Source organism: Microbacterium horticulturae (assembly GCF_029094505.1).
Taxonomy (GTDB): domain Bacteria; phylum Actinomycetota; class Actinomycetes; order Actinomycetales; family Microbacteriaceae; genus Microbacterium; species Microbacterium horticulturae.
Genome location: NZ_CP119108.1, coordinates 285733 through 398745, shown reverse-complemented (window position 1 = coordinate 398745; position 113013 = coordinate 285733). Strand labels below are relative to the sequence as shown.

The following is a 113013-nucleotide window of genomic DNA, read 5'->3' as shown; positions in this document are numbered from 1 at the left end:
CGAGCTGCGTGCCCGTGACGCGCGGCGAGATCGCCTTCAGCGCAGGATGGTGGGTGGATGCCGCGGCCCACTGCGCGAAGCCGTAGTAGCTGTCGCCCCACATCGCGACGCGGCCGTTCGACCAGCGCTGCCGGGTGATCCACTCGATGGTGTCGTAGCCGTCGTCGGCCTCGTTCACGAGGAGGAGCGCCTCGCCCTCGGAGCGGAACTTGCCGCGCACGTCCTGCGCCACGACGCGGTAGCCGCGGCCCATGAAGTACTCCGCGATGAGCGGGATGAACGTGTAGGCGCCGCCCTTGTCGTAGGGCAGGCGGATCAGGATCGTGTCGCCGGGAGCGTCATCGCCGCCGGGGAGGTATACGTCGGTCGCGAGGCGCACCCCGTCGCGCATCCGCACGAATTCCTCGACGGCGAGGGCGCTCGGTTCGGCCGGGCCGATCCGGATGAACTCGGTCACTGTCATCCCTTCGTTGGGGTGGTTGTTCCCGATACGCTAGAGCGCCTGGTAGTTTCTAGTCAAGCCCGACTAATAACAATTTCGACAGACCTGAGGAGGATCCGTGGCCCGCCCCTCCGTCGCCGCCGAGCGACGCGTCCAGATCGCCGAGGCGACGATCCGCTGCATCGGCGCCCACGGATACGCCGGCACAACGCTCGACCTGGTCGCAGAAGAGGCGGGAATGGCCCGCGGCCACGTGCGCCACTTCGCGGGAAACCGCGACGAGATGCTCGTCGCGGCAGCTTGGTACCTGTACTTCAGCGACTTTCCCAGCGGCGACGACGATGCCGCTCCGACTGGCGGATCATTCCTGCCCACCGAGGTGCACGACGTCGAGACAGCGCTCGACTACCTGTTCGGTGACTTCGGGACGCCCGGTCTGGAGAACACAGCCGCCCTGGCGTTCGTCGAGGCGGGTCGCATGAACCCCGACATCCACCGCATCGTCGCGAAGGCATACGAGAGCATGCACGATGAGGTCGCGGCAGTGCTGGCCGCGGCATCCCCCTCCGTCGATGCCGCCGAATGCGCACGCGTCGCCGCCGGCGTCGTCTCGATCGCACTCGGCAACGTCTTCATGAACGACATCGAGGTGACGCCGGCACGCAACGCCGCGGCCCGCGCGACCGCCGAGCTGCTCATCAGCACGCTCGGGGGCTGAGCGACGGCGGGCGGGACGGGATGCCGCGACCGACGGCATCCCCATTACTGACCGACCGGTCAATCAGGGGCGTATAGTGGACGCTGACCCCCGATTCGGGAGCCATCTGACCACTGAGGAGGATGAGTTCAATGAAGAGGTGGACACGCTGGCAAGACTGGGTGGCCGTGGCCGCAGGCCTGTACGCCGCTCTCGCGAGCATCTGGACGACGCCCCGCACGGGCACGTCGATGTCGCTGATGATCGTCTTCGGCGTCCTGATGATCGCCGCCGGGCTCTGGAGCCTGACAGCCCCCGGCATGGTGTCGATGGAATGGATCGTCGCCCTGTTCGGCGCGCTGCTGTTCGTCTCGCCGTGGATGGGCGTCTACATGCACAGCATGGGCCCGGCCTGGACCTCGTGGATCTGCGGCGGCGTCGGCGTCGTCGCAGGCCTGTGGGCGCTGGCTCCGGCCGAGAAGATGCACCACCAGGCACATCCGGCACACGCCTGACGAAGGAACCCAGGGGCGGCGGGAAACTGTCGCCCCTGCCCATCGGTCGAAGGAGTCCGAGATGCAAGAGACGGCAGACCCGGCCAGGACGAGGATTCTGAATGCCGCGGCAACCCTGTTCGCCGAGCACGGTTTCGACGGCACGTCCACCGCGCGCATCGCGCGCGCGGCGGAGGTGCCCAAGGGTCTGCTGTTCTACTACTTCGCCACCAAGCCCGAGATCCTCACGGCCCTCATCGACGAGCGCCTCGGCGCGCACACGCTCGACCCCGCGCCGCTGACGGTCGCCGGCGACCCGTTGCAGACGCTCGTCAACGTCGCCGACGGCGTGCGCCGCGACCGCGAAGGGTCCCACGTGCTGCGCGAGATCATCTGGCACGAAAGCCACACCCGACCCGAGGTGCTCGGCGCGCTGACCCGCTATCGGCATGCGCTGCACGACACGATCGCGCGGGCACTGACCGCGAGCCTGCCTGCACCCGTCAACGATGACGCGGTGCGGGCGGCCGCGTTCGCGTGGGCCGCGACCATCACGGCCCGTCCGCTCGAGGCGTCCGACACGATCGCGCGACTGCATGCATCCGACACCCTGCGCGCCATAGCGCGGCTGCTCGTGGCGGGCATCCAGGCGCCGGTGCGCGCATGAGCGTGCGTGACACCCGCCCGACGCTCCCCCGCCGTGCGACGCTCAGCACGCGCGCGGCCGCCCGCGCCCGACGCGCCGCCGTGCGCACGGCGAGCCCGCACTACCGCTGGATCGCCCTGTCGAACACGACGCTGGGCGTGCTGATGGCATCGATCAACGCATCCATTCTGCTGATCGCCCTGCCCGACATCTTCCGCGGCATCGGCGTGAACCCGCTCGAGCCCGGCAACACGAGTCTCATGCTCTGGCTGATCATGGGCTACATGGTCGTCACGGCCGTGCTCGTGGTCAGCTTCGGCCGGCTCGGCGACATGTACGGCCGCGTGCGCATGTACAACGCCGGGTTCGCGATCTTCACCATCTTCTCGATCCTGCTGGCGGTGACCTGGATGCACGGCACCGCGGGCGCGCTCTGGATGATCGTCATGCGCATCCTGCAGGGCGTGGGGGGCGCGATGCTGTTCGCGAACTCGAACGCCATCATCACTGACGCGTTCCCCGTGCACCAGCGCGGCCTCGCGCTGGGCCTCAACCAGGTGGCCGGTATCGCCGGCTCGTTCATCGGCCTCATCATCGGCGGCATCCTCGGGCCGATCGACTGGCGGCTCGTGTTCCTCGTCTCGGTGCCCGTCGGCCTCATCGGCACGGTCTGGGCGTACGTCAGCCTGCATGACACCGGCGTGCGCCGTCGCGCCCGCATGGACTGGTGGGGCAACATCACGTTCGCGGTCGGACTCGTCGCCCTCCTGGTCGGCATCACCTACGGCATCCAGCCCTACGGCACGCACACGATGGGGTGGGAGAACCCCTCAGTACTCGCGGCGATGGGCGGCGGCATCCTTGTCCTCCTCATCTTCTGCGTCATCGAGACCCGCGTGGCAGAGCCGATGTTCCACCTCGCGCTGTTCCGCATCCGCGCGTTCACGGCCGGCAACCTCGCGTCGCTGCTGAGCTCGCTCGGCCGCGGCGGACTCATGTTCGTGCTCATCATCTGGCTGCAGGGCATCTGGCTGCCGCAGCACGGCTACGATTTCGCGTCCACGCCGCTGTGGGCGGGCATCTACATGCTGCCGCTCACGGTCGGATTCCTCATCGCGGGCCCGGTCTCGGGCTGGCTGTCAGACCGCTTCGGCGCGCGGGCGTTCGCGACGGGCGGGATGCTGGTGGCCGCGGCATCCTTCGTCTGGCTCCTTCTGCTGCCCGTGGATTTCACCTACCTTCCGTTCGCGTCGGCGCTGCTGCTCAACGGCATCGGCATGGGCGTGTTCGCCTCGCCCAACCGCGCCGGAATCATGAACAGCCTGCCGCCCGGCGAGCGCGGCGTGGGCGCGGGCATGAGCACGGTGTTCCAGAACGCGGCGATGGTGCTGTCGATCGGCATCTTCTTCTCGCTCATGATCACCGGGCTCGCCCACTCGCTGCCCGGGGCGCTGCAATCGGGACTCGTCGCGCACGGGGTGCCCGCCGCGGCCGCCGCGAAGGTCGCCGCACTGCCGCCGGTGAGCGTGCTGTTCGCCTCGCTGCTGGGCTACAACCCCGTGCAGACGCTGCTCGGGCCCGCCGTGATCTCGCAGCTGCCGGCATCCAGCGCCGCGTATCTGACCGGGCGCGGCTTCTTTCCCTCGTTGATCTCGGGGCCGTTTGCCGACGGGCTCACCGTCGCGTTCGCGTTCGCCATCGTCGCGTGCCTGGTGGCGGCCGTCGCGTCGGCCCTGCGTGGCGGAAAGTACGCATACTCCGAGCCGATTTCGTCTTCTGCGCCGGGAATGGAATGATTTGTTACAGGGTTATTCCAAGAAAGTGGCATCATGGATGCCGCAGGAGGACACCGTGGGTAAGAACTACGTCGACATCGAGAACGACCAGGGCGAGACGCTGCGCTACCGCAAGCACGCCAACGGCCGTGGCCTGATCGCGCACGGCGCGAAGGTACACCCCAGCGCCGTCGTCGAAGCGGGGGCGTATGTCGAACCCAGGGCGCACATCGCGGCCGGTGCCCACATCGGTCGCGGCGCCTGGATCGAAGAGGACGCGGTCATCGGCCCCGACGTCTTCATCGCCCCGCACGCACACATCGGCCCGCACGCCTCGGTCGGCGCCAAGGCCAAGATCGGTGTGCGCACGCACATCGGTGACCACGCCGCCGTCGCGACCGGATCGCTGATCGGCGATGACGAGGTCATCGACGACGGCGCGCACATCGCCACCGACCGGCGCGGCTTTCACCTAGCCGCGTAGGGCCCGCGGCGGCTCGCGCCGGCGCGGCCGGATGCCGAGCGAGCCGAGTGCATCCGCGCGCTGAGCGAGCCGAGTGCCACCCGGGCGCCGAGCGAGCCGAGTGCCGTTCATTGAGCCGGGGCCGCCACCCCACACGCCCGCCCTCGCCCGAGGCGAGGAGATCTGCCGAAGCGAGGGCCTTTTCGCGCGATTCGACCCTCGCCTCGTCCATTCCCCTCGCCCGAGGCGAGGAGGCTCGGATGCCGCGCCCCGCGACCCCACACCGCGGCCCGCGAGCCCGCACGGGGGCGGGTCTCGCACGCGCACGGCTGCTGGGTCGCGCACTGCGGCTGGGTCTCGCACGGCGGCGGGGTCGCGCACCACACCCTCTCAAAACCGCAGTGAACTTCCGGTTCACACAGACCCCACGAGCTGTGTGAGCCGGAAGTTCAATACGTCTGGAGGATGGCTCGCTCCTGGGCGCGGCGAGCCCGGCGCCACGGAAGGAATCCCGGCGCGCGCCGGCATGGCGAGCCCCCTACACCGCGCGGCGCGGCGAGCCCGGCGCCACAGCATGAGTCCCCGCGCGCCGGCACGGCGAGCCCCTACGCCCCGCGGCGCACCGCGGTCAACAACGGACGCACCGCCGCCAGCGCAACCAGCACGAGCGCGAAGCCGAGCGCGAACGCCCCGGCCACGATCACCAGCGAGATCGGGGCGACGAACAGCGCGATCCCCACCAGCGGCAGGCTCAGCACGAACCCGACCGCGACGCCGCCCAGCGCTGCCCAGCGCAGCGGCACGAGCACCGTCATCCGGCGCGCGCGGCGCAGCTGCACCTCGGGCATGCCGAGCCGGTCGAGCCCGACGATGAGCTCGCGGTCTTCGAGCACCGACGCGGCCTGGGTGACACCGACCGAGCACGCCAGCAACAGGAATCCCGCCACCAGCGTCACCATGACCCCCGTGCGGATATCGGCGAACATCGGCCCCGCCTGATCGCCGGCCAGATCGGCGATCGACACGCCCGCCCCGCCGACAACGGCGATGAACGAGATCATCGCGATCGCCGAGACACGCCGCCAGGCGGTCGCGGCGTGCGCAGCCAGCTCGCGCCCGGCGATCAGATGCGCGGCCGTCTTCGACTTCTTCGCCATCGCCCGCCCGCGCGCTGCCACCAGCGGCGCGCCGATCAGGTTGATGACGAGCATCGCCCCGCCGAACAGCGCCAGCAGCACGCCGATCGCGGCGACCGGGCCAAGCAGCTGCCCGAGCGCGTTGACGTTCGCGACGACCAGCACCATGAGCGCCACGGCGACGATCCCGATCACGATGAGCGCGGTGCGCCGAGGTGCCGCGTCGGTGCGCTGCCGCACGCCGAGGGGTGTCAGCCGCACTTTGCGCAGACCAACCGCGGCGCTCACCGTCGCCAGCAGCGTGAGCGCGGCGACGACGAGCACGACGATGCCCCAACCGGTCCACACCGCGCCGGCGCCAATCGGTCCGCCGAAGAACGGCAGCAGACCCACCAACGGAAGCACCGCACCGTACAGTCCGACGCCGATGACCGCACCCGCCAGCGCGGTCGCGGCGGCCTCGAGCACCGTCGTCGCCGACACCTCGGCACTCGAGGCACCCAGCAGCCGCAGCGTCGCGAGCCGGTCGTTGCGGCGCCTGCTCGACAGTCGCGCGGCCGCGGCACCGAGGGTCGCAACCGGCACCGCCAGGAGGATCAGCGCGAGCAGGCTCAGCTGCCCGTAGAGAAAGCCGAACTCCGAGTCACTCGTCACACGCGGATCGGTCAGGAACATCTTCGTGCCGCCCACCACCGCCAGCAGCAACGCGGTCGTGACCGCGAACGCCACGACCGGCAGCACGAGCGCCGCGCGTCCCTGCCGCGTGGGGCGCGCGAGCAGCGCCGTCAGCGTGAGCACACGTCGCACCGGCCCGTTCCGGCGGGACGTGGATGCCGCGGCCACGGCGCTCATCGCGACGCCTCACTGTTCTGCGGCGCGACGAAGGCGGGGGTGGATGCCGCGGGCACCGCCGCCGCAACCGGTGCCGGCGCGGCGGTCGCGGCATCCACCCCCTCTTCCGTCAGATGTCCGTCACGCATGCGCAGCGCGCGGTCGCAGCGGGCGGCGACCCCGGCATCGTGGGTGACGACGACGAGACTGCGGCCCTGCCCGGTCGTGGCGTGTAGCAACGCGGTCATGACCTCGTCGGACGTGTGCGAGTCGAGGGCGCCGGTCGGCTCATCGGCGAACACCACGGGGGCGCCGGCGACCTGGGCGCGGGCGATGGCGACGCGCTGCGCCTGCCCGCCGGAGAGCTGGCCGATGCGGCGGTCTTCCATGCCGGCAAGACCGAGAGCTGCCAGCCACGCGGCGGCGCGCTGATCGGCGTCGCGGCGCGGCATTCCGAGCACGAGCAGCGGCAGCGCGGCGTTCTCGAGGGCGGTCAGCTCGGGCAGCAGCAGATGCTCCTGGAACACGAAGCCGACATGCTCGCGGCGCACGGCCGACCGCTGCGACTCGGTCATGCCGACCAGTTCGAGCGGCGGGCCGGTCGGGTCGACGAAGAGGCTGATGGATCCGGCATCCACCGCCGACACGGCCGCGAGCGCGTGCAGCAGCGTGGTCTTGCCGGAGCCGGAGGCCCCCATGATGGCGACGGACTCGCCCCGGCCGATCGTGACCGAGACGCCGTCGAGCGCTATGAGGTCGCCGTAACGCTGGGTGAGACGGGTGGCAGTGAGGACGGGAGTCATGCTTCCAGCCTCATCCCCGGATCGCGCGGTGTCGTCCGTCCGCGGGTGTATCCGGGTCGTCCGGCAGGATGATGTGCGCCCCGCGGCGCGCTAGGTTGAACGGTATGGCGAGAGGGCGATCAGGCAGCGGGCGCGCGCCGCGGCGAGCGCCGCGGCCGGCGGGGCAGAAGCCCGGGGGCAAGGCCGCGCCCAAGCCCGCACCCAAGAAGAAGCCCGCACCTTCCCCCTCACCGGCACCGCCACCCGCAGGCCCCTTCCGCCTGGCCGCCGTCGAGGGCGCGACCCCCGGCAAGTGGATCCGCATCTGGGAAGAGCGGATGCCGCGCTACCCGCTCGAACTCGTTCCGGTGCCGTTCACGGATCAGCGTGAGGCCCTGGCCGGCGCCGACGCTGCGCTCGTGCGGCTGCCGATCGACAGCGACGGGCTGCACGTGATCGCGCTGTACGACGAGGTGCCCGTCGTGGTCGTCTCCGTCGACTCCGAGCTGACGGCGGCCGACGAGCTCGAGGTCTCGGACCTCGACGGCGAGGTGCTCATCACTCCGGCCGACGACGTGCTGCGCTTCGCGTCTCCCGGCACGACAGCGCCCGTCTTCGACGCGCCCGAGACGACAGAGGATGCCGTGGCCACCGTCGCCGCGGGCGTCGGGGTGCTCGTCGTGCCGATGTCGCTGGCGCGGCTGCACCACCGCAAGGACGTCACCTACCGCCCGCTGCGCGGCGGCCCCGTCTCGACGGTCGCTCTGGCGTGGGACGCGGACCGCACCACCGAGCTCGTCGACGCGTTCGTGGGCATCGTGCGCGGCCGCACCGCGAACTCGTCGCGGTGAGGGCCACCGCTCCCCTTACTCCTTCTGCAGCTTCGCCACGGCCTCGGCCGCACGAGAGGCGCGCGTCGCGGCATCCACGTCGTCGTCCCACTCGTCGAGCAGAGCGGCGAGACGGCCCGAGATGTACGGGGCCGCGAATGACGTGCCGCTCCAGACGGCGAAGCCGCCGGTGAAGTCGTCGGGGTCGAGGGATTCCCGCCGCTGACCATGCGCATCGCGGCGTGTGACCGCCTGCGCTCCCCCGTCGAAGCTCGGGAACGTCGAGAGCACCGACACCCCGCACGCGTACATGTCGACCCAGGGCGCCGTGTTGCTGAACAGCGCCACGCTGTTGCCGTTCGGATTCTTCGCACCGACCGCGAGCAACGGCGCCGCGCCGTCGTCACTGGGGAACGCCGCCGGGAACATCGGACGGTCGGTCGCGTCATTGCCGGCGCTGCAGACGATCGTCGTGCCGTGCATGGCGATCTTCATGAGCACGGCGCGAAGGCCGTCACTGTACAGCACGTCGTCGGGGTTCTCGTGGTAGTAGCCGAGCGAAAGGTTCAGAACGTCGATCCGGCGCCCGCCGTCCTCGCCGTTCGCCTGGCGGCGCACGAGTTCGGCGACCTGCTCCATGGCCTTCATGAGGTCGGACTCGATGACCCGCCCGAGGCTGTCCGCGATGCGCACGGAGAGGATGTCGGCATCCGGGCACACCTGATGCACGATGCCAGCGAGGAAGGTGCCGTGCCCTGACACGGGATCGATCTCTCCGTCCAGCGGCCCGACCAGGTCGGGATGAAGGTCGGGGGTCGAGCTCGGGTCGCTGATGCCGATCGGGTCACCGTCCAGCGTCACATGGGAGTCCACAACGCCCCCGCCGAACCACGGATGGGGGGCGCACCCGGTGTCCACGATCATCACCACGGGGCGGCGCTTCTTCCGGCGCCGGTCGCGCGCCGGTGCCGCTCCGATCCACGAGATCACCTGTCGCCCGCCGAATCCGGGGAGCGCGTACGCTCCCAGACCCGCTGAGGCGGGGTTCGTCGAGGTGAAGGGATTGGTCGAGGTGAACGGGTTCGTCGACGTGAACGGGTTCGTCGACGTGAACGGGTTCGTCGAGGTGAACGGGTTCGTCGAGGTGAAGGGATTCATGCCGACGGGTGCCACCGTCAGAAGATGGTCGAGCCCCACTCCCGTCAGGTCGACGTTCTCGCGTCGCGCGGCCGTCAGCAGCGCCCACGCGTCCGGCATCGATCCGGCAGCGGCTTCTTCGCCGACGATCTGCAGGCGGGTGGCTGACGCGAGGTCCGCATCGCTGTGCGAAGCGCGGCGGTCGATTCGCACAACGGGCACCGGCGCGAAACGCCAGCCGGCGCGCGCGAAGACCTGGTTCAGCGACGCGGCGACCTCGCCGGCGTCGCGCCCCGCATCGACGAGAAGCCGATCCGGAATGTAGACGGTCGGAAAGAACGTGTCGTCTCCCTGACCCGCCGGAGGTTGCAGCACCGCGCCGAGCGGCCGGATGTTGTTCTCGCGCTGCTGCCAGCTCGCGCCGCGCGGCGTGCGCTCGATCTTGCCGTCACTGCCGTCCTGCACCGCCATGGTGACCTCCTCGCCCGTGCGCTTCTGCGCTGTGATCTCGAACTTTATCCTTCGCCGAGCACACGGGAAGGACGTCGGCTCCCCCGACGCCCTTCCCGCTGGGCTCGGCGATGGCGTCCCCAGTCCGCCCATCTCCGCCGCAGCGCACCGCCGTCGAGGTCGACTCCCCAGTCTGATGACCCCCGGCGCTGCGAACGTCCCACAGTGTTAGAGCCCCCTCATCTGGCCCTGATACGTCGAGTTCAGAAACCGGTGCCGTGCGTTTGGAAGGGCGTGACGAGACCGGTTCGGATGGATGCCGCGGCCAGGGCGTCTGCCGGCACTGCTCCCGCCGCGAGTTCGGCGTGCAGCGCGCCGAGCAGCTCACAGGCGTCATCGTCCGCGACGACGACCGGCGCCGCTATCACGCAACGGGCACCCGCCGCCAGCCAGATGCGTGCCATGCCCACGGCCTCTTCACCCCAACGCACCGATGACCGTCCGCCTTCGCAGGCCGACAGCACGACGACGTCAGGGACGTGGCCGACGCGGTCGATGTCGTACCCGAAAAGTGTGCCGTCGGCCAGCTCGAGGCCCGAGAACAGCGCGTTGTCGACGGCGTGCCGACCGTGTGCCGCGACATGCAGCACATCGACGCGCTCCGCCAGCGCGGCGACCGCGTCGACGGACGCGGCTTTCCCCTCCAGCACCGTCGGCGACGCCCACGCGTCTGCCGCTGCGCGTACCTCTTCACCACCGCGGGCGACGCGCGGGCCGACGCTGAAGCCCGCCGCGTGCATCGAAAAGGGTGCGCCGTGCCTCTCGGCCCATTGCGCCGCCGACCGCGCCAGGGTGAACGCCCGTTCCCTCGCGCCGGGGAGCATCGCCCAGGGGATCCCCGCCAGGATGCCGGGGGCGGTGACGACCATGCGTCGGTCGCCGACCACGCGCAACAGAGGATCCAGCAGAACATCCGAGAGCGTTGCGAGCCTTGCGTCGAGCGAACGTCGGACGACCTCTGCGAGCGGACCCGTGCGCACCGTGGCGACCATGTCGAGGTCTGCGCGCAGACCCGGGAGCTGGGCCCGCGCCGCGGCCGCCCCGGGAAGCGGAATGACCCGCTGCTCCTGGTCCGTCACCACGAGGGCCGTGAGCGCGTCGCCCGTGTATACGTAACTGACCAGCGCTGTATCGCGGCCGAGTGAGGGAACGAACCCTTCCAGGCTCTGACGCTCCCAGGCGGCGCCGGCGGCTGTCTGCGTCCACTGACGCGAGCGCGTCCGTTCGCGCAGCCGCAGAATCCGTGCGGTGTCGACGCCGTCCGGATCGTCGGTGCGCAGCATCCGGAGTTCGGCGAGATCCGCCGCCAGCTCCGGATCATGAGGCGGACGCAGCGGGACGACTTGCTGGCTGAGCTGACGGGCGCGCTCCGACCACTCGAAGATGATGTCGGGGCGTCGGGTGTGAACAGCGCTGCCGAGACCCGCGAACACCAGGTCGTTCCCGTGCATGGCGATCGAAGTCTGCAGGTCGAGGCTGCCGAACGAGCGGCGCCACCCGGTCAACACGTCGAGCCCTTCGGCAGCGGCGCGGCGGACGTCGGCGTATCGACGACGTGCAGCGGCGCGAGCCGCGCGCGCCTCGTACGCCAGCAGCTGCACACGGATGGGCGCGCCCCGTGGCACGCGGATCACCCCGATGCCGTCGGCTCGGCCGTGGCGTGCCCGCCAGACGGCCAGCGTGAGTCGTAGCGCCGCCGCCTCAGCCGGGAAGGCGACCCGATCGAGGAGGGCTGCCGTCGCCTCGACGTCTTCGGCCGAGGGCACGCGTCGCGGATCCGAGAGCCGTCCACCGCCACGCTGCACGCTGCCTCCGCTGAGTCCGGCGCGCATTCGCATCGCGGCCGCCCGCGCCGCCCAGGTCGTATTGCCGAGGGCGATGAAGCGGCGCTCGGCCGCCGTGGCCGTGCGCGCGGCCCCTCGGGGATCGTGCAGAAGCTGCGACGAGGCGAGCTGGAACTCCGCCTCGCCCCGCGATTGCGGCATCCGCTGGGCTCCGAAGACCGCCGCGGCGGCCACCAGCGCGCGTTCCGCATCCCGCGTCAGGCCTGCGTCGCGCAGAACCTCCGCCTCGTCCATGTCGCACACGGCGCCGGCGACCGCCGACGTCGCGGCTCGCGGACGGGCCTCCTGCATTCCGCGCAGGGCCGCCACGAGATCGCCCTGAAGCAGCGCGACGTACGCGCGGTTATGCTGCGCCTGTCCTTCATCGACGGTGAGTCCCGCGTCGGCGAAGATCTCGGCGGCGCGCTCCAGATCGTCCGCGGCACCGGAGGCGTCTCGTCGCTGCAGACGGGTGACGCTGCGGTTCATCCGTGCTCGCGCCTCGGCCACCGGATCGTCCGTCAGCCGGGCGATGGCCGCCGACAGATCGCGCTCCGCGTCATGCAGACGTCCGGCGCCGAGCGCCAGAAGTCCCAGCTGTCCGAGCACCACCGCACGTGTCGACTCGCGGATGCTGTCGCCGGCCAGAGCCGCCCGGCACAACGCTTCGGCTTCGGCCGGGTGCCCTGTGCGCTGGAGTACCACGGCCTGTGTGCCCTTGATCCGCGCTTGCAGGTCGGGATCGTCCGTGCGCTCGGCCGCGCGCTGCAGCGTGCGGCCGGCGAGCGCGAAACGACCGTCGTTGCACTGCTCCACAGCGCGACGATGCAGCTCGACTGCGGTCGGGGTCACGCTCCCATCTTGGCGCAGCCGCCGGTCATAGGAGAATCAGATCTCGAACTGCGGGGTCTGGAACCAGCTCGCCTCGCCCTCGCGCGTGATCGCGAGCCGTACGCGGGTGAGCCCGGCGCGCACCCCGTCGAACGCGAACCGACCGTGTTCGCCGACCTGGCTCTTCTGCTCACGGTCACCCTGGACCAGGCGCACCTCGCGGGCTGCGGCATCCACCCATCCGTCGACGCGATGATCGCCGGCCTCTGTCGCGGTCACGTGCAGCAGCACGCTCGTCTTGCCGTCGCTGAACTGCAGCGTCGACGTGTCGGTCTCGCCGCGCACCTCGGCGTATTCGCCCTCGACGAGGGTGAGCAGCGCGTACTCGCGGCTGAGGTCTTCGACGGCGACAGCGGCGACCATGCGGTCGATGAGTCCGGCCGGCACCGGGTCGCGTTCCTCCCACGCGGAGCGCAGCCGCGCGAACAGCGCCGCGTCGACGGAGAAGTCGTCAGTCTCCATATGCCGCCACCCCCTCATCGCCGAGCAGCGCACGCAGCTTGCTCAGGCAGCGCTGCCGCGTCGGCCCGATCGAGCCGATGGGCATCGCCATGTCCTTCGCGATGCGCGCGTAGTCGGGGCGGTCGTCGAACGCTATGACCCGCAGCAGGCGCCGGCACCGTTCGGCCAGCTGCGCAACAGCCGCCCACAGTCGCTGCGCCTCGTCACTGCGCGACGCGGACGTCTCCGCCGACTCCGCCGCCGGCAGCTGCGGCTCGAGCTCTTCGGTGTCGGTGACGTCGGCGCGTCGCTGCGCCTTGCCGGCGCGCCACGCCTCGCGGCGCGCGCAGGTCGTGAGCCACCCCGACACCGCGCGCGGGTCGGCGATCGTCTCGTGCCTGCGCACGAGCGTCAGCCACGTCGTCTGCACGACGTCTTCGGCGAGCGCGGCATCCACCCCGTACGCTCGCACGACGTGCCAGAGCGTCGGCGTCATCAGGCGGACGAGCTCGTCCATCGCGCGGGTGTCACCCTCACGCCACTGCGCGAACAAGGTGCCGGCGCGCTCCCAGCGCGTCGGCTCGCCGTCGGCCGGCTCTTCGCCGGTCGGCGGTTCGTCAAGGGATGTCACAGTGACAATTGTCTCCACATCTGCGAGAGGAGGGAAGTCGGGCCGCTGATACATGACGACACGAGATTTTTCGACCGGGTGCAGGATGCCGCGGGCCGGCGTGTCGGCCAGAATCCCCTCCGGTGTGCACGCCGCGGTACGCCGCGATCTGGCCCGTTTCGACTCGCTGCGCTCGCTCAACGAGCGGGCGAAGCCCCGTCCGTCGCCTGGGCCACCGACGCCGCTGCGGAGTGGCCGACGTCCGTCTCCTCGTCGCTGTGCGCGCCGAGCACGGCGAGCGCCCGCGCCTGCAGCGTCACAGTGCCGCCCGGCTCGACCGGATGCTCGCCGTTGCCGTGCGCACCGGTCTCGACGAGCAGGTCCCAGCTCGGACTGGCGTGGACCTTCGGGATCGTGAAGTCGATAGCCTCGTCACCCGCGTTGAACAGCACGATGAAGTGCCGATCACGGATCGCGCGGCCCCGGGCATCCCGTTCTCTGATCCCGTCTCCGTTGAGGAACACCCCGATCGCGCGCCCGAAGCCCGAGTCCCAGTCCTCCGGCTGCATCTGCGTGCCGTCGGGGCGCAGCCACGCGATGTCGGGCACCGGACCGCCCTCGTCGCGGCGGATCGGTCTGCCGTCGAAGAACCGGCTGCGCCGGAAGCTGGGATGCTCCCGCCGAAGCTGCGCGAGCCTGGCGGTGAACTCGATGAGGGGCCGGTCCGCGGCATCCCAGTCCACCCATGCCAACTCGTTGTCCTGGTTGTAGGCGTTGTTGTTGCCGTGCTGCGTGCGGCCGAGCTCGTCGCCGTGCGAGAGCATCGGAACACCCTGGCTCAGCAGCAGCGTGGCGATGAAGTTGCGCTGCTGGCGGGCGCGCACCGCGAGCACATCGGCGTTGTCGGTGGGGCCTTCGATGCCGCAGTTCCACGACCTGTTGTCGTCGGTGCCGTCGCGGTTCTCCTCGCCGTTGGCCTCGTTGTGCTTCTCGTTGTATGAGACGAGGTCGCTCAGCGTGAACCCGTCGTGGGCCGTGACGAAGTTGATGGATGCCACGGGCCGACGCCCCGAATGCACGTACAGGTCGCTCGACCCGGTCAGCCGCGATGCGAACTCGCCGAGAGCCTGCGGCTCGCCGCGCCAGAAGTCTCGGACGGTGTCGCGGTACTGGCCGTTCCACTCGGTCCACAGCGGTGGGAAGTTGCCGACCTGGTAGCCGCCGGGGCCGACGTCCCACGGCTCGGCGATGAGCTTGACCTGCGAGATCACCGGGTCCTGCTGCACGATGTCGAAGAAGGCGGAGAGCCGGTCGACCTCGTAGAACTCGCGCGCGAGCGTCGAGGCCAGGTCGAAGCGGAACCCGTCGACGTGCATCTCGAGCACCCAGTAGCGCAGCGAGTCCATGATCAGCTGCAGCGTGTGCGGGTGGCTGACGTTCAGGCTGTTGCCGGTGCCGGTGTAGTCGGTGTACTTCGACGGGTCCTTCTCGTCGAGCTTGTAGTAGGCGCGGTTGTCGATGCCGCGCATGCTCAGCGTCGGGCCGAGCTCATTGCCCTCGGCGGTGTGGTTGTAGACCACGTCGAGGATCACCTCGATGCCCGCCGCATGCAGCGCGCGCACCATCGCCTTGAACTCCTGCACCTGCTGCCCGCGCTGGCCGGTCGACGAGTAGCCGTTGTGCGGCGCGAGGAAGGCGATGGTGTTGTAGCCCCAGTAGTTCGAGTGCCCGTCGGCGGCGCTGGGGGCCGTGAACTGGTGCACGGGCATCAGCTCGATGGCGGTGACGCCGATCCTCTGCAGGTGCGCGATGATCGCCGGATGCGCGATGCCGCTGTACGTGCCCCGGATCTCGTCGGGGACGTCGGGATGCCGCTGCGTCAGACCCTTCACGTGGGCCTCGTAGATGAGGGTCTCGGCGTACGGCGTGCGGGGCATCCGGTCGCCGCGCCAGTCGAAGTACGGGTTGATGACCACGCACGTCATGGTGAGGTCGGCCGAGTCGCGGTCGTCGGGTGTCGTCGGGTCGTCCGGGTCGCCGCCGTTGAGTGCCGGGTCATTGACGATCTGCCCCTCGACGGCCTTCGCGTAGGGATCGATCAGCAGCTTCGCCGGGTTGAACCGGTTGCCGTTCGCTGGGTCGTACTCGCCGTGCACCCGGTAGCCGTAGCGCTGGCCGGGACCGATCTGCGGAAGGTACGTGTGCCACACGTAGCCGTCGACGTCGACGAGCTCGATGCGGACCTCGGCGCCGGCGTCGTCGAACAGACACAGCTCGACGCGATGCGCCCCCTCGCTGAACAGCGCGAAGTTCGTGCCGTTGCCGTCGTACGTCGCCCCCAACGGATAAGCGGTTCCAGGCCAGGTCTCCACGGGTTCCCCTTCCTGACCCGGTCAACGTTACCCCGGCGGCGCCCCGCCCCTCGCTACGTGCGAGGTCGCACCGCCCGGCCAGAGACCCTACGCGAGCAGCGCCAGCGTGCGAGCAGCGCCAGCGCGCGAGCAGCGCCAGCGCGCGAGCAGCAAATTCATATGGAACTGTCTCGTGCACATCAAACTGTCGCCGGTTTGGTGTGCGTGGGACAAATTCATATGAATCCGCCGAGAAGGAAGCGCGGGCAGGAGAAGGAGCGGGCGGGAGAGAGGGCGGCGACGGGGGCGCGCGTCAGGTGGCGCCGGGAGCGGGATGCCGCAGCAGCTCGACCCGCTCGTCGAGATAGGCGGCCAGGTCGCTCTCGCCGCCGGCGCGACTCCACCGGACCCGCGGCATCCCCTCGACGACCCGCACCGGTCCCGATGCCTCGCCCTGCGCGAGCACGTCGAAGTCGATGGGCGTCCAGCCGATGTGCACGACCTCACCCTCGGCGAATCCGCCGCGGAAAGCGGCTCCCGCCAGCGCGTCGCGCTCGCGCTGCGACTCCGCGGTGAAGCCACGCCGCACTTCTTCGCGCGCCCGCACGATCTCGCCCGTTGCGTACAGCGCGTCATCGCCCAGCAGCAGCACGCCCAGGTGCCAGGCTGCCAGTCGCGGCACGATGCGCGGCGCCCGCGCGATCCCGAGCAGCCGGCGTGGCTGCACGAGCTCGCCGAGCCGCTCCTGCCGCATCCCGGCGAGGCGCTGGCGCGCGGCATCCAGGATCGCGGCGAGCTCCATCAGGCCAGGGTATCGGCGGGCAGGATGTTCAGAACCCCGTCGATCCACCGCCTTGCGGCGGCGAAAGCCGTCGCCGGGGCCGCCCACGGCACAGATCGGCTGAGTTCTGAGCAGCACGGGCGCGGCGCGCAGAGCCACGCGCAGCCGCGCACGAACAACCCGCGCGGGCCGGCACCCCCCCTCAGACCGTGATGACCCGCCCGTCGCCGCGCGGAGCCTCGAGCTGCTTCTGACCGCCGTGCAGCTCCTGGTGCAGACGCTCCATGCGCGCGTCGAGCAGCGCCGCGGACTCGGCGGCGTCCTTGAGCTCATCGGTCAGCTCGGAGGGCACCTGGCAGTCGTACTTGTAGTAGATCTTGTGCTCGAGACTGGCCCAGAAATCCATCGCTATCGTGCGGAACTGCACCTCGACCGGCACGCTCAGCGTTCCGGTGGACAGGAACACCGGCACCTCGAGGATCGCGTGCAGGCTCTTGTACCCATTGGGCTTCGGGTGCGCGATGTAGTCCTTGACCCGCCGCACCGAGATGTCGGCCTGCGCGGTCAGCAGGTCGAAGAGCCGGTACGCGTCGGCGGTGAAACTCGTCGTGATGCGGATGCCGGCGATGTCGGTGATGCGCGACCGGATGCTCTCGAAGTCGGGCTCGATGCCCTTACGGCTGACCTTCTCGACGAGGCTGTCGGGCGTTTTCACACGGCTCGACACGTGCTCGATCGGGTTGTAATCGTGCATGTACTGGAACTCGTCGCGCAGGATGTCGATCTTCGTCGAGACCTCCTGCAGTCCGAACCGGTACGGCAGCAAGAACCTCTGCAGTTCATCGCGCACCGACCGCAATTGCGAAGGTGAGACTTCCACGGGCTCATCGAGATCAGACGGGGTCTGCATAGCACTCACCGTACGGCGGACGTCTGACAGTCAGGTCAGCATCGGATGAGGGGATGCCGCGCGCCGGCGCCCTAGCGCGGGCTCCAGCCGCCCCCAGCACCATGATGCCGACGCACAACCTGAGAATCGTGCATGAATGCAATCTTGCATTTGTGCACCGAGCCGCAGCGGCGTGACAATCGTCCGGTGACACAAACCCTCGGACTGCGCGAGCGCAAGCGCGCCGACACCCGTCGCCGCATCGAACGGGCGGCGATCGAGATCGTCGACGACCACGGCCTCGACGCGCTCACGATCGATGCGATCAGCGAGCGCGCCGACGTGTCGCCGCGTACCTTCTTCAACTACTTCGACAGCAAAGAGGACGCGGTGCTGGGCCTGCGCCCCGAAGACGACACCCGCCGCACCGTGGCCGAGGTCGTGGGCGAGGTGCCCGCGGGTCCGCTGCCCGAGCAGGTCATCGATCTGCTGGTGCGCGTGAGCGACGGGCCGGGCCTCGACCGCGACATCCGGGATCGCCGGCACCGCGTCATCCATGCCCATCCCGCGCTGCTGCAGCGGCACTTCCTGCACATGGGACGCATGCTCGCCCCGCTCACCGACGGCGTGGCCCAGCTGGTCGCGCACGCCGACGGTGTGGAAGTCGAGATCGCGGGGATGGATGCCGCAGCCGCCGGCACCGCGAACGGGCCGATTCCGGGCTGCGGCGATGACCGCGCCGTCTCGAACGGCCCCGCCGAGATCCTCCTCATGATGTGCGGGGCCGCCCTGCGCTCCGCGATGCTCGACCTCACCCGAGAGCGGGCAGACCTGACCACCGACGAATCAGCCGCCGAACTGCGCGTCCGCGCCACGGCGCTGCTGCACGACACGATCGAAAGACTGCGATGAGCACGACCGAACCCGAACCCGTCCGTGAGCCGCATCACACCCGCAACATCCTGCTGGTGTTCGCGGGCCTGATGGTCACGATGCTGCTGGCATCGCTCGACCAGACGATCTTCTCCACCGCGCTGCCCACCATCGTCGGCGACCTCGACGGGGTCGACGAGATGAGCTGGGTCATCACTATCTACATCCTCGCCTCGACGATCATGCTGCCCGTCTATGGAAAGCTCGGCGACCTCATCGGCCGCAAGGGCATCTTCATCGGTGCGATCGCGGTGTTCATCATCGGCTCGATCATCGGCGGCTGGGCGCAGGACATGACCTGGCTCATCATCGGCCGCGGTGTACAGGGCATCGGCGGCGGCGGGCTCATGATCCTGTCGCAGGCGATCATCGCCGACGTCGTCCCGGCCCGCGAGCGCGGCAAGTACATGGGCATCATGGGCGGCGTCTTCGCTATCTCGTCCGTGGCGGGCCCGCTGCTCGGCGGCTGGTTCACGGACGACCTCACCTGGCGCTGGGGCCTGTGGATGAACATCCCGCTCGGCATCCTCGCCATCCTCGCCGCGATCTTCTTCTTGCACCTACCCGCGCACTCCAAGCGCAAGATGCGGCTCGATGTCTTCGGCATCGCGCTGCTGGCCCTGGCATCCACCGGCATCGTCCTCATCAGCACGTGGGGCGGCCACGATGCCCCCCACGGCTACGCCTGGGACTCGCCGCAGATCATCGGGCTCATCATCGGGACCGTCGTCGCCGCCGTCGCGTTCGTCTTCGTCGAGTTGCGCGTGGCCGAGCCGGTCATGCCGATGCACCTGTTCCGCAAGCTGAACTTCAACCTGATGACCGCCGCGGGACTCGCGATCGGCGTGGCGATGTTCGGTGCCCTCGGCTACATCCCGACGTACCTGCAGATGGTGACGGGCGCGAACGCGACGCAGTCGGGCCTGCTGATGATCCCGATGATGGGCACCGTGCTGATCGCCTCGATCATCTCGGGGGCCCTCGTCACCCGCACCGGGCGCTATAAGTGGGCGCCGATCGCCGGCACCCTCGTCACTGCCGGCGGGATGCTGCTGCTCTCGACGATGACCAGCGACCTGCCGGTCTGGGTGATGTGCAGCTACCTCGCCGTCATGGGCCTCGGGCTCGGCCTGTGCATGCAGATCTTCGTGTTGGTCGTGCAGAACACGTTCCCGAGCTCGGAGGTCGGCGTGGCCACCTCGACGAACAACTACTTCCGTCAGATCGGAGCCTCGCTCGGCTCGGCGATCGTCGGCAGCCTGTTCACCGCGCGCCTGATCGACCTGCTCGCCGAGCGGATGCCGGCCGGCGCCGCGGGGCAGACCGGCTCGACGAACAGCCTGACCCCCGAACTGGTCAAGGGGCTGCCCGACGCCATCCGCGACATCGTCGTGGGCGCGTACAACGACGCGCTGACGCCGATCTTCCTGTACATCCTGCCGCTCGTGCTCGTGGCCACCGTGCTGGTGTGCTTCGTCAAGGAAGTGCCGTTGAAGAAGACCATCGACCGCGGCGACGTCACCGCTGAGAGTCTCGAGATCGACGGTTCGAACGCCGTCGCAGCCACGACCGGAGCGATCGGCGTCCTCGAGAAGGAGTGATGGGGGGCGGGATGCCGCGGGCCGGTGCGCCGCGGCATCCCGACAGCCGTACGACCTCGCGGAAACGGGTACGACCTCGCGGGAACGGGTACGACCTCGCGGAAACAGGTGCGACCTCGCGGAAGGGCGCGGGCGGGTCAGGGCGCGGGGGGCGCGGAGACCACGCCGAGCAGACGCAGGTACTGCCACACGTCGTCGACGATGAGGTTCGTGTCGGCGTTGTAGATCGACTGGATCTGCAGGCCGTCGGCGATCGCTATCAGGTGCTCGGCCGCCACCCGCGCGTCGACCCGCACGGCATCGGCGGGCAGGTACGAGAACTCCTCCTCGAAGCCGTGAGCCAGCAGTTCGACCAGCGTGCGGTAGCGGGCCACGAAGTGCTCGTGCGCGGGGTGCGCCGGGTCCGACGCCTCGGTCGAGATCTTCAGGAACAGCGGCACCGCGCCCTGCTCGCGCGCGTTGACCTGCAGGCGATGGACCATCCAGCGCAGCGCGGGCGCGTGCAGTCCGCCGTATTCGGCGTCGGCCTCGTGATCCGTCGCGAGGAACGCCGCGGCGGCCTCGCGCTCGATCTCATCGCGGTGGACCATCAGCTCGGCGAGCAGCTCGTCCTTCGACGAGAAGTAGTGCAGCACGGTCACGTGCGTGATGCCCACCTCGGCCGCGATGTCGCGCAGCGAGACGGCCTGGTATCCACGCTCGCCGAACAACCGGAACGCCGCATCGAAGATGCGCTGCCGCGTGCGCTGCCCCTTGGTCAGCTTGTCGGATGCCGCGGTCGTCACGCGTCGATCGTATCCCGCGGCCGCCGTTGCACCCGCGTCCGTCGATACGCCCGGCATCATGGCAGCTCGCGCGACCGCGCCACGGCGCCCAGCCACTCCAGCGACGGCTTGGCGGTGCGCGCGAAGGTGTCGCGATCGACGGCGACGAGGCCGAACGTGGGTTCCCACCGCCCCCACTCATAGTTGTCGAGCAGACTCCAGTGCAGGTAGCCGCGCACATCGATGCCGTCGGCCAGGCAGTCTGCCAGCCCCCGCAGCGCGCCGGTCGTGTAGGCGATGCGCTCCTCGTCATCGCGCGTGGAGATGCCGTTCTCGGTCACCATGATCGGCACTCCCGGCACCATCGCGGCGGTGTGCCGCAGCGCCTCGCCGAGGGCTTCGGGGCGGTATTCCCAGCCGTTCGAGGTGCGCGGCACCTCGGGCCCGGGCTCGACGAGCCCGTCGGGCCCGAACACTACACGGCTGTAGGCCTGCACGCCGACGAGGTCGTCGCCGACGGCGGCGCGCAGGAAGACGTCCTCGATCGCCTCGGAGCAGGCCGCGGCCGCGTCTTCTCCCCCGGGCAGCCACTGCACGTTCTGGTTGGCCACCGACCAGCCGACGGCCAGCCCGGAGTGCTGCGCGCGCAGCTGCTCGCGCACGGTGTGGTGCACCGCGATCAACGCATCGGTCACCGCGGGGTCGGGCAGCGGCATCCCGCCCCCCAGTCCCTTTGTCAGGTCCACTTCGCCCGAGATGACGCGGTGCATGATCGCGATCATGTTCGGCTCGTTGATCGTGATCGCCGTGCGCACTCCCTCGTCGAGGACGGGGGCGACGCTCTCCAGGTAGCGGCCGAAGCGCTCGGCGGCGTCGGCGCGCAGCCAGCCGCCCCCGGCGAAGAACCAGAGCGGATTGGTGAAGTGGTGCAGCGTCACGACCGGCTCGAGGCCGCGCTCGCGGGCGCCGGCGACCATGCGCCGGTAGTGGTCGACAGCACTCTGCGAGAAGACGCCGTCCTCGGGCTCGATGCGCGCCCACTCGACGCTGAAGCGGTAGGCGTTCAGGCCGGCGGCCGCGGCCAGATCCATGTCCTCCTCCCAGCGGTGCAGACTGTCACAGGCGCGCCCGCTGGGCTGCAGCCGCTCGGGGCGGGTCTGCTCGAGCATCCACCAGTCACTCGTGGTGTTGTCACCCTCGATCTGGTGGGCGGCGGTGGAGGCGCCCACGAGGAAGGAATCGGGAAGTCGCATGGTCTCGCTTTCGGTCATGGTCGGAAGATGTCACGGGAGCGGTGGAAGGCGCCGAACCCCAGACGTTCCCAGACGGGAGCGCTGGATGCCGCGGCCGCCGTCACCCGGTCACGGTCGGCGTCGCCCCACGCCTTCTGCGCGACGAGCGCGAGGCGGGGCAGCAGCAGGGTGGCGGCATCGTCGAGGTCGCGCACGGTCTCACACCACAGCGCCGCCTCGATGCCGGCGACGGTCAGGCCGTTCGCCGCGATGTCGGGCTGGGACTCCGGGTGCCAGTCGAGGATCGACAGGCTCGACGTCGGCTCGTACCCGGGGTTGCCCAGACGCTGCCACGCCTCGTGCTGCGTCGCGTCGAGACTCGCCTCGCTGGGGCGCCGGTCGAGGTAGAGCGGGTCGCTCGACGACACGATGACGCCGACGCCGGCGGCGCCCAGACGCGCGGCGTCGTGCGCCGACTCGGCGAAAAGGGGCGCTGCCTGCGCGATGAGCGCACGGAACTCCACCGGCACGGCGGCCGTGGCCTTCTCGGGGTCGAGCCGGTCGCGGTCGGCGATCCACAGCTGCCCGAGATCGCCGGGCGCGAGCGCGCCGGCACGACTCGCCTCCTGCCAGCCGATGGGCGTCCGTCCCCGCGCACGGATGATGCGGGATGCCGCGGCCACCGTCCGCGCGAAACCCTCGACGCTCGCGCCGAACGCCTCGTCGCCGCCGAGGTGCAGATGCGGTGACGCGAACCGTGCGGCGAGCTCGCCGAAGGCCGCCTGCAGCAGCGCCTCGACGCCCGGATCGTCGGCGTCGATCGCGGTGAGGAAGGGGTGCACGCCGGCGCGCACGGGCACGACGCGGGCCATGCGCGCGGGCACGTGACCGGGCACGTCGACCTCGGGCACGATCGTCACGAACCGGCCGTGCGCGTACGCCTCGAGCGCGTCGAGATCGGCCGCTGTGTACGCATCGTCATCGGCGAGCGCTGCGTACCCGGGTACCGCGAACGCCCATCCCTGGGTGTCGGTGAGGTGCAGGTGCAGCACGTTCAGGCCGTGCACGGCGAGCAGGTCGATGACACGGCACACCTCATCGACCGGGAACCGCCGCCGCACGACGTCGAGCGACAGCCCGCGCCACGCGCGCAGCGGGTGGTCGTCGACCTCGAGCCCGGGCAGCACGTCGCTGCACGCCCCCAACAGGGTGACGAGTCCGCGGAAGTGCCCCTCGGCGCTGCCCGCGGCGATCGTGAGCCGATCGCCCGCCGGGCGGATGCGGTACGCCTCGCTGCACCCGCGGCGCGAGCCGGGGCGCGGGTCGGCGCCCAGCGGCGCCGGTGCCTCCACCCGCTCGTCGACGAGCACGACGTCGGGCGCGGCGCCGCCGGCGGTGACGGTCACGTCGAACGCCGCCGCGGCCAGCGCGGTGACCGCATCGATGATCTCGGGGCGGGCCGCGGCATCCACCCGCAGCACCCGGCCGGGCAGGCGGCGCAACGTCCCGTGCGGGACCACGCGCGCGGGAAGGGGAAGTCCGGTCATGCGACGGCCTGTTCGCGGAACTCCCGGTCGAACGCTTCGCGCCGCGCGCGCTGCCGAGCCGGATCGACGACGGGGGCCGCCAGCAGGAGCTTGCGCGTGTAGGGGTCACGCGGGTGCTCGGTGACCTCGGCGGTGTCGCCGTGCTCGACGATCTCGCCGTGGTGGATGACCGCGACGCGGTGGCTCAGGTGCCGCACGACGGTGAGGTCGTGCGAGATGAACAGGTAGGCGACGCCGGTGGACTCCTGGATCTCAGTGAGCAGTTCGAGCACCGCGCCCTGCGTGGTCAAATCGAGCGCCGAGACCGGCTCGTCGCACACGATGAGCTTGGGCTGCAGGGCCAGCGCCCGCGCGATCGCGATGCGCTGGCGCTGACCGCCCGAGAATTCGCGGGGCAGCCGACCCGCCGCCGTGCGCGGCATGCGGACCCGGTCGAGCAGCTCGGCGATGCGGCGGCGCGCGGCATCCTTCCCCACTCCCTGCGCGATCAGCGGCTCGGCCAGCGTCTCGCCGACCGGCAGGGCGGGGTTCAGCGAGGTGTACGGGTCTTGGAAGACCACCTGCAGCTCGCGCGAGAGCCGTCGACGGTGGCGCCTGGTCGCGTGATCGATGCGCCGGCCGTCGAACGAGATAGTGCCGGATGCCACGGGCACCAGTCCCAGCACAGCGCGGCCGATCGTCGTCTTGCCGGAGCCCGACTCGCCGACCAGCCCCAGCGTCTCGCCGGGACGGATGTCGAGCGACACGCCCCTCAGGACCTCGACCCGGGGAGCGCGCAGTCCGCGCCCGGGGAACGACACGTGCAGGTCGCGCACGTCCAGCAGCGGGGTCATGAGGCCTCCTCGATGAGCGCCGGATCGCGCCACGGACCGCGCGTGACCGACTCGTCGGGCACCGATGCGACAAGGCGCTGGGTGTAGGGATGCCGCGGCGCGGTGAGCACCTGGGCCGCCTCGCCCTCTTCGACGATGCGTCCGTCGCTCATCACGCAGACGCGGTCGCAGAGGTCGGCGATCACGCCGAGGTTGTGGGTGACGATGAGCACGCCCACCCCGCGCTCGTCGCGCAGGCGGCGCAGGATGCCGAGCACTTCGGCCTGCACGGTGACGTCGAGCGCGGTGGTCGGCTCGTCGGCGATGATCAGCGCCGGATCGGTCGACAGGGCGCCGGCGATGAGCACGCGCTGGGCCATGCCGCCCGATATCTCATGGGGGTACGAGCGGTACACGCGCTCGGGGTCGGCGATCTCCACCGCACGCAGCAGGTCGAGCACGGTGCGCTTCGCGTCGACACGGCGCATTCCGCCGCCGACGCGCAGCGGCTCGGTCAGCTGCGACCCGATCGTGAACGAGGGGTCGAGGTTGCTCATGGGCTCCTGCGGCACGTAGCCGAGCGCACGCCGGGCGCGTCGGGCGTCGTCGGGGGCGGCATCCACGACCTCCCGCCCTGTCACCAGGATCGACCCCGACCGCACGTACCCGTCGGTCGGGATGATGCCCAGCGCCGAGAACGCCGTCTGGCTCTTGCCCGACCCGGATTCGCCGACCAGGCCCACTATCTGCCCCCGGGCCACATCGAGGTCGACGCCGTGCACGACCTCGATGTCGTCGCCCTCACCCTGCCGGTACGCGACGCGCAGCCCGCGGATCGAGAGCAGGTCGCCACGACCGTCGGCGGGCAGCTCCGCGCGCTCGGCGGCCCGCTGCGCCGCCATCGCCTGGCGGCGTGCGCGAGCGGGCGCCCGGGGCTCGCGGCCCCGATCGTCGAGCGCGTCGCGGATGCCGGCGGCCAGCAGCACGAGCGCGGCGCTGGTCAGGCCCAGTGCGAGTCCCGGCCAGAGCAGCAGCAGCGGCGCGCGGTAGAAGTTCGTGAACGCCTCGTTGAGCATGGCACCCCAGGTGGGGATGTTGCCGCTGCCGATGCCGATGAACTCCAGGCCCGCCTGCAGGCCGATCGCGATACCGCCCACGAGCGCCACCTGGATGATCACGGGTGCCCGCACCACGGTCAGCACGTGCCGAGCGATGATGCGCGCGTCGGATAGGCCAGAGACCCGCGCCGCGTCGACATACAGCTCGCCGCGCACGCCGGCCACCGCCCCGCGCACGAGGCGGAAGAACGACGGCGAGACGAGGAAGCCGAGCACGACCATCAGCACCCACACGGTGGGGCCGAGCACGGCCCGCGACGCCAGCAGGATGATCATGGCCGGCAGCGACATGACGAGGTTGGTCATCCAGTTCGACACCGAGTCGAACCAGCGCCCGCAGTAGCCGGCGATCAGGCCCGCGGGCACGCCGATCACGAGCGCGACGACCAGCGCTATCCCGGCCCCGCCGATGGTGTTCTGCGCGCCGTAGATCAGGCGCGAGAGCACGTCGCGGCCGGCGGAGTCGAAGCCGAGCGGATGGCCGGCTTGGGGGCCCTCGAACGCGTGGATGAGATCGGCCTGGTTCGCGCCGAACGGGGCTATCCAGGGCGCGAGGATCGCCACGAGGACGACGACGAGCAGGAGGGCGGCAGAAATCACCGCAAGCGGACGCGAGAGCAGCGCCCGCCAGATGCCGACGGGGCGGGATGCCTCGGCCTGTGCGAGACCGGCGGTCAGGGGTGCGGCATCCTGTGTCATGACACCCTCGCCTTCGGCAGCAGCGCGCCGATCGCGAGATCGACGAGCAGGTTGATGATGACGACGCCGATCGCGGTGAGCATCACCAGGCCCATGATGATCGGGATGTCGCCCTGCGACGTGTATTTGATGGTCATCGATCCGATGCCGGGCAGTCCGAAGATCTGCTCCACGATGACCGCGCCGCCCAGCAGGCCGACGAACTGCAGACCGAGCACGGTGAGCGCCGGGGCCGAGGCGTTACGCAACACGTGACGGAAGAGGATGCGGCGCCGCGGCAGTCCGCGCGTGGTCAGTGTGCGGATGTAATCGGAGCGCGATACCTCGATGACCGACGAGCGCACCTGCTGGGCGACGCCGGCGACGGCTGCGAGTGACAGCGAGATCACCGGCAGCGTGATCGTCGACAGCCACCCGGTGAACGAAATGGTGATCGGCGTGTAGCCGACGGCGGGGAACCAGCCGAGCTTCACCGCGAAGACGATGACGATCACGATCGTGACGAGAAAGCCGGGCAGCGCGTAGCCGGCGACCGAGAACACCTGCACGAACGTGTCGACACGGCCGCGACGGGTACCGGCCCACACGCCCAGCAGGTAGCCGCACACGGCGGTGACCAGCGTCACGCCGATCATGAGGCTGAGCGTGACCGGCAGACGGTTGCCGATCGCCGTCGTGACGTTCTCGCTCGAGAACCAGGAGCGGCCGAGGTCGCCCTGGACCGCCCGCACCAGCCAGTCGAAGAACTGCACGAGGATGGGCCGGTCCAGGCCCAGCTCGGCGTTCTTGGCATCGATCGCCTGCTGGGTGGCCTGCATGCCGAGCAGCTGGCGGCCGACGTCTTGATTCGGGATCGACAGCAGCACGAACGTCAGCAGCGCGGTCACCAGCAGCAGCGCGATGCTGCCGGTCAGCCGGCGGATGAGGAAGCCGAGCATGGGTGTTCTTTCCGGGTCGGGATCGCGGCGGGGCCCGGGTAGGCCCCGCCGCGACGACTCACTTGCTGAGCGAGTAGTTGTAGATGGACGGGACGGCCATGCCGGCCTGCGGCGCGGCGGTGACGCCGGGCACCGTGACGAGCTCGTACGTCATGCGGTAGAAGGGCACGAACCACGCCTGCTCGACGATGCGCTCGTTCATCTTCTTGTAGAGCTCGGCCGTCTGGTCGGCCGGCAGCGCGCGCGCCTGGGCGGCGAGCTTGTTGACCTGGTCGTCCATGGTGCCGAAGAAGTTGAACGTCCCGGGTGCGATCAGCGTCGAGTAGACGATCCAGTCGTTCGACGACTGGCCCATGTTCATGACCATGCCCGAGAACTTCTTCTCGACGAAGATCTGCTTGAGGGCGGATGCCGCATCCACGTCGGCCCACGTCAGCTTCACGCCGATCTTCGCAAAGTCGGTCTGCAGGGCGCTGGCGATGTTGTCGGTGACGATCGACGTCAGGCGGGGCAGCGTGAGCTCGAAGCCGTTCGGGTAGCCGGCGTCGGCGAGCAGCTGCTTCGCCTTGGCGGGGTCGTACGGGTAGTAGTCGTCGAGCGACGTCTCGTAGCCCTGGCTGTCGACGCCCCAGACCTGGCTGGTGACCTGTCCGCGACCGTCGCGCACGACCTTCAGCAGGGTCTCGCGGTCGATCGCCTCGTTGAGCGCCTGGCGCACCTCGGGCTTGGCGAGCGCGGGCGTGACGGCACCGCCGCGGTCGAACAGCAGAATGCCCTGGAAGTCGAACAGCACGTCCTGGAACGTGAGGTCCTTGTCCTGTTCGGCAGCCAGCTGCTGGTCGGCGGACTGCAGCACCGCGGCGTCGATCTGCCCCGTCTTCAGGCCGTTGACGATCGCATTCTCGTTGTCGAAGACCTGCATCGTCACCGTCGAGAAGTCGGGCGCGGTACCCCAGTAGTCCTTGCGCTGGTCGTACACCCAGGTGGTGCCGATCGCCGTCTTGTCCTTGTCGAGCACATAGGGTCCGGTGCCGTCGGGAGTGGTGACCAGCGCATCCTTCTCGTCGAAGTCGGCGGGGTTGGCCATGAGCCCGGCCGAATCCGAGAGGAAGAACAGCAGGCCGGGGTTGGGCTGCTCGAGCGTGAGGGTGATGTGGCTGTCGTCGACGGCATCCACCGTGACGCCGGCCAGGTTCGCGGCATCCGGTCCCCCGCTGTCACGGAACCGCTCGAGGTTCGCCTTCGCGGCCTTCGCGTCGAACGGGGTGCCATCGTCGAAGGTCACGCCGGTGCGCAGCGTCATGCTGAGCACGGTCTGGTCGTCGTTGTACGACCACTCGGTCGCCAGCATCGGCTTGTAGTCACCGGCGGGTGTGCGCAGGACGAGGGTGTCGTACACCGCCTGGAAGAACGGCAGTGCGCTGCCCGTGGCATCCTTCGGGTCCAGGCTCTGCGGCACGGTCATCGTGGCCAGCCGCAGCGTCTTGTCGTGCGTCGCCGGGGACGCGTCGGCGCCACCGCCCGCGCAGCCCGAGAGCAGCAGCACCGCTGCCACTGCGGCGCCCACGGCGCCGAGAACTCTCTTGTTCATGTACAGACTCCGTTGTGTGTGATTGCAGGCGCCCCGGGTCGAAGCGCGCGATCAGTATGCCACATTTTCTACCAGCTGGTAACTTTTCCCCCGCGAGGTCGTACCTGATCTCGCGAGGTCGTACCTGATCCCGCGAGGTCGTACCTCGCGCCGCTCTCGGTCTCCGAGAGTTTCGACCTTTAGGATCGAAACATGGCGAAGCACTCCCGCGTGACCCTGGCCGACATCGCGGCGGAGACGGGCGTGTCTCTGGCGACGATCTCGAAGGTCCTCAACGGTCGGACCGATGTCGCCGACGCCACGCGCACCCGGGTTGAACAAGAACTCAACCGCCACGGCTATCAGCGGCGGGCGTCGGCACAGGGCGCCCCGTACGTCGAACTCGTCTTCCACGAGCTCGAGAGCAGCTGGTCGATAGAGGTCATCTCCGGCGTCGAACGCGTCGCGCACGAGGCGGGCCTGTCGGTGGTGCTCACCGTGAGCGGCGATCGGCACTCCCCCGCTCCGGACTGGATCGACGGCGTGTTGCGCCGCCGGCCCATGGGCGTGGTGCTCGTGTTCTCGGACATCTCCGAGCCGTACCGCGAGAAGCTGCGGTCGCGCCGCATCCCGTTCGTGATCGTCGACCCGGCCGGAGACCCGTCACCGGATGTTCCGTCGGTCGGGTCTGCGAACTGGTCGGGCGGCCTCATGGCGACACGCCATCTCATCGAGCTGGGACATCGCCGCATCGCGGCAATCACCGGTCCGGAGGACATGATGTGCTCGCTGGCACGTGTCGACGGCTATCGCAGCGCCATGAACAGCGCGGGCCTGGACATCGACCCCCGCTGGATCCGCTTCGGCGACTTCCACACCTCCGGCGGTGAGGCACGAGCGACCGAGCTGCTCGCCCTCGACAACGCGCCCACCGCGATCTTCGCCGGCAGCGATCTGCAGGCACTCGGCGCCATCGCAGCGGCTCGCAAAGCGGGTCTCTCGGTGCCCGACGACGTGTCGGTCGTCGGCTACGACGACATCGAGCTCGCCCGCTGGATCAGCCCGAAACTGACCACCGTGCATCAGCCTCTGCGCAAGATGGGAGAGTCTGCCACCCGGCTCGTTCTGCGCATGGCTGAGGGGCACGAGCCCGACACCCTGCGAATGGACCTGGCCACCCGCCTCGTCGTGCGCGAAAGCACCGCGGCGCCCGTCACCGCGTAGCGGGTCGGCAGGTATGCGGGTTCGCCGTCGGTCATGGCGTGGCGGGTCCCGGCCCCGCGAGCGCCGATGACAGCGCGCCGGGTCCCGCCGGTGAAATCTCGGCGCGGCGGACCTTCCGCGCATCCCTCACCAGTTGATAACCACGACTGATGAACGGGTGAGGGACCCGGTCTCGACGCGTGGCGCGCGCGATGCACCCGCGCACGCCGCCGCGCCGACCCGCTCAGACGACGGGAGCGGGGGCGGATGCCGCGACCTGCACCTCCGGAGCGAGCGCGCGGTCGTGGCCGACCTCGCGCACCGGGCCGGTCAGTCGCACGGTCCACGACGAAACGAGGTCGCCGCTCGAGCGGCCCGCGCTGAGCACGAGCTCGCCGGGTTCGACGATCCGGCGCAGGTCACGCCCCGTGAACGAGGCCAGGTCAGCCGGCACGCCGAACCGCACGCGCGCCGATTGTCCGGGCTCGAGCGTCACACGGGCGTATCCGATGAGCCGCTGCACGGGGCGCACCACCGACGCCGCCGGGTCGTGCAGATACAGCTGCACGATGTCGGCGCCCGCGCGCCCGCCTGTGTTCGTCACCTCGAGCGTCAGCTCGACCGAACCGTCGGTGCCCGTGCTCTCGACGTCACCGGTCAGCGCCGTCCAGTCGAAGCTCGTGTACGAGAGGCCGTGTCCGAACGGATACGACGCGGTCGGGTCGATGTTCGACACGTCGTTGGCTCGAGCCAGCGGCGGTGCCAGATACGTCGACGGCTGCGCCCCGGTGGTCGCCGGCACGCTGACCGGCAGACGACCGCTCGGGTTCACCCGGCCGCTGAGCACCCCCGCGATCGCGGCGGCGCCCTCCTCACCGAGGAAGAACGCCTCGACGATCGCCGCGGCCTCGTCCGTCGCACGCCCGAGGGCGTAGGGGCGGCCGGCCAACAGCACGAGGGCGGCCGGGGTTCCGGCATCCAGTACCGCGTCGACCAGCTGCTGCTGGGCGCCGGGCAATGCCAGCGACTCGGCGTCGCAGCCCTCGCCGCTCGTGCCGCGTCCGAACAGACCGGCACGGTCGCCGAGCGCGAGGATCACGACATCGGATTCCGCGGCGAGCGCGACAGCCTCGGGTATGCCGTCGCGCTCACCGCCGTCGACGCTCGTGCCGCGCACGTGCGTGACGTGCGCGCGGGGGAATTCCGCGCGCACGGCATCGAGAAGGGTCGGGATGCTGATGCCGATCTCGACGCCGGGATGCTGCGAGACCACATGGGTGGGGAACGAATAGCACCCGAGCATGGCGTACGGCTCATCGGCATTGGGGCCGATCACGGCGATCCGTGCGGGCCGGCCCGACGGCCCGGCATCCAATGACGCGGCACTCAACGGCAGGGTGCCGTCGTTGCGCACGAGCACCACGGCCTCCTCCGCCAGCTTCGCCGCCAGCACGCGGTTCTCCGTCGGGTCGAGGTCGACCGTGCCGCGGAGCGCCTCGGGGTCGGTGAGGTCGCGTCCCGCCAGCACCGGAGGGATCGGCGACCAGCTCTCGTCGAGCAGGCCGAGGTCGTCCTTCTGCCGCAGCACCCGTCGCAGCGCGGTGTCGATCAGGTCGATCGGCACGGCGCCTTCCTCGACCGCACGCCGCAGCGGCTCGCCGAACGTCTTCACGGTGGGCAGCTCGACATCGATGCCTGCCTCCAGCGCCGCGGCCGCGGCATCCCCCCACGTCTCGGCAGCGCCATGCAGCAGCTTGAGGAACGCGATGGAGAAGTAGTCGGCGACGACGGTGCCTTCGAAACCCCACTCCTCGCGCAGCAGATCGGTCAGGAGCGCGCGGTCGGCCGCCGACGGCACGCCGTCGATGTCGGTGTAGGCGTTCATCACGCTGCGCACGCCCGACTCGCGCACGGCCATCTCGAACGGGGGCAGCAGCACATCGGCGACCTCGCGCGGGCCGATCGACACCGGTGCGAGGTTGCGTCCGGCCTTCGACGCGGAGTACCCGACGAAGTGCTTGAGGGTCGCGACGACCCCGGCCGCCTCCACCCCGCGCACGTACGCGGTGGCGGTCGTGGCGACCAGGTGCGGGTCTTCGCCGATGGTCTCTTCGACCCGACCCCAGCGCGCGTCGCGCACGACGTCGAGCACGGGCGCCAGGCCCTGATGCACACCGACCGAGCGCAGGTCGTCGCCGATGCGGCGGCCCATCTGCTCGATCAGCTCGGGGTCGAACGTCGCACCCCACGACAGCGGCACGGGGTACGCGGTGGCTCCCCATGCGGCGAAGCCTGCGAGGCATTCCTCGTGCGCGAGTGCCGGGATGCCGAAGCGCGAGGCCTCGCGGATGCGCTGCTGGGTACGGGCCAAAGACAGCGCGCCCAGCGCGGCATCGATCGGCTTTGTGCCGAACGGGCGGGTCAGCTGACCGAGCCCCGACGGGAGCAGCGCGTCGAAGTCGATCTCGTTGTCCATGTCGTGCTGGTGGGGCGCGACGTCGCCGCCGTTCTCGGAGGCCCCGACCCACACGCCGTACAGCTGGGCGATCTTCTCCTCGAGGCTCATCGCCTCGATCAGGTCATCCACCCGGCTCGAATGTTGCACCCCGGTCATCCCTTCACCGCCCCTATCAGACCGCCCACGATGCGCTTCTCCGCACTGAGGAAGAAGGCGAGCGCGGGGATCATGGCCAGTGACGTGTAGGCGAGCACGGCACCGGTGTCTTGCGAATACTGCGAGGAGAACTGCGTGACGCCCAGCGGCAGCGGCCACAGTTCCTGCGGGAGGGTGCCCGTGCTGATCACGAGCAACGGCAGCAGATAGCCGTTCCAGCTGGCCACGAACGCCAGGATCCCGACGGTGATCAGGCCCGGCTTGGCCAACGGCAGCATGATGCGCCAGAAGAACTGCATGCGGCTGGCCCCGTCGATGACGGCGGCCTCCTCCATCTCATCGGGGATCGCGCGCAGGAACGGCACGAGGATGATGATCGTCGTCGGCAGCGCGAATGCGATACCGGGGATGATCACACCCAGGTAGCTGCCGTGCAGGCCGAGCGTGCGCAGCAGAAGGGTCAGCGGCAGGGCGGCCACCGTGAGCGGGAACATGAGGCCCGCCGTGAACAGCGTGTACAGACCGTGGCGCCCGCGGAAGTTGTAGCGCGCGATGACGTAGGCGGCCATGATCCCCGCGACGACGACACCCGCGGTGGTCGAGACGGCGAGGATCACACTCGCCATCACGTTGCCCCAGAACCGCGGGCTGGTGAGGACGCGGATCCAGTTGTCCAACACCCATGGGGCGGGCAAGCCGCCGGGGTTCGCGTTGATGTCGGCCGTGGTGCGGAACCCGCCGATGAAGACGTAGAGCACGGGGCCGATCGCGACAGCACACACGATGAGCACGATGAAGTAGACGAACGGCTGGCCCCAGTCGAACCTGCGGCCGGCGGGCTTGAGGGGCTTAGGCGCCCGCTCGTTCCCGGTGACGATGGCGGTGGTTGCAGACATGTCAGCGGACTCCACTCGTGACGGCGCCCTCGAGGTCGCGGCGCAGCGCGAATCGCTGATAGACGAGCGCGACGACGAGAGAGATGAGGAAGAGGATGACGGCGATGGCGCTGCCGTAGCCGGGCTGGCCGGCGAACTGACCCTGCTGGACCATGTACGTGGCCATGGTGTCGGTGGCCATCTGACGCACCGTGGGCGACACCGTCACCCAGACGATGTCGAAGACCTGCAAAGAGCCGATGATCGAAAGGAACGCCCAGATACGGATCGTCGGACCGAGCAGCGGCAGCGTGATGTATCGCTGGGTCTGCCACCACGATGCGCCGTCGATGGCGGCTGCCTCGCCGAGCTCTTCGGGCACACCCTGCAGGCCCGCGAGCATGAGAAGGATCGCGAAGCCGATGTACTTCCACGTCATGATGAGGAAGATCGTGAACAGCGCGATGCTCGGATCGGCGAGCCAGTTCTGCTTCAACGCTCCGAGGCCGACGGCCTCAAGGAGCGCGTTCACGCCGCCGTTGGGCTGCAGAAGCAGTCGCCACGCCAGGCCGGCGATGACCTCGGCCAGCACGTAGGGCACGAAGATCAGGAGACGGAAGACGCTACGCCCCTTCATCCGGCGGTTCAGCAGCAGCGCGATGAGGATGGCGAGCGGGCCCTGCACGAGGAGCGAGGCCACCACGATCACGAACGTGTTGCCGATCGACTGGATGAACTCGGGCGTGGTGAAGGCCCGGATGTAGTTGTCGAGACCGATGAAGCGGTCGCCGTTCAACATGTCCCACTGGAAGGCGGCAGGGAGGTTGAAGAAGCTGTAGACGGCGGCGAGGATGACGGGCGCCACGACGAAGCCGAGGAAGAGGATGAGCGCGGGGGCGACGAAGATCGTGATCTCGATCCGCTTGCGGACGTTGCCACGGTTCTTTCGCCGGCGGACGGTGGGGACCCCCGGGTCCGCGGCGACCGCGGACCCGGGGGTGCTGGTGAGAGTGGACATGCGCGTTTTCTAGTGCTGGACGGTCTTGGCTGCGGCGGTCATCTTGTCGACGATGTCCTGCGCGCTGCCCTTTCCTGCGAAGAGGTTGACGATGCCCTCGTTCATGGCGTTGCCCACCTCGGTACCGAACGCGGTGTCGAAGTACAGCTGCACGAACGACGCATCGGTGGTCGCCTTGGCGATCAGCTTGAGGTTGTCGTCGGTCAGCGATGCCTGAGCGGAGGCGACGGTCGGGATGCCCGAGCCGCTCTCGGCGTACTTCTTCTGGATCTCCGGGCTCATGATGTACGCAAGCAGGTCGGCGCACTCCGGGGGAGCATTCTTCGAGCAGGCGAAGGCATCGCCGTTGCCCAGCTGCGCCTTCGCGTCGCCCGCCGCCCCCTCGATGCCCGGGAACGGGAACCAGCTGAGGAACGAGGGCACCTTCTGGTCGGGGGTGAGCCCGCCGATGACGCCGGAGTTCCAGTCACCCATGAGCTCCATGGCGGCGTTTCCGTTTGCGACCAGGCCCGCGGACGAACCGGCGCCGGTCTGGGCTGCGGTTCCGAGGAAGCCGTCCTGGAACGGGTTCGTGCCGATGAAGTCCTTCAGCTGTTCACCGGCCTGGACCCAGCACGGGTCGCTGAAATCGAAACTGCCGGTGCCCGCCTTCAGGGTGTCGGGCGAGCAGGAGTGCAGAGCGAACTGGTACCACCAGTGGGCGGCCGGCCACTTGTCGCCGGCGCCGACGGCGATCGGCGTGATGCCGGCATCCTTGAGCTTCTTCACATCGGTCTTCAGCTCAGCGAACGTGGTCGGCGTCTCGGTGATGCCAGCCTTGGCGAAGAGGTCCTTGTTGTACCAGAAGCCCTCGATGCCGAAGCGGTAGGGGATGCCGTAGGTCTTGCCGTCGACCTGCCAGCCGTTGACCGTCGCGCCGACGCTCTTGATCGTGTCGGGGATCTTGTCGTCCAGCGGCATCAGATAGCCGTTGGCGACCTGATCACGGGTCTCGCCGCCACCCCAGGTCTGGAAAAGGTCGGGCGGGTCGCCGGCGGCCAGCGCGTTCGGGATCAGGGTGCGCTGCAGGTCTTCGTTCTGGTACCCGGTCTGCTTGACGATCACGTTCGGGTGAGCCTTGCTGAAGTCCTTGGCCACCCGCTCCCACACTGCGGGAAGCTCGCCGGACGTCGCGTTGTGCCACCAGGTGATGGTGACCTTGCCGTTCGCGTCGTCATCGCCGGAGCCGCCTGCACATCCGGCGAGCATGCCGGCCGCAACGCCCGCGGTCACCAGCGCCGCAGCGACGCGCGTGATGCTGCGTCTGTTCATCTTCGAACCTCTCGAAAGTTTCGACTCTGTCGTCGAAAGTGATCTGGACAGCACCACAGTACGGCAGTGGACATTCGTGGTCAAGGCGAACAAATATCGTTCTCATAACGCGGGACCGCTCTCACGGCTCCGCGAGAGGCGCGCGATGCCAGGCTGGGTCGCGCGCGGGATGCCACGCGCGAGAGCGGGTGCCGCGGGCAAGCGCGGGATGCCGCGGGCAAGCGCGGCGTCGGTTCGCGCTGCCGTTCCCCGCACCCGCACCCGCGCACTGAGCCGAAGCCGCGGCCCGCGGCATCCCGCCTTACTTCACGACGGTGACCGTGCTCCGGCTGCGGTCGACGACGAGCACGATCTTCGCGGGGACGCTCCCGCCGAACACCGACCCCGGAATGACATAGCTGGTCGGCGCAAGGTCGGCCGTGCAGGCTGTCGCGCCCTTGCTGTCAGCGGCGAAGGTGATCGTCGCCACGGGACCCGAGGTGTCGAAGTCCGTCGGCGCGGGCCGGCACGACGAACTGCCCCACACGACGACGACCAGCTCGCCGTCGCTCGCGAAGGCCATCGGCTGCCCGACGTCTTCGGGGGCGATGCTCGCCGCCGCCAACCCGGTGGGCAGACCCTTGACCTGTTCGAAGTCCGGCGTTCCCCCGGCGCAGGCGACGAGAGTGACAGCGAGCGCCACCCCGCCCACCGTGAGTCCGACGATCCTGCGCATCGCTGCCTCCGTCCGCTGGTGGCCACGATAGCCGCGTACGCTCCTTCTATGTACGTCCCGCACTTCAATCGGATCGACGACCTCGGCGCCGCGCGCGAGTTCGTGGCCGCGGCATCCGTCGCCACTCTCGTCACGACCGGGCCCGATGGAGTTCCCGACGCGACGCTGCTGCCGATCATGTGGCACGGCGACCGCGTCATCGCCCACTTCGCCCGCGCGAACGAGCACTGGAAGCGCATCGCCGACGGCGCCCCCGGCTTGTTCATCGTCTACGGCCCGGACGCGTACGTGACCCCGTCGTGGTACGCGGCGAAAGCCGAGCACGGCAAGGTCGTACCGACGTGGAACTACTCCGCCGTGCAGCTGCGCGGCCCGGTGTCTGTGCACGACGACGTCGAATGGTTGCGGGATGCCGTGACCGCCCTCACCGACACGCACGAGACCCCGCGCGACGACCCGTGGGCCGTCACCGATGCGCCCGAGAAGTACGTCGACGGCCAGCTGCGCGCGATCGTCGGCGTCGAGATGACGGTGCAAAAGGTCGATGCGAAGGCCAAGTGGAGCCAGAACCGCTCCGACGCCGATCGCGAGGGCGTGGTGACCGGCTTCGAGGCGGAGGGGCGGGTGGATGCCGCGGCCCGCGTCCGTGACGGGAGCCTCTGAGTTCTACCCGTCGACTCTGACGCCGAGATGCTCGGCGAACAGCGGCGCCATGAGCACCGTCTGCTCGTGGCTGAGCGTCGCGCCGCGCATGCCCTCGACGCCCGCAATGACGTGCATGTCGAGGCCGCGCAGGTCGACGTTGCTCAGGCGCGCGCCGTCGAGGCGCAGCGTCTCGACCGTGCAGTCTTCGAACGCGACGCGTGACAACTGCGCACCCGACAGGTCGAGCTCGTCGATCGTGCATCCGACGATGCGCACATCGCGCATCCGCGCCGCACGCAGATTGACGAAGCCGAGCTTGCTGCCTGAGACGACCACGTTCTGCCAGTCGGTGTCGTAGAGCTCCATCGATCCCATGCGCGAGCGCAGGATCTCGGCATCCCGCACCGTCGCCCGCGCCGCCGTGAACACCGGAGCGTTCATCCGCTCGATGCGCGTGGACACGAACCGCGCCGCGCGCAGCTGCGTCTCGTGCGCGGTCACCCCGACCAGTTCGCAGTCGTTGAAGGCGAGCCCCGAGAGGTCATCGCCCGAGACGTCACCGCCCTCGAACCGGGTAGCGTCCACCATGCCGTGCGCTTCGAGGCGCGCGACGTCGCCCTCTTCGAGATCGTGCAACTCGAGTGGATCGATGGACGGGGCGGCGAGTGCGGGCTTCTTCGGCATTGCGTCGATCGTAGTCTCGGCCATCGACATCGGAGACGGGATGCCGCGGCTCCGTCGGCCCGCTGCAAACGGGACGAACGACCTCGCGAGATCACCCCTCTGCACGCTTCTGGTGCGCCCAGGCGTGCAGAGAGGTGTTCTCGCGTATCAGAGGTGGGCGCGACGCGGGTCATTTCGGCGAGAAGTGGGTCATCTCGGCGATGGGGCGCACCGGGCCTCAGCGTACTCGGGAGCGAGGGCCTCCATCTGCTCCATCACGAGCTTGATCGCCCCGGGCTGGCGGTCGGGCGGGTACTTGTACTTGACGAGCAGCCGCTTGATTGCCGAGCGCAGCTTGGCGCGCACGTCGTCGCGCACCGTCCAGTCGGTGCGCACGTCGCGGCGCATGATCGAGATCAGCTCGCGCGCGATTTTCGCGAGCGTGTCTTCGCCCTGCACGTTCAGTGCCGATTCGTTGTGCGCGACCGCGTCGTACATGGCGAGCTCGTCGTGCGACAGCGCCGGCGAGAACTGCGCACCGCGGGCGGCTTCGGCCGTGACATCCTGCGCCATCTCGACGAGCGCGGCGATGACCTCGGCCGACGTGAGCTGCTGGTTGGTGTAGCGCAGCATGATGGCGCTGATCCGATCGCTGAAGGCCTGTTGGCGCACCAGGTTCCCGCGGGTGGCGGCGCGCGCCTCGCCCATGAGCGCCGCGCGCAGTGTCTCGATCGCAAGCTGTGGGGTGGGGCTTTTCTGTGCCTGTGCGAGGAAGTCGGGTCCGACATCCCGCAACGACACCTGCGGCAGCCCGGCCGCCTTATAGATGTCGAGCACGTCGCCGGTGGCCATCGACTCGACCATCACCTGGCCGAGCAGCCGCTCGATGTCATCGGAGATGGGCGCGTCGCGCGCTTGCCGTTCGGCGGCGTCGTACTTGGCCATCCACACCCGCACCTCTTCGTAGAAGGCGATCTCGGGGTGCAGTGCGACGAGGTCTTTGTGACGGGATGCCAGGGCCCAGGCACGCGCGAGGGCACCGGTGAGCGTGCGGTAGCGCACCGACCGCCGGTCGCCCTCGAGATCGGGGGCGTTGGCGGGGCTGGATTGATCGCGCACGAAGTTCACGGTCACGGTCACCGCGGTCGACATCGCGCGCGCCCCGCCGCGGGCGAGGATCGCCTTCCAATCGCAGTCGCGCAGCAGCTCGCGGATCTGATCGACCAGCGCGATCGCGATCTCGACGGCCTCTTCGACGCCGCGGCCCATGGGCCGCAGCGCCCGGTCGTCGCTGGTGTACTCGGCGAGCGCGGCGGTGAGGTTCTCGGCCAGCGGCGCGTAGGCGACGAGCAGGCCGTCCTGCTTGCCGCGGAAAGTGCGGTTCACCCGCGCGAGCGTCTGCATGAGCAGCGCGCCCTTGAGCGGGCGGTCGAGGTAGAGGGTGTGCAGCGGTGGCGCGTCGAAGCCCGTGAGCATCATGTCTTTGACGATGACGAGCTCGAGTTCGTCATCGACGTCTTTGAGTCGCTGCTTGATCGCCCGGTTCTCCGAGTCGCGACGCACGTGGTCGCGCACCGGCGGCGGGTCGGAGGGGGTGCCCGAGTAGACGACCTTGATCTTTCCGGCATCCAACGCATCCGAATGCCAGTGGGGTCGCAGCGCGATGATCGCGTCGTAGAGGCGCGCGCAGATCTCGCGCGTGCCGCCGACGATCAGCGCCTTGCCGGGGCCGCCGATGAACTCACCCATGCGGGCGCGGCGCTCTTCCCAGTGCGTGACCAGGTCGTTCGCGAGCTTCTCGAGCCGTTCGGGTGCTCCGTACACGGCGTTGACGACGGCGACGGATGCCTCGACCCGGGCGCGTTCGGCATCATCGAGGCCGAGGGTGGCCTCGTCAGCGGCGCGGTCGATGTCTTCTTCGGTGGCGCCGTCGGCGAAGTGCACCTTGATGAGCCTGGGCTCGAACGAGACGGGCACCGTGGCGCCGTCTTCGACCGCGCGGGTGAGGTCGTAGATGTCGATGTAGTCGCCGAACACGGCCTGGGTGTCGCGCTCGGCCGACGAGATGGGCGTTCCGGTGAACGCGATGATCGTGGCGTGCGGCAGCGCGTCGCGCAGGTGACGGGCGTAACCGTCGAGGTCGTCGTAGTGGCTGCGGTGGGCCTCGTCGACGACGATGATCACGTTGTGGCGATCGGTGAGGAGTGGATGCCGCGACCCGGCCTCGCGCTCGGCTCGCGTGAGTCCGAACTTCTGCAGTGTCGTGAAGTAGATGCCGCCGGTGTTGCGTCCGGTGAGTTCGTCGCGCAGCTCGGCGCGTTCGTGGATCTGCTTCGGCTTCTCGGGCAGCAGCAGGCTCTGCGCGAAGGTCTGGTAGAGCTGTCCGTCGAGCTCGTTGCGGTCGGTGACGACGACGATCGTCGGGTTGCGCAGCTCGGTCTGCCGTGCGACGAGGGCCGCGTACAGCTCCATCTCCATCGACTTGCCCGAGCCCTGGGTGTGCCAGACGACGCCGGCGCGCCCGTCGGTGGCGACGGCCTGCACCGTCTTGCCGACCGCCTTGGTGACCGCGAAGTACTGGTGCGGTTTGGCGATCCGCTTGACATAGCCGTCGCCGCCCTCGTCGAACGCGGTGAAGTTTCGCAGCAGCTGCAGAAAGCGCTCCTGGTTGTAGAGGCCGGCCAGGGCGTCGTCGAGCGCCTGCACGTCTTCGCCGTTCTCGATGCGGGGCTGCAGCAGCGGCATCCCGTCGTCGTCGACGTTCCACGGTGAGAAGTGGTTCAGCGGTGTGAACGGGGTGCCGTACTTGGCGTCGAGTCCGTCGCTGGCGAGAGTGAACACGCAGAAGCGGAAGGCCATCGGCAGCTCGTCGAGGTAGGTGCGCAGCTGCCAGTAGGCGTCTTCGACGCCGGTGGCGGCCGCGCCCGCGCGCTTGAGCTCGATGATCGACAGCGGCATGCCGTTGACATACAGAACGACGTCGAAGCGGCGGTGCACCTCGCGGTCGCGCACGGTGACCTGGTTGACGGCGAGCCAGTCGTTGAGGTGCGGCTCGGTGCTGAGCAGGCGGATGCGCGGGTTCTGCTCGATACCATCGGAGTCGATGTAGCTGAGCGGATGTCCCCCGGTCAGATAGGCGTGGATGCGCTGGTTCTCGGTGATGGCATCCATCGAGCGGGGTGCAGCGATCTCGCCGAGCGCCTGCTGCAGGTAGTGCACCGGCACGTCGGGATTGAGCCGGCGCATCGCGTCGAGCAGGCGGGGGCGGATGAGCAGCTCATCCCAGCTCTCGCGCTCGCCCGTGCCGGGGGCGATCTTGTCGCCCGCGAGCGGCTGCCACATGAGCGGTTCGCCGAAGGCGTCCATGACCCGCTGCTCCCACTGGGATTCGGGGATGCCGCTCATGCCGGGGCTCCTTGCTGTCGATCGTGCTCATGGTGCGAGTGATTGAGGGCGTAGATTTCGGGGATGGTCAGTGCCGAGGTTGAAGTTGCACGGCGGACGATGCGTGAGAGAGCGGATGCAATCGGCGCGCGGCTTGACGCCGCACGTGACCAGCCGATTCGCAACGCAGTCATGCCGCCGGGGCGGGCCGACGAGCTCGTGGCGTACGTCAGAGCTGGGCGTGGCGAGCGATAGGTCGCCTGAACGGCAACCGACCGCCGACTCCATCTGCACTGATTATGAGTAACTCCGTTACTCATAGTCCCCGGCTGCCCGGTTATGAGTTCGTATGGCATCTCAGTCAGCCTTCCGCTGGTCAGAGCGCTTCAGGTTCCAGAGATGACTCGCTTCCCAGTCATCAGGCATACCGACGGCGCCGATTGTCAGCCCGCTGCTCGTCGGGAAGGAACGCAGCGTCGCAGGGAGGAGCGTCACACTCACGCCGCGTGTGCGCGCCCCGAGGTATTGGAGCAGGCCGAGCATCCCATACGTCGTACTCTTCACCGACGCGAGTGACGCGAGCGTCCGGTTCCGTCGGAACGGTGGCAGCTTGGGCGTCAAAGAGTAATAGCGGTTGAAGAACCTGCTGTGATGAGCGCAGACGTTGCGGACGACATTAAGCGCCCGCAGCCATGACTTGAGTTCCGGCCCGCTCAGGTCAAACAGCGCGGCAATTTCTTCCCGCACCTGGAGCGGCGCCATGCCGAAGAGATGGCTGAGTCCACCCCAGTCGAGAACTCCCACCGCGACCCAAATGGGCACCACACCATCGCGGCGCTCTCTGTGATGGACGATGTATTCCTCTCGAGAATCAGCGAGCTTCTGATCAAGGCTCCGCTTCCATCGCTCATAACTCGACCCGGCGTCGATGGAGAGTAACTCTGGTCTGGTGTGCACGAGCGGATCAACTGAACCCATGCCGTAGGCGAGGAGTGCACGCAGATACGTCTCGACATGTTGGATCGACGCGAAGGCCGCAACGCGCAGTCGGTTGTCGAAGGTCCAGAGTTCTTCTATCTGATGGATCGAGGTGCCCGCACGGAAGGTGCTCATCCGAGCCCCGTTCGCGTCCTTCAACCGGAACGGATACGAGTACCCACTCAGTGCGTAATATCCGACGCGTCGCAACAGGTCGATCGCGTCGGCTTCATCCGGCACCACCATGCCTCGCGATTTGAGGATCGCGAGTTGCTCGACATACGTCTTGTACGGCTTCGCTTCGGTCATCAGTGACTCACCGTTCGGCGCCGATGCAAAATAAAGACCGGCCCTGGACCCTTGCGGGCGGAACCGGTCGTGTTGGTTCCAGCGTAGCAGGCGGCGACGACAGCCGACTCGACGGAGAGCCGTTCGCGGCGGGCGAGATTGCACTAGGCATGCTCAGACGTCATCCCCTCGTGGGACTCACCCAGGTCGACCGAGTGTCCAGCTTCGGGCGCTGCCCGCATACCGGTCTCCACATCACGAGGAGCTTCCGGTCTTTCATTCGCGATTCCGTACGGGATCAGTACGCTCGCCGCATAGCGAGATGTCGAATCGAGGTGGCTCTGTTGATCATCAAAGTAGATGTCCGGGCGCATTACCTCAAGGACCAGGCCCTTATCGATGCCGCCGAGGAAGAACGCGTCATTCACCGTCACACCCCACTTCTCGAGGGTATTGACAGCACGTTCATGAGCCGGAGCGTTACGAGCCGTGACAATCGACACTCTCAGCCGCGGACGATAGGTGCGATCCTCGAGTGCGCGCGATCGTTCGATCTCCTGAATCATGTTCAGATCGCGTAGGAATTCGGCGAGCGGCCCCCGCTCCAGAGGGACGGCTCGGTTCTCGGCTTCGTGCTCCTGAAATGCGGCGAGTCCGCCGCCTCCTTGATAGACGCGCTCGGCCTCATCGCTGGCGATGACGCCGTCAAAGTCGAGCGCAACACGCACGGTGTCATCGTCCGTATCCGCAGACATCGAGGCCAATACGAGACCCGCCGGGTATCCTCGCGACATCGCGGCTTCGACGCTGGTCTTGTCCGCCGACAGAAACAGCGACATTGAAAATGCCGGAATGTAGCCGTACGGCGCCTCGCCCTGTGTGAAGACAGAGCGAGAGATCGAGAGCCCGTGCTCCTTGACCGACCGCATGACGCGTAGCCCGGTAGACGGATCATTCTTGGACAGGATGATCACCTCGACGAGCGAGTCTCCCGGTCGAAGGTCATTCAGGGTCAGCAGTTTTCTTATGAACCTGAACGCAACGCCAGGTCGTAAGACATCATCGATACGCTCAGCCTGGTACTCGCGGTAGGAGTCCTCACCATTCGCTTCGAAGAACGCGTTCGACTCGTCAAGGTTAAACAGTGCGCTCGATGCGACGCCTATGACAAGACGTGAACTCAGGTCGTATGCCGACATGCCTATCTTCCTTCGCTGGCCAGGTCACGGACGCGGAGCTTGCCCGACATGAGCTGGGGCAGCAGCGCATCGCGGGTTGCGGCGAGGGTGCGGTTCTCCCGGCGCAGTGCTGAGGCTGCCGCCCGAAGGGAATCGATGTGATCACGCATCTCGGGAGCGACCTGTCGAGGGTCGGGAATGGTTGCCGCCAGAATGTCTGCCGGGCGCACGCGCTGGTGGCTGCTCGAAGTCCCTGCGGCTTGAGAGGCGAGCTGCCGATTGAAGTCTGCTTGGGAGAGCAACGCCCAGAGGAACCCCGGCGAGCAAGCAAGTGCATTGAGGACCAGGAATTCTGTCGATGCAAGGCGTGGCACGTCTTCTGTTGGGTTCCGATCGACCACCCAGATACGCGGGAACCGCGGATTGAGCTTCGACAGAAGAACACGCTCACCCGAGATAACGAACTTGTTGCTCTTGATCTCGGAAGGCGCCACACGCGAAGGCCACCTGCCCGCGTCGTAAGCCGGCAAGCTGTACTCGTCGACGAGGGCCACATCGAGCACCTGTGGATTCACCTGGTTTTTGTCGAGAGTCACGACATCGCCAAGTTGCACTGGGGCGACGAACAGCTGTTCTACCAACGCACGTGAGTAGTCCTCGAGACTTGCAGCAAGCTGGGTGTTGGCGGCGATCTTGTCGTCGAGGGCGCCCAGGACCTCGGCAATCGCCTGCTGCTCGGGGAGGGGTGGGAGATTGATCCGCAACGCCTTGGCAGCTCCCACATTGAAGTGCTGCTGAACCGCCCCGACAATGGAAGCATTCACGCTGTGAACAGCTTGGCTGTTCATGTAATAGCTGAACCATCGTGCGTCTAGCCGTCCACTTGGACGCGTGATGACGAGGTCTGAGCAATTTGCGTGCTCCAACCATGCTGGGACAACGCATGTCAGACCTGGTTTTCCGGTTCGCACTGTGACCACGTCCCCCGGCGCCAGTGCTGATTTTCCGATCTGCGCATCGAAGTCGTGAGAGATAAACCTCATGTCCCCCATGTCGAGCCGGTGTGCCAGCACATTCTGTGAACGCAGAAATGGAACCCCGTCCGACCTATAGTGCTTCGCCATCGTTCCCACGAACCCGACAGTGATCTCGGCGACATCTGAGAGCCGCACCTCAGGCCACTCAGACATCGACCCTCCCGAGCTGCTCGCGCACGACGTCGGCCAGGCGGGCCGACTCGGCGAACTGCGCCTCGAGCTCCGCCCGCAGGCGCGCGAGCTTCTCTTCGAGGGGTTCACCGTCGTCTTCGGCCTCGGGGGCTCCGACGTAGCGTCCTGGTGTCAGCGCGTAGTCGGCCGCCTTGATCTCGGCCAGCGGAGCGGAGTAGCAGAAGCCGGGGATGTTCTCGTAGGGGTCGGGGCGTTTCGACTCGCTGCGCTCGCTCAACGAACGGGCGGGGTCATCGAGATCCTCGGGGCGTTTCGACTCGGCGGCTTCGCCGCCTCGCTCAACGAGCGGATCATCTCCGAGCCAGGCGTGGTACGTACCCGCAATCCGAGCGATATCTTCATCCGACAGCGCGCGCTCGGCACGATCCACCATGTGCCCCAGCCCGCGCGCGTCGATGAAGAGCACCTCGCCCGCGCGCGCGCCCTTCGACCGGGCGAAGAACCACACGCACACCGGAATCCCGGTCGACCGGAACAGCTGCGTCGGCAGAGCCACCATGCACGAGACCAGATCGGCCTCGACGATCTCGGCGCGGATCTGCCCCTCACCGCCCGAGTTCGACGACATCGACCCGTTCGCCATCACGACGCCGGCCTGCCCGCCCGGCGCGAGCTTCGACAAAATGTGCTGAATCCACGCGTAGTTCGCGTTGCCCGCCGGCGGCACGCCGTAACACCACCGCGGGTCGGACTCCGACCGCGCCCAGTCCTTGATGTTGAACGGCGGGTTCGCCATGACGAAATCGGCCTGCAGCTCGGGGTGCAGATCACGCGCGAACGTGTCGCCCCACCGCGGCCCGAGATTGCCCGACAGTCCGTGGATGGCGAGGTTCATCTTCGCCATGCGCCAGGTGCGCTCGTTGAGCTCCTGCCCATAGACCGAGATGTCGGTCCCCTCGCCGTGATGCGCATCGATGAACTTCTCGGCCTGCACGAACATGCCGCCCGACCCGCAGCACGGGTCGTACACGCGCCCGTGCGTGGGCCGCAGCATCCCGACCAGCACACGCACGACCCCCGCCGGCGTATAGAACTCGCCGCCCCGCTTGCCCTCGGCGGCGGCGAACTTCTCGAGGAAGTACTCGTACACCTCGCCCAGCAGATCCCGCGCGCGACGACCGTCGGCCCCCGCCTGCCCTTGACCGGCGAACCGCGCCGTGTTGAACAGGTCGACCAGCTCACCGAGCCTGCGCTGGTCGACGTTGTCGCGGTTGAAGATGCGCGGCAGGGTGCCCGACAGTCCCGGATTTGCCTGCATGAGAGCATCCATCGCCTCATCGATCAGCTGCCCGATCGTCTTCTCGTCCGAATCGAGCGAGGCGTGCAAGCCCTTCGCGTGCTCGGCGAGGTACGTCCACCGCGCGTGCTCGTCGATCCAGAACACCCCGCGACCCGTGTATTCGTCGACGTCGTCGATCAGCTCGGCGATCTGGTCGTCGTCGTATCCGTCGGCGGCCAGCTCGGCGCGGATCTGCCCGCGGCGCTCGTCGAAGGCATCCGACGCGTACTTCAGGAACACCAGCCCCAGAATCACGTCCTTGTACTGCGAGGCGTCCATCGACCCGCGTAGCTTGTCGGCCGCCTTCCAGAGCGTGTCCTTGAGCTGCTTCATGGTCGACGGCGCCTGCGGCGCAGCGGTCTTCGCGGTTCTGGGCATGAGTCCTTCTTACTGGGTGGTGAGGTCGGTCGAGATCGTGACGGCGCGGGCGGCGACGGCATCGGAGAGCACCGCGACCAGCCGGTCGAGCCGATCGATGCGTTCGCGCAGATTGTCACGGGTGAGGGATGCCGCGGCCAGCGTCGCGCGCAGGGGCTGCAACTGCGCCGGAGCGACCGTGCGCACGCGCCACCGGCGCCACGCGCCGGGCCCGGCGCCACCTGCTGTGATGTCGGCGGCGACCAGCTCGGGCACAAGCCCACCGGGGTCGGCCGCGGTCACTCGCAGCACCCGAGCCGGGTACGCGACGACATGCGACCCGTCGCGGTCGACCCACGCGCGCGGCGTCGGACTGGTGCGAAAGACGACGTCGCCCGGCCGCGTCAGCTGCGCCTTCGGGTGCTTCTCGGCGAACGCCAGATGATCCACGCGGCGCGCGCCGATCCCGGCCGGGTCATCGAGGTCGGCCGCGTCAACGACGACCAGACCGGTGTCGCCGATCTCATCGGCCCCGAGCCGGATGCCAGCCAGCACCCGCGCGTGGCCGGCCGAGATCGCGGCATCCACCGTCGTCGTCTCGGGCGCCGGCAACGCGGCCGTCTGCACCGTCACCTCGAGCGCCGGCGCATCGACGCCGGCGGCGGCGAGCGCGGCGTCGAGCAGGGTCGGAAGATCGCGGGATGCCGCCAGCACCGCGGCCGATCGGGGCGGGGTGTCGGCCATCAGCGCTCCCGACCGCGCGAGCACCGACGAGGTGCGCTGCAGCCGGGCAAAGCGGAATGCGTGCGCGCGGGCGGCGATCGGGCCGCCGAGGTTGGCCAGGATGTCGCTGACCAGGTCACCGGCGACTGCGGCGCTCAGCGCCGCGCCGGTCAGGTCGGCGAGGGCGATGACCCGGTCGCCGAGCGGAATGTCGGCCGCGGGCCCGAAGACCCACAGTGCGAGCGCCTCGCGTGAGGCGGAGGTGACGTGCCCGGCATCCAACCGCACCACAGCACGCACGCGCCCGGTGCGCAGGGTGTCGGCGCGGGCAGCGGCCCGCGGGGCCGACAGGCCGTCGACCAGGGCACGCGCCGGCCCGACCATGACCGCGACCTCGTCGGGGTCAAGGCTCAGACCGAGTTCGTCGACGGCGCTCACGATGTCATCGACCGACGCCCCGGCGACCGCGGGCACACGCCCGAGCACGACGGCGCCCGGCTGTGCGATGACCGTGTCGATCGGGATGCCGCTGCACGCGTTCGCACGTCGCAGCGGCCGGCTCTCGTCGTCGGTCGGCCAGACGACGTCGACCTCGCCGTCGAAACGGCGCACGACGGCGTCGAACAGAGTCGTGTCGACCCCCGGCGCGATGCGCATGGTCGGCCGCTCGCCCGGCTCGCCGACCTCAGCGGCGAGCGCCTGCACCAGAGCCGTGACCAGGTCGCGCGCGGGTGCGGCGAGCGCACCTGACGACCCGAGCGCCCGCTGACGACGGGCTGCGCGGCGCTGTACGAGTGCCAGCGCCGCGGCCGGGGAGTACGCCGCGTCGATGAGCCGGTCGGCGTACGCGGCCCAGGGCGCCCCGCGCTCGCGGTGCCGCTCGACCTCGCGGCGCAGGTGCGTGTCGTCGGGGTCGGCCGCGAACGCGAGTGCCTGCAGGTCGCGCGCCTCGCCGAGCTGCTCGCCGGTCTGTGCGCGCAAGGCGATGAGGGCTGCGAGCTCGGCGACCTGCCCTGGCTCGGAGAAGTCGATGCCCATGCCGTCGACGTAGGCCGCGGCATCCCCCACCGCATCGGGATTGTGCCCGTGCCCCGTCTCGACCAGCCACTCCGCAACCGCATGCGCATCGAACAGGTCGCGACCGCCGCGGTGCGCGGCCGCCGGCGGGAAAGGCGCGTCGCCGCGTTGCGACCGCGTGCGCCACAGCGAGGCCACGGGGCGGCGCACACCCGCCAGCTCGGCCACGCCGGCGAGCGAGATGAGCAATTGCTCTTCTGCGGGCACGTTGGGCGTGGTCATGGATGTGACAGTAGCGGGAAGCTCCGACATCGGGCAACGAGCAACATTGATAAGGAGCCTTATCGCTCGTGTTGGCGTTGGCTTGTTCCGGCGGTTCTAGCTTCATCAACGACGGAGACGTCGAGCGGCGGCGGCAGGGGGGGGCGACCGCCGATCGAGACGCCTCGCAGTCAGGGCAGGCGGCGATCGCTGGGGCTCGCCGCCTGCCCGCTTCGACACAGCACAGAACGGGGAATCACCATGAAGCGCCACCTCATCGCCGGCCTTGCGCTGGTAGCGGCACTCGCCACGACCGGATGCAGCGCCGTCGCCGCGGCGTCGGCCTCTCCGTCGACCGAGCCTGACGTCGTCTATCCCGATGGCTACGGGCCTGATGACGCATCCGAGGCCGACGAACCCACCGATCCCGTCGAGACGACGCCCGACGTCGGGACTCTCGACAACCCGTATCCCCAGGGAGAGGCCGCCGTCATCTCACAGGACGATGAGGACTACTACTCCGTCGCCTTCACTCTGGCCGATGCCGACGCCGACAAGGAGGTCGCCGCGGCGAACCAGTTCAACGACAAGGCCCCGAGCGGCTTCCACTACGTGGTCGTGGAGGCAACGTTCACTGGACTCAGCAGCGAAGCTGTCGACCCGGCCGTCGAGATGTGGGACTGGCAGATCGCCGACCAGGACGGCAACCTCTACCAGTCCGCCAGCATCGTGACCGACACCACCGAGCTCGATGACGCACCTGAGCTCCACAAGGGCCAGAAATACACCGGCGTCGAGGTCTACGCCGTTCCCGACGCAACCGAGGCCCTCTACATGAGCGCGCTCGGCTCGTACGTCGCGCTCTGACCCGCAGCATCCACCCTCCCGCAATCACCATCGAAAGGAACACCCCATGACCATCCCCACCGCTCCCGCAGGCGCCTACCCTCCGCCGGTCGCAACTCCGCAGCCCGTCGACGACGGCAAGCCGTTCATCGCCACCTGGCTGCTGTCGTTCTTCTTCGGCCTGTTCGGGGTCGACCGGTTCTTCCTCGGAAAGGTTGGCACCGGCATTCTGAAGCTCATCACGCTCGGCGGCCTGGGCATCTGGTGGTTCGTCGACCTCATCGTGATTCTCACCGGCGGCATGCGCGACCGCGCCGGCCGCCCGCTGACCGGCTACGACGCGCACAAGAAGATCGCCTGGATCATCACCGGCGCGCTCGTCGTGCTGAGCATCGTCAGCGGGTCGATCTCGGGCGCCGTTTCGGGCGGCGATGCGGCGCCGGTCGGATCGGATCGGGATGCCGCGGTGCAGCCCTCGTCCGACACCGCGGCCACCGCGGCCGAGCCGTCTGACGAGGCTGCGGACGAGGCATCCACCCCCGTCGAAGAGGTCGAACCCGAAGAGCCTGTGAACGTCGCCGGCGACTGGGCCGACGACACGTTCGGCACCTTCGACACCGTCAAGAAGACGGGCCACGGCGACACGCTGATCACGCTGCCGAAGGGCGCGACCGGCGGCGTCGTGACTGCCACGCACAAGGGGCAGGCGAACTTCGCGATCACGGTGCTCGACGGCGACAACGCGTCGACGGGTGAGCTGCTCGTCAACACGATCGGCCACTACAGCGGCACGACCGCGTGGGGTCTGATGGCCCTCGGCGACGGCGCACGCCTGCAGGTCACCGCCGACGGCGACTGGAAGATCACCCTCGCCCCGTTCTCAAGCGCGAAGGCCTTCGACGGGTCGGCGAAGGGCACCGGCGATGCGGTCGAACTGTACGACGGCGACGCGGCTGCACTGACCGCGACGCACAAGGGATCGGCGAACTTCGTGGTGTACGAGGAGACATCCGAGGCCTTCAGCATGGGGCTGCTCATCAACGAGATCGGAAAGTACTCGGGCACGGTGCCGCTGTCGGCGGGTCCGTCGATCGTGACCGTGAAGGCCGACGGCGCCTGGACGCTCAAGGCCGAGTAAGACGCGCGGGGCGGGGTGTGCCTGCCCTCCGCCCACACATGACTTGCCGCAAATGGCGGGTGCTCTTCGCTCAACACCCACCATTTGCGGCAAGTCATCACCAGCGTGCTCGTCGCCGCGCTCGCGAGGCTGCCGTGGCAGCCGCTGGCGCTGAGCGCCGCTGCCCAGCCACGACTCATCGCAGAACTCGCAGCCGCCGATATCTCCGGGGGCCCGGCGGCTCAGGCCGCGCGCACCGGGCCGACGAGGGTCACCGGGTTCCAGACGCCGGGGCGGTCCAACTCGGCGTAGCGCACGTCGACCTCATCCGCACTGACGGAGGCCGTGCACAGCAGCAGCGACTGGGTCGGGTATCCATGCGCGTTGTTGTCGCGGATGATGGCCCGGTCATCCGCCGGGTCGAGTTGCGCGGTGCGGGCGAGCAGCGGCATCCACTCGTCGGGGTCTGCCGCCGCAAAGGCGTCGTGCCATGCGACGATGCGCGGCGAGCGCGGGTCGTCGAGGTCGTGGTGCGCGATCATGTGGGTGCCCGGTGGCACGGTGAGCTCGGTGCGCACGGCGCCGTCCCAGGTGACGACGTGCACGCCCGACTGGTCGACGGTGACGAGGTTGAATCCGAGAACTGCGGGGGTGGGATGCGGCGGCCTGCCCGCGACCGCGTCCAGCACGATTCCCCCACGTGAGACCTGCGCGACACCAGGCGGCACAGGTGGGCTCTCGCGGTTCAGCAGCACGGCGAGGCGGCCTGCTGCGGCATCCACCGCCAGCCACGCACCGCCCGCGCGCACGTCGCGCACGCCGATCACGCCAGGCCGGTCGGGCCACCACTCGCCCAGCGGCTGCCAGGGGCGTGCGGGGTCTTCGTCGCGCACCGCGAGCAGGCGCACGGGCTCGCCGGCCGCAGCCGGCACGCGCACTATGACCGTGCACACGGGGCACCTGCGCATGGGAGGATCGAGCCATGTTCGTGGTCGTGGGAGTGACCGGCGGCATCGCCGCGTACAAGTCCGTGCACCTGGTGCGCCTGCTCGTGAAGGCCGGTCATGAGGTGCACGTCATCCCCACCGCGGACGCCCTGCGGTTCGTCGGGCTGCCGACGTGGGAGGCGATCAGCCGCCACGCGGTGACCACGAGCGTGCACGACGACGTGCCGCAGGTACGCCACGTCGCCCTCGGACGCCAGGCCGACCTGGTCATCGTCGCTCCCGCCACGGCTGACTCCCTCGCGAAGATGGCCGCAGGCCTCGCCGGCGACCTGCTCGGAACCACCCTACTTGCGACGACGGCGCCGGTCGTCGTCGCGCCCGCCATGCACACGGAGATGTGGCGGCATCCCGCAACGCAGGCCAATATCGCCACGCTCGCCGAGCGCGGCGTGCAGATCGCAGGTCCCGCGGACGGCGAGCTGACCGGCGGAGATTCCGGCCCCGGACGCATGCTCGAGCCCGAGGAGATCGTTGCGCGGGCGCTGGCGGTCGTGCATCCGGCCGATCTGGCCGGGCTGCGCGTGGTGGTCTCCACCGGCGGCACGCGTGAGCCGATCGATCCGGTGCGCTTCATCGGCAACCGATCCAGCGGACGGCAGGGCGTCGCGCTGGCCCGCGCCGCCGCTGACCGCGGCGCCGACGTCGTGCTCGTGGCCGCCCACACCGACGACGGGGTGCTCGCCGAGGCCGCGGACCTGCCCGTCGTGCGCGCGACGACGGCCGCCGACCTGCTGACGGAGATGGTGGATGCCGCGGCCGACGCCGACGTGGTGGTCATGGCCGCGGCGGTCGCCGATTATCGGCCCGCGTCGACCTCCGACGCGAAGCTGACGAAGGAGGGCTCTCGGCGCAAGGCGCGGTCGCTCGCGCTCGTCGAGACCGAGGACGTGCTCGCGACGCTCGCCGCCCGGCGACGGGAGGGGCAGACGCTCGTCGGCTTCGCCGCCGAGACCTCGCGCGGCGACGAGCTGCTGGCACGCGGGCGCCGCAAGCTCGAGCGCAAGGGCGCCGACCTTCTCGTGGTCAACGAGGTGGGCTGGGAGAAGGGGTTCGAGGCTTCCGCTAACGAGGTGGTGGTGCTGGGCCGCGGCGGACAGGTCGTGGCCGAGGCCGCCGGCACCAAGCGCGCGGTCGCCGACGCGGTGTGGGACGCGGTGCTCGCCGCCCGCGCGCGCTGAACGGGGGACGGGACCAGTTGGGAGCACAGTCCTGCGCGCCCTGGACCCCCAGCATCCACCGGCCGTCTTCCTCGCCGAATTCATATGGAACTGTCCTGTGCACACCAAACCGGCGGCGGTTTGATGTTCGTGGGACAAACTCATATGAATTTGCCGCAATGATAAGGCGACCGCAGACTGCCGTATCCGCCCCGGTATCACCCGCAGCGCGCAACGCCTCTCCGCAGAAGGGAGGTCACCATGAGCGCCCCGATCACGCCGAAGAACATCGTCATCTGCCTCGACGGCACGAGCAATGAGCTCGATCACCATCCGACGAACGCCGCGAAGGTATTCATGATGCTCGACCTCGACGACCCCGCGAAGCAGATTGCCTACTACGACCCGGGCGTCGGCACGCTGCCGTCGGCCACCGCGCACGGGTGGATCGAGCGCCGGCTCTCCGAGCTGTGCGGCCTGGCGTTCGGCTTCGGCATGCGCGCCAAGGTCAGCCGCGCGTACGGGTGGCTGGTCGAGCACTACCGCCCGGGCGACCGCATCTACATCTTCGGGTTCAGCCGCGGCGCATACACCGCCCGCGCCTTGGCCGCGCTCCTTGCCCGGCCGGGGCTGCTGCGCAGCGGGTCAGAGCACCTCGTCGACTACGCCGTCGCGCAGTACGTCAAACCGGCCGGCACCCGCAAAGCCGTGGCCCAGCGCGCTCGTGAGGCGAAGGCATTCGCCGATGCCCTGTGCTGGGGCACCGCGGGCGAACCCATCTCGGGCGCGACCGGCGGGTTCGCAGCATCCACTCCCGATGATCTGGCCCACGACATCCACGCGATCCCCGTCGAATACCTCGGCCTGTGGGACACCGTCGAGGCCTGGTTCGCGGGTCTCGGAAGTCTCGACTGGCCCGACACCGCGTCGCTGTGGAATGTGCGGCGCATCCGCCACGCGGTGTCGATCGACGAGGCGCGCCGGCCGTTCCGCTATCTGCCAATCGAGTGCCGGGCCGCCTGCGAAGAGGTCTGGTTCCCGGGCGTGCACTGCGATGTGGGCGGTACGTTCGCCAACCACGAGCTGGCCTCGATCGCGCTGAAGTGGGTGTTCGACGGCATCTGCGATTCGCTGATGCTGCGCGATGGGCAAGCGGCGGAGATCTACCGGAGGTACTGCGGCGTCGAGCGCGCCTGGGCGGGCTCGGGCCCGACCCACGCGAACAGCTGGGCCTGGAACCTGCTGCCGCCGGTGCACCGGCACATTCCCGATCACGCTGTGCTGCACGCCTCGGTGCGCGAGCGCCGGGCGGCGATGCCGTCATACCTGCCCGCTCTGGCGCGGGCGACGGCCTCGGACCGCTGGACGGATGACGAATGGTGGATGCCGCGGGTCGCGGCATCCACTCCCCCGCCACAACCCGTGCCCGTGTGAGAGTGAGGTGCGCACGCCCGTGATCTCGTATCATCGTTCGGGATGGACGGTTTCACAGCTGAGGACCCGGATGTTCTGATCGCCCGGGTGCAGGATCAGGTCGCCGCCGCGCAGCAGCGCGCGCAGGCGGCGCAGCAGATGCGCGCACAAGTCGAGGCGGTGCGTGGGACCGCGTACTCGCAACGCCGTGAACTGTCGGTCACGGTCGACGCGTCGGGCCGGCTGGTCGATGTGGAGTTGTCGGATGCCGCGCTGGACCTGCGGGCGCGGGACCTGTCCCGGCTGATCGTGACGACCGCGCAGGCCGCGTCCCGCGACGCCGGACAGCAGGCCATGGACCTGGCCGTGACCGCGTTCGGGGAAGATTCCCCGGTCGTCGCACGCCTGCGCGACGAAGTGCAAGCCCGCACCGGTCAGGACGAGGAGCAGTAGCCGTGGCCGGTCAGATCGCGATCGACCAGGACCTGATCATCGCCCACGCCGCCCGGGTGCGCCAGGTGTCTTCCGACGTGCAGGTAGCGCGCAATGCCGCTTCGGCCACGAACATGTCGGGTGGCGCGTTCGGGGTCATGTGCGCGTTCCTGATCGGTCCCGCCACCCTGGTCGCGTCCGCGGCATCCGCGGCCATAGCGTCCGCGCAGGGGCTGGTCGACCGGTCGGCGACCGAGATCCGCGGGGTCGCCGACGACATGGCCGCGTTCGAAGACGAGCTCTCCGCCTCCATCCGACAGATCGAAAGCGCCCTGGGCTGATGGCGAATCCGCTGGTCGCCACCGCGCAGGACCACACCTCCCCGTTTGCGGGCACCCTGCTCCTGGAGGACGGGGAACAGCTGGTCAGCGCGATCAACTCCGGCGACTGGGTTTCTGGCGGCATGGCCGCCTTCTCCGCCGTGCTCGACACCGCAGCTGCGGTGTCCGACCCGTTGGGCACCCTGATCGCCGCCGGGCTGGGATGGCTGATCGACCACGTCGAGCCCCTCAAGGGCTGGTTCAACGACCTGACCGGCAATGCGTCCGAGGTGCAGGCGTTCGCGCAGACCTGGGCGAATATCCAGACCCAGATGGAGGGCGCGGGCACCGAACTGCAACGCGTGCTCGGGGACGTGGAAGACCTCGCCGGGGAGGCGATGGACGCCTACCGCCGGTTCCAGCAAGACACCGCCGCGCACCTGACCGCGGCGGGCACCTGGGCGGGTGCGTTCTCCACCGGCCTGAACATCGCCTCCATGATCGTCCAAGCCGTGCACGACCTGGTCCGTGACGTGCTCTCCCAACTGGTCGGCTCCGCGATCTCCTGGGCCTCCGAGGCCGTGTTCACCCTGGGGCTGGCGACCCCGTGGATCATCGAACAGGTCACCACCCGCGTCTCCTCCCTGGTCAGCCGGGTCAGCAAGTTCATCACCAACCTCCTCGAATCCATCAAGTCCCTCCGCGGCCTGCTCGACGAGCTCAAACCCCTCCTCGACAAAGCCAGCGAACTCTTCGCCAAACTCCTCCACGGCGCGAAGGGAGCAACGCACACCGCGAAAGAGACAGTCGCGGCGCTCCCCGGCATCCGCCGACTCGACCCACGACGCAACGACCTCATCAGCAACATGGAAGACTGGGCCAACTCAGCCGGGATTCCCGGTTATAAACCGTTCGGTGACCTCACACCCGATGGCTTCATTGACACTCACCTCAAGGGTTTCACCGACTCCGGCTATCCCGACTGGCGCTGGCCACCAGACAATGGATTCGGGGGACCGAGCGGACCGCACGGGCTCAACGTGGGAGACAAGATCGACCGCATCGCTCCCGGTGGCGGTGACGGGCGATTCGCATCCCCCTCGAACACTCCCTTCCCCGACCGTGCTATTCCGCCCGACCGCCTGAGCCCGTCCTTTTCGACGACCGACTACGAGGTGCTCAAGCCTCTCCCCGCCGATGTCGTCAAGGGTCCCATCGCCGGAGCCTTCGAGCAGCCCGGCGGGGGAGTGCAGTATTACTTCCCGAAGGGGATCAAGTGGTACATCCGAAACGGCTATCTGGGGTGACATCTGATGACATACGATGAACTGCGCGCACGGCTGTTGTCGCTGCCCGGCGCGACCCAGGACTGGCTCACTTACACGCTGTCCTACAGCGACGATGGCCGTCCGATTCCCACAAGCTACTGCCTCGTCAAGCACGACGATGAGGACTGGGCCGTCTTCCAGGGCGACGAGCGGGGCGGCACATTCCCGGCGACACGGGAAGATGGCGAGACCCCCCTCACCTTCCGCTCAGAATCATCGGCCTGTGAGTGGATCTGGCAGGAGATCCTCTGGTGGCGCGAGTTCGAGGAACGTCGCGCAGCGAGGTAGGTGCCGACGAGATTCGCGCGAGATGACAGGCAACGCATACCCCGGGGCATGCGAGATCTGTGCGGACTACCGGATGAACTATGCGCCGGAAGCCCGGGCCGTCACGCTCGGTGAGAGTGACGAGTTCATGGCGGAGGTCCGCCGTTGCCGCCACTGCGGCACCTCTTGGGAAGTCGGCGCATTCAGCAACCCGCAGGTGATCTCGTGGGAGCACGCACGCCGCGAACTCCCCGATCTCGATACCGTGGAATCTTCACTCGGCATCGATTTTCCTGAACCCGCTGACGTGCCGCTGCGCTGAGGCCGACCGGCCGCGGCACTCCTCACAGCCGTTCGGGACGGAACCCGTACCCCACCACCTGTGCCACCACGCGGCGCAGGACCGGCAGCGCGAGCCGCAGCACGGTGCGCTGCGCGCGCGTGGGCGGGTTGTCGATCAGCTGCGCGACACGCCCCGTGCCCAAGAGCACATGCGCGCGCCGCTGGATCGCCTGCATCATCGCGGTCGGGCGCTCGCGCCGTCGTTGCACGGCCTCGCACGCGGCGTCGAGGGCCTCGTCGGCGGCATCCTTCACCGATCCCCGCGGCCGCAGCACCGGAATCAGCACGCGGGCGGCAGCCACGGCATCCTGCACCGCATAATTGATGCCCACGCCGAAGACCGGCGACATCGCGTGGGCCGCGTCGCCGATGCACAGCGCACCGGGGCGCCACCACCGCGGCAGCCGGTTGATCTGCACGTTCAGGCGCTTGACGTCGTCGAGCGAGGCGACCGCCTCGATCACGGGCGCCAGCCGTGGCACGATCTGCACGACCCGGTCGCGGAACGCCTCGACCGTGTCGAAGTGCTCGTCTTTGCGGACCAGCAGCGCGCACTGCAGGTACTCGGGCCGCGGGATCGTGATCACCACGCCCGCCGTACTCGCCCAGCCGAGCGTGTCGGGCAGCGGCCGCTCGGGCCGCGGCACCCGGAACCACAGCACATCGGTGTCGACCTGCGCCCCCTCGGGCGTGAAGCCGAGCGCGTCGCGCACCGTTGACGTGCGGCCGTCGGCGGCAACCACCAGGCGCGCCTCGATCGCGTCGCCGGAGGTCGTGACGACGCCCGTCACGCGGCCGTCGCGTTCGGTCACGCCAGCGACCTCCGCGCCCATTGTGAGATGGAACGAGGGATGCCGCGAACCTGCCTCGGCGAGCATGTCGAGAAGGTCCCACTGGGGCATCAGGGTGATGAAGCGGTTGGGCGGCGGCAGGGTCGTGAAGTCGACGAGATGGATGCGGATGCCGTTGATCACGGCATCCAGCTGCGGCAGCGGTTCGTGTGGCACGGCGTCGAATGCCGCACGCAACCCGAGCGCGTCGATGAGGTTCACGGTCGAGGGGTGCACGGTGTCGCCGCGGAAGTCGCGGAAGAAGTCGTCGTGCTTCTCGAGCACCATGACGTCGACGCCCGCGCGCGCGAGCAGCAGGCCGAGGAAGACCCCTGCCGGGCCCCCGCCCGCGATGCACACGTCCGTGCGGTGCGTCGTCACGCTCGCAGAATACGCCGGATCGGTGGCGGAGTGTGCCAAAGCGCCGGGCTCGCGCGCTCTCACCCCTTCCGCGCTCTTACCTCTTGCGCGCTCCCACCCCGTGCGCGCTCTCATCCCTTGCGCACTCTCACCGCTTCGGCGAATCAGGTGTTTTCGCGAAAGCAGGAGGATCTGCCCGCCAATCGACCTGATCTCGCGAAAACACCTGATTTCAGAAGGGCGATCGCGGGCGCCCGAGTCCGGCACGGGCGAAGCGAAGGTCCAAGCGCGCACGGCGACAGCGGCCCTTCGTCTCGCCGGTCCGCTCCTCGCTCGGGGACCTGCGCCGCTCCTCGTACGCCGCTCCTCGTACGCCGCTCCTGGTGCGCCGCTCCTGGTGCGCCGCTCCTGGTGCGCCGCTCAGACCCCGGTCGCGATGAAGAGGCGCCCCGCGCCCGACACGCGCACCTCGGCGGGCGCGTCGACGAAGACGATCGCGCCGCGGGCGGCCGCGGCATCCACTCCCTCCGTCGAGAGGGTGAACGAACCGTCGACGGCGAGCGCGATGGCGGCCGAGCCGGTCGTCACCGTCGCGTCGCCGGTCACGAGCAGCAGCTCGAAGTCGACGCCCTCGCCCGACGGCACCGACGCCGGCCGGTACGACACGATGTTCTGCGACACGGCGACGGGTGAGAGGTGCGAGGCGAGCCCGGGCGTGAAGTCGAGCACCTTCTGCAGCTCGTCGCGGTCGACGTGCTTGGGGGTGAGTCCTCCGCGCAGCACGTTGTCGCTCGGACCCATCAGCTCGACGCCGGTGCCGCGCAGGTACGCGTGGATGTTGCCCGCCGGCAGCCACAGCGCCACACCCGCCGCGAGCGTGACGTGGTTGAGCATCTGCGCGACGAGGATGCCTGGGTCGCCGGGATACTCCCCCGAAAGCCGCACGATGAGCTCGAAGTCATCGGGATGCGCGTGTGCGACGGCGGTCGCGGCGGCGACGGCGGCATCGACCTCCGGAGCGCCGGAGAGCAGCCAGACGAATCCCTCGCGGACGCCGGCGGACGCGGCATCCCGCCACGCCTGCAGAGGTGCGGGGGCGTCGGATGCCTGCGCCAGCGCATCGATGAGCGCGAGCGTCTCGCTGACAGGGCGGAATCCGCAGAGCGCCTCGAAACCGTCGTCGACCGCGACGATGAGCTCGGGCTTGGCATTCGGGTCTTTGTAGTTGCGCTCGCGGGCGGTCAGCGGCAGGCCGGCGGCCTCTTCGCGGGCGAAGCCCTCGGCCGCCTGCTCGGGCGTCGGGTGCGCCTGGAGGGAGAGGGGGGATGTCGCAGACAGCAGCTTCAGCAGGTAGGGCAGGGCGGCACCGGACTGCTGCTCCCACTCGGCGAGGTCGTGCCATTCCGGCGCGTCGGACGACGCCGCCGGCTCGCTCGGTGAAAGCGGGTGCGCGCCGAGCCACAGCTCGGCCTCCGGGCCGCCGGTCGGCGCCCAGCCGAGCGTGCGGGCGACACCGTCGATCGTGCCCCACGCGTAGTCGCGGGGAGTATTGGTCAGCGGGATGAGAGCGGCCATGGCATCCTTTCGTCCGTGTCCAGCGTAGGGGCGGTCGGAGTGGGCGCTGCGCGTGTGTCGGGGCGCGTGCGCCCTTCGGAACTTCGGTCGTCACGGATTACGGTCTCAGCGGGCGAAAGTCGTCATCTGTGGCGACCGAGATGCCGAGTGTCCCGTTCGGTCGTCGCGGATTACCAGTTCGGCGGACGAAAACGGTAATCCGCGACGACTGAAGCAGATGGGAGGGATGCCGCGGGCGCGGGGCGTACACGGAGGCGGGATGCCGCGGGCGCGGGGCGTACGGAGACGGGATGCCGCGGGCAGGCGCGCCGCGCCCGCCCTACCCGAGATACGCGTCGAGCGGCGCCAGCGCGGGCTGGCTGCGCTCGTCGGCGACGGCGGCGGCTCCGACCGCACACGCGGCGCGCAGCGCGACCTCGTCGTCGAGCCCGCGCAGCAGCGCCACTGTCAGTGCGGCGGCGAACGCGTCGCCCGCGCCCACCGTACTCACGACCGAGGTCGGCGCCGAGGGGGCCTCGGCCACACGCCGCCCCCCGCGCAGCAGCACCGCGCCGTCGGCGCCCAGCGTCAGCGCGACCAGCGGTGCCGTCGCCAGTCGCGGCAGCGCCGCGTATTCGCCCTCGTTGACGATGAACAATCCCGTGCGGTCCCACAGCAGCTGTCCCAGTTCGCGCGCCGGCGACACATTCAGCGCGAACAGCCCGGTGCTCGTGCGCGCCAGATGGTCGACGACGGCGCCGTCGACTTCGAGCTGGGCCAGCACCGGCACGGCCGCGTCGCGCTCGAACCGGTCGGGGTCGATGCGCGCGTTTGCTCCCGGACACACGACGATCGAATTCTCGCCGGCCTCGTCGACGACGATCAGCGCCGTGCCTGTCGGCTCGTCGACGGTCTGCACCGCCGACACGTCGACCCCCGCCGACTCCAGTGCCGCGCGCATCTGGGCGGCGGCGGCATCCCGCCCCACGGCACCCAGCATGCGCACCTGCGCGCCCAGTCGCGCCGCGGCGGCGGCCTGGTTCGCGCCTTTTCCGCCGGGCTGATGCTGCAGCACCCCGTCGGCCACGGTCTCGCCGAGCGCCGGCGCCCGCCGCACGCGCGCGACGACGTCTTCGTTGATAGCACCCAGCACGTCGAGCCGGGTCATGCGCGGGCCTCCCGCGGCGTCTTCTTCGCGATCACGACGTTCACACCGCGCTTGCGCAGTCGGTCGATGTGCGAGCGTTCGGTGTCGGCATCCACCACCACGGCGTCGAAGTCGCTGAGCGGCAGCATCGCGTGCAGGGCCCGTTTGTCGAACTTGGTGTGGTCGGCCAGGAGGATCCGCGTGCTCGCCGATTCGAACATGGCGCGCTTCACGTCGACGGTCTCGAGTGTCTGATGGAAGGCGATGTCATCGGTGATCGCCGAGGTCGACATCACCAGCACGTCGGCGCGCAGCGAGGCGAAGGCCTCGACGGCCATGCGCCCCATGAACGCCGAACACCAGTTGTAGAACTGGCCGCCGACCGAGATGAGGGTGATGCCACGGGTGCCCTTGAGCTCGTCCATGATCGTGAGCGTGTTGGTGATCACCGTCAGCGGCGTCTTCGTGTGCAGCAGCGGCACGAGGTGCAGTGTCGTCGTCGAGTCATCGAGGATGATCGCCTGCCCGGGTTCGATGAGCTCCAGCGCGGCACGGGCGAGGGCTTCCTTCTCGCCCAGTTGACGCGACGAGCGATAGACGTCACTCGATTCGACCAGCGCCGTCGACATCGCGGTGGCCACGCCTCTGTCTTTGCGCAGCAGACCGCGCCCCTCGAGCTCGTCGAGGTCGCGGTGCACCGTCATGACGCTGATGTGAAACCGGTCCGCGAGCTGCTCGATGCGGACCGCCCCCTCGGCCATGACAGCCTCGGTGATGGCGCGCTGCCGAGCCTGCTGCCGGCTCTGCCGCGATTGCGGGCGTTCCGTCGCCGGTGCGCTCACGTCCCCTCCCGGAGTATCGACTGGAATCAGAGTAGCGTCGCCGCCTCGCCGACGACCTTCTCAAGCCGCTCGGCGTCATGAGCGAAGCGACCGAGGAACAGTCCGTCGACCTCCCGCCCGAGTCGGGTCAGCAGACCCGGTCGCGCACTGCCGCCGTAGATGACGGATGCCGCGGCGACGCGATCGTCGTGACGAAGCGCGGTGCGCAACGCGGCGACGACGGGCGTGATCGCCTCGACCGGGGCCGGATCGGATTCCCCGATTGCCCAGACCGGCTCATACGCGACGACGAGCTCGTCGATGGCCGTGCCGGGCGTCAGCCCCTCGAGTGCCGACGCAAGCTGCGCGACGCAGACGGCCGAGCCGTCGAGGTCGGACGAGTCCTCACCGACACAGAGGATCGGCGTCAGACCGTTGCGCACGGCGGCGGCCAGCTTGCGCCGTACGATCGTGTCGTCCTCGCCGAACACCGTGCGCCGCTCGGCGTGCCCGACTTCGACGAAGCCGCAGCCGGCCTGACGCAGATCGGAGCCGCTCACGCCCCCCGTGTATGGCCCGCGGTCTTCCCAGAACAGATCCTGCGCACCGAGCTGCACATCGCTGCCTTCGAGCGCCGCGCGCGTGGCCTCGAGAGCCGGCAATGACGGCAGCGCGACCATCCGCACGTCGCCGGCGCGCACGGTCGGCTGCCCGCGGGCGATCTCGGCCGCCTGCTGCGCCCAGAGGACGGTGCGCGGGATGTCGAGGTACAGCTTCAGGCTGATCGCCAGAGTGACCGCGGGGCGATCGCTCATCGCGGCGCGCCTGCGTCCTCGCCGGGTTTGCCGTGTTCGTAGTCCTCGAGCACGGCGACCTTCTCGGCGGACGCCGACGCGTCGTCGAATTCGTAGCCGAGCCATTCCTTGGCAAGGCGACGAGCGAGCTCGAGCCCGACGACCCGCTGCCCGAACGTGAGGACCTGCGCGTTGTTGCTGAGCACGCTGCGCTCGACGCTGAAACTGTCGTGGGCGGTGACGGCCCGGATGCCGGGCACCTTGTTCGCCGCGATCGCGACCCCGAGCCCGGTCCCGCACACGAGCAGCGCCCGGTCGGCCTCGCCGGCGGCGACCTTCTCGGCCGCGGCGATGGCGACGGTCGGATACGGGGTGTGCGACTGCGCGTCGACTCCCACATCGACCACTTCCGACACCCGCGGATCATTCTCGAGGTCGGCCTTGAGCGCCTCCTTGTACTGGAAGCCGGCGTCGTCGGATCCGACGATCACACGCCATGTGCGCGCCATCTCAGTTCTCCTTCTCTTTCTGTCCCCGGTGCTCGTCGAGCGCTGCGGCGACCGCAGTCGCCGCGAGCGCGAGCGAGACGGCCCCTGGATCGGGGGTTCCCAGGCTCTTCTCCGTGTGCGGCCGTGCGCGGCCCATCCGCGGAAGCAGGTCGGCGGTCGCCTGTGCCGCCGCCGTGGCCGCTGCCGCGGCATCCCTCCACGCGTCGGCGAGACCGGCGCCGGCGTCGACCCTCTCTGCGAGGGTCGCGGCGAACGGCACGAGTGCGTCGACGAGCGTCTTGTCGCCCACCTGTGCCTTGCCGAATCCCTGCACGGCGTCTCGCGCGGCCGCCACCGCGGCGACGACCGCGCGCGGATCGGGGGCGGCGGCATCCCCGAGCCGCTCCCCGATCGCGCGCAGCCCCATTCCCCAGAGGGCTCCGGATGTTCCCCCGGCCTTGTCGGCCCACGCGTCGCCCGCCCGGGTCAGCACGGTGCCGATGCCTGCTCCGGCACCGGCGGCCTCGCCGGCCGCGGTGTCGGCCGCCCGCGCACCGCGCTGCATGCCGATGCCGTGGTCGCCGTCGCCCGCGATGGCGTCGAGCCGGCCGAGCTCGTCGGCCTCTCGGTCGATCACCGCACGAACGGCGGAGAGAGCGGATGCCGCGGCGCGCCCCGCCGCGGCGGCCTCGGGCCCTGCCTCAGCGATCGTCTCCTCATCGTCGAGCGCATCGGCGTCGGCGGTGGTGCGCTCGGCGTCGAGAACGACGACGCCCTTGCGGTAGGCGGGCGTGTAGGCGGGGGCCTGCCAGGCCCGCTCGAGCTCGTCATCGAGCCACATCAGGGTGAGCGAGACGCCGGCCATCTCGAAGCTGGTGGCGAACTCGCCGACCTCGGGGTCGACGATGTGCAGCCCCGCTGCCGTGAGCGCGGCCGCGATGCCGCCGTAGAGCACGAACAGCTCTTCACTCTTGACCGAGCCCAGTCCGTTGACGATGACGGCGACACGGTCGCCGGCGTGATCGGGCCGCTCGCCGAGGAGACGCTCGACGAGCATCGTCGCGAGCTCCGCCGCCGACGGCAACCGGAGGGTCTCGATGCCCGGCTCGCCGTGGATGCCCATTCCCACCGCCATGTGGCCGGCGGGCACGGTGAACAACGGCTCGTCGGCGCCGGGCAGCGTGCAGCCTGAGAATGCCACCCCGATCGAGCGGGTCCGCTCGTTGGCCCGGGAGGCCAGGGCGGTGACCGCGTCGAGATCGCGCCCCTGCTCCGCAGCCCAGCCCGCGACCCGGAACACGGTGAGGTCGCCGGCGATGCCGCGACGCTTCTCGCGCTCGTCGGGACCGGCGCTGTAGATGTCGTCGGTCACGCGTACCGTCTCACAGGCGATGCCCTCGGCGCGCAGCTGTTCCTGCGCCTGATCGAAGTTCAATGCGTCGCCGGCGTAGTTGCCGTAGGTCAGCAGCACGCCGGCATCGGTGGCCACCGCTTTCGCCACGGCGTGCACCTGCTGGGCGCTGGGCGACGCGAACACGTTGCCCATGGCTGCGGCGTGGGCGATCCCCGGGCCGACCAACCCCGCGAAGGCCGGGTAGTGACCCGATCCGCCGCCGATGACGACGGCGACCTGGCCGTCCGGCGTGGCCGACGCCCGCGCGACACCGCCGCGAACACGCCGCACGAGGCCCGGATGCGCGGCGACGAAGCCGTCGGCCGCCTCGTCGGCGAAGTCGGCGGCGTCGTTGAGTACGTGGCTCATGATGTCCTCGGAGTGGTGGTGCGAACTGTCAGTGGGGTCCGGGGCGGGTGCAGGGCACCCGCCCCGGAGTGGCCGAACGGGAGCGAACGGCCGTCTGCGCGTCGATCAGCCGCCGTAGGTGAACGGACCGGTCATCTTGTCGACGTTGTCTTTCGTGATGAGGATGCAGTCGAACGACTGCTTCTCCTGTGCCGGCTTCTCACCGGTGCGGATGTACTTGTCGAGCTGCTGCACCGCTTCCTTGGCGAACGTGGCCACCGGCTGCAGCACCGTGTAGGCGAGCTCACCGGCCTTGATGGCATCGATCGCGTCGGGCGATCCGTCGAAGCCACCGACGACGATGCCGTCACCGGTGCCGTCGACCGACAACTTCTTGCCGGCCTGCTTGATGGCGGCGATGGCACCCAGCGCCATCTCGTCGTTGCCCGAGATCACGGCGTTGATGTCGGGGTGCGCCTGCAGGATCGACTGCATCTTCTGCTGGCCCTGCGCGCGGTCCCAGTTGGCGGTCTGCTGTGCGACCTTCTTCCAGTCGGGGTACTGCGAGATGACCGTCTTGTAGCCGTTGGACCGCGTCGCCGCGTTGTTGTCGGAGGGCAGGCCGAACAGCTCTGCGTACTGGCCCTTCGTGCCGGCTGCCTTGATCCACTGCTGCGCACCCAGCGCGGCGCCCTGTGCGTTGTTCGAGACCAGCTGGCCGAGGGCGACCCCCTGCTCGTTGATCTCGGCGTTGACCAGGAACACCGGGATGTCCTTGGCCATCGCGCGCTTGATGTTGCCGATCGAGCCGTCGGCGTTGGCCGGATCGAGGATGATGCCGGCGGCGTGCTTGGCGATGGCGGTGTCGATGATCGTCGACTCGGTGTTCACGTCGCCCTTCGAGGCGGCGACCGAGGCCGTGTAGCCGAGCTTCTCGGCTTCTGCCTGGGCGACGTTCCCCTCAGTGAGCCAGTACGGATTCGAGGGGTCGTTGACGACGATCTGGATGAAGCCGCCGGCCTTGGCGGTCTTCTGCGTCGACGGGGTGTCATTCGAACCGCTCTGGCCGGAGCACCCGGCCAGAGCAAGGACCGCCGACAGCCCGAGGGCTGCGAGTGCGGCGAGTTTCTTGCGGGACATTTCGGTGTTTCCTTTTCTTCTCTTCGGTGAGCGGGAGCGCGCGTTCAGCTGCGGGCGCTCTCGGTGACGGAATCGGTGGATGCGGCATCCACCCCACTCGGAGGCGGCGCCGACGCGCTGCCGGCCGTGGGCACGCCGGGCTTGCGCTGCCGGCGCGAGCGCAGCTGGATGCCGTTGAGCAGCACGGCGAGGACGATGACCGCACCGGTGAACACGGTCTGCACATACGCGGAGATGCCGACGATCGTCAGGCCGGCCGCCAGGAAGCCGATCACGAACGCGCCCAGCAGGGTGCCGCGCACGTTGCCGGTGCCGCCCATCAGCGACGCGCCGCCAATGACGACGGCCGCGATGGCGGTGAGTTCGTAGGAGGTGCCCTGGGTCGGGCCGGCGCTGGTCAGCTCGCTGGTGAGGATGACACCGGCGATCGCCGCGCACACGCCGGCGATGACATAGGCACGCACGCTGACCTTGCGCACGGGCACGCCCGACAACTCCGCGGCCCGGCGGTTGCCGCCCTGCGCGTACAGCCAGCGGCCGTACACTGTGCGGCTGAGCAGCAGGCTCGCCGCGAGGCTGACGAGGACCATGATCCACACGCCCACGGGGATGCCGAGGATCGAGTTGAAGCCCAGCCACTCGAACCCCGTGTTGCCCAGCTCGGACTTGCCGGAGAGGTTGTTGACCGTGAGGCCGTTCGTCGTCAGCTGCGCGAGCCCGCGCACCACATACATCATGCCGAGGGTCGCCACGAACGGAGCGACCTTCAGCCGCGCGACGAGCAGTCCGTTGACCAGCCCTACAAGCGCCCCGGTGGCCACCGCGAGGATCACCACCACCCAGACCGGCGGGTAGAGGATGACCCCGCCGATCGGGAACCCGTGCAGTGCCAGGCCGGCGACCATGCCCGACAGACCGAGCGTCGAGCCGACCGACAGGTCGATGCCGCCGTCCATGATGACCACCAGCATCCCGATCGCGAGAATCGCATAGATCGAGACCTGCTGACACATGGTGATGATGTTCGAGAGCGTCGGGAACGAGGCCGGCGCGAGGATCGAGAAGATGACGAAGATGACGAGGAGCGCCAGGAACGCGCGGGCCTCGAGGAGGAACGCTCCCAGGGTCAGTCCCTGGAAGGGACGGCGTCTGCCGGACAGTGCTGTGTGAGACATCAGAATTCCTTCGGGACGGGCGCTAAGCCTCGACCACAGCTTCGCCGGAGGCGGCCATGATCTCTTCCTTGGTGACGGACGGGTCGAACTCCGCGACGATGCGGCCGCGTGCCATGACGACGATGCGGTGGGCGATACTCAGGCACTCGCCGACCTCACTGGTGGAGTAGACGACGGCGAGACCGGTGCGGGCGCGCTGGGCGACGAGCTTGAAGACCTCGGCCTTGGCGCCGACGTCGATGCCGCGGGTCGGTTCATCCAGGAGCAGCACCTTGGGGCCGGTCGAGACGATCTTGCCGATCACGACCTTCTGCTGGTTGCCTCCGGACAGCGACCCGATGGGCGCGGCGGCTCCGTCGGTCTTCACCGTGACGTCGGCGATCGCCTCGTCGGCATGGGCCTTCTCCTTCGCTCGCGAGACGAACAGACCCTTCACGAACGTGCTGACCGCGGCCAGCGAGATGTTGCGGCCGACGCTGAGGGTGGGCACCAGACCGTCGCGTTGGCGGTCTTCGGGCACCAGACCCAGTCCTGACGCGAGCCGATCGCGCAGGCTGAGATTCGTGATCTCGCCCTTCCGCATGGTGACACGCCCACCGGCGAGCGCGCGGCGCCCGGCGACGGCCTCGAGCAGCTCGGTGCGGCCGGCGCCCATCAGGCCGTAGATGCAGACGATCTCGCCTTCCTGCACCTTCAGCGACAACCGGTCGACGAGCATCCGGTCGGGCTCCTTCGGGTCCGCGACGCTGACCTCCTCGATGTCGAGCGCGAGCGGCCCGAAGTCGTAGCCGACCGGCGGCGACCCGAGATCGAAGTTCTCGCCGACCATGTGTCGCACGATCCATTCCAGGTCGATCTCGTCGGCCGGCGCCTTGGCGGTCATCGAACCGTCACGGAGCACCACAGCCTGATCGGTCACCTGCAGCGCCTCTTCGAGGTGGTGAGAGATGTAGACGATGGCCACGCCCTTGCTCGTGAGGTCGTCGATCACCCGGAAGAGGATCTCGACCTCATTGGCCGACAGCGCCGAGGTGGGCTCGTCCATGATGAGGATGCGCGATTCGGCCAGCAGCGCCCGCGCGATCTCGATGAGCTGCTGTTCGCCCAGCCGCAGCTCCGAGACGATGAGGTGCGGGTCGATGTCCAGACCGAGTTCCGCGAGCACCTCGCGGCTGCGCTTCTCCTGCTCGCGGTAGTCGACCGCGATCCCCCGGCGCAGCTCGCGTCCCATGTAGAGGTTGTCGCGCACCGAGATATTCGGCGACAGGCTGAGCTCCTGATGGATGATCGAGATGCCGTGGGCACGAGCATCGTTGGTGTCGGCGAACACGACCTCCTGCCCGTCGAGCAGGATCGTGCCGTCGGTGGGCTGTTCGACACCCGAGAGGATCTTCATGAGCGTCGACTTGCCGGCGCCGTTCTCACCGAACAGTGTGGTGACCGTACCCGGGTAGACGTCGAAGTCCACGCCCTTCAGCGCGCGCACCCCGCCGTAGTTCTTCACGATGTGGCGCGCAGACAGAACCGGCGCGCCCAGTTGCTGTGCCGCGTTCATCCGATCACTGCTCCACCGTGATCTTCGACGGCGTGACGTTCCACTGCTGCGGGTTCACCAGGGTGAAGGCCCCCTGCACCGAGACCGTCTTTCCCTTGAGCTCGGTCGCGTTCATGGCCGCGAGGTTCTTCTTGAGCACGTCGTTGATGGCGGCTCCGGCGTTCTGAAACTCGATCTGATTCTCGAAGTCGTTGAGCGTGACCTTGCCCGTGACGTCGCGCAGGTCAGTGCCATTGATGGCCGGGCCCAGCTGCAATCCGACGTTGATGTCCTTCGGCAGCCCCTCGACGGTCACCGGCGTGTAGCCGGATGCCGGAACCTCGCCGACGACGCCGGTGAACGTGACGGGGATGATGTACGTCGCTCCGTCGACCGACTTGCCGTATTGCTTCGCTGCGGCCGACTGGTCCTTCTCGACGGCAGTGGCCAGTGTCGCGGCATCCACCGCATGATCGGCGATGTAGCTCTGGATCTTGGGGAACTGCGCCGCACCGTACTCCGCAGCGTTGAACTTCTGCGTGCCCTGGGCGGCCGCCGAGTCCTTCGAGACGACCCTGGTCGACAGCGCCATCGCGACCACGAGGATCACGATCAGACCGATCCAGATGAGACGCTTGACGATCGGCCGCATGCCTCGGGGCTTGACGGCGACGCTGGTGGTGACGGCACTCATGCGATCAGTACCCGGGACTCGGAGTCGTTCGGGCGGATCTGCAGCTTGCGCCCGGTACCGGCACGGAACATCGCGAGTGCGTCGGCGTAGTCGTCGAGCGTGAACGAGTGGCTGATCATGGCCTTCGCGTTGATCGCCCCGGCCTCGAACAGCTCGACCGCACGGCCGAAGGAATTGAGCACCGCCATGGTGCCGACGATCGTGAGCTCGTCACGGTAGACGCGGAACGGCGAGAACTGCGCCGTGCGGTCGGCCGGGGCAACGCCGAAGTCTTGGAAGAAGCCGGCGGGCTTCACGCGTGTCAGCGCATCTTCGATGGCGCGGATGTTGCCTGTGCAGTCGATGACCACGTCCCATTTGTCGCGGTCGGCCTGATCGGCGTTGGTGTAGCGGTTCTGGATGCCGCACTCGGCGGCGACCTTCAGCCGGTCTTCGTTGAGGTCGACGATCGACACGGTCGACGCGCCCGCGCGCGACGCGAGCTGTGCCATGAGCAGCCCCATCGTGCCCGAGCCATAGACGAGCACGTGGTCGCCCAGGCGACGCGGCAGCACGTCCCACCCGCGGATCGCGCAGGCCAGCGGCTCGATGAGCGCCGCCTGGTAGAGGTCGGTGTCAGGCTTGAGCGTGTACACGTTGCGCGACGGCGCCGTGAAGAACTGCTGCGAGGCACCGTCGCTGGCGACCACCCCCAGACCGTTCCACTGCGGGCAGAGATTCTGATGCCCGTTCAGGCAGAACTCGCATTCGCCGCACGTCGTGCTGGGGTTGACGGCGACATGGTCGCCGACCTTGAAGTCGAACACCCCGTCGTTGACGCCCTCCCCGAGCGCGACGATCGTGCCGGTGGCCTCGTGTCCGGGGACGAGGGGGAACACTGTTCCCTCGAACTCGCCGTCGAACACATGCGTGTCGGTACCGCAGATACCCACTGCTGCGGTCTCGATGAGGATCTCTTTGTACCCGGGTTCGGGTGTGGGCCGCTCCTGCAGGGCGAGTTCTCCCTGGGCGGTGAAAACGACTGCGCGCATCTTTGCTCCCGTTCGCGGCGTCGACCCCGCATGCGGTGCGGTGGTCATTCACCTCGTGTTACTTTTTCTGTGATCTTGTCACATGATCACGTTAAATACACCATAGGAATGGTGCGGCCTGATGTCAACAGCCGCGATCGTGAGGAGAAGAAGATGTCCATCCCGCAGACCATGCGTGCCGCCGTCCTCGTGCGCCCCGGTGAAATCCGTATCCAAGAGCGGGAGGTGCCGGCGCCCGGGCCCGATGAGGTGCTCGTCGAGGTCAGCGCCGTGGGCGTCTGCGGCTCCGACGTCCACTTCTACAAGGAGGGGCGCCTGGGCGACTGGGTCGTCGATGAGCCGCTCGTGCTCGGCCACGAGTCCGGCGGCCACATCGTCGCCGTGGGACGTGATGTCGCGCCCCACCGCATCGGCGAACGCGTGTCGATCGAGCCGCAGCATCCCTCCCCGTCGTCGGCTGAGACGCTCCGTGGTGACTACAACCTCGACCCGCACATGCGCTTCTACGCCGTGCCGGGCACCGACGGCGCCTTCTGCCAGTACGTGACCATTCAGGGCCATTTCGCCCACCCCGTGCCCGACAACGTGAGCGACGGCGCCGCCGCGCTGCTCGAACCGCTGTCGGTGGCGATCGCGGCCGGCCGCAAGGCCGAGCTCGGTCTGGGCTCGCGCGTGCTTGTGACCGGCGCCGGTCCGGTCGGCCTCGCCGTCGCACAGGTGGCGCGCGCAGCGGGCGCGGTCGAGGTGCTGATCACCGACATCAGCGCCGAGCGTCGCGCGGCGGCGCTGCGGTTCGGCGCCACCGCCGCGCTCGATCCGGCGGCCGACGCCGCTGCCGTGGCGACTGCCGGAGTCGACGCCTTCATCGACGCCTCCGGTGCCGGCGCGGCGGTACGGGCGGGGCTGGAGGCCCTGCGGCCGGCCGGACGTGCGGTGCTCGTCGGCATGGGGCTGGCCGAGCTGCCGTTCCCGGTGACCCACATCCAGAACAACGAACTCGTGGTCACCGGCGTCTTCCGGTATGCGAACACGTGGCCGACGGCCGTGGCGATGGCGGCGACGGGCATGGTCGACCTCGACGCGATGATCACCGGAGCCTTCCCGCTCGCTCAGACCGCCGCAGCTATGGAGTCGACGACCGCGCCCGGCACGATCAAGAGCGTTGTCGAGCCGCAGCACTGAGGCGGGCAGGATGATAGCCCTGCGGGGTCGGCGCGTCAGCCCCCTCGGCGTCGGGCGCGCGGTGGCGGTGTACTCGCTCTGACAGAGGAGGCACGCCATGAGCGATCCGAACGAACGGCCCGAGCCCGACGCCGACCGGGGCGGCAACCCGCCGCCGGCCAGCGCCGACACGCCCGACGGCCAGTTCGACGACCAGAACATGCCCACGACCGACGGCGAACCGGCCGAGCCGGACGCTGAGCCGCGGTCCGCCGAAGCAGAAGCCGGCGACGAACCGGCAGACCCTGCCGCCGAGCCCGAGCCGGCGGACCCCAAGGGCCAGCCCGGTCCCGACGGCCAGCCCGCCGAACCGGGCGCTCAGCCCGAGCCGCCCGACTGAGCGCGGCGGGCTGTTCGGTAGAGCCCCGGGACCGACGCTCAGAGGCCCCTGATCCGGCGCAGTCGGCGGTACGCGCGCAGCCGCACGCGCAGGCGCCGCACGCCACCGACGATGCGCTCGCGGAACACCCAGTACAGCGCGAGCGCGAGCAGCATGAACGGCAGCAGCTCGGGGGCCATCAGAAACGTTCCGAGAAGCGCCTCGAGACCCTCGAAGCCGACGACGGCGGCGGCTCCGAGGATCATCCAGGTATTGAGACGCCACAGCGGTGCGGCCCACAGCTGCGCGCGGCGTCGGGCGCGCAGCATCCACAGACGAACAAGACGAACAGAGCGATATGAGGGCATGACGAGGCTTTCGTGAGAGCACGGGCACGAGCTTGTGCCGCCTCGTCGCGCTGTTGCGCGCGTCAGGCGAGGCGGCCGAAAGCCGCCCCGGGCGCCCGGGGGCCTCGTCCGCCGAGCGGGCGCGGGCTCGCGGGCGGAGGCGTCGCGAGCGCGAAGACCGGCTCGCGGACGAACGCCGGGAGGGATGCCGCAGCCCACCGCCGCAGCATCGTCGCCAGCAGCGCAGCAGCCACCACGGCCAGCACCGTCGCGGCGATGAGCATCGCCAGCACCAGGGCGAACGAACTCGCATGCGCCTCGAGCCACGCCCAGGTCGTCAGGGCGATGAGCCCCTGAGACAGCGTGTCGATCATGCGCACTTCCGGTTCGAGTGAGGGATGCCGCGGTCCGGCCATTCTCGCACGGGCGCTGTGTTCGCGCGCCGGGCGGGGTAGGTTCACGGTATGGCGCAGGCCGTGGTCGATTTCACCGGCCAGGGGTGGCTGCAGGTGGGCGAGCTGCTCCTGGCGTTCGTGCTGAGCGCGCTCATCGGGCTCGAGCGGCAGCTACGCCGGCACAGCGCCGGCATCCGGACGCAGGCGATCGTCGGCACCTCGGCGGCCCTGTTCGTGCTGGTGAGCAAGTACGGCTTCATGGACGTGTTGGGCGAGCACGTCCAGCTCGACCCGTCCCGCGTCGCGGCGCAGGTCGTCACCGGCATCGGATTTCTCGGGGCCGGGCTTATCCTGACCCGGCACGGCGCGGTGCGCGGGCTGACCACGGCGGCATCGGTGTGGGAGACCGCAGCGATCGGCATGGCCGCCGGCGCGGGCCTCTGGCTGCTCGCGCTGGTGGTCACGGCGCTGCACTTCGTGATCACGTTCGGTGTGCAGATCTTCGGGCGCCACCTGCCCGGCAACGTCGACCGGCAGGTGCAGGTGCGCGTGGTCTACGTCGACGGGCGCGGGCTGCTGCGCGCGGTGCTGTCGACCGTGACCGGCAGCGGATGGGCCGTCCAGCGCGCCGAGCAGCGCGACGACCCCGCCGGCGGAACGGTGTCGGTCACGCTCGAGCTGGAGGGCAGTCAGGACCCGCAACGCGTCGTCGCGGCGCTCACCGACATCGACGGCGTGCGCGACGTGCAGCTCTACCGCGAGAACGAGCTGGAGTAGAGGGATGCCGCGCGCGCCGGGCCGACCGGGCCGGGCCGTCTCTGCCACGCACTGCGTCCGGCCCTCGCCTCAGCCGAGGGGATATGCCGAGGAGAGGACCGTTTCGCCGGATTCGCTCCTCGCTCCGGCAGATCCCCTCGCCTCGGGCGAGGGGGCGGGATGCCGGGGCCCGGTGAGCCGGCTCAGCGGCCCCCGCCCGCCGCGATCTCCACGAGCAGGCGCGAGGCGCCGTGCAGGGCGTCGGCGCCGCCGCGCCACAGAGCGGTGAGCGGACGCACGATCGGCGAGCCTTCGATCTCGACGCGGCGTACGCGCCCGAGCTTCACGTCGTCGGCGACGGCGAGCTCGCTGAGCACGGCGGGAGCGACTCCGCCGGCCACCGCCGAGAGCACGGCCACGGTCGTGTCGAGCTCGAGAGCGGCCTCGGCGGGCTCGGCGCCGAGGCGGTCGACGACCGCGAGCTCGAACGCCGACCGCGTGCCGCTGCCGCTCTCGCGCACGACGAGCGGCGTGGCCGCGAGCTCGGCGAGACCGATCGTGCCGCCCCATGTGTGATCGGGCGGCACGACCGCGACGAGCCGGTCGGCCGCCACCGTGGTCGAGGCCAGGTCGGCCGGCAGCCGCGGCGTCTCGATGAAGCCGAGGTCGAGGGCGCCCTCGCGCACGAACCGTGCGATCTCGGTGCTGTTGCCGGTGAGCAGGCGTACGGCGGTGGGATGCTGCGCCGCCTCGATCTGCCGTTCGCGCAGCCGCAGCATCCACCCCGGCAGCAGCCGTGCCGCGATCGTCTGGCTTCCGCCGACGGCCAGGGTGCGCTCGGGCGCGGCGTGCAGCAGGTCGATGGCCGCGCCCATGCGCTCGGCCGCGGCCAGCACCTCGCGCGCCCACGCGACGACCGACTCGCCGTCGCTGGTCAGCCGGGCGCCCTGCGGTGAGCGCACGAACAGTTCGACGCCGAGCTGGCGCTCGATGGCGCGGATCTTCGTGGAGACGGCCTGCTGCGTGATGAGGAACTCGCGGCCGGCCGCCGACATGCTGCCGGTGCGTGCGACGGCGTCGACGAGCTCGAGACCGGCCAGCTCCGGTACCCGTCGATGCATCACAACCTCCGCTTGTACCTCCACAGGATATAGCCGTCTACCGGCTGCCCTCGACGCGGCGGAGGCTGGATAGCATGTTCGTCACCCCCGTCGCCTCGCTCCCCGGTCGCCTCGCTCTACGCGCACGGGACGTGTGGCCGGGGCTTCTCGTGTGCGTGGGGATCGCGGTCGTGGCATCCCTCATCGGTCATCTCGTTCCGGTGCTCGGCGGCGCGGTGCCGGCGATCGTGATCGGCGTCGGCATCGCGCTCGTGCGACGGCCGGGTGGACGGCTGATGCCCGGCATCGAGTACAGCTCGAAGTTCCTGCTGCAGTGTGCGGTTGTGCTGCTGGGCGCGCAGCTGTCGCTGGCGAGCATCTTCGAGGTGGGCCTGGAGTCACTGCCGGTGATGCTCTCGACGCTCGCGGTGTGTCTGCTCGCGGCGTGGGCGATCGGGCGTGCCCTGCGCATCGAACCGCGGCTGCGCACCCTGATCGGCGTGGGCACCGGCATCTGCGGGGCCTCCGCGATCGCCGCGGTCTCGCCGGTGATCACGGCGGCCAGCGCCGAGGTCGCGTACGCGGTCTCGACGATCTTCTTGTTCAATGTGCTCGCGGTGCTGCTCTTCCCGCTGCTCGGCCATGCGCTGCACATGTCGCCGCACGCGTTCGGGCTGCTGGCGGGCACCGCTGTCAACGACACCAGCTCGGTGGTCGCGACGGCGAGTGTGTACGGCGCGGCCGCGCTCAGTTTCGCCGTGGTCGTCAAGCTCGTGCGCACGCTGATGATCATCCCGATCACGGTGACGCTCGCCGCGGTCGAGGCCCGCCGCACCGCATCACGTGGAATGTCTGCCGCGCAGATCGGCCGGCTCGTGCCGTGGTTCCTCATCGGGTTCCTCGTCGTGGCCATCATCAATTCGCTCGGTGTGATTACGCCGGGCGTACAGGACGGTCTCGTGCAGTTGAGCGTGTTCCTCATCGCCGTGGCCCTCGCCGGCATCGGATTGTCGACGGATGTCGCGGCCCTGCGCCGCGCAGGCCTGAAGCCGCTGCTGCTCGGGGCGATCCTCTGGGTGCTCGTGACGGCGACATCGCTGCTCGTGATCTGGCTCACCGGGGGGTTGGGCTGATCGCGGGCGGCGGGTCGGGCTGGTCGCGGGCGGTGGGTCGGGCTGGTCGCGGGCGGTGGGTCGGGCTGACCCGGTGAGAGTACAACTGGTCGCCGAGAGATAGGGAAATACCCGCTCTCTCGTCCGGGAGTTGTTCCCTCACGGTGCAGAAGGAGAGGAGGGGCCGGATGCCGCGGCCGATCAGAGGCCGGACGGCAGCGGCGACAGCCAACCCCGGTGGCGTTCGCGCAGCACGTCGCGCATGGCGGCGTCGGGCAGGATGACATCGGCCCCGGCGTAATAGGGCGCGTAGATCCACGCGGCATCGCTCGTCGTGATGATGGCATCCACCTCGGCGTCGCGAACGACCTCGAGGAGCGGGACAAGCCCCTCGACGTCATCGCAGCTCCACGACCAGAACCAGTGATCGAGGAGCTCGGGCCCGGGCTCGGCGAAATGCCGCCACGGCCAGGCGTCCGGACGCAGCCTCTGCGCCCAGCCGGGGTCTGTGAAGCCGGCGTCGGGGCGGCCCTCGCCCGCGAAGTCATCGGCGATGACGACGAGACCGCCGTCGCGCGGCAGGTCGCGAAGAACGGTGAGGTGCCGCCGCTGCATCTCGCCGCGCTCAGCAGCGGTCGTCGCCTGCGCGGTGAGCGCCGGCAGCGAGTGGAAGCGGACCCACCGATCCGGATGCGCCTGGCGCAGCATCCACCCCACCGGCTCGCCTGTCGACCAACGGCACTCCCAGGCGCGGGTGAGTGCCGCCGCACGTGCGCTGCGCTCGGGTTCTGCGAATGTGCCTGTCATCGATGGTCGTCCTGTCGTCGGTGCCTCGTCCACCCTGGCACGGCCTGGGCCCCGACCTGGCACAGCCTGCGCCCCGATTCGGTGAGAGAACAACTGGTCGCCGAGAGATAGGGAAGTACCCGCTCTCTCGTCCGGGAGTTGTTCTCTCACGGTCGAGGAGGGGCGAGATGCCGCGGCCCATGGCCCGCCGACGCGGCTACGCCGGCGGCGCGAGCCAGGCCCCCGCGGCAGCCAGCAGCGCCTCGGTGCCGGTCTGCAGCGTCGGCTGCACGACCGGCAGGAACAGCGGCGAGTGGTTCCCGGGGATGTCGGCGTGCACAGTGCCCGAGGCGACCGCGGTGTCCCAGGTGGCGGCATCCACCCCTCCGATCCCCCAGTAGGCGTACGGCACGCCCCATGCGCGCGGGATGTCGCTGAAGTCCTCGCTCGCGGTCTGGAGCGGCAGCTCTCCCGCCCGGTCGCCGAACCACGCCGCGAACGCGTCGGCGACCCGTGCGGTCGCATCGGGGTCGTTCGAGGTCGACGGAAAGCTGTCGTACACCTCGAACGCGGGCTCACGCGGCGCGCCGCTCGCGGCGCACTCGGCCCGCACGACGCGTTCGATGGCCTCGTGCAGCCGCCGCCGGGTCGCGTCACTGTAGCTGCGGGTGTTGATCTCGAGCACGGCATCGTCCGGAATGATGTTGCTCTTCGACCCGGCGTGGATCGACCCCACGGTGAGAACGGCGGGCTCGGTCGGGGCGATCTCGCGGGAGACGACCGTCTGCAGACGCACGACGATAGTGGATGCCAGCACCACCGGATCCACGGTGTTCTGCGGCATCGAGCCATGCCCGCCGCGCCCGAACACCCGCACCCGGATGCTGTCGGCGGCCGAGAACACCGGGCCGCTGCGCGTCGCGACCTCACCCGCGCGCATCGCCAGCACGTGCTGCGCGAGGGCGACATCGGGCTGCGGAATCCTGTCGCGCAGCCCGTCATCGACCATGCCGCGCGCGCCGTCGCCGGCCTCTTCGGCCGGCTGGAATAGCGCGATCACGGTGCCGCGCCAGGCACCCGTACTCTCGGCCAGCAGCCGCGCCGCGCCGAGCAGGCAGGCGACATGCACATCGTGCCCGCACGCGTGCATCACGGGCACCGACTGGCCCGCGGCATCCGTCACCACCACCGTGCTCGCGTACGCGACGCCCGTCGCTTCGCGGACCGGCAGCGCGTCCATGTCGGCGCGCATCAGCACGGTCGGGCCCTCGCCGTTCGCGCGCACGCCGACCACACCCGTGCCGCCGATGCCGGTGGTCACGTCGTAGCCCCACGCGGTCAGGCGACGTGCGACCTCGTCGGCCGTGCGCGTCTCCTGGTGCGAGAGTTCGGGATTCTCATGCAGCTCGCGGTAGAAGGCCTCTTGATCCGCACGGATCGACTCGTAACGCGCCCGCACCTCGGTGAAGTCCGCCATGGTCGCCCCCTCGGGCGCCACGTTACGCCGGATCGGGATGCCGCGGCCAGAGGTTGCGCGGGCGTCAGACGACCAGCGGGGCAGCTCCCTCGTCGTAACCTTGCATTGCAATACTTGTGACGCAAGGTTACGCTGACAACGTGGCAGCGTCGGCCGAGAGCATCGCAACGGGCATCCGTAAGGGCGTCCTGGAGTTCTGCGTGCTCGCGCTGCTCGACCAGCGCGAGCGGTACGGACTGGAGCTTGCGACCGAGCTGATAGATCGCGAGCTGATAGCCAGCGAAGGCAGCCTCTATCCGCTGCTGGCACGCATGCGCGACAACGACCTGGTGACGACGCGCTCGCAGTCGGCCGGAAGCGGCCGCCCCCGCCGGTACTACGCGCTCACGAACGCCGGTCGGGAGCAACTTGCCATCTTCGCCGACGTCTGGAACCGGCTCGGCCCGCAGGTCGACGCTCTCGTGGAGGGGACCTCATGATCACCCAGGACGACTACCTCGACGCGGTCCGACGCGAGCTGCGCGACCTCGATGCCCGCCATCGTGAGGCCGTGCTGGCAGATCTGCGCGAGCACTTCGCCGATGCGACGGAGCAGGGCCGCAGCCCCGAGGAGATCTCTCGCGCACTCGGCACACCGCGTGAGATCAGCGAGCGCGCGTACGAGGAGTTCGGACGCTCGGGCTCGACGGCCGAGCGTCTGCGCACGGTCCTGACGGTCGCCGCGATCGTCGTCGCCGTCGTGACGGCCGTGTTCGTCGCGTTCCTACTCCCGAGCTACACCGTGGCCGACGGCACCGGTGACGAGACGGCCGAGACGCTCGCGGCGTACGCAGGCTTCGCGGCAGCCCTCGTGACTCTCGTGCCTGCCCTCGTCGTCACCGTGCCGCTCGTGGTGCCCCGCCGCGCACGCGGCGGAACGAGCCTCGCCGTCGCGATCGTGCTCACGCTCATGGCCGTCGTCGGCGGATTCACGATCGGCGGCTTCGCCGTGCCCATCGCGATGCTGGCGTGGGCAGCGGTCGTCGTGCCGCGGGGCGCCCGTCGCGGCGGGTTCGGGGTCGTCTCCCACATCGTCGGAGCCATGCTCGTCGTCAGCCCGTTCGCAGTCCTGACCCGGGGAATCCTCACCGGCACCGTCGGATTGAGCGCATGGGGGATCGTGGTCGTCGTCGTGATCACCGCTGTGGCCGTGCTCATCGGGTTCGGCGTGCGCGCAGCGGGATGGCTACTGCTGGTCATCGGCGCGGCCGTGATGATCGCAACGCTGGTCTTTCCGTCGATGCTCGCGGTCGCCCTCTGGGCGATGGGCGGCCTCTACGTCACGATCGGACTCAGCCACGCTGTCGCGCCCGTGCGGGCGCGCATCTCGCCCCGATAGGTGGTCTGGCTTCTGGCGAGCGCGGACACCGGTTGACGACGCGCCGCGTCATGCCGGATCGGGATGCCGTGGCCACGAGCCGTGCGCGTGCGGGATGCGCCAGCCGAACTTCAGCGACAGCACGCGGAAGACGAACACGACGACGGCCACCGCGTACAGCGCGACCGGTCCGTACCAACCCAGATACCAGAGCCCCGCGATCAGCACGGCGCCGAGAAACGCGGGCACCGCGTACAGGTCACGCGGGTTGAACAGCTGCGGGTCGCGGTTGGCCACCACGTCGCGCAGCAGCCCGCCGCCGACGCCGGTCGTCACGCCGAGCAGAATCGCGGCCACCGGATTCATCCCGGCCGACAGCGCCGTGACCGTGCCGGTCGTGCAGAACACGGCGAGCCCGCCCGCGTCGAAGACGAGCAGCGTGCGCGAGAACCTCTGCACGAGTCCGCTCAGGAAGAACACGAGCACCGCAGCCAGGGCCGGCGCGACGAAGTGGATCGGCTCGGCGAACGCCGCCGGTGGCGCCCCGATGATGACATCGCGGATGACCCCGCCGCCCAGACCCGTGAGCGAGCCGAGCAGCAGTGACGCGACGATGTCGAAGCCGCGCTGCGCCGCGAGCAGGCTGCCCGAGATCGCGAAGAAGAATGTGCCCAGCAGGTCGAGCGCCAAGGCCCATGTCATCGCCCACCCCCGATCCTCGGGCCAGTGTAGTCAGGGCGCGTGAACGCGTTCCGCCGCCGACGCCATGAGGAGCACTCGGAGCTTGTGTTTCGTCACGTGACAGCGCGCTTCGTGATGTGCGGAAGGCCTCGTACTCTCGGAGAGTCCCGATCAGAAGGAGATTCCCGTGAGCACGCCACTGACCCGCCAAACGCCCTTCGAGGTGCGTGAGCGTGTCGCGTGCATGTGCAGTCACGGCGGAGACTGCTCCTCCTTCGCACCGGGTCATGCCCTCCATCTCATCCAGGCGCGCATCGCGTCGGCGACGCCGTCGGAGTGGGCAGATGCCCTGGTGACGGGAGTGGATGCCGCGACCGGCGACATCCGGCTGCTGACGCTCGACGGCACGACGTTCGACGTCTGGAACGCCGGCGGCGCGGCCCTTGAGGTCGAGCCGGGCACCCCGGTGGCGCTGCACCCGCGCTACGGCGTGCTGGCGGTCGGCCGCCTCCAGTACAACGTCGCGCTCAGCGCCTGACGCGCACCCGGGCGCCGCGTTTTCCGGCCCCACAGGGCCACCTGATTTGCTCACCACTTGATGACTCAGAGTCATCAACTGGTGAGCAGAACGAAAGTGCCCGGCGGCCTTCCGCGAGAACACGCTCGTGCACGTCTCATCCGCGAAAACGCGTGCACAACCGTGATCTCGTGAGCATCATGCCTGTGCACGTCACCGGGCGCGCCTTCCGTGCACAACGATCAAGAAACGCGCCGCGCCGCGGCATCCCGAACCGTTGTCACATGGTCGCGGGCATCGATGCGCGCATCGTCATGCACGCGTCCATGCAGGCCTTGCAGGCCTGAGCGCACATGCGGCACACTTCGCTGTCCATCTCCATGCAGGCGTCCATGCACATCTGGCACATCGCGACGCACGCGTCGAGCATGGCCATCATGACCGCAGGGGTCATGCCCTTCATACGCATCATGCTGCGCATCATGGTGTTGCACATGTCGGCGCAGTTCATGCACTCCGGAGCGCAGTCCATCATCTCCATCGCGCAGATCGTGCATGCCTGCTCACATGCCGAGCAGGCGTCCATACACGCCTGCATCGCGGTCATGTCCATCGACTCCATGCCGGGCATCGACGCCTTGCTCATGGCGTCCATCATCATCGCGTCCATACCTGTTCCGCCTTCCGCCTCGATGTGGCGGGCAGGTGCGGCCCGCCTGAGCCCAGGCTAGCCCCGATAGCGCGCGCGGTCGATGGTGGTTCCCGGGCCACGCGGCGTCCGGAACGAGCGATGTCTATGGCCAGATGGCCTCGGGCGACTCCATGCCACCCGAGCGCACGAACTCACGGTACATCTCGGTCTGGCTGAGGCCTGAGACCACCATGATGCCGGTCTGCAACTGCGCCCATCCGCCGCTCCAGGTCAGGCGCGACGCGATGTCCCAGGTCGAGGCGTCGGGGTCTTCTCGCAGCAGCTCGGCCGTCTCGCGCACACGTCGCAGCGCGTGCAGCGCGGTGTCGCGGCGGCGCGCGGCCAGCCCACGGAAGCGATAGCCGTGCCCGGGCACGACCTCGAACTCGTCATAGGGATGCAGCCGGTGCAGGGCTCGCAGGTACGCCGCGAGCGGGTTCTCGTCGAAGCCCGCACCGAGCCCGAGACCGGGGAACACTGTGGGCAGCACGTGGTCGCCCGAGAAGAGCAGGCCGTGCTCCTCGTCCACGATGCAGAGGTGGCCGGGCGTGTGGCCCGGGGTGTGCAGCGCGCGCCAGGATGCGCCGGCGACCGGGAGCTCGTCACCGTCGGCCACCAGCACGTCGGCGCGCAGATGCGTCGACTGCGGCCCACCGGCCGTGCGGGCGCGCTCGGCCATCGCGCGGGCGCGGTCGGGAGCCACGCCCCATCCGTGCAGCCGTTCCACGAACTCCGCGACCGCCTCGGACGATGTCGGGTCGGGGGCGGCGTCGAGCGACGCCTGCTCACTCTCATGGAGCACGACCTGTGCCCCGCTCGCCTCGCGCACGGCGTCGGCGAGCCCCAGGTGGTCGGGGTGCGAGTGCGTGACGACGACGGTCGCGACATCCCCCAGTCCACGGCCGAGAGTCGCCAGGAACGCGTCGAGGCGCTCGATCGATCCCGGCTCAGCCCAGCCCGGGTCGACGACGGCGACCTGGCCGGCGGGGCCGAGCTGCACCGCGGCGAGCGTGTACCCGAGACCCGCACCGCCGGGCATCGGCATCGCGAGCGACCACAGTCCGTCGGCGATGCGCTCGGCCTCGGGCAGGCCGCCCGACGTCGCGGCTCGGTACTGGGCGTCGCTGACAGGCTCCATCGTCTTCCTTCCGGCAGGATGCGGGCCACGCCCGCTCTCCGAACGCTACCGAGCCGCCGTCCCGTGCAGGAAATCGGCACGGCACGCTGCGCCCCTGACATAGGCTCTTCCCGGAAGGAGCCACCGATGTCCCCTCTCGTCACCGCCGCCGAGCTGCGCGAGCTGCTCGCGTCGCCGCATCCGCCCCGCGTCCTCGATGTGCGCTGGCGCCTCGACCGGCCCGACGGGCGCGAGGCGTTCGCGAACGGTCACATCCCGGGTGCCGTGTACGTCGACCTCGACACCGAACTGGCCGCCCACGGCGCACCGCCCGACGGCCGGCATCCCCTCCCGTCCCCCGCGCACCTGCAAGACTGCGCCCGCCGATGGGGCCTGAACGACGGAGACGCCGTCGTCGTCTACGACGACATCAAGAACACCTCCGCCGCCCGCGCGTGGTGGCTGCTGCGCGACGCCGGCGTCGACGCGCGGGTGCTCGACGGCGCGTACGACGCGTGGGTCGGCGCCGGGCTGCCGATCGAGACCGGTGAGAGCGACCAGACGCCGGGTGACGTGACCCTGACGACCGGACGCATGCCGACGGTGGAGATGGATGCCGCGGCCGCCGTGCCCGCGACGGGCATCCTGCTCGACGCCCGGGCGTCCGAGCGGTACCGCGGCGAGGTCGAGCCGGTCGACCCGCAGGCGGGGCACATCCCGGGCGCGGTGAGCGCCCCCACGACCGAGAACGTCGACGCGCAGGGCCGCCTTCTGCCGCCCGAGGTGCTGCGGGCTCGGTTCGCGGCGCTCGGCGTGACCGACGGCATCCCGGTCGCCACCTACTGCGGCTCGGGGGTGACCGCGTCGCACGAGGTGCTGGCGCTCGCTGTCGCCGGCATCGACGCCGCACTGTATCCCGGCTCGTGGAGTCAATGGTCGAACACCCCGGGCCGCCCGGTCGCCACCGGCGCGCAGCCCGCACCCGATGAGGAGGAACAATGAGCGCAGTCGCCATCGTCACCGGAGGCGCGCGCGGCATCGGCGCCGCGACGTCGCGTCGCCTGGCAGCCGACGGCTTCGACATCGCGGTGATCGATCTGGTCGAAGCCGATGCGCAGCCGGTGGTGGACGAGATCCGCGCGACGGGCCGCCAGGCGCTCGCGGTCGGCGCCGATGTCTCCGACGAGGCCGCGGTCACCACCGCCGTCGACCGCATCGCCGCCGAGTTGGGCGCACCCGTCGTGCTCGTGAACAACGCCGGCGTGATCCGCGACAACCTGCTGTTCAAGATGACCGCCGACGACTGGGACACCGTGCTGCGCGTCCACCTGCGCGGCGCCTTCCTGATGAGTCGCGCCGTGCAGAAGCACATGGTCGATGCCGGCTGGGGCCGCATCGTGAACCTCTCGAGCACCTCGGCGCTCGGCAACCGCGGACAGGCGAACTATTCCGCCGCGAAGGCCGGCATGCAGGGGCTGACAAAGACGCTCGCGATCGAGCTGGGGCGCTTCGGCGTGACGGCGAACGCGATAGCGCCGGGGTTCATCGAGACCGACATGACCGCCGCCACCGCCGCCCGCATCGGTGTGCCGTTCGACGAGTTCATCGCCGCCCGCGCAGCCGAGATCCCGGTCGGGCGCGGCGGCAAGCCCGACGACATCGCCAACGCAGTGTCGTTCTTCGTGTCCGAGGCCTCGGGCTTTGTCTCAGGCCAGGTGCTCTACGTCGCGGGCGGGCCGAAGGCCTGAGCGGGGCCACCCCGGCTGTCAAGGGGGCTGTGCCCACGGCATCCCGATGCCACCGTCCTTCATGAGGAGGAATCATGAAGGCGGTCACATGGCAGGGACGACGACACATCAGCGTGGAGGAGGTGCCGGATCCGAGGATCGAAGAGCCGACGGACGCCATCGTGCAGGTCTCGTCGACGGCGATCTGCGGCTCGGATCTGCACCTCTACGAGATCCTCGGACCCTTCCTCGACGCGGGCGACGTGCTGGGACATGAGCCGATGGGCACGGTCGTGGAGGTCGGATCCGACGTGCACGGCCTCGCCGTCGGCGACCGCGTCGTCATCCCGTTCAACATCGCGTGCGGCGAATGCTGGATGTGCCGGCACGGTCTGCAGTCGCAGTGCGAGACGACGCAGGTGCGCGAATACGGCTCGGGGGCGGCGCTGTTCGGCTACACCAAGCTGTATGGTCAGGTTCCCGGCGGCCAGGCCGAGCTGCTGCGGGTTCCGCTTGCCGATCACAATCACATCCGCGTGGCCGACGAACCGCCCGACGAACGGTACCTCTACCTCAGCGACATCCTGCCCACCGCATGGCAGGGCGTCGAGTACGCGGATGTGCCCGACGACGGCACGCTGGTGGTGCTCGGCCTCGGGCCCGTCGGCCAGTTCGTCTCGCGCATCGCGGTGCGGCGCGGATGCCGGGTGCTGGCGATCGAGCCGGTGGACGAACGCCGCGCCATGGCCGAGCGTCATGGCGTCGAGGCGTTCGCGCCCGGCGACGGTCTGCTCGACGAGCTGCGCGACGCCACCGACGGCCGCGGGCCGGACTCGGTGGTGGATGCCGTTGGACTCGAGGCGCACGGCAGCCCGGCCGTCGGCTTCGCGCAGAAGACCGTGGGGATGCTGCCCGATCCGATCGCGCAGCGGCTGATGCAGCGCGCCGGCATGGACCGGCTGAGCGCGCTGTACACGGCGATCGATCTCGTGCGGCGCGGCGGCACGATCTCGCTGAGTGGCGTGTACGCCGGCGACGCCGACATCCTGCCGATGAAGACGCTCTTCGACAAGCAGGTGAGTCTGCGCATGGGCCAGTGCAACGTCAAGCACTGGATCGGGCAGCTGCTCCCCCTCGTCGAAGATCCAGCGGACCCGCTCGGGGTCATGGACCTTGCAACCCATCGCGCACCGCTGGACGATGCCCCGGGCTTGTACGAGACCTTCCAGAAGAAGGCGGACGGGTGCGTGAAGGTCGTTCTGCAGCCATGATCGCAAACGGCCCCGATTCGGGTAAACAGTGGCAGACTGCCGATATGGCGACCACGATCCCGGTCGACCGCACAGACACGATGACGTCTCATCTCCCGCCTGCGCAGGCTGACCTCCTGAACCGAACGCGCATCGAGCAAAAGGGCAATATCGTCGTTCGGTGGATCACCTCCACCGACCACAAGATCATCGGGTACATGTACCTGATCTCCTCGGTCATGTTCTTCATGCTCGGCGGTGTGATGGCGTTGATCATCCGTGCCGAGCTGTTCGCCCCGGGCATTCAGATCGTTGCGACGAAGGACCAGTTCAACCAGCTGTTCACGATGCACGGCACGATCATGCTGCTGATGTTCGCGACGCCGTTGTTCGCCGGGTTCGCCAATGCGATCCTGCCGTTGCAGCTGGGCGCTCCCGATGTGGCGTTCCCCCGGTTGAACGCTTTCGCGTTCTGGCTGTTCCTGTTCGGATCGCTGATCGCGGTGGCCGGGTTCCTGACCCCGCAGGGGGCGGCGGCGTTCGGGTGGTTCGCGTACCAGCCGTTGGCGAATGCGACGTTCTCGCCGGGGGCCGGTGGCAACCTCTGGTTCCTGGGCCTGGGGATGAGCGGTTTCGGCACGATCCTCGGCGCTGTGAACTTCATCACCACCGTGGTCACGATGCGCGCGCCCGGCCTGACCATGTGGCGCATGCCGATCTTCTCGTGGAACATCCTGCTGACCAGCATCCTGATCCTCATGGCGTTCCCGGTGCTGGCCGCGGCCCTCCTGGCCGCCGCTGCCGACCGCATCCTCGGTGCGCACCTGTTCGACCCTGCCAACGGGGGCGTGCTGCTGTGGCAGCACATGTTCTGGTTCTTCGGGCACCCTGAGGTGTACATCATCGCGCTGCCGTTCTTCGGCATCGTCACCGAGGTGTTCCCCGTCTTCAGCCGGAAGCCGATCTTCGGCTATCGCACGCTGATCTATGCGACGATCGCGATCGCCGCGCTGTCGGCATCGGTATGGGCGCACCACATGTTCGCCACCGGTGCCGTGCTGCTGCCGTTCTTCTCCTTCATGTCGATGCTGATCGCGGTGCCGACGGGTGTGAAGATCTTCAACTGGATCGGCACGATGTGGCGCGGCTCGGTCACGTTCGAGACGCCAATCGTGTTCGCTATCGGATTCTTGACGTCGTTCGTGTTCGGTGGCCTGACCGGCGTGATCCTCGCGTCGCCGCCGCTCGACTTCCACGTCACCGACTCGTACTTCGTGGTGGCGCACTTCCACTATGTGGTGTTCGGCACGGTCGTGTTCGCCATGTTCTCGGGTTTCTATTTCTGGTGGCCGAAGTGGACCGGCAAGATGCTCAACGAGCGGCTGGGCATGGTGCACTTCTGGATGCTGTTCATCGGCTTCCACATGACCTTCCTCGTGCAGCACTGGCTCGGCGTGGCCGGGATGCCGCGTCGCTACGCGGACTATGCGCCGTCTGACGGGTTCACCTGGATGAACCAGGTGTCGTCGATCGGCGCGATGCTGCTGGGCTCGTCGATGATCCCGTTCATCCTGAATGTGTGGATCACCGCTCGCAAGGCGCAGCGGGTGACCGTGAACGACCCGTGGGGCTACGGGGGATCGCTCGAGTGGGCGACCAGCTGCCCGCCGCCACGGCACAACTTCACGTCGATCCCACGGATCCGCAGCGAGCGGCCCGCGTTCGACCTGAACCATCCCGAGGCAGCGCCCACGCGCGCCTGAGAGTGCGGTTGCGCGGCGGCACGCTCGCCGACATCGTTACGCGTCGAATCGACCGGCGGGGCGCGGCTCATTATGCTCGATGCGACCCTCCCACCGCGCAGATCGCTCCTCCATGACCCCTTCCGCTGCATCGTCCGCACCCGCCGTCACCCGGGTGTCGGTGGTCGGACGCGGGCGACTCGGCTCGGCCATCGCCCCCACGCTGACCCACGCCGGCTACACCGTCTTCGGGCCCACCGGCCGCGACGAGCCCGTGGGCGACGCCGATGTGGTGCTGCTCTGCGTGCCCGATCGGGAGATTCGGGATGCCGCGGCCGCCGCGTCGGGTCACGCCACGCTCATCGGCCACACCTCCGGGGCGACCGGGCTCGATGATGTCGATTTCGGCCTCCACCCGTTGCAGACCTTTGCCGGCGGCGACGACCCCTCGGTCTTCGCCGGAATCGGCGCCGCGATCGGCGGGCGCTCGCCCGAGGCACTCACTATCGCGCGCTCGCTGGCGACGGCGCTGGGCATGCACGCGTTCGAGATCGCCGACGCCGACCGTGCGCGGTACCACGCCGCCGCCGCGTTCGCCGCGAACTTCGTCGTGACCCTCGAAGGCCTCGCAGAGCGTCTGCTGCGCGAGGCGGGGCCCGACATCGACGATGGCGACGCGCGAGCCCTACTGGCGCCGCTCGTGCGGCGCACGGTCGAGAACTGGGCGGCGCGCGGCGCGGCATCCGCCCTCACCGGACCCATCGCCCGCGGCGACGATGAGACCGTCGCCCGACAGCGCGCAGCGCTCGCGCCCGAACTCGTGCCGCTTTTCGACGTGCTCGCCGACCACACCCGCGCCCTCGCCGCGGAACGGAGCCGATGATGCAGACGCTGCGAACAGTCGCCGAGGTGCGCGCGGTCGTGCACGCGACGCGCGAGCGCGGCGGCACCGTCGGCCTCGTGCCGACGATGGGTGCCTTTCACGAGGGGCATCTGTCGCTCATGCGCGCGGCGCGCGACGCGCACGACCTGGTCGTGGTGTCGCTGTTCGTGAACCCGACACAGTTCGGCCCGAGCGAAGACCTCGCGGCCTACCCACGCGATGAGCACCGCGATGCGCGGCTCGCCGCACAGGCCGGGGCCGACGTGCTGTTCACTCCCCCGGTCGGCGAGGTGTACCCCGACGGTTACGCGACCTCGATCCATGTGGCGGGGATCACCGATGTGCTCTGCGGCGCAACCCGACCCGGGCACTTCGACGGCGTGGCGACCGTGGTCACGAAGCTGTTCGGCATCGTCCGGCCCGACGCCGCGTACTTCGGGCAGAAGGACGCCCAGCAGGTGCTCGTGGTACGCCGGGTGGTACGCGACCTGAACCTCGACGTGAACGTGGTCGCATGCCCGATCGTGCGCGAGGCGGACGGTCTCGCGATGAGCTCGAGGAACGCGTATCTGGATGCCGCGTCCCGCGAGCGCGCGACAGCGCTCAGCCGTGCCCTCGATGCGGCCGAGAGCGCCGTGTCGTCCGGTCAGACCGGTGCGCACGAGCTGCTCAAGGCGGCACGCGCCGTGCTCGAGAGCGCCGGCATCGAACCCGAGTACCTCGAGCTGCGCTCCGCCGACGACCTCGCCCTCGTCGACGCCGTCGCACCGACCGCACTGCTGGCGGTGGCGGCCCGAGTCGGTGCTGCCCGCCTCATCGACAACCGGCTGCTGGAGGCCTCCTGATGCGACGCACCATGCTCAAGTCCAAGATCCACCGCGCCAGGGTGACCGGCAGCGACCTGCACTACGTCGGATCGATCACCGTCGACCCCGAGCTGCTCGAGGCCGCCGACATCCGCCCGAACGAACAGGTGCACGTCGTGGACGTCGACAACGGGTCACGCCTGGTGACCTACACGATCGCAGGCGTCCGCGGGTCCGGTGACCTGCAGCTCAACGGCGCGGCCGCCCGACTCGTGCACACCGGCGACACCGTGATCGTCATCTCGTACGCAGATGTCGACGATGGCGAGCTCGACGCCTACGAGCCGCGCGTGGTGCACGTCGACGAGCACAATCGCATCATCACCGTGGACGCCGAGCCCGGCGTCCTCGTCGCAGCGGAGGCCCTGGCATGAGCACGCATCCCGGCGAGCGCGCCCCGAAGACCACGTTCGCGACGCTCGCCGCCAAGAAGGCCGCGGGCGAGCCCATCGTCATGGTGACCGCGTACGACCATCCCGGCGCTCGCGCCGCCGAGGCGGCGGGGGTGGATGCCGTGCTCGTCGGGGATTCGGCCGCCATGACCGTGCTCGGCTACGACAGCACGGTGTCGGTGACGGTCGACGAGCTGCTCATGCTCACTGCGGCCGTGCGCCGCGGACTGGTCGGCCCGCTCCTCGTGGGCGACCTGCCGTTCGGCTCGTACGAGGCGAGCGACGAGCAGGCCGTGCGCACCGCGCAGCGCTTCGTGAAGGAGGCCGGGGTCGACGCCGTCAAGATCGAGCGCGGTGGCACGACCGTCGAGCGGGCGCGGGCGATCGTGGCCGCGGGCATCCCCGTGATGGGGCACGTCGGGCTCACGCCGCAGACCGTCGGTGTACTCGGTGGCTACCGTGCCCAGGGCCGCACCGCCGAGGCCGCTCAGCAGGTGGCGGCCGACGCGCTGGCGCTGCAGGCTGCGGGATGCTTCGCGCTCGTGTTCGAAGCGATCCCGAGCGAGGCCACAGCGGCGATAGTGCCCCTGCTGGACGTACCCGTGATCGGCATCGGCGCGGGCCCGGCCGTCGATGGTCAGGTGCTCGTGTTCCACGACCTGCTGGGCATCCACGACGGACATCAGGCGCGCTTCGTCAAGCGCTTCGCCGAGGTCGGCGCCGCGACGATCGACGGCATCCGGGCCTACGCGGGCGAGGTACGGTCGGGCGCCTACCCCGCGCCCGAGCACGGCTACGCGATGGCGGCAGGCGAGGCCGAGAAGCTGCACGCCGCGCTCGACGACCTGCGCTGAGCCGCGGCATCCCGCCTCTCGGCCACCCTTCCCCCGAGCCTCAGCACCGCCCCTGTTCGGCCGTCACGTTCGGCGATCCGAGCCGCGCGCGGGCCGCGGGAAGCGCCCACAGCGCCGCAGCGCGAAGAAAAGCACCAGCACCGGGATCGCCGCCAGCACGGCCCCCGCGGCGACCCAGCCGTTGCCCGGTCACGGCCTGCCATGATGTGGAGATGCGCACGATCCTCAACATCATCTGGGTGGTCTTCGCCGGATTCTGGCTGTTCATCGGATACATGGCCGCGGGCATCGTGCTGTGCATCCCGATCTTCACGATCCCGTGGGCGATCGCGTCGTTCCGCATCGCCCGCTACTCGCTGTGGCCGTTCGGACGGCAGATCGTCGACAAGCGGCAGCCGGGCGTCTTCTCGTTCCTGGGCAATGTCGTCTGGGTCGTCGTGGCCGGGTGGTGGTTGGCGATCGGACACATCGTCTCGGGCCTGGCGCTGTGCGTGACCATCATCGGTATTCCTATGGGCATCGCCGACTTCAAGCTCGTGGCGGTGTCACTCATGCCGTTGGGCAAGCAGATCGTCTCGACGCGCTCGGGCGCCTTCGACTGACCTCAGGTGCGCAGCAGTCGAAACTCGTTCCGGCGCAGCAGCGTGAGCAGCGCGGTGGCTGGAGGGCCGAACGCCTTTCGGCCGGCATCCGTCGGGTACGGTTCGATGGCGACGATGCGGTGCGGGATGCCGCGCACGACGAGTTCGCATCCGCCGGCGGCCACCACATTGCGGTACCAGTTGACCTGCTCGCCGTAGGTCAGTTCGGCGACGAAGCCCTCGGGCACCGCGGCGACGATGATGGGCGTCTCGTAGACGGTTCCGCTCTTGCGGCCGACGTGCCGCACGAGGCTGAACGGGCCGTGCCCCGTGCGCGCGAGGGCGCTCGTGCCCTTGTTGAGGGTGTTCTTCAGCAGCCACAGCCACGCCCGGCGGATCCGGTTCATGTGTCGAGCGTACGGCGGGGGGATGCCGCAGCACAGTGTCTGATCAGCCGGAGTGCATGATCAGCCACGGTGCGTGATCAGCCGGAGAGCTGCACCGCGGCTTGGATGATCGCCAGCAGACCGCTCAGCAGCAGCATCCCGAGCACGATCCAGCGGAAGGCACCCTGACCGATGCGGTGGAAGAGGCGGTCGCCGAGCCACCAGCCGAGCACCAGGGCCGGCACGGCGATCAGCGCGAGGAGGCCGACTTGGGGCGTGAGTCGCGCGACGAACACGAAGCCGATGATCGCCAGCAGGTCTTGGATGGCGAAGGCCGCCTGCAGCGACGCGCGGAACGCCACGGGGCGCAGCCCACGCGTCTGGAATACCGCGACGACCGGCGGACCGTTCATGCCTGTCGAGCTGAGCATCGCACCGCTGAGCACGCCGGCGGCGACGATGCCCCTTCTGCTCTCCAGCTGCAGCGGCGTGCGGCGGGCCAGCAGAACGGTCGCGCCGATCACGACGACGCCGATGACCAGCGAGAGCCAGTGTGGGTCGAGAAACTGCAAGACCGCGAGGCCGATCGGAATGCCGACCAGCGCGGCGCCCGACAACGCAAAGACGGGGCGCCATTCCACCGCGCGGCGTTCGGCGATCGTGCTGCCGATGGTCAAGACGAGTCCGAGCACGGTCGCGACGACGACCGATGAAGGTGCGCCCAGCACGGGGATCATCAGCGGCACGCTGAGCATTGCAAAACCAAAGCCCGACACTGCCTGCGCCGCGGCGGCGAGGGCTGCGATGATGCAGACCGCGATCGCGGTGAGCAGCAGGCTCACGGTCGTCTCTCGCGGGGCATCGGGCCAGCGTAACCGCGCACGCGCGGAAACGTCACATCTGGGGATCACGCTCGGACGCTCCGTCGACACCGCGGACCGCGCTACACTGCCTGCGTACACGGGAGTCCGGTGAGCCGGGCTGAGAGGAAGGTCTTCAACCTTCGACCGTCGAACCTGATCCGGATCATGCCGGCGCAGGGAGGCAGCTTTCTCGACGTGTGCACGGCACCGCGTCGCGCACACACCCGTGCCTACCTCCGAGGAGAAAGGGCACACAACGTGCATTCGGTCACGCAAGATAATCAGCAAGAGGCCCAAGACACACCGACGCCCCAGCAGTTCGGTGTCGGCGGCCGCATCACCCTCGCGGTGATGAGCGATGACTATGTCGACGTCATCCTCACCGCCCTCGCCGAAGCCTCGGCCGACGCGGCGCAGCTCGATGTCGTCACTGACGACGTCAGCACGTGGGCGACCGGCGACGAGACGGCCCTGGCCACATATTTCGCGCGCCTGATCGCCGCGGCTGCGCGCGGCGGGCGTCACGTGAGCGCCACGGTGATGTTCTCGAGGGGATGCCCCGGCGAGGTGCGCTGCGCGCTCCCGGCCGGCGGCGGGCTCGTGTCGCCCCTCCCCGACGTCCCGCCGACCGGCGTCGTGGGCTCGGCGCAGTGGGCGCTGTATCCGCTCGATGACAGCGGAGCCGCCGACCACATGCGCGATATCTACGCCGCCATCGACGACGCGCGAGCGAACGGCACGTACGTGCGCAGCGACCACTACGTGACGCGCCTGCACGGCGATGTCGCGACGATCCTCGAGACCGTGGCCGGCGGCTGGGTGCGCGTGGGCCGCACGGTGCCGCACGTGACGACCCACGTCACCATCTCGGTGAACAGCCCGAGCGGAGCTGCGGCATGAGCGCCCCCGAGAGCGCCACGGCGAGCGCCTTCGAGAACGGCACGGCGCGTCCCCGACCCACGCGCAGTCACCGCGGCTGGAGCCTGCGCGACATCATGCTCATCGTCGTGCTCGGCGTGGTCGCAGGCTTCCTCTACTGGGCGCTCGTGCAGGCCTGGGCGTGGCTGTCGGTGCTCGCCGGTCCGCTCGGGGACCTCACCCAGCACGTGCTTCTGGGTGGATGGCTCCTGGTGTCGCCGATCGCGGTGGCGATCGTGCGGCGCCCCTTCGCGGGCGTGGCCGCCGAGATCCTCGCGTCGGTGATCGAGGTCGTCTTCCTCGGGTCGGCGGTCGGTCCGTTGCTGTTCGTCGCGGCGGGCATTCAGGGCATCGGCAGCGAACTCCCGTTCGCGCTGACGCGCTACCGGCGCTACGGATGGCTGCAGTACGCGCTCTCCGGCGCACTGGGCGCCGGCTTCGTGTTCTTCTTCTCGGCCTTCCGCTCGGGGTGGTACGGCACCGATCTGTTCTGGATCCGCCTCGTCGTCCAGGTGCTCTCGGGTATCGTGCTCGGCGGCCTGCTGGCCAAGCCGATCGTCTCGGCGGTCGCACGCACCGGCGTGGTCGACAACTTCGCGATCGGTCGCGACCGTGCCGCGCGCGCTGAGTGATCACGATCGGCCGGTCACACGCCAGACGACGGACGTGCGGGTGGATGCCGCATCCATCCGCTTCGGCACGCGCGCCGTCCTCGACGAGGTGACCGCGGAGTTCCCTGCGGGCAGCCGCACCATAGTGTTCGGGCCGTCGGGGTCGGGCAAGTCGACGCTGCTCGACGTGCTCTCGGGGGTCGTGCCGCACTCGGTCACGGCCACGATGCACGGTCGCGCGACGGTCGGCGGGGTCGACACCGAGTCAAAGACCGTCGTCGAGCTGGCGCGCACCGTCGGCGCGCTCGCGCAGGACCCCGACGCGCAGCTGTGCATGGTCGACGTGGACGCCGAGGTCGCGTTCGGGCTCGAGAACCACGGCGTACCGCGCGACGAGATGGACGCCCGGATCACGGCTGCGCTGGAAGTGGTGGATGCCGCAGACCTGCGCGGCCGCGGCATCCACTCCCTCTCCGGAGGGCAGCGTCAGCGCGTGGCTCTCGCGGCCGTTCTCGCGTCCGAGCCCGGCGTGCTGCTGCTCGACGAGCCGACCTCGATGCTCGACGCCGATGGGGTCATCGCGGTGCGTGCGGCCATCGATGCCGCTGTCGCTGCGACCGAAGCGACGACGGTGCTCGTCGAGCATCGTCTCGACGATCTGGCCGATGCCGGGGCGATGCCCGAGCGCGCCGTCGTCCTTGACGACCGAGGGCGAGTCGCGGCGAGCGGCGACACCGCTGCGGTCCTGGCTGAGCATGCGGCACGGCTGCGCGACGCGGGCTGCTGGCTGCCGCTCGATGCCGAACTGCATGCGGTCACGGGAGTGCCGGGCGCGCTCGACGCCGCGGCGAATCGGGCCTTCGTCGATTCCCTTTCGCAGGCAGCGCCGGGTATGCCGCCCGAACGCGGCGCCGTCGTCTTGGAGGCACACCGCCTGAGCGTGGGCGCCTCCGAGCCGGTGCTCGATGACGTGTCGCTCGAGCTGCGCGCGGGCGAGGTCGTCGTGCTGCTGGGCCGCAACGGCGCCGGCAAGTCGACGCTGCTGCGCACGTTGGCAGGGCTGCAACAGTGCCTCGGCGGCGCGGTGACCGGCTACGGCGTCCGGCGGGGCGCCGGCATGGTCTTTCAGAATCCCGAGCATCAGTTCGTCGGGCGCACGGTGGCCGACGAGGTCGCGCACGGGCTCGCTGCGTCGGCGCCGCGACGCGGGAGGCATCGGCGTGGGGACGCCGGCATCGCCGCACGCGTCGAGCAGGCGCTGGACGCGCATCGTCTCACGCATGTGCGGGGCAGCAGCCCGTACCGTCTCTCGGGCGGTGAGAAGCGGCGCCTGAGCCTCGCGGCGATGCTCGCCCACGACCGCCCGATCCTCATCGCGGACGAGCCCACGTTCGGGCTCGACCGTCGAGACGCGCTGCGGGCCGCACGTCAGCTGCGGGTCGCCGCCGACGACGGACGCGCCGTGCTCGCGGCATCCCACGACCTCCGCTCGCTGGCCGCGGTCGCCGACCGCGCGATAGTGATCGACGAGGGCCGGGTCATTCGTGACGGTGACCTCGCCGACGTGCTGCGCGAAGGCGCTCTGCTGCGCCGCGCCGGCGTGCGCGTTCCGCGGCTGGTCGAGCATCTGCTGACGCGCTGCCGATCGACCGCCGAGCTGCACGCCGCGCTCGACGCCTACGACAGAGCGCCCTCACGATGAGCGCCGGCTCTCCGACCGACCTCCGGCGGCACCTGGTCGGCCCGCTTGCGCAGCGCAATCCGAGTGTGAAGCTCGCGCTGCTGTTCGCCGTCTCGCTCGTGCTGCTGTTCGTGTTCGATGTGCCCACGCTCGCCGCGCTCTACGTGGTGGCCGTCGCGGCCGTCCTGGCGGCGCGGGCCGTCCCGCCGCGCACGCTCGCGCTCGGGCACGTGCCGTTCATCGCGTTCGCGTTGGGACTGTTCGTCGCGAACATGCTCACGCGGCCGGGGACGGTGCTCTGGCAGGCGGGTCTCCTCCGGGTCACGCAGGAGGGCCTCGACGTTGGACTGGCGTTGGCCCTGCGCACGCTGGCGACCGGCGTCCTGTCGATCGCCTTCATCGTGTCGACCGACCCTGTGGCGCTCATGACGAGCGCACACCAGCATCTGCGTCTCGACATCCGCGTCGCCAGCGCCCTGCTCGCCGGCTACCGCATGCTGCAGACGATGGGCGCCGAGTGGCAGACGATCCGCGCGGCGCACCTGGTGCGCGCACCGATCGGACGGAACGGGATGCCGCGGCTCGGCGCCGCCGGGCACCTCGCCGCGGCATCCGCCCTTCTCATCGGTTCCTTGCGTCGTGGCGAGCGTCTCGCGCGGGCGCTCGAGCAGCGCGGGCTGGGCCTTTCACCACGCACGATCTGGCGACCGGTCGCGCTCACGGCCCGGGACGCGCTCTTCGCAGGCGGCGTGCTCGCGGCGCTGGCCGCGGTGCTCGTCGCGTCGGCCAGCGCCGGCACGCTCACCGGCCCGGGTGCGCTGTTCGGGGCAGGGTGAACGCATTCTGGACGAGCGCCGGTCCGCGGCCAGCGCTCAGCGGATCGCGTGGTCGTGGATCGGCGACGACAGATGCGTGCCGTTCAGCTCGAGGTAGACCTGCCGCTCGGTGACCGACAGCGTCATCTCATTGCGCCGCTCGACGAGCCCCGCCGCCGCGTCGATGAACCCCGGATCGAAGCTGTGCACCGTGATCGCGTCGGCCTCGTGGATGGTCTTGCCCGCCCACTGCGCGATGACCTTCGCGGGGTCGCGATGTGTGTACACGGCGGTGCGGTCGGCGAGCTTACTGCCGAAGTGCAGGCGGGGGGCATCCGGTGCTCCCACTTCGATCCACGCCGTGACCCGACCGGTCAGGTCACGCACCAGCACGGCCGGCTCGTCGGTCGCCGAGATGCCCTCGCTGAACGCGATGCCCTCTTCATACTCGAGGCAGTACGCGAGAAGCCGCGTGATCATATAGGCGTCGGTCTCGGAGGGATGCCGCGCCAGGCGCAGCGTCAGCTCCTCATACACGCCGCGATCGACGTCGGCCAGTTGCACCTCGAAGGTGTGCATCGTCGCTCCGGTAGCCATCGCGATCGAGCCTACGCGTACTCCGTCTGCGGCCGGCGACGCCCTCACTCCGCGACGAGCACAGCCTGCGCGGCCTCGCTCTTCGTCTTGTGGTCGATCCACGCCGCCTCAGTCTCCAGCGCCGAGACGTTCTGCTGCGCTTCGGACAGGAGATCGCGATCGCGCAGGCCCGAGGCCGCCTGCACGACGACCTCCCACGCGGTATGCACGAACCCTGCCAGCCGCGCGAGCTCTGCGAGGTCGCTCAGCAGAGCGAGCGGACCGGGCTGCGCCGCCGCGAACGAGGCCGGCGCACCCTCGTCCGTGCCGCCGGGGTAGCGGTCTTCGCACGCGGCGGCGAGCGCATCGGCCCTCGCCCGCGACGCCTCGGCGAACGAACGAGACGTCAATGCGACGTCAGCCACGCCTGCGTGCGCGCGCGTCACCTGGTCGTATCCGTCGGCAAGCCTGCGCTCGGCGGTCACGAGGGCTGCGAGATAGTGCGGCAGCTGCATGTCACACCTCCTCCACCGGTGCCGACGCCGTCAGCAGCGGTGCCGGTGCGGGCCCATCGCCGTCGCGCACCTTCTGCAGCCGGATCGCCGCGACCTTGAACTCGGGCTGCTTCGAGACGGGATCCCACGCGGTCAGCGTGAGCTCGTTCGCCGCCGTGAGCGCATCGCCGCCGTAGTGCCACGGCGCGAACACGACACCGTCGCGCACATGCGACACCCGCGCCGGTGCCTCGATGGAGCCACGACGCGACGTGACGCGAACGATATCGCCCTCGTGGATGCCGCGGGCCGCGGCATCCACTTGCGACACTTCCACCCACATCGACGGCGCGGCCTCTTGCAGAGGCGCCGCGCGCTTGGTCTTCGTGCGGGTGTGGAAGTGGTAGACGGTGCGCCCGGTGGTCAGCCGCAGCGGGTACTCGTCGTCGGGGGTCTCGAAAGCCTCTTGATACGGCGCGGTCTTGAGCACCGCACGGCCGTCGGGGTGGTCGGCGAGGTACTGCGTGCGCGTGACCGGAGTGCCGGTCGTCAGATCGTGCCCGTAGGTCTCGCAGAAGTCGGCGTGCGTCGCGAAGCGTCCGTCGCCGTAGAGGCGTTCGGTGCCGTCGGGCGCCTGCGCGGTGACCGGCCACTGGATGCCGCCGACCTCGTGCAGCTGACCATAGGAGAGGCCCGTGTAGTCGCACAGGCGGCCTGCGCTGCACTCCTGCCAGCCGGCGAACGCGGCCTCGGGCGTGTTCCAGGCCGGCAGCGGGTGGCCGTCCTTGTCGTGCAGATCGAGCCGTCGCGCGTAGTCGATCCAGATGTCGAGATCGCTGCGCGCCTGCCCGGGCGGGTCGACGGCCTTCTCTTGCAGGTGCACGGTGCGGTCGACGTTGGTGTAGCTGCCGGTCTTCTCGGCCCACAGCGCGGTCGGCAGGACGACGTCGGCGAGCGCCGCGGTTTCGGTGAGGTAGCCGTCTGAGACCACGACGAAGCACTGGTCCCCCGCAAGCGTCGCCCGAATCCGCGCCAGATCGGGCATCGAGACCGCCGGATTCGTGCCGGCGATCCACAGGAAACCGATCGACCCTTCCTCGGCATACCGGAACAACGTCATCGCGTCGGTCGGCGGCTTCCAGTGCGGAATGACGAGCGGGTCGACGTTCCACAGCGTTGCGAGCTCGTCGACGTGGGCCGGATTCGACCAGTTGCGGAAGCCGGGCAACGCCGCCCCGCATCCGGCCTCGCGGTTGTTCTCGGCCGACGGTTGGCCGTTCATCTGAAGGATGCCGGCGCCTGGCCGCCCCACCATTCCCCGCAGCAGGTGCATGTTGTTCACTTGGCACGACGCCGCCGTCGCCTGGTGCGACTGGTAGAAACCCATCGAGCAGGTCGAGACCACGCGCTCGCTGGTCGCGAAGATCTCGGCGGCCTTCTTTATATCGGATGCCGCGACCCCGCAGATCTCCGCAGCCCATTCGGCCGTGGCATCCTTCGTCATCTTCTCGAGCTCGTCGAAGCCGATCGTGTGCGCGTCGACGTAGGTGCGGTCGACGGCACCGGCGGCGATGATCTCGTGGACGAGGGCGTTCATGAGGGCGAGGTTCGTGCCGTTGCGGATGGGCAGGTGCACCGTGGCGCGCTCGGCGACCTTGGTGCGCCGCGGGTCGACGCACACGAGCCGCGGGGGGTTGGGACCGTCGAGACGGTCGAGCATGCGACTCCAGAGCACGGTCTGCGTCTCGGCGACGTTGTGCCCGAAGAGGAAGATAGTGTCGCAGAGGTCGATGTCGGTGTACGAGCCGGGTTGCCCGTCGCTGCCGAACGACTCCTGGAACGCCGCCGACGCCGTCGCGGTGCACAAGCGGGTGTTGCCGTCCATGTGCGGCGTGCCGATGCCGGCCTTGCCGATGACGGCGAGCGTGTAGTACTCCTCGATCATCAGTTGACCCGAGGTGTAGAACCCGTGCGAGAGCGGACCCTTGGTCTCGAGCAGGGTGCGCGAGCGGTCGACGATCGCCGACATCGCGGTCTCCCAGTCGGTCTCGACGAGCTCGCCGTCGCGCCGGATCAGCGGCGCCGTGAGCCGGTCGTGCTGCTCGCCCTGCCAACCGTAGAGCCCCTTCGGGCCGAGCCGGCCGTGGTTCACGCGGTCTTCGGCGCGTCCGCGGATGCCCACCATCCGACCGCCGGCGACCGCGACCTCGACGCCGCAGCCGTTGCTGCACAGCAGGCACGCGCCGCGCACCCACTTCTCCACATCGTCGTGGCCGATGCCGTCGATGAGGTGCTCGTCCTGTCTCTGCGGCCACACCTCACCCGCCGCGAACGGGGTGCGCGCACCCCAGATGTCATTGATCCGATCGGTTCCGACCATCATGGCCCCCTCGCCTGGCGGGTCGTTGGCAAGCGCGTGACTCGGATCCCGCCGTCTGGGGGTCACGATACGTTCTCGGGGCGGCGGGCGCCAGGTGGTTGCGTTGCACAGAACGAGCCGAACACTGCCACGGCGGATAGGGTGGCGACGTGACAACGCCTGCACCGCCGAGCCCCGCCCCCGCGCCGCGTCCGGGCGCCGTCTATTTCATCGGGCGGGTCATCCTGCGACCGCTGTTCTGGCTGCTGTACCGGCCGCGCATCGTCGGCCGAGACAACGTGCCCGCCCGCGGGCCGGTGCTTCTGGTGAGCAACCACCTCGCGTCGCTCGACACTCTCATCATCCCGACCTCCGCCACCCGCCCGGTGCAGTTCCTCACCAAGTCGTCGTACTTCACCGGGCCCGGAGTCCTCGGCCGCGTCAAGCGCTGGTTCTTCACGTCGGTCGGCGGCGTGCCGGTGCACCGTGCGACCGGACGCGACGCACGCGCCGCGCTCGACGCCGGCAGCAGCATCCTTCGCGCTGGCAGCGTGTTCGCGGTGTTCCCGGAGGGCACCCGCTCACGCGACGGCCACCTGCACGAGGGGCATGGCGGCGCGGCGTGGATGGCCCGCAGCACGGGCGCCGCCGTTGTGCCGGTCGGACTGATCGGCACAAGTACCGCCAAGCCGCTCGGCCACCTGCTGCCGGGTCGACCGCGCCTGGAGGTGCGCTTCGGCGAGCCGCTCGACCTGTCCGATCTTGCCGACGTGCCCGATGGAAAGGCTCGCCGCGAGATCACCGAGCGCATGATGGCCGCCATCGCACGTCTGAGCGGCCAGGAGCGCTCCGGCAGCGTGAACGCGACGTCGCGAGACTGAGCAGCTCGGGAGCACCACCGAGCGGGGAGAACGGACCGGCCATGACCGAGCAGACGCTGGCGGAGATCGCCGCCAAGCTCTATGCCGGTTCGCCCGACGACTTCATCGCCACCCGAAACGCCCGGGCGAAGGATGCTGCCGACCCCGACCTTGCGCAGCAGATCCGCGCCCTGCGCAAGCCCTCGGTCGCCGCGTGGGTGGTGAACGTGTTCGCCCGCGAGCGCGCGCAGGCGCTCGCGCAGGCACTGGAACTCGCCGAAGAGCTTCGCGAAGCGCAGACCGACCTCGACGCGGCGGCGCTCACTCAGCTGAGCAAGCAGCGGCGCGCACTGACCGATCGCCTCGCGCAGGATGCCGCCGCGCTCGCCACCGCGCGCGGCGGTCGCGTCACGGCGTCGACGCTCGAGGCGGTGCAACAGACGATCAGCGCGGCGTTCTTCGATCGGGATGCCGCGACCGCCGTCGCCTCGGGGCGACTGGTCCGCGAGCTCGAGCCGTCCGGCTCGCTCGACCTCGCCGCCGCGCTCGGTGGCGGCGAGGTCGAGCCCGCACACGCCGCGGCTGTGCCGACCGACGAACTCAAGGCACGGCGCGAGCGGCACAAGGCAGAGCGCGCCGTGCACGATGCCGAGCAGGCGCTGTCGCGCGCGCAGCGCGAACAGAAGAGCACGGAGCGAGACCTCAGTGAGGCTCTCGCCCGCTACGACGAGCTCGACAGTCGTCAGAAGGAACTGGATGCCGAGCTGCGCCGTGTGCGCGATGAGGCGGCGGACCTGCACAGCCGAATGGGCCAGCTGGAGGAGCGCCGCTCGGCGGCGGACGAAAAGGTGGATGCCGCGGAGCAGGCTCTCGCGGCAGCCCAGGCTGCGCTGGAGAAGAACGCCCGCTGAGTGGTGCGGACGCGGCATCCATTGATACAGCCGACGGCGTTTCGCCACCCGCCCGGAGGACTCAGCCACGCGTGCTTCAGCGAGGGCGAATCCGTCCGCGCGTGAACGGAAGAGCCGGCGCCCGATAGACCAGCGCCGACGGGCCGCCCGGCTCGATCGCGAACTCCGACTGACCGAAACGCCACAGGCGGTTGAAGAGGAAGACGCCGATGGTCGCGGACTGGTCTGATGGAATCTGCCAAGTGCCGACGCCCCACTGCGCAGGGTGCCCACGCCCGCCGATGACGACCGTCGGCCGGACACCGAAATAGAGTGCGAACCACGGCTTGTGCAACGTCACCTCAATGCGGCGGACTGCCGCATCGCCGCTGCTCACTCAGACTCCGGTCGGCCGGCACGTGACATGGGTGCTCCTGTCGTTCTGTCCGTCCAGCGTGACCCGCCTCGTGGACGAGGTCAAACCGACGGTCTTTGAGGCAGCGCGACGAGCGTCACGTCGCGGATGTCGGAGCCGTCGATCACAGCCGTCATGAACGTGTGCTGCGGCTGCCGGCGCCGGTCGGTGGGCGAACCCGGGTTGAGCAGACGCAGCCCACCGGGTGTCGTCGTGTCCCACGGGATGTGGCTGTGCCCGAACACGAGCAGGTCGACATCGCCGAACTGCTCGTCCATGCGACGCTCGCGCGTCTTCGCGTCACCTGTCACGTGCACGACCGCCACGTCGACCTCTTCGATGCGCCGGCGCGCGATCTCGGGCAGCCGGCGGCGGAGTTCTGGTCCGTCGTTGTTGCCCCACACGCCGAGCACGTCGCCGTGGGCGCAGAGTTCGTCGAGGACGGATGCCGCCACCCAATCTCCGGCGTGGATGATGACATCCGCTTCATCGGCCGCCCGCAGCACGGCGGGCGGCAGCACCCGCGCACGCTTGGGGATGTGCGTGTCGGCAAGAAGCACGAGCCGCGTCGTCATGAAACGACCGTAGCGCCCGGTGGTCTGCGTCGTGCACAGTGCTGGGGATCTCGACAGCCGTCGGTCATGATGGTGGGGAGCGAAAGGCCGACGGTGAGCCAAGGGCGAGCGGCAAGATCCCCGCGGATGACGTGGTCGCGGGGTGTCACGACCCTCGTCGAGAGCGCGATCCTCCTCACGAGCGTCGCTTATGTCGTCCTCGGCCAACTCTGGACCCTACTGCTGTGGGAATCGATCACCCTGGCGTACCTCATCGGTGTGCTGGTGGTGGCGTGGAACGGACAGCGAGATCAAGAAGCCCCCGCCGTCATCCGAGAGGTCGCACGCTGGTCGTGGCTTCTCCCCCTGGCGGCCAGCGTGACCGGCGGCTACTCCGCGGTCGTCGCACTCGTGACACAGGCGCACGGCGGCACCCCGTTGCCTATCGCAGTCGCCGCTTCGATAGGTGTGGTGCTGTCCTGGGCGCTCTTGCAAGTGGGCTTCGCATACAACTACTGGGCAGTAGACGAAGCCGGGCAGCGAGGTGGGGTTACATTCCCCGGCAAGAGGAAACCCACTCTCATCGACTATTTCTACTTCTCCTTCACCATCGGTGCGTCCTTCGCGACCTCAGACGCCCAGGTGCTGAGTCTTCGCGTCCGGCGCGTCGTCCTGCTGCACAGCATCCTGAGCTTCTTCTACAACGCGCTCGTCGTCGCCATCGCCTTCCAGGTTCTGCAACAGACCATCCGCACTTAAGGCTGTCGCGACGGCGGAGCGTCGCGGCGGCCCCTGCCCCAATGCTGCTTCGAGCTCAGCGGCACCTGCAGCAACCTCGACTGCAGCCTGTTCGGCTGAGCTCGCACCGAAGAACCCCGCCATCTCGACAGCGATGGGGTTCTCCCGATTCCGGTCATTGCACTGACATCCGCCGGATCACCGAGGCGTATGAGTCGAGGGCCCCGAAGATGCCGCGGTGCTGCCAGACGCGGCCGCGGCTCTTCCCCGTGGTCTCGGTGAGCACGTCCCGGTCCGTCAGCGCGTCCAGCGCGCGCAGCGCGGCCATCTCGCCGAGACCGAGCGCGCTCTTCAGGTACTTCACGCTCACCGCAGGCTGACCGACGAGAGTGGGCAAGATCTTCCACGCCGCGGCATCGGCACGGATGCCGGCCATCTTCTCGCGCGACTCTTCGAGCTGCTCTACGAGGTCGTCGACGAGCTGCGTTCCCGTGGTCGCCGCGATCCGGCTCGCGTTGGCGAAGTCGCGGATGATCGGGCCGGCGTCGCCCTCTCTGAAGGAGCTGAGCGCGTCGAAGTAGCGGTGGACGTCCACGAGGAGGCCGGCCGAGATCGGTACGGCGGTGGAGCCGACGAGACCCTTGTTGCGGAGGATCGACTGCGCGAGCGCTCGGCCGGTCCGGCCGTTGCCGTCCGGGAACGGGTGGATCGTCTCGAACTGAGCGTGGGCGACGGCCACCTGGACGAGCACGGGAACATCCTGGCACTTCACGAAGTTCACGAGGTCCTCGATCGCACCGAAGATCCGGTCGTGATGCGGGGCGACGAAGTCGGCCAGTCGAGGACCGGCTTCACCCCGACCGATCCAGACCTGCTCCTGGCGGTACCGGCCGGCTTCCTCGGGCGGGAAGCCGGTTTGGTGGAGCATCAGCGCCTTGTGCATCGCGAGGATGGAGTCCTCGCTGATGTCGTCGGCGAGAGCCAGGGCGGCTTCCATAGCGCGCACGTTGCCGAGGACGGTGAGCGCGTTCTGCTTGTCGCCCTCGTCGATCTCCGCGAGGGCGAGCTGCTTGGCCGACGTAGTCAGCTGCTCGATCTGTGACGACGACGCCGACTCCGTGCGAAGCAGGATCGCGGTCGTCGGTCCGAGCGCAGGGTTGTCGGTGCCCAGCTTCTTCTGCGCGTGCTGGTCGAACTCAATCAGCCGGCGGGTGGCATCCTCGACGTCGGCGGAGTCTTCGCTCGAGACGACCGGCGACCACGCGGCGATGGGCGGCGTGATCGCGGCATCGTACGGCCCGGTCTGGCGCGCCACCTCGGCCCGCGAGTGCATCTCCGGCGCACGCGGCTTCCAGTCGAACGTCTCGTACGTCACCGCATCGATCGGAACGAGACCCTCGGTAGGCGTGGGCATGGGACCATCTTACCAACATTTAATTTAATAAGTGTTGGTAATGCGGTTCTCAACGCACGTGTGAGGTTTCGAGACGCCCCATTGGGCGGGGTGCCCACGCCCGCCGATGACGACCGTCGGCCTGACGCCGAAATGGAGCGCGAACCACGGCTTGTGCAACGTCACCTCGATGCGGCGGACTGCCGCATCGCCTCAGCGTACAGCCGCGCGGCACCGGCGGCATCGCTTAGGGTTCCGGTCGGTGGGAGGTAAGGGCGTTGGAGACCGCGGCGATGACGCGACGTTTTCGGGCGGACGGTGTGGTGGAGTCGCCGAGGAACTGGAATGTGGCGGCGACAGCGCCCATGAAGGCGCCGACGAGGGCAGCAAGTTCGGCCTCGTCGACTTCCGGGTATGCGTCATGGAGTGCCGCAGTGATCTTCTGCTGCGCTTCGAGTTGGAGTCGGAGGGCTCGTGCTTGGATCGCGGGGACATGGGGCATGAGCATCTGTCGTAGCTGTGAGCTCGGGTTGGTCGCCTCAGCGTCGATCTGTGGGCTGGCCAGGCTGCGCAGCAGGACTTCCGTTGGCAACTCACCCGCCTTGCGCGTGTCGATGGCGCTCAGAGCTGAGGTGACTCGGGGGTCGGTGTCAGAGAACAAGAGCTGCTCTTTGGTCTCGAAGTATGCGAAGAAGGTTCGTGTGCCGATGTCGGCGGCTGCAGCGATGTCGGCGACGGTCGTCTCGTCGTAGCCGCGCTCTTCGAACAGGCGTCGACCGGTCTCCATCAGCAGTTCACGCGTGCGCTGGCGCTTGCGCTCCCGCAGAGGAAGGCGCGCGTGCTCGTCCATGCCCATGAGCAAATTTTACACACTTGCTGTCAATCCGCAGTGACTGCATATCCGCAGTTGAAGCGAATCGACATTGACTGCATACTGTGGGGATGACGAAGAAGAGTGCTCTGATCTCTGGATCGGGGATCGCTGGCGCGACTGCGGCGTACTGGCTGGCTCGCTCGGGCTGGAATGTGACGGTGGTCGAGAAGGCGGATGCGGTCCGTTCCAGCGGGAACCCGATCGATGTGCGGGGTGATGCGGCAGCCGTGGTACGCGAGATGGGTGTGTGGCCGAGGCTGCGGGCTGCGGCGACCCGTGTGGACCGGCTCGAAGTGGTCGATTCTGGCGGAGGCGCCCGCGTCACCATCGACACACGACAGACAGCAGATCTCGAACAGGAGGTCGAGGTTCCGCGTGCCGACCTCGCTGCCGCCCTGCTCGCTGCGGCTCGCGATGAAGCGGAGGTGATCGTCGGTGACGTCATCACTGGGCTCGAACAAGACCGTCACGGCATCGATGCCACATTCAACACGGGGGCGCCGGGTCGGTTCGACCTGGTGATCGGTGCGGATGGCCTGCACTCAGGAGTGCGTCGCATCGCCTTCGGGCCGGAGAGCGACTTCGCATCGCCGTTCGGCATGTTCGTCGGAACGATGCACACGAGAATCGCCTCAGGAGACCCACGTGCTCTGCAGCTGTTCAACCGACCCGGGGTGTCTCTTTCGATTCACCCAGGCGCCGGCAGCCCTCTCGCTGCGTTCATTTTTCGAAGTGACAGAGTCTACGACCGGCATGATCCCGAGGCGCACAAGCGCCTGGTACGAGACGCTTACACGGGACAGGGGTGGGTCAGCGACCAGGCGGTGGCCGAGTGGCTGGCGACAGACGACGTCTACTTCGACGCCGTCACCCGGATCGCCATGCCGGCCTGGACCGCGGGCCGCATCACTCTGCTCGGGGATGCCGCCGACTGCATCAGCCTTCTCGGCGAAGGTTCGAGCAACGCCATCGTCGCGGCGAAGACGCTTGCAGACGCGATCGCCAAGCACCCCTCTGATGTCCCGTCGGCTCTGTCGGCGTATGAACGGCGCCATCGTGCCCGGGTACGTGCCTTCCACCGCCGAGCCCGCCGCAACTCGCACTGGCTGGTCCCCACCACCTCTCCCGGTATTGCGTTCCGCAACGCAAGCATGCGGGTGGCGACCATGTTCCAGGCGGTCAGGAAATAGGCAAAGGCCCCTACGCGTGCACCAGGCTTTACGTCGCGTCCAGCGCGCCGCTGGTCACCGTGTTGGCGATGGCCTCCCGCCCGCAACGCGCCGGCAGATCCACGCCGCAGCAGTACGCGCGGAAGAGGACCATCACTGGAGATGACTGCGTCCCTGGGCTGGGGGCTCGGCCGAACCTATCGAAAGCCAGGCATCACCAACGAACACAACATTCCGAAATCACGCGGCGAACGAGCGTCGGTGACTGAACACCGGATCCATACATGTCGGCGGCACAGAGACAACTGAACGCCGGGAATCCGCACCGCGGACGCACCACGAGCTCCTCGGAGAAAGCAGAAAACCCCTGTTTCACCAGGGGTTTTCTATGGCGGTGACGGTGGGATTTGAACCCACGGTAGGGGGTTACCCTACACAACTTTTCGAGAGTTGCACCTTCGGCCGCTCGGACACGTCACCGCCGACAAGTGTACGTGAGATTTCAACCGGTCGCGAACCAGCACCTGTGCATCCGCCGACAACTAGTTGCCTGTGGCAACTACCTCTTCTAGACTGAAATCATGTCGACACCGGCATCCACCGCCATCCTGACGGCCCTCACGCACCTGATGACCCAATGGTCGTCCCCCCGCGTGCAGTCACAGTACGCGGAAGCTGCCGGCGTCAACATCGATTCGGGCGACATCGCGATCGTCTACACGCTCGGCATGCAGGGCAATCTCCGTTCCAGCGCCCTCGCCGACCGCCTGCGGCTCACGCGACCCACGATGAGCAAGCAGTTGCACCGGCTCGAGTCGACGGGACTCATCGTGCGCCGCCCGGATCCCGAAGACGGGCGCGCATCGTTCATCGATCTCTCCGAGGCCGGGCGCGCCGCCTACGGCGCCCTGGTCTCGCGCGGAATCGCGGCCATCGAGACAGCGATCGGCGACTGGAGTCCCGACGATCGCGAACACTTCGCCGAGCTCGCCCGACGTTTCGTCACGAGCGTCGGCGTCGACATCCCCGATACCTCACAGAAGGAGGAATGAGCCATGGCTCGCACCTACGTCGTCACCGGATCCGCGTCCGGAATCGGCGCCACCACCGCACAGATTCTGCGTGACCGAGGCGAGAAGGTGATCGGCATCGACCTGCGCAATGCGGATGTCGAGGCCGACCTGTCCACCGTTCAAGGGCGAGTGGATGCCGCAGCCCGGGCCACGAAGCTGGCCAACGGCACCATCGACGCGGTGATCGCCTGCGCCGGCATCTCGGCCCCTGTTCCCGCGACGATCTCCGTCAACTACTTCGGCGTGGTCGAACTGCTGGACGGCTTGCTGCCGGCACTGAAGACCTCCGACGCGCCGCGCGTCGCTGTCGTATCGTCGATGGCATCGCTTCAGCCGAACTCCCCCGAGATGGTCGAGGCGGCTCTCGCCGGCGACGAGTCCACCGCCCGCGAGATCGCCCAGAACCTCGCCGACCAGGACCCGCAGATCGGCTACCTGGCCTACCCGTCGAGCAAGCGCGCGCTCAGCCGCTGGGTGCGTCGCGCCTCGATCTCTGACGACTACGCCGGCAACGGCATCCCGCTCAACGCCGTCGCCCCCGGCACGGTTCTCACCCCGATGACAGCCGAACTCCTTTCGACGCCCGAGGGCGCGAAGATGGTCGACGCCAACGTTCCGATGCCGCTGAACTACCACCAGCCGCCCGAGTCGATCGCGAACCTGCTCATCTGGCTGACGAGCGTCGAGAACACACACCTGGCCGGCCAGGTCATCTACGACGACGGCGGTGCCGACGCCACCTTGCGCGGCGACGACATCTGGTCGTGGAACGACCCGAAGTGAGCTAGCGCCTCACCACGCCGCGGCGACCGCCGCGTGCGTGCGCAGAATGTCATCGGTCGTGCCCTCCGGGGCGCGGCCGATGCCGCATTCGGTGGCGACGCCGAACACCGGCACGTGCTTGCGCGCGACGTCGATGCGGCGTTGCGCGCCCTCTGCCCCGTCCTCACGGTGCACGAGCCCGAGGTACAGCTCGGCGTCGCCGATCTGCAGGCCGTCGAGCGGAACGAAGTAGGCGTCGTCGTCGCGTTCGATCGGCACCGGCAGATGGATCCAGTCGATCCCACGGGTGGATGCCGCAACGAGCATATTCGCGAAGCGGACGAGGTTCGCGGCATCCTTCGGCTCCACGAAGTGCTTCTCGGCGACGTCGCCGTAGCAGAGATGGAAGCCGACCTCCACGTCGGCGGGCACCCGGTCGGCCTGTTCCGCCGAGCGCGCGGCGAGGCCCTCCCAGGCGTCGCCTTCCCACCACGGCTTCGCGCTGACGCCCTCGATCATGCCGAACTCCACGGCGTTGTCCCACTGGATCGCAAGATCCTCGTGCGGGATCGCCGCGAGGATCTCATCCAGCTCGCGGTACATCGCCGACCGATACACCGGCTCGATAGCGGCGCGCTGATCCTCGGGGAAGAACGCCCCGACCACCGCCAGCGGCGTGGGTAGCGACACCTGGAAACGTGTGCCTTCGGGTACCACGCCCTCGTCGCGCAGCCGGCGGAACACCGCATACGACTCTTCGGCGGCCGCCGCATATCCCAGAGGCGGGAACTTGATGGAGGCCGGGTCGACGCCGTCGGTGACCCGCAGCGGGCGTGCGTCGAGCATGCGCAACATTCGCGGCTCGTCCCCCACGCGCTCGACGCCCTCGGCCTGGCCGAGCACGTCGGGCTGGAACATGATCCAGTGGAACCGCGGCCCGCATTCCCCGTCTGGAATACGCTTCAGCCGATCGCCGAGAATGCCTGCCGCCCGGCGAATCGTCGTCTCGGCGTCGTCGAAGTTCACGCTTCCGACGAGGTGCGCGCCCTGCGGCTGAGTCATGATCGTGCCTGTCTTTCGAAGGGTGGATGCCGCACCCCACGGTACTCGCTCGAAAGACCCTGGCCCGCAGCATCCACCCCCTGCCAGACTGGGCCCATGAGCGTCATCGAGAACTCGAAACTGACCGTCGTCGGCGCAGGCAGTGTGGGGTCGAGCACGGCGTATGCCGCGCTGATCCGCGGGTCGGCACGACACGTCGCGTTGTACGACATCGCGACCGAGCGGGCCGAGGCCGAGGTACTCGACCTCGCGCACGGCACGCAGTTCACCGGTTCCAGCGACATCATCGGTGGCAGTGACATCTCGGTCGTCGAGGGCTCGCACGTCGTGGTGATCACGGCGGGGGCCAAGCAGAACCCCGGTCAGACGCGCATCGAGCTGGCCGGCGTCAACGCGAACATCATGAAGACGATGATGCCGCAACTGCTCGAGGTCGCCCCCGACGCCATCTACGTCATCGTGACGAACCCGTGCGACGTGCTCACGGTGCTCGCGCAAGAGGCGACCGGGCTCCCGCCCGAGCGCCTCTTCGCCTCGGGTACGGTGCTCGACACCTCGCGCCTGCGCTGGCTGCTCGGCCGGCGCGCGGGCGTGTCGACTTCGAGCGTGCACGCGTACATCGTCGGCGAGCACGGCGACACCGAGTTCCCGCTGTGGTCGCGCGCGACGATCGGCACGGTGCCGATCCTCGATTGGCAGACCGAGGGCCACCCGCCGATGACGGTCGAAGAGCTCGACGAGATCGCCGTGGACGTACGGGATGCCGCGTACAAGGTCATCCAGGGCAAGGGCGCGACGAACTACGCGATCGGGCTGTCGAGCGCGCGCATCGTCGAAGCGATCCTCGGTGACGAGCACGCCGTGATGCCGGTCTCGCCCGTGCTCGACGACTTCCACGGTGTGAGCGGAGTGGCGCTGTCGGTGCCGTCGATCGTGAGCGCCTCGGGCGCGGTGCCGATCCGCGAGACGACGTTCGACGAGCACGAGCTCGCGCTGTTCCACCGCTCGGCCGACGCGCTGCGCTCGGTCGCCGTCGAGCTGCGCTGAGCCGCGGCACGCACCACCGCTACCTCTCGCGTCGCCACCGCGCCACCTTCGCCGAGAGAACATCTGCCGGCCGAGAGAACGGGTAATCCCCACCTCCTCAGCCGGCAGATGTCCTCTCGCGGTCACATCGGTCGCGTACGCCTCCGGTCGACGCGTGGGGCGGCGGGGTGGATGTCGCAGGCCCGGCATAGCCTGGAGGCATGGCCACCAAGCGTCCCACCGCCGCCCCCTATCGCTGCACGGAGTGCGGGTGGACGACCCTCAAGTGGGTGGGTCGCTGCGCAGAGTGCCAGCAGTGGGGCACAGTGGTCGAAGCAGCCGAGCAGACCGGCATCGCGGCGCGCAAGGTCTCCGCCGCCGCACCGCGGCGCAGCGCGCAGCCGATCACGATGGTCGACACCGCCTCGACGCCTCGACGCACGAGCGGCCTGGCCGAGTTCGACCGTGTGCTCGGCGGCGGCGTCGTGCCGGGAGCGGCGATCCTTCTGTCGGGCGAACCCGGCGTCGGCAAGTCCACGCTCCTGCTCGAGGTGGCGGCCAAGTCCGCCGGTGCCGGCAAGCGCGTGCTCTATGCGAGCGGAGAAGAGTCGGCGGCCCAGATTCGGCTGCGCGCCGAACGCACCGGCGCCCTGCACGACGAGCTGTTCCTCGCGAGCGAGACAGACCTCGCGACGATCCTCGGCCACGTTGACGAGGTCGAGCCCGAGCTGCTCATCGTCGACTCGGTGCAGACGGTGTCGTCGTCGCTGTCCGACGGCATGGCCGGGCACCCCAGTCAAGTGCGCGAAGTGGCGGCCAGCCTCATCCGCGTCGCCAAGGAGCGCGCCTTGCCGGTCGTGATCGTCGGGCACGTCACGAAAGACGGGTCGATCGCCGGTCCGCGCATCCTCGAGCATCTGGTCGACGTCGTCGCGCACTTCGAGGGCGACCGGCAGACCTCGCTGCGCTTCCTGCGCACGCTGAAGAACCGCTTCGGTCCGACCGACGAGGTGGGATGCTTCGACATGACCGGCACCGGCATCGAAGAGGTCCCCGATCCGAGCCGGCTGTTCCTCGGCAGCGGCAAGCCGGTCGCCGGCACGTGCATCACGATCGCGCTCGAGGGCCGGCGCGCAATGCCCGTGGAGGTGCAGGCGCTGACGGTTCCGGCATCCGGACCCAATCCTCGCCGGGTGGTGAGCGGGGTGGATGCCTCGCGTGTAGCCATGATCCTGGCCCTGCTGGAGAAGCGGGCCGGGGTCAACCTGTCCAAGCATGATGTGTACGTGTCGACGGTCGGCGGCGTGCGACTCGTCGAGCCCGGCGCCGACCTCGCCATCGCAATCTCGTGTGCCACGGCGCTGCGCGATCACGCGGTGCGGCATGATGTCGCCGCGATCGGTGAGCTGAGCCTCTCGGGTGAGATCCGGCCGGTCACGCAGGCGGCGCAACGGCGAGGCGAAGCGCACCGGCTCGGCTATCGCACGTTGATCGACGAGAGCGCCTCGTCGATCAGGCAGGCGCTGAGCCTCGTGAAGGGCACGGCGACGATCACCGCCGACGACGGCGTGCCGGTGTTCTGAGGCGCGCGGCCCCGCGCGGCAGCGCCGCGCGTCAGGCGTCGAGCGCCGCGATCAGGTCCGCCGGCGACGCCTGCATCGGATGCGGGCCGGCGATGTCGAAGAAGACCGTCGTGATCTCGTCCCCGTGCACCTCGAGGAACGCCCGCAGCCACTCGGGTGAGTGCAGCCCGACTGCCTTGGGCATCGCCTCGGGCTTGTGCAAGGCATCGCTGAACAGCAGCAACGCCACCTGCCCCGTCTTCGGGTCGCGGAACGTCCAGACCTCACCCGTGTCGCGCGGATCGTCGCGAGCGCCGGGCCGCATCAGCGGCACGACGGTCGGGCCGTGCCGCAGCGCGAACGCGACGGCCGCCATGTCCTGCGTCTGCAGAGCGTCGGCGAGCTGAGTGTTGCGGAACTCGACCTCGGGCTTCTTGCCGCGCTTCTTACCGGATGCCACAGATCCAGCGTAATCGCGCGCGACCGTGCACGCAGACAGAAAGGGACCCCCTCGAGCCGCTCATTGGGGACTGGACGACTCGAGAGGGTCCGGGACGCCGTGCGCGCGGTGACGGCTCGCTGGGGACGAACCTTGTCGCTGCTGGGGACAGCTCCACCGCGCATTTGCGCTCGACGTGTACCTACAGTCTAAGGGAACTTCCGACCGGCTTGGTGTCCCCCTTTTGGGGGACACGGGGCGCTGTGCGGTGAGAAATCGCTAATACAGCTGGAAGATGGCGTCGTCGATCGAATCGATTCCGCCGATCTGGACCGACAAGTGGTAACTCGCGCCACCACCGGCGGCCTGCGGACGGTTCTTCGCCTGGCAGGTCGCCACCGATGACCTCGTGCGGTCCCAGGTGATCGGCTGCGAGCTCGACACCTTCTGCCCCGCGTTCAGCACGACGAGCATGTCGCTCGGCTCGCTCTGGCAGTCGGTCGAGCGCCACCAGGTGTCGCTGCCGCTCGTGATCGTGAACACCTGTGCGCTGGTACCGACGTTCAGCGTGCACGGCTCGTCGCTCTCGTTCACGAGTTCGATCGACAGCTGGGGGTCTTCCCCCGATGCATAGCTCTTCTTGTCGGTGACGGCCTGCACGGTCACGTCGTTGGGCGTGCACGCAGCGGCGGTCACGCCCGGGCTCGGCGTCCTGGCGGCGGACGGGGATGCCGCATCCGTCGCCGCATCGGTGGTTCCGGGGGTTTCAGCCGTCGTGTCATCCGGCGTCGAGGTCGGTGTTCCCGAGACCCCATCGCTCGGCTCCGGCGACGTGGAGATCACGGGCAGGATCGGCTGGGCGTCCTGACCTTGCGCATCACCGGGTTCAACGGCCGCACCGCTGCTCCAGGGCCGCGCGATCAGCAGCCAGACCACCGCCGCGATGATGATGAGCACGAGCAGCAGCGCAAGACGTCGCCGCCGATACACCGCGGGCGAATGACGACGTGCTCTGCCAGGCGAACTGCTCACCCCGCCAGGCTAAGCGGCCGTGCGGCCCCGCTACCGGCGACGCGCCCGCCGATGCACCGGATTCACAGGTGCTTGAGCATGCGGGTGTTGCCGAGCGTGTTCGGCTTCACATGCGCGAGATCGAGGAACTCCGCGACACCGGCGTCGGGGCTGCGCAGCAGCTGCGCGTACACGTCCGGGTCGACGACGTGCTCGCCGATCGGCGCGAATCCGTGCCGGGTGAAGAACGAGACCTCGAAGGTGAGGCAGAACAGGCGCTCGAGCCCGAGCT

111 protein-coding genes, 1 tRNA gene and 1 riboswitch (2 of these 113 cut by a window edge) are annotated in these 113013 nt (G+C 69.2%); of the genes, 48 read left to right on the top strand and 64 right to left on the bottom strand.

Annotation, left to right across the window (positions count from 1 at the left end):
* A protein-coding gene (locus PU630_RS01885) for a CocE/NonD family hydrolase (protein WP_428981972.1) crosses the window boundary here: on the bottom strand, positions 1-463 show its 5' end (the start). The gene continues 1187 nt to the left of window position 1, outside the view; the window shows 463 of its 1650 coding nt (coding positions 1-463); its start codon is at positions 461-463; the stop codon falls past the left edge of the window.
* A gap of 97 nt (positions 464-560) precedes the next feature.
* Here PU630_RS01885 and PU630_RS01880 point away from each other — a divergent pair, with 97 nt between their 5' ends.
* The 5 genes from PU630_RS01880 (at position 561) to PU630_RS01860 (ending at position 4538) form a co-directional block, all read left to right on the top strand.
* Positions 561-1160: a TetR/AcrR family transcriptional regulator gene (locus PU630_RS01880; protein ID WP_275278663.1), complete on the top strand. Its 600-nt coding sequence runs from the start codon at positions 561-563 to the stop codon at positions 1158-1160.
* 131 nt (positions 1161-1291) lie between these two features.
* The gene (locus tag PU630_RS01875; protein ID WP_275278662.1) at positions 1292-1654 is read left to right on the top strand and encodes an SPW repeat protein; all 363 of its coding nucleotides are present in this window, start codon (positions 1292-1294) and stop codon (positions 1652-1654) included.
* Positions 1655-1715: 61 nt separating this feature from the next.
* Positions 1716-2300, top strand: coding sequence for a TetR/AcrR family transcriptional regulator (locus tag PU630_RS01870; protein ID WP_275278661.1), 585 nt, complete (start codon positions 1716-1718; stop codon positions 2298-2300).
* A complete protein-coding gene (locus tag PU630_RS01865) occupies positions 2297-4075 on the top strand; it encodes an MFS transporter (RefSeq protein WP_275278660.1) in 1779 nt (592 codons plus the stop codon). Before PU630_RS01870 ends, PU630_RS01865 begins: the two co-directional genes overlap by 4 nt.
* Before the next feature lie 55 nt (positions 4076-4130).
* Positions 4131-4538, top strand: coding sequence for a transferase (locus PU630_RS01860; RefSeq protein ID WP_343075859.1), 408 nt, complete (start codon positions 4131-4133; stop codon positions 4536-4538).
* A gap of 584 nt (positions 4539-5122) precedes the next feature.
* Here the strand turns inward: PU630_RS01860 and PU630_RS01855 are convergent.
* Positions 5123-6505: an FtsX-like permease family protein gene (locus tag PU630_RS01855; protein ID WP_275278658.1), complete on the bottom strand. Its 1383-nt coding sequence runs from the start codon at positions 6503-6505 to the stop codon at positions 5123-5125.
* A complete protein-coding gene (locus PU630_RS01850; RefSeq protein WP_275278657.1) occupies positions 6502-7287 on the bottom strand; it encodes an ABC transporter ATP-binding protein in 786 nt (261 codons plus the stop codon). Before PU630_RS01850 ends, PU630_RS01855 begins: the two co-directional genes overlap by 4 nt.
* 104 nt (positions 7288-7391) lie before the next feature.
* On the opposite strand from PU630_RS01850, the gene PU630_RS01845 reads away from it, so the two are divergent.
* Entirely contained in the window at positions 7392-8117 is a 726-nt protein-coding gene (locus PU630_RS01845; RefSeq protein ID WP_275278656.1) for a LysR substrate-binding domain-containing protein, read from the top strand.
* A gap of 15 nt (positions 8118-8132) precedes the next feature.
* Here the strand turns inward: PU630_RS01845 and PU630_RS01840 are convergent, their stop codons facing one another.
* From PU630_RS01840 to PU630_RS01810, 7 genes are all read right to left on the bottom strand, one after another.
* Positions 8133-9704, bottom strand: a complete 1572-nt coding sequence (locus tag PU630_RS01840; RefSeq protein WP_275278655.1) for a S8 family peptidase — start codon at positions 9702-9704, stop codon at positions 8133-8135.
* Positions 9705-9946: 242 nt separating this feature from the next.
* On the bottom strand, positions 9947-12418 hold the full coding sequence (locus PU630_RS01835) for a CHAT domain-containing protein (protein ID WP_275278654.1): 2472 nt from the start codon (positions 12416-12418) through the stop codon (positions 9947-9949).
* A 36-nt stretch (positions 12419-12454) separates the two neighbouring features.
* Positions 12455-12919: a hypothetical protein gene (locus PU630_RS01830; RefSeq protein ID WP_275278653.1), complete on the bottom strand. Its 465-nt coding sequence runs from the start codon at positions 12917-12919 to the stop codon at positions 12455-12457.
* On the bottom strand, positions 12909-13529 hold the full coding sequence (locus PU630_RS01825) for an RNA polymerase sigma factor (protein ID WP_275278652.1): 621 nt from the start codon (positions 13527-13529) through the stop codon (positions 12909-12911). The genes PU630_RS01830 and PU630_RS01825 overlap by 11 nt, the downstream gene beginning before the upstream one ends.
* Positions 13530-13705: 176 nt before the next feature.
* Entirely contained in the window at positions 13706-15880 is a 2175-nt protein-coding gene (glgX, locus tag PU630_RS01820) for a glycogen debranching protein GlgX (protein ID WP_275278651.1), read from the bottom strand.
* A gap of 292 nt (positions 15881-16172) precedes the next feature.
* The gene (locus PU630_RS01815) at positions 16173-16661 is read right to left on the bottom strand and encodes a glutaminase (RefSeq protein WP_275278650.1); all 489 of its coding nucleotides are present in this window, start codon (positions 16659-16661) and stop codon (positions 16173-16175) included.
* A 181-nt stretch (positions 16662-16842) separates the two neighbouring features.
* On the bottom strand, positions 16843-17550 hold the full coding sequence (locus PU630_RS01810) for a GTP pyrophosphokinase (protein ID WP_275278649.1): 708 nt from the start codon (positions 17548-17550) through the stop codon (positions 16843-16845).
* A gap of 186 nt (positions 17551-17736) precedes the next feature.
* Here PU630_RS01810 and PU630_RS01805 point away from each other — a divergent pair, with 186 nt between their 5' ends.
* Complete coding sequence (locus PU630_RS01805; protein WP_275278648.1) at positions 17737-18441, top strand: TetR/AcrR family transcriptional regulator; 705 nt, start codon at positions 17737-17739, stop codon at positions 18439-18441.
* Positions 18438-20063, top strand: a complete 1626-nt coding sequence (locus PU630_RS01800; protein ID WP_275278647.1) for an MDR family MFS transporter — start codon at positions 18438-18440, stop codon at positions 20061-20063. Before PU630_RS01805 ends, PU630_RS01800 begins: the two co-directional genes overlap by 4 nt.
* Positions 20064-20200: 137 nt before the next feature.
* Here PU630_RS01800 and PU630_RS01795 read toward each other — a convergent pair whose 3' ends face one another.
* From PU630_RS01795 to PU630_RS01765, 7 genes are read right to left on the bottom strand one after another with little or no spacing between them, the layout of a single operon-like run.
* Positions 20201-20848 (bottom strand): TetR/AcrR family transcriptional regulator, encoded by a 648-nt coding sequence (locus PU630_RS01795; RefSeq protein WP_275278646.1) that lies wholly within the window; start codon positions 20846-20848, stop codon positions 20201-20203.
* Between the two features lie 56 nt (positions 20849-20904).
* The gene (locus tag PU630_RS01790) at positions 20905-22098 is read right to left on the bottom strand and encodes a glycoside hydrolase family 1 protein (protein ID WP_275278645.1); all 1194 of its coding nucleotides are present in this window, start codon (positions 22096-22098) and stop codon (positions 20905-20907) included.
* Positions 22095-23606 carry a family 20 glycosylhydrolase gene (locus PU630_RS01785; protein ID WP_275278644.1) on the bottom strand — a complete coding sequence of 504 codons (1512 nt, stop codon included), beginning with the start codon at positions 23604-23606 and terminating at the stop codon, positions 22095-22097. The genes PU630_RS01790 and PU630_RS01785 overlap by 4 nt, the downstream gene beginning before the upstream one ends.
* Positions 23603-24439 (bottom strand): ATP-binding cassette domain-containing protein, encoded by an 837-nt coding sequence (locus PU630_RS01780; RefSeq protein WP_275278643.1) that lies wholly within the window; start codon positions 24437-24439, stop codon positions 23603-23605. The genes PU630_RS01785 and PU630_RS01780 overlap by 4 nt, the downstream gene beginning before the upstream one ends.
* The gene (locus PU630_RS01775; RefSeq protein ID WP_275278642.1) at positions 24436-26235 is read right to left on the bottom strand and encodes a dipeptide/oligopeptide/nickel ABC transporter permease/ATP-binding protein; all 1800 of its coding nucleotides are present in this window, start codon (positions 26233-26235) and stop codon (positions 24436-24438) included. Before PU630_RS01775 ends, PU630_RS01780 begins: the two co-directional genes overlap by 4 nt.
* Entirely contained in the window at positions 26232-27173 is a 942-nt protein-coding gene (locus PU630_RS01770; RefSeq protein ID WP_275278641.1) for an ABC transporter permease, read from the bottom strand. The genes PU630_RS01775 and PU630_RS01770 overlap by 4 nt, the downstream gene beginning before the upstream one ends.
* A gap of 58 nt (positions 27174-27231) precedes the next feature.
* A complete protein-coding gene (locus PU630_RS01765; protein ID WP_275278640.1) occupies positions 27232-28764 on the bottom strand; it encodes an ABC transporter substrate-binding protein in 1533 nt (510 codons plus the stop codon).
* A gap of 192 nt (positions 28765-28956) precedes the next feature.
* On the opposite strand from PU630_RS01765, the gene PU630_RS01760 reads away from it, so the two are divergent.
* Positions 28957-29967 (top strand): LacI family DNA-binding transcriptional regulator, encoded by a 1011-nt coding sequence (locus PU630_RS01760; protein ID WP_275278639.1) that lies wholly within the window; start codon positions 28957-28959, stop codon positions 29965-29967.
* 223 nt (positions 29968-30190) lie between these two features.
* On the opposite strand, the gene PU630_RS01755 is transcribed toward PU630_RS01760, so the two are convergent.
* The 5 genes from PU630_RS01755 to PU630_RS01735 form a co-directional block, all read right to left on the bottom strand.
* Entirely contained in the window at positions 30191-32560 is a 2370-nt protein-coding gene (locus PU630_RS01755; protein WP_275278638.1) for a beta-xylosidase/alpha-l-arabinosidase, read from the bottom strand.
* Positions 32557-33456, bottom strand: a complete 900-nt coding sequence (locus PU630_RS01750) for a carbohydrate ABC transporter permease (RefSeq protein WP_275278637.1) — start codon at positions 33454-33456, stop codon at positions 32557-32559. Before PU630_RS01750 ends, PU630_RS01755 begins: the two co-directional genes overlap by 4 nt.
* A 1-nt stretch (position 33457) precedes the next feature.
* Positions 33458-34453 carry a carbohydrate ABC transporter permease gene (locus tag PU630_RS01745; protein WP_275278636.1) on the bottom strand — a complete coding sequence of 332 codons (996 nt, stop codon included), beginning with the start codon at positions 34451-34453 and terminating at the stop codon, positions 33458-33460.
* Between the two features lie 9 nt (positions 34454-34462).
* Positions 34463-35764 (bottom strand): ABC transporter substrate-binding protein, encoded by a 1302-nt coding sequence (locus PU630_RS01740; protein WP_275278635.1) that lies wholly within the window; start codon positions 35762-35764, stop codon positions 34463-34465.
* Positions 35765-36065: 301 nt separating this feature from the next.
* Entirely contained in the window at positions 36066-36479 is a 414-nt protein-coding gene (locus tag PU630_RS01735; RefSeq protein ID WP_275278634.1) for a hypothetical protein, read from the bottom strand.
* A gap of 48 nt (positions 36480-36527) precedes the next feature.
* Here PU630_RS01735 and PU630_RS01730 point away from each other — a divergent pair, with 48 nt between their 5' ends.
* Positions 36528-37142 carry an FMN-binding negative transcriptional regulator gene (locus PU630_RS01730; protein ID WP_275278633.1) on the top strand — a complete coding sequence of 205 codons (615 nt, stop codon included), beginning with the start codon at positions 36528-36530 and terminating at the stop codon, positions 37140-37142.
* A gap of 3 nt (positions 37143-37145) precedes the next feature.
* On the opposite strand, the gene PU630_RS01725 is transcribed toward PU630_RS01730, so the two are convergent.
* The 7 genes from PU630_RS01725 to PU630_RS01695 form a co-directional block, all read right to left on the bottom strand.
* Positions 37146-37808 (bottom strand): pentapeptide repeat-containing protein, encoded by a 663-nt coding sequence (locus tag PU630_RS01725; protein WP_275278632.1) that lies wholly within the window; start codon positions 37806-37808, stop codon positions 37146-37148.
* A 189-nt stretch (positions 37809-37997) separates the two neighbouring features.
* Positions 37998-41192 (bottom strand): type I restriction endonuclease subunit R, encoded by a 3195-nt coding sequence (locus PU630_RS01720; RefSeq protein WP_275278631.1) that lies wholly within the window; start codon positions 41190-41192, stop codon positions 37998-38000.
* A gap of 336 nt (positions 41193-41528) precedes the next feature.
* Positions 41529-42458 carry an Abi family protein gene (locus tag PU630_RS01715; protein WP_275278630.1) on the bottom strand — a complete coding sequence of 310 codons (930 nt, stop codon included), beginning with the start codon at positions 42456-42458 and terminating at the stop codon, positions 41529-41531.
* 143 nt (positions 42459-42601) lie between these two features.
* Positions 42602-43636 carry a 5'-nucleotidase gene (locus tag PU630_RS01710; RefSeq protein ID WP_275278629.1) on the bottom strand — a complete coding sequence of 345 codons (1035 nt, stop codon included), beginning with the start codon at positions 43634-43636 and terminating at the stop codon, positions 42602-42604.
* 2 nt (positions 43637-43638) lie between these two features.
* The gene (locus PU630_RS01705; protein WP_275278628.1) at positions 43639-44805 is read right to left on the bottom strand and encodes a restriction endonuclease subunit S; all 1167 of its coding nucleotides are present in this window, start codon (positions 44803-44805) and stop codon (positions 43639-43641) included.
* A complete protein-coding gene (locus tag PU630_RS01700; RefSeq protein ID WP_275278627.1) occupies positions 44798-46501 on the bottom strand; it encodes a class I SAM-dependent DNA methyltransferase in 1704 nt (567 codons plus the stop codon). The genes PU630_RS01705 and PU630_RS01700 overlap by 8 nt, the downstream gene beginning before the upstream one ends.
* Positions 46502-46510: 9 nt before the next feature.
* Complete coding sequence (locus PU630_RS01695) at positions 46511-48502, bottom strand: hypothetical protein (RefSeq protein ID WP_275278626.1); 1992 nt, start codon at positions 48500-48502, stop codon at positions 46511-46513.
* Positions 48503-48742: 240 nt separating this feature from the next.
* Here PU630_RS01695 and PU630_RS01690 point away from each other — a divergent pair, with 240 nt between their 5' ends.
* Both PU630_RS01690 and PU630_RS01685 read left to right on the top strand, forming a co-directional pair.
* Entirely contained in the window at positions 48743-49348 is a 606-nt protein-coding gene (locus PU630_RS01690; protein WP_275278625.1) for a hypothetical protein, read from the top strand.
* A gap of 46 nt (positions 49349-49394) precedes the next feature.
* Entirely contained in the window at positions 49395-50465 is a 1071-nt protein-coding gene (locus PU630_RS01685) for a TM2 domain-containing protein (protein ID WP_275278624.1), read from the top strand.
* Positions 50466-50686: 221 nt separating this feature from the next.
* Here the strand turns inward: PU630_RS01685 and PU630_RS01680 are convergent, their stop codons facing one another.
* Positions 50687-51412: an NRDE family protein gene (locus PU630_RS01680; protein WP_275278623.1), complete on the bottom strand. Its 726-nt coding sequence runs from the start codon at positions 51410-51412 to the stop codon at positions 50687-50689.
* A 14-nt stretch (positions 51413-51426) separates the two neighbouring features.
* Between PU630_RS01680 and coaBC the strand changes: the two genes are divergently transcribed.
* The 7 genes from coaBC (at position 51427) to PU630_RS01645 (ending at position 56690) form a co-directional block, all read left to right on the top strand.
* Positions 51427-52629 (top strand): bifunctional phosphopantothenoylcysteine decarboxylase/phosphopantothenate--cysteine ligase CoaBC, encoded by a 1203-nt coding sequence (coaBC, locus tag PU630_RS01675; protein WP_275278622.1) that lies wholly within the window; start codon positions 51427-51429, stop codon positions 52627-52629.
* Positions 52630-52869: 240 nt separating this feature from the next.
* Positions 52870-54042 (top strand): phospholipase effector Tle1 domain-containing protein, encoded by a 1173-nt coding sequence (locus PU630_RS01670; protein WP_275278621.1) that lies wholly within the window; start codon positions 52870-52872, stop codon positions 54040-54042.
* Between the two features lie 42 nt (positions 54043-54084).
* A complete protein-coding gene (locus tag PU630_RS01665) occupies positions 54085-54474 on the top strand; it encodes a YbaB/EbfC family nucleoid-associated protein (protein WP_275278620.1) in 390 nt (129 codons plus the stop codon).
* Positions 54475-54476: 2 nt separating this feature from the next.
* Positions 54477-54794: a hypothetical protein gene (locus tag PU630_RS01660; RefSeq protein ID WP_275278619.1), complete on the top strand. Its 318-nt coding sequence runs from the start codon at positions 54477-54479 to the stop codon at positions 54792-54794.
* Positions 54794-56080: a TNT domain-containing protein gene (locus PU630_RS01655; protein ID WP_275278618.1), complete on the top strand. Its 1287-nt coding sequence runs from the start codon at positions 54794-54796 to the stop codon at positions 56078-56080. The genes PU630_RS01660 and PU630_RS01655 overlap by 1 nt, the downstream gene beginning before the upstream one ends.
* A gap of 6 nt (positions 56081-56086) precedes the next feature.
* Positions 56087-56389, top strand: coding sequence for a hypothetical protein (locus tag PU630_RS01650; protein ID WP_275278617.1), 303 nt, complete (start codon positions 56087-56089; stop codon positions 56387-56389).
* Positions 56390-56411: 22 nt separating this feature from the next.
* Positions 56412-56690 carry a hypothetical protein gene (locus PU630_RS01645; protein ID WP_275278616.1) on the top strand — a complete coding sequence of 93 codons (279 nt, stop codon included), beginning with the start codon at positions 56412-56414 and terminating at the stop codon, positions 56688-56690.
* 22 nt (positions 56691-56712) lie between these two features.
* On the opposite strand, the gene PU630_RS01640 is transcribed toward PU630_RS01645, so the two are convergent.
* From PU630_RS01640 to PU630_RS01585, 12 genes are all read right to left on the bottom strand, one after another.
* Positions 56713-57921: an FAD-dependent oxidoreductase gene (locus PU630_RS01640; RefSeq protein ID WP_275278615.1), complete on the bottom strand. Its 1209-nt coding sequence runs from the start codon at positions 57919-57921 to the stop codon at positions 56713-56715.
* A 399-nt stretch (positions 57922-58320) separates the two neighbouring features.
* A complete protein-coding gene (manA, locus tag PU630_RS01635) occupies positions 58321-59475 on the bottom strand; it encodes a mannose-6-phosphate isomerase, class I (RefSeq protein ID WP_275278614.1) in 1155 nt (384 codons plus the stop codon).
* Positions 59476-59794: 319 nt separating this feature from the next.
* A complete protein-coding gene (locus tag PU630_RS01630) occupies positions 59795-60622 on the bottom strand; it encodes a PfkB family carbohydrate kinase (RefSeq protein ID WP_275278613.1) in 828 nt (275 codons plus the stop codon).
* Positions 60619-61443 carry a DeoR/GlpR family DNA-binding transcription regulator gene (locus PU630_RS01625; protein WP_275278612.1) on the bottom strand — a complete coding sequence of 275 codons (825 nt, stop codon included), beginning with the start codon at positions 61441-61443 and terminating at the stop codon, positions 60619-60621. The genes PU630_RS01630 and PU630_RS01625 overlap by 4 nt, the downstream gene beginning before the upstream one ends.
* A gap of 26 nt (positions 61444-61469) precedes the next feature.
* Positions 61470-62237 (bottom strand): triose-phosphate isomerase family protein, encoded by a 768-nt coding sequence (locus tag PU630_RS01620; RefSeq protein WP_275278611.1) that lies wholly within the window; start codon positions 62235-62237, stop codon positions 61470-61472.
* On the bottom strand, positions 62234-62725 hold the full coding sequence (locus tag PU630_RS01615) for a ribose-5-phosphate isomerase (RefSeq protein WP_275278610.1): 492 nt from the start codon (positions 62723-62725) through the stop codon (positions 62234-62236). The genes PU630_RS01620 and PU630_RS01615 overlap by 4 nt, the downstream gene beginning before the upstream one ends.
* A 1-nt stretch (position 62726) precedes the next feature.
* Positions 62727-64466, bottom strand: a complete 1740-nt coding sequence (locus tag PU630_RS01610; RefSeq protein ID WP_275278609.1) for a dihydroxyacetone kinase family protein — start codon at positions 64464-64466, stop codon at positions 62727-62729.
* A 105-nt stretch (positions 64467-64571) separates the two neighbouring features.
* Positions 64572-65585 carry a D-ribose ABC transporter substrate-binding protein gene (locus tag PU630_RS01605; protein WP_275278608.1) on the bottom strand — a complete coding sequence of 338 codons (1014 nt, stop codon included), beginning with the start codon at positions 65583-65585 and terminating at the stop codon, positions 64572-64574.
* 44 nt (positions 65586-65629) lie between these two features.
* Complete coding sequence (locus PU630_RS01600) at positions 65630-66760, bottom strand: ABC transporter permease (RefSeq protein WP_275278607.1); 1131 nt, start codon at positions 66758-66760, stop codon at positions 65630-65632.
* 22 nt (positions 66761-66782) lie between these two features.
* Positions 66783-68315 (bottom strand): sugar ABC transporter ATP-binding protein, encoded by a 1533-nt coding sequence (locus PU630_RS01595; protein WP_275278606.1) that lies wholly within the window; start codon positions 68313-68315, stop codon positions 66783-66785.
* Positions 68316-68319: 4 nt separating this feature from the next.
* The gene (locus PU630_RS01590; RefSeq protein WP_275278605.1) at positions 68320-68988 is read right to left on the bottom strand and encodes a DUF2291 family protein; all 669 of its coding nucleotides are present in this window, start codon (positions 68986-68988) and stop codon (positions 68320-68322) included.
* Positions 68985-70019 carry a zinc-dependent alcohol dehydrogenase family protein gene (locus tag PU630_RS01585; RefSeq protein ID WP_275278604.1) on the bottom strand — a complete coding sequence of 345 codons (1035 nt, stop codon included), beginning with the start codon at positions 70017-70019 and terminating at the stop codon, positions 68985-68987. The genes PU630_RS01590 and PU630_RS01585 overlap by 4 nt, the downstream gene beginning before the upstream one ends.
* A 153-nt stretch (positions 70020-70172) precedes the next feature.
* Between PU630_RS01585 and PU630_RS01580 the strand changes: the two genes are divergently transcribed.
* Positions 70173-71201, top strand: coding sequence for an NAD(P)-dependent alcohol dehydrogenase (locus tag PU630_RS01580; protein WP_275278603.1), 1029 nt, complete (start codon positions 70173-70175; stop codon positions 71199-71201).
* Positions 71202-71298: 97 nt separating this feature from the next.
* The gene (locus tag PU630_RS01575; protein WP_275278602.1) at positions 71299-71580 is read left to right on the top strand and encodes a hypothetical protein; all 282 of its coding nucleotides are present in this window, start codon (positions 71299-71301) and stop codon (positions 71578-71580) included.
* Between the two features lie 38 nt (positions 71581-71618).
* Here PU630_RS01575 and PU630_RS01570 read toward each other — a convergent pair whose 3' ends face one another.
* On the bottom strand, positions 71619-71927 hold the full coding sequence (locus tag PU630_RS01570) for a hypothetical protein (protein ID WP_275278601.1): 309 nt from the start codon (positions 71925-71927) through the stop codon (positions 71619-71621).
* A gap of 62 nt (positions 71928-71989) precedes the next feature.
* Positions 71990-72280, bottom strand: a complete 291-nt coding sequence (locus PU630_RS01565; protein ID WP_275278600.1) for a hypothetical protein — start codon at positions 72278-72280, stop codon at positions 71990-71992.
* A gap of 90 nt (positions 72281-72370) precedes the next feature.
* Between PU630_RS01565 and PU630_RS01560 the strand changes: the two genes are divergently transcribed.
* Positions 72371-73078: an MgtC/SapB family protein gene (locus tag PU630_RS01560; RefSeq protein WP_275278599.1), complete on the top strand. Its 708-nt coding sequence runs from the start codon at positions 72371-72373 to the stop codon at positions 73076-73078.
* A 182-nt stretch (positions 73079-73260) separates the two neighbouring features.
* Here PU630_RS01560 and PU630_RS01555 read toward each other — a convergent pair whose 3' ends face one another.
* Positions 73261-74178, bottom strand: a complete 918-nt coding sequence (locus tag PU630_RS01555; protein ID WP_275278598.1) for a LysR family transcriptional regulator — start codon at positions 74176-74178, stop codon at positions 73261-73263.
* 74 nt (positions 74179-74252) lie between these two features.
* Between PU630_RS01555 and PU630_RS01550 the strand changes: the two genes are divergently transcribed.
* A complete protein-coding gene (locus PU630_RS01550; protein WP_275278597.1) occupies positions 74253-75290 on the top strand; it encodes a YeiH family protein in 1038 nt (345 codons plus the stop codon).
* A 180-nt stretch (positions 75291-75470) separates the two neighbouring features.
* On the opposite strand, the gene PU630_RS01545 is transcribed toward PU630_RS01550, so the two are convergent.
* Entirely contained in the window at positions 75471-76076 is a 606-nt protein-coding gene (locus tag PU630_RS01545) for a DUF3885 domain-containing protein (protein ID WP_275278596.1), read from the bottom strand.
* 196 nt (positions 76077-76272) lie between these two features.
* Entirely contained in the window at positions 76273-77532 is a 1260-nt protein-coding gene (locus PU630_RS01540) for an amidohydrolase (protein ID WP_275278595.1), read from the bottom strand.
* 140 nt (positions 77533-77672) lie between these two features.
* Between PU630_RS01540 and PU630_RS01535 the strand changes: the two genes are divergently transcribed.
* Positions 77673-78011: a PadR family transcriptional regulator gene (locus PU630_RS01535; protein ID WP_275278594.1), complete on the top strand. Its 339-nt coding sequence runs from the start codon at positions 77673-77675 to the stop codon at positions 78009-78011.
* Positions 78008-78910 (top strand): DUF1700 domain-containing protein, encoded by a 903-nt coding sequence (locus tag PU630_RS01530; RefSeq protein WP_275278593.1) that lies wholly within the window; start codon positions 78008-78010, stop codon positions 78908-78910. The genes PU630_RS01535 and PU630_RS01530 overlap by 4 nt, the downstream gene beginning before the upstream one ends.
* Positions 78911-78958: 48 nt before the next feature.
* On the opposite strand, the gene PU630_RS01525 is transcribed toward PU630_RS01530, so the two are convergent.
* Positions 78959-79591 carry a trimeric intracellular cation channel family protein gene (locus PU630_RS01525; RefSeq protein ID WP_275278592.1) on the bottom strand — a complete coding sequence of 211 codons (633 nt, stop codon included), beginning with the start codon at positions 79589-79591 and terminating at the stop codon, positions 78959-78961.
* A gap of 166 nt (positions 79592-79757) precedes the next feature.
* On the opposite strand from PU630_RS01525, the gene PU630_RS01520 reads away from it, so the two are divergent.
* On the top strand, positions 79758-80108 hold the full coding sequence (locus PU630_RS01520) for a hypothetical protein (protein ID WP_275278591.1): 351 nt from the start codon (positions 79758-79760) through the stop codon (positions 80106-80108).
* A 170-nt stretch (positions 80109-80278) separates the two neighbouring features.
* Positions 80279-80434: a hypothetical protein gene (locus tag PU630_RS01515; RefSeq protein ID WP_275278590.1), complete on the top strand. Its 156-nt coding sequence runs from the start codon at positions 80279-80281 to the stop codon at positions 80432-80434.
* Here the strand turns inward: PU630_RS01515 and PU630_RS17450 are convergent.
* Both PU630_RS17450 and PU630_RS01505 read right to left on the bottom strand, forming a co-directional pair.
* Positions 80368-80673, bottom strand: a complete 306-nt coding sequence (locus PU630_RS17450; protein ID WP_487345450.1) for a four-helix bundle copper-binding protein — start codon at positions 80671-80673, stop codon at positions 80368-80370. The genes PU630_RS01515 and PU630_RS17450 overlap by 67 nt on opposite strands.
* A gap of 208 nt (positions 80674-80881) precedes the next feature.
* Positions 80882-81916, bottom strand: coding sequence for an MBL fold metallo-hydrolase (locus PU630_RS01505; RefSeq protein ID WP_275278588.1), 1035 nt, complete (start codon positions 81914-81916; stop codon positions 80882-80884).
* Between the two features lie 126 nt (positions 81917-82042).
* Between PU630_RS01505 and PU630_RS01500 the strand changes: the two genes are divergently transcribed.
* The 9 genes from PU630_RS01500 to PU630_RS01460 all read left to right on the top strand — a co-directional run bounded on the left by PU630_RS01500 (position 82043) and on the right by PU630_RS01460 (position 90211).
* Entirely contained in the window at positions 82043-82897 is an 855-nt protein-coding gene (locus PU630_RS01500) for a sulfurtransferase (RefSeq protein ID WP_275278587.1), read from the top strand.
* Complete coding sequence (locus PU630_RS01495; protein ID WP_275278586.1) at positions 82894-83643, top strand: SDR family oxidoreductase; 750 nt, start codon at positions 82894-82896, stop codon at positions 83641-83643. The genes PU630_RS01500 and PU630_RS01495 overlap by 4 nt, the downstream gene beginning before the upstream one ends.
* A gap of 74 nt (positions 83644-83717) precedes the next feature.
* Complete coding sequence (locus PU630_RS01490; RefSeq protein WP_275278585.1) at positions 83718-84893, top strand: alcohol dehydrogenase catalytic domain-containing protein; 1176 nt, start codon at positions 83718-83720, stop codon at positions 84891-84893.
* A gap of 44 nt (positions 84894-84937) precedes the next feature.
* Positions 84938-86635, top strand: a complete 1698-nt coding sequence (gene ctaD / locus PU630_RS01485) for an aa3-type cytochrome oxidase subunit I (protein ID WP_275278584.1) — start codon at positions 84938-84940, stop codon at positions 86633-86635.
* 112 nt (positions 86636-86747) lie between these two features.
* On the top strand, positions 86748-87497 hold the full coding sequence (locus tag PU630_RS01480; RefSeq protein WP_275278583.1) for a DUF2520 domain-containing protein: 750 nt from the start codon (positions 86748-86750) through the stop codon (positions 87495-87497).
* Positions 87497-88342, top strand: a complete 846-nt coding sequence (gene panC, locus PU630_RS01475; RefSeq protein WP_275278582.1) for a pantoate--beta-alanine ligase — start codon at positions 87497-87499, stop codon at positions 88340-88342. The genes PU630_RS01480 and panC overlap by 1 nt, the downstream gene beginning before the upstream one ends.
* Complete coding sequence (gene panD, locus PU630_RS01470) at positions 88342-88737, top strand: aspartate 1-decarboxylase (RefSeq protein ID WP_275278581.1); 396 nt, start codon at positions 88342-88344, stop codon at positions 88735-88737. Before panC ends, panD begins: the two co-directional genes overlap by 1 nt.
* Positions 88734-89609, top strand: coding sequence for a 3-methyl-2-oxobutanoate hydroxymethyltransferase (gene panB / locus PU630_RS01465; RefSeq protein WP_275278580.1), 876 nt, complete (start codon positions 88734-88736; stop codon positions 89607-89609). Before panD ends, panB begins: the two co-directional genes overlap by 4 nt.
* Before the next feature lie 212 nt (positions 89610-89821).
* Positions 89822-90211, top strand: a complete 390-nt coding sequence (locus tag PU630_RS01460) for a YccF domain-containing protein (RefSeq protein ID WP_275278579.1) — start codon at positions 89822-89824, stop codon at positions 90209-90211.
* A 2-nt stretch (positions 90212-90213) separates the two neighbouring features.
* On the opposite strand, the gene PU630_RS01455 is transcribed toward PU630_RS01460, so the two are convergent.
* Entirely contained in the window at positions 90214-90597 is a 384-nt protein-coding gene (locus tag PU630_RS01455) for a PNPOx family protein (protein ID WP_275278578.1), read from the bottom strand.
* Positions 90598-90674: 77 nt separating this feature from the next.
* Positions 90675-91418 carry a sulfite exporter TauE/SafE family protein gene (locus PU630_RS01450; RefSeq protein ID WP_275278577.1) on the bottom strand — a complete coding sequence of 248 codons (744 nt, stop codon included), beginning with the start codon at positions 91416-91418 and terminating at the stop codon, positions 90675-90677.
* Between the two features lie 108 nt (positions 91419-91526).
* Positions 91527-91636: riboswitch (TPP riboswitch) on the top strand.
* A gap of 154 nt (positions 91637-91790) precedes the next feature.
* On the opposite strand from PU630_RS01450, the gene PU630_RS01445 reads away from it, so the two are divergent.
* Genes PU630_RS01445 through PU630_RS01430 form a run of 4 tightly spaced genes read left to right on the top strand, consistent with a single transcriptional unit; the run spans position 91791 to position 95485 of the window.
* Positions 91791-92339, top strand: a complete 549-nt coding sequence (locus tag PU630_RS01445) for a YkoF family thiamine/hydroxymethylpyrimidine-binding protein (protein ID WP_275278576.1) — start codon at positions 91791-91793, stop codon at positions 92337-92339.
* Positions 92336-92989, top strand: a complete 654-nt coding sequence (locus PU630_RS01440; protein WP_275278575.1) for an ECF transporter S component — start codon at positions 92336-92338, stop codon at positions 92987-92989. The genes PU630_RS01445 and PU630_RS01440 overlap by 4 nt, the downstream gene beginning before the upstream one ends.
* Before the next feature lie 40 nt (positions 92990-93029).
* Positions 93030-94670 carry an ABC transporter ATP-binding protein gene (locus PU630_RS01435; protein ID WP_275278574.1) on the top strand — a complete coding sequence of 547 codons (1641 nt, stop codon included), beginning with the start codon at positions 93030-93032 and terminating at the stop codon, positions 94668-94670.
* Complete coding sequence (locus tag PU630_RS01430) at positions 94667-95485, top strand: energy-coupling factor transporter transmembrane component T family protein (RefSeq protein WP_275278573.1); 819 nt, start codon at positions 94667-94669, stop codon at positions 95483-95485. The genes PU630_RS01435 and PU630_RS01430 overlap by 4 nt, the downstream gene beginning before the upstream one ends.
* A gap of 36 nt (positions 95486-95521) precedes the next feature.
* On the opposite strand, the gene PU630_RS01425 is transcribed toward PU630_RS01430, so the two are convergent.
* The 3 genes from PU630_RS01425 to PU630_RS01415 are packed head-to-tail and all read right to left on the bottom strand — an operon-like array spanning position 95522 to position 98914.
* Positions 95522-96061 (bottom strand): YaeQ family protein, encoded by a 540-nt coding sequence (locus tag PU630_RS01425; RefSeq protein WP_275278572.1) that lies wholly within the window; start codon positions 96059-96061, stop codon positions 95522-95524.
* Between the two features lie 44 nt (positions 96062-96105).
* The gene (locus PU630_RS01420) at positions 96106-96555 is read right to left on the bottom strand and encodes a hypothetical protein (protein ID WP_275278571.1); all 450 of its coding nucleotides are present in this window, start codon (positions 96553-96555) and stop codon (positions 96106-96108) included.
* Between the two features lies 1 nt (position 96556).
* A complete protein-coding gene (locus PU630_RS01415) occupies positions 96557-98914 on the bottom strand; it encodes a molybdopterin oxidoreductase family protein (protein WP_275280147.1) in 2358 nt (785 codons plus the stop codon).
* 149 nt (positions 98915-99063) lie between these two features.
* Between PU630_RS01415 and PU630_RS01410 the strand changes: the two genes are divergently transcribed.
* Together PU630_RS01410 and PU630_RS01405 are read left to right on the top strand one after the other, a co-directional pair.
* Positions 99064-99774 (top strand): lysophospholipid acyltransferase family protein, encoded by a 711-nt coding sequence (locus tag PU630_RS01410; RefSeq protein ID WP_275278570.1) that lies wholly within the window; start codon positions 99064-99066, stop codon positions 99772-99774.
* A gap of 41 nt (positions 99775-99815) precedes the next feature.
* On the top strand, positions 99816-100664 hold the full coding sequence (locus PU630_RS01405; RefSeq protein ID WP_275278569.1) for a transposase: 849 nt from the start codon (positions 99816-99818) through the stop codon (positions 100662-100664).
* Positions 100665-100740: 76 nt separating this feature from the next.
* Here PU630_RS01405 and PU630_RS01400 read toward each other — a convergent pair whose 3' ends face one another.
* A complete protein-coding gene (locus PU630_RS01400) occupies positions 100741-101040 on the bottom strand; it encodes a hypothetical protein (RefSeq protein ID WP_275278568.1) in 300 nt (99 codons plus the stop codon).
* An 80-nt stretch (positions 101041-101120) separates the two neighbouring features.
* Entirely contained in the window at positions 101121-101633 is a 513-nt protein-coding gene (locus PU630_RS01395) for a metallophosphoesterase family protein (protein WP_275278567.1), read from the bottom strand.
* 126 nt (positions 101634-101759) lie between these two features.
* Between PU630_RS01395 and PU630_RS01390 the strand changes: the two genes are divergently transcribed.
* Entirely contained in the window at positions 101760-102371 is a 612-nt protein-coding gene (locus tag PU630_RS01390; RefSeq protein WP_275278566.1) for a DUF1345 domain-containing protein, read from the top strand.
* 154 nt (positions 102372-102525) lie between these two features.
* Here the strand turns inward: PU630_RS01390 and PU630_RS01385 are convergent, their stop codons facing one another.
* Both PU630_RS01385 and PU630_RS01380 read right to left on the bottom strand, forming a co-directional pair.
* Complete coding sequence (locus PU630_RS01385) at positions 102526-103764, bottom strand: Fic family protein (RefSeq protein WP_275278565.1); 1239 nt, start codon at positions 103762-103764, stop codon at positions 102526-102528.
* Positions 103765-103990: 226 nt separating this feature from the next.
* Complete coding sequence (locus PU630_RS01380; protein ID WP_275278564.1) at positions 103991-104599, bottom strand: TetR/AcrR family transcriptional regulator; 609 nt, start codon at positions 104597-104599, stop codon at positions 103991-103993.
* A gap of 86 nt (positions 104600-104685) precedes the next feature.
* Here PU630_RS01380 and PU630_RS01375 point away from each other — a divergent pair, with 86 nt between their 5' ends.
* Positions 104686-105807, top strand: a complete 1122-nt coding sequence (locus tag PU630_RS01375) for an FAD-dependent oxidoreductase (RefSeq protein WP_275278563.1) — start codon at positions 104686-104688, stop codon at positions 105805-105807.
* 368 nt (positions 105808-106175) lie between these two features.
* On the opposite strand, the gene PU630_RS01370 is transcribed toward PU630_RS01375, so the two are convergent.
* Positions 106176-106266, bottom strand: a tRNA-Ser gene (locus tag PU630_RS01370).
* A 101-nt stretch (positions 106267-106367) separates the two neighbouring features.
* Between PU630_RS01370 and PU630_RS01365 the strand changes: the two genes are divergently transcribed.
* Together PU630_RS01365 and PU630_RS01360 are read left to right on the top strand one after the other, a co-directional pair.
* Complete coding sequence (locus tag PU630_RS01365) at positions 106368-106838, top strand: MarR family winged helix-turn-helix transcriptional regulator (protein WP_275278562.1); 471 nt, start codon at positions 106368-106370, stop codon at positions 106836-106838.
* Between the two features lie 3 nt (positions 106839-106841).
* Positions 106842-107642 (top strand): SDR family NAD(P)-dependent oxidoreductase, encoded by an 801-nt coding sequence (locus tag PU630_RS01360; protein ID WP_275278561.1) that lies wholly within the window; start codon positions 106842-106844, stop codon positions 107640-107642.
* A 9-nt stretch (positions 107643-107651) separates the two neighbouring features.
* On the opposite strand, the gene PU630_RS01355 is transcribed toward PU630_RS01360, so the two are convergent.
* Complete coding sequence (locus PU630_RS01355; protein ID WP_275278560.1) at positions 107652-108683, bottom strand: hypothetical protein; 1032 nt, start codon at positions 108681-108683, stop codon at positions 107652-107654.
* A 96-nt stretch (positions 108684-108779) separates the two neighbouring features.
* Here PU630_RS01355 and PU630_RS01350 point away from each other — a divergent pair, with 96 nt between their 5' ends.
* Positions 108780-109730, top strand: coding sequence for an L-lactate dehydrogenase (locus PU630_RS01350; RefSeq protein ID WP_275278559.1), 951 nt, complete (start codon positions 108780-108782; stop codon positions 109728-109730).
* A gap of 200 nt (positions 109731-109930) precedes the next feature.
* Positions 109931-111292 carry a DNA repair protein RadA gene (gene radA / locus PU630_RS01345; protein ID WP_275278558.1) on the top strand — a complete coding sequence of 454 codons (1362 nt, stop codon included), beginning with the start codon at positions 109931-109933 and terminating at the stop codon, positions 111290-111292.
* Positions 111293-111323: 31 nt separating this feature from the next.
* On the opposite strand, the gene PU630_RS01340 is transcribed toward radA, so the two are convergent.
* The 3 genes from PU630_RS01340 to PU630_RS01330 form a co-directional block, all read right to left on the bottom strand.
* Positions 111324-111731: a dehydrogenase gene (locus PU630_RS01340; protein ID WP_275278557.1), complete on the bottom strand. Its 408-nt coding sequence runs from the start codon at positions 111729-111731 to the stop codon at positions 111324-111326.
* A gap of 258 nt (positions 111732-111989) precedes the next feature.
* On the bottom strand, positions 111990-112742 hold the full coding sequence (locus PU630_RS01335; protein ID WP_275278556.1) for a hypothetical protein: 753 nt from the start codon (positions 112740-112742) through the stop codon (positions 111990-111992).
* Positions 112743-112804: 62 nt separating this feature from the next.
* Positions 112805-113013: the final stretch of an amino-acid N-acetyltransferase gene (locus PU630_RS01330; protein ID WP_275280146.1), read on the bottom strand. The gene runs 244 nt beyond the window's last position; only the last 209 of its 453 coding nucleotides appear in the window; its start codon lies beyond the right edge, outside the window; its stop codon occupies positions 112805-112807.

Bases quoted from the DNA above. Each gene is read 5' to 3' on its own strand.
- PU630_RS01780 (WP_275278643.1), bottom strand. From the start codon at position 24,439: ATGACCCCGCTGCTGGACGTGCGCGACCTGCACGTGTCGTTCCCCGGG.
- PU630_RS01405 (WP_275278569.1), top strand. From the start codon at position 99,816: ATGACCGAGCAGACGCTGGCGGAGATCGCCGCCAAGCTCTATGCCGGT.
- PU630_RS01715 (WP_275278630.1), bottom strand. From the start codon at position 42,458: ATGACCGAAGCGAAGCCGTACAAGACGTATGTCGAGCAACTCGCGATC.
- PU630_RS01665 (WP_275278620.1), top strand. From the start codon at position 54,085: ATGGACGGTTTCACAGCTGAGGACCCGGATGTTCTGATCGCCCGGGTG.
- manA (WP_275278614.1), bottom strand. From the start codon at position 59,475: ATGGCCGCTCTCATCCCGCTGACCAATACTCCCCGCGACTACGCGTGG.
- PU630_RS01785 (WP_275278644.1), bottom strand. From the start codon at position 23,606: ATGACCGGACTTCCCCTTCCCGCGCGCGTGGTCCCGCACGGGACGTTG.
- PU630_RS01760 (WP_275278639.1), top strand. From the start codon at position 28,957: ATGGCGAAGCACTCCCGCGTGACCCTGGCCGACATCGCGGCGGAGACG.
- PU630_RS01855 (WP_275278658.1), bottom strand. From the start codon at position 6,505: ATGAGCGCCGTGGCCGCGGCATCCACGTCCCGCCGGAACGGGCCGGTG.
- PU630_RS01390 (WP_275278566.1), top strand. From the start codon at position 101,760: ATGACGTGGTCGCGGGGTGTCACGACCCTCGTCGAGAGCGCGATCCTC.
- panD (WP_275278581.1), top strand. From the start codon at position 88,342: ATGCGACGCACCATGCTCAAGTCCAAGATCCACCGCGCCAGGGTGACC.
- PU630_RS01580 (WP_275278603.1), top strand. From the start codon at position 70,173: ATGTCCATCCCGCAGACCATGCGTGCCGCCGTCCTCGTGCGCCCCGGT.
- PU630_RS01695 (WP_275278626.1), bottom strand. From the start codon at position 48,502: ATGACCACGCCCAACGTGCCCGCAGAAGAGCAATTGCTCATCTCGCTC.
- PU630_RS01735 (WP_275278634.1), bottom strand. From the start codon at position 36,479: ATGCGCAGGATCGTCGGACTCACGGTGGGCGGGGTGGCGCTCGCTGTC.
- PU630_RS01755 (WP_275278638.1), bottom strand. From the start codon at position 32,560: ATGACCGGGGTGCAACATTCGAGCCGGGTGGATGACCTGATCGAGGCG.
- PU630_RS01605 (WP_275278608.1), bottom strand. From the start codon at position 65,585: ATGTCCCGCAAGAAACTCGCCGCACTCGCAGCCCTCGGGCTGTCGGCG.
- PU630_RS01720 (WP_275278631.1), bottom strand. From the start codon at position 41,192: ATGAGCGGCATCCCCGAATCCCAGTGGGAGCAGCGGGTCATGGACGCC.
- PU630_RS01745 (WP_275278636.1), bottom strand. From the start codon at position 34,453: ATGTCCACTCTCACCAGCACCCCCGGGTCCGCGGTCGCCGCGGACCCG.
- PU630_RS01505 (WP_275278588.1), bottom strand. From the start codon at position 81,916: ATGGAGCCTGTCAGCGACGCCCAGTACCGAGCCGCGACGTCGGGCGGC.
- PU630_RS01495 (WP_275278586.1), top strand. From the start codon at position 82,894: ATGAGCGCAGTCGCCATCGTCACCGGAGGCGCGCGCGGCATCGGCGCC.
- PU630_RS01375 (WP_275278563.1), top strand. From the start codon at position 104,686: ATGACGAAGAAGAGTGCTCTGATCTCTGGATCGGGGATCGCTGGCGCG.
- PU630_RS01350 (WP_275278559.1), top strand. From the start codon at position 108,780: ATGAGCGTCATCGAGAACTCGAAACTGACCGTCGTCGGCGCAGGCAGT.
- PU630_RS01500 (WP_275278587.1), top strand. From the start codon at position 82,043: ATGTCCCCTCTCGTCACCGCCGCCGAGCTGCGCGAGCTGCTCGCGTCG.
- PU630_RS01570 (WP_275278601.1), bottom strand. From the start codon at position 71,927: ATGCCCTCATATCGCTCTGTTCGTCTTGTTCGTCTGTGGATGCTGCGC.
- PU630_RS01615 (WP_275278610.1), bottom strand. From the start codon at position 62,725: ATGGCGCGCACATGGCGTGTGATCGTCGGATCCGACGACGCCGGCTTC.
- PU630_RS01800 (WP_275278647.1), top strand. From the start codon at position 18,438: ATGAGCACGACCGAACCCGAACCCGTCCGTGAGCCGCATCACACCCGC.
- PU630_RS01765 (WP_275278640.1), bottom strand. From the start codon at position 28,764: ATGAACAAGAGAGTTCTCGGCGCCGTGGGCGCCGCAGTGGCAGCGGTG.
- PU630_RS01705 (WP_275278628.1), bottom strand. From the start codon at position 44,805: ATGTCTGAGTGGCCTGAGGTGCGGCTCTCAGATGTCGCCGAGATCACT.
- PU630_RS01670 (WP_275278621.1), top strand. From the start codon at position 52,870: ATGAGCGCCCCGATCACGCCGAAGAACATCGTCATCTGCCTCGACGGC.
- PU630_RS01415 (WP_275280147.1), bottom strand. From the start codon at position 98,914: ATGGTCGGAACCGATCGGATCAATGACATCTGGGGTGCGCGCACCCCG.
- PU630_RS01740 (WP_275278635.1), bottom strand. From the start codon at position 35,764: ATGAACAGACGCAGCATCACGCGCGTCGCTGCGGCGCTGGTGACCGCG.
- PU630_RS01815 (WP_275278650.1), bottom strand. From the start codon at position 16,661: ATGGAGCTCGCCGCGATCCTGGATGCCGCGCGCCAGCGCCTCGCCGGG.
- PU630_RS01845 (WP_275278656.1), top strand. From the start codon at position 7,392: ATGGCGAGAGGGCGATCAGGCAGCGGGCGCGCGCCGCGGCGAGCGCCG.
- PU630_RS01425 (WP_275278572.1), bottom strand. From the start codon at position 96,061: ATGGCTACCGGAGCGACGATGCACACCTTCGAGGTGCAACTGGCCGAC.
- PU630_RS01650 (WP_275278617.1), top strand. From the start codon at position 56,087: ATGACATACGATGAACTGCGCGCACGGCTGTTGTCGCTGCCCGGCGCG.
- PU630_RS01365 (WP_275278562.1), top strand. From the start codon at position 106,368: ATGTCGACACCGGCATCCACCGCCATCCTGACGGCCCTCACGCACCTG.
- PU630_RS01630 (WP_275278613.1), bottom strand. From the start codon at position 60,622: ATGACCCGGCTCGACGTGCTGGGTGCTATCAACGAAGACGTCGTCGCG.
- PU630_RS01385 (WP_275278565.1), bottom strand. From the start codon at position 103,764: ATGCCCACGCCTACCGAGGGTCTCGTTCCGATCGATGCGGTGACGTAC.
- coaBC (WP_275278622.1), top strand. From the start codon at position 51,427: ATGTTCGTGGTCGTGGGAGTGACCGGCGGCATCGCCGCGTACAAGTCC.
- PU630_RS01395 (WP_275278567.1), bottom strand. From the start codon at position 101,633: ATGACGACGCGGCTCGTGCTTCTTGCCGACACGCACATCCCCAAGCGT.
- PU630_RS01540 (WP_275278595.1), bottom strand. From the start codon at position 77,532: ATGGCGGACTTCACCGAGGTGCGGGCGCGTTACGAGTCGATCCGTGCG.
- PU630_RS01730 (WP_275278633.1), top strand. From the start codon at position 36,528: ATGTACGTCCCGCACTTCAATCGGATCGACGACCTCGGCGCCGCGCGC.
- PU630_RS01870 (WP_275278661.1), top strand. From the start codon at position 1,716: ATGCAAGAGACGGCAGACCCGGCCAGGACGAGGATTCTGAATGCCGCG.
- PU630_RS01555 (WP_275278598.1), bottom strand. From the start codon at position 74,178: ATGCATCGACGGGTACCGGAGCTGGCCGGTCTCGAGCTCGTCGACGCC.
- PU630_RS01525 (WP_275278592.1), bottom strand. From the start codon at position 79,591: ATGACATGGGCCTTGGCGCTCGACCTGCTGGGCACATTCTTCTTCGCG.
- PU630_RS01645 (WP_275278616.1), top strand. From the start codon at position 56,412: ATGACAGGCAACGCATACCCCGGGGCATGCGAGATCTGTGCGGACTAC.
- PU630_RS01790 (WP_275278645.1), bottom strand. From the start codon at position 22,098: ATGACCGAAAGCGAGACCATGCGACTTCCCGATTCCTTCCTCGTGGGC.
- PU630_RS01700 (WP_275278627.1), bottom strand. From the start codon at position 46,501: ATGCCCAGAACCGCGAAGACCGCTGCGCCGCAGGCGCCGTCGACCATG.
- PU630_RS01430 (WP_275278573.1), top strand. From the start codon at position 94,667: ATGAGCGCCGGCTCTCCGACCGACCTCCGGCGGCACCTGGTCGGCCCG.
- PU630_RS01360 (WP_275278561.1), top strand. From the start codon at position 106,842: ATGGCTCGCACCTACGTCGTCACCGGATCCGCGTCCGGAATCGGCGCC.
- PU630_RS01840 (WP_275278655.1), bottom strand. From the start codon at position 9,704: ATGGCGGTGCAGGACGGCAGTGACGGCAAGATCGAGCGCACGCCGCGC.
- PU630_RS01685 (WP_275278624.1), top strand. From the start codon at position 49,395: ATGACCATCCCCACCGCTCCCGCAGGCGCCTACCCTCCGCCGGTCGCA.
- PU630_RS01810 (WP_275278649.1), bottom strand. From the start codon at position 17,550: ATGCAGACCCCGTCTGATCTCGATGAGCCCGTGGAAGTCTCACCTTCG.
- PU630_RS01610 (WP_275278609.1), bottom strand. From the start codon at position 64,466: ATGAGCCACGTACTCAACGACGCCGCCGACTTCGCCGACGAGGCGGCC.
- ctaD (WP_275278584.1), top strand. From the start codon at position 84,938: ATGGCGACCACGATCCCGGTCGACCGCACAGACACGATGACGTCTCAT.
- PU630_RS01750 (WP_275278637.1), bottom strand. From the start codon at position 33,456: ATGTCTGCAACCACCGCCATCGTCACCGGGAACGAGCGGGCGCCTAAG.
- panC (WP_275278582.1), top strand. From the start codon at position 87,497: ATGCAGACGCTGCGAACAGTCGCCGAGGTGCGCGCGGTCGTGCACGCG.
- PU630_RS01530 (WP_275278593.1), top strand. From the start codon at position 78,008: ATGATCACCCAGGACGACTACCTCGACGCGGTCCGACGCGAGCTGCGC.
- PU630_RS01865 (WP_275278660.1), top strand. From the start codon at position 2,297: ATGAGCGTGCGTGACACCCGCCCGACGCTCCCCCGCCGTGCGACGCTC.
- PU630_RS01490 (WP_275278585.1), top strand. From the start codon at position 83,718: ATGAAGGCGGTCACATGGCAGGGACGACGACACATCAGCGTGGAGGAG.
- PU630_RS01620 (WP_275278611.1), bottom strand. From the start codon at position 62,237: ATGAGCGATCGCCCCGCGGTCACTCTGGCGATCAGCCTGAAGCTGTAC.
- PU630_RS01690 (WP_275278625.1), top strand. From the start codon at position 48,743: ATGAAGCGCCACCTCATCGCCGGCCTTGCGCTGGTAGCGGCACTCGCC.
- PU630_RS01770 (WP_275278641.1), bottom strand. From the start codon at position 27,173: ATGCTCGGCTTCCTCATCCGCCGGCTGACCGGCAGCATCGCGCTGCTG.
- panB (WP_275278580.1), top strand. From the start codon at position 88,734: ATGAGCACGCATCCCGGCGAGCGCGCCCCGAAGACCACGTTCGCGACG.
- PU630_RS17450 (WP_487345450.1), bottom strand. From the start codon at position 80,673: ATGGACGCCTGCTCGGCATGTGAGCAGGCATGCACGATCTGCGCGATG.
- PU630_RS01565 (WP_275278600.1), bottom strand. From the start codon at position 72,280: ATGATCGACACGCTGTCTCAGGGGCTCATCGCCCTGACGACCTGGGCG.
- PU630_RS01445 (WP_275278576.1), top strand. From the start codon at position 91,791: ATGAGCGATGACTATGTCGACGTCATCCTCACCGCCCTCGCCGAAGCC.
- PU630_RS01710 (WP_275278629.1), bottom strand. From the start codon at position 43,636: ATGTCGGCATACGACCTGAGTTCACGTCTTGTCATAGGCGTCGCATCG.
- PU630_RS01440 (WP_275278575.1), top strand. From the start codon at position 92,336: ATGAGCGCCCCCGAGAGCGCCACGGCGAGCGCCTTCGAGAACGGCACG.
- PU630_RS01420 (WP_275278571.1), bottom strand. From the start codon at position 96,555: ATGCAGCTGCCGCACTATCTCGCAGCCCTCGTGACCGCCGAGCGCAGG.
- PU630_RS01550 (WP_275278597.1), top strand. From the start codon at position 74,253: ATGTTCGTCACCCCCGTCGCCTCGCTCCCCGGTCGCCTCGCTCTACGC.
- radA (WP_275278558.1), top strand. From the start codon at position 109,931: ATGGCCACCAAGCGTCCCACCGCCGCCCCCTATCGCTGCACGGAGTGC.
- PU630_RS01480 (WP_275278583.1), top strand. From the start codon at position 86,748: ATGACCCCTTCCGCTGCATCGTCCGCACCCGCCGTCACCCGGGTGTCG.
- PU630_RS01680 (WP_275278623.1), bottom strand. From the start codon at position 51,412: ATGCGCAGGTGCCCCGTGTGCACGGTCATAGTGCGCGTGCCGGCTGCG.
- PU630_RS01455 (WP_275278578.1), bottom strand. From the start codon at position 90,597: ATGAACCGGATCCGCCGGGCGTGGCTGTGGCTGCTGAAGAACACCCTC.
- PU630_RS01575 (WP_275278602.1), top strand. From the start codon at position 71,299: ATGAGCGATCCGAACGAACGGCCCGAGCCCGACGCCGACCGGGGCGGC.
- PU630_RS01775 (WP_275278642.1), bottom strand. From the start codon at position 26,235: ATGACACAGGATGCCGCACCCCTGACCGCCGGTCTCGCACAGGCCGAG.
- PU630_RS01595 (WP_275278606.1), bottom strand. From the start codon at position 68,315: ATGAACGCGGCACAGCAACTGGGCGCGCCGGTTCTGTCTGCGCGCCAC.
- PU630_RS01725 (WP_275278632.1), bottom strand. From the start codon at position 37,808: ATGCCGAAGAAGCCCGCACTCGCCGCCCCGTCCATCGATCCACTCGAG.
- PU630_RS01545 (WP_275278596.1), bottom strand. From the start codon at position 76,076: ATGACAGGCACATTCGCAGAACCCGAGCGCAGCGCACGTGCGGCGGCA.
- PU630_RS01585 (WP_275278604.1), bottom strand. From the start codon at position 70,019: ATGCGCGCAGTCGTTTTCACCGCCCAGGGAGAACTCGCCCTGCAGGAG.
- PU630_RS01600 (WP_275278607.1), bottom strand. From the start codon at position 66,760: ATGTCTCACACAGCACTGTCCGGCAGACGCCGTCCCTTCCAGGGACTG.
- PU630_RS01460 (WP_275278579.1), top strand. From the start codon at position 89,822: ATGCGCACGATCCTCAACATCATCTGGGTGGTCTTCGCCGGATTCTGG.
- PU630_RS01355 (WP_275278560.1), bottom strand. From the start codon at position 108,683: ATGACTCAGCCGCAGGGCGCGCACCTCGTCGGAAGCGTGAACTTCGAC.
- PU630_RS01830 (WP_275278653.1), bottom strand. From the start codon at position 12,919: ATGGAGACTGACGACTTCTCCGTCGACGCGGCGCTGTTCGCGCGGCTG.
- PU630_RS01380 (WP_275278564.1), bottom strand. From the start codon at position 104,599: ATGGGCATGGACGAGCACGCGCGCCTTCCTCTGCGGGAGCGCAAGCGC.
- PU630_RS01655 (WP_275278618.1), top strand. From the start codon at position 54,794: ATGGCGAATCCGCTGGTCGCCACCGCGCAGGACCACACCTCCCCGTTT.
- PU630_RS01590 (WP_275278605.1), bottom strand. From the start codon at position 68,988: ATGAGTGCCGTCACCACCAGCGTCGCCGTCAAGCCCCGAGGCATGCGG.
- PU630_RS01850 (WP_275278657.1), bottom strand. From the start codon at position 7,287: ATGACTCCCGTCCTCACTGCCACCCGTCTCACCCAGCGTTACGGCGAC.
- PU630_RS01560 (WP_275278599.1), top strand. From the start codon at position 72,371: ATGGCGCAGGCCGTGGTCGATTTCACCGGCCAGGGGTGGCTGCAGGTG.
- PU630_RS01875 (WP_275278662.1), top strand. From the start codon at position 1,292: ATGAAGAGGTGGACACGCTGGCAAGACTGGGTGGCCGTGGCCGCAGGC.